The following is a 114,953-nucleotide window of genomic DNA, read 5'->3' as shown; positions in this document are numbered from 1 at the left end:
TCACCTGTTTTGTCTGCTTTGTCTACTTTGTCTGGTACAGGTTCAACAAAGCGATCATAGTAGGCTAATACGGCAGGGATAATGCCACAAGCGCCATTGGTTGGTGCTGTCACCACACGCCCCCCAGCAGCATTCTCCTCGTTGACCGCCAAAGCAAACATATTTATCCAATCAATAATATCCATTGGATCGGTGGAATTTTTATTGGAAGACATTAGTTTACGATGCAATGTTGCAGCACGGCGGGGTACCCGTAACGGGCCTGGTAATATTCCTTCAGTACTGATCCCCTGGTTAATGCAGCCACGCATCGTTTGCCAAATTTTAGTAAAATAGGTTTTAATGTCGGCTGCGCTGTGCATTGCTAGCTCATTTTGCATTACCATTTTAGATATCGAGGTACCATTCTCTTCACAATTAGCTAAAATTTCTTTAGCGCTGTAGAAAGGATAAGGTACCGTTAGCGCATTAACTTCTGTTTTGCCAAAATGTTCTTGATCAACAATAAATCCACCGCCGATAGAATAGTATGTTTTGCTATACACTTTTTTCTCATTTTCTTCTTTTGTATCGTCAAAGGCGTGGATTTGCATGCCATTTTCATGTAAAGGCAGATTTTTGTCATGATGGAAAATGATGCCATTTTTACTTGAAAAATGAACTTGATGTAGAACTTTGTGACCGTTATTTTCTCCGCCTAACGTCAGACATTGGTTCAGCGCCACCTCTTCGAGAGTTTTCGGGATGCTTTTAATATCAACAGTGTCAGGCATATTGCCTGCCAATCCCATAATAATCGCTTTATCAGTATGATGACCCTTGCCGGTTAACGACAGTGAACCATATACCTCGACACTGACTCGTGTTACTGTCGAAATTAGCTCCTTCCTGATCAGATCGTCTACAAACTGTTGACCGGCCTTCATTGGCCCCACGGTGTGCGAGCTAGACGGGCCAATGCCGATCTTAAACATGTCGAAAACGCTAATCATATAAAAACTCCCTAGATATAGTGATGATCAAAAAACGCGCAGGGTATTATCAGTTATTGATGGTTAATTGCTAGAGCCTATGTGTGCATTTACTCTCTTCATTAAGTATAAAAAGGAACTGCGCTTTTTCGCTCATATTTTTCTCAATTTGAGCGCCGCTCAAAGAAGATTCGAATAAGGCTCTTAGAGATAACAATAACGAGAATGCAATGTTACTCATTTTAGCCTATCGATAGGGTAATGATGAGGTGATTTATTACTGTCATTTTTAAAAATAACAATAAAATGGCTCAGACGTTTGGGCAGGGGTAGAGGTAGTGCTTTGAAAATTAAAGCGATTGAGCGTTTTATTTGCTATTTTTTCCTCGTTTCAGCCCCTTTTCAAGAAGATTTAAAATAAGATTTTAGCGGGTGATAATTTTTTTTGTATAACGATAGAGCTAACAATGTATAAATTGATTCAAAATAAGGAGGTAGAAAACAGAGTATCGACATCACATCTGTATTTCCTACGACGAGCTTTAGCTTGATCCCATTTACGCTCAATGGGATTGAGATCAGGAGAATAAACAGGAAGATATTTGAGGGTAAATCCGGCATTTTTTATTGAATGTTGTCTATCTTGACGTTTGTGAAAACTGACATTATCCATGACAATAACGGCATTACGAAGTTCTCTTTCTTTGGCAGAGTTGATGACGCTAGTGGTATTGTTCCATCAAATTCGTTATCGCCAGTTCAAATCATTCTATCTTCATCATGTGTGTCAGCATCTCAGGGCTGAATTTCCAACCCTTCCCTCTTATTCTCGCTGTATTGAACTCCTTCCCCGCTGTGCAATGGCGCTTTATGGCTTCTTTCAAACAGTTAAGGGCGACTGCTCAGGACTCTCTATTATCGACTCCACGCCGCTCGCCGTTTGCGATAACCGGCGTATTAAGCGTCATCGTGTTTTTCAAGACTTGGCAGAACGGGGGAAAAGCTCAACCGGCTGGTTTTTTGGTTTTAAATTACATGCGATTATCAATCATCGAGGCGAACTACTCAGTATTTTTCTAACCTCGGGTAATGGTGATGATAGAAAACCTGTTCCTCACCTGGCCAAAGCGCTTTTTGGCCAACTTTACGCAGACAAAGGCTATATTTCTAAAACACTATTACAACAGCTCAAAGAAAAGGGGAGCGCCTTTATCACTCGTGTTCGTCGCAACATGAAGCCTCTCGAGCACACTGAGTTTGATAATGCCATTTTGCGTAAACGTTCATTGGTTGAAACCGTTTTTGAACAACTCAAAAATATGTGCCAAATAGAGCATACTCGTCATCGTTCACCACAGAATTTTATCGTTAATTTACTTGGCGGTATCCTCGCTTACTGCCTCACTCCATCCAAACCAAAATTAGCCCTGTATTGTTCAAATATCGTTACATTATAAAATAGTCGGCTTATCCCGAATACAGATGCTCAGGTTTTGCTATATCAATACCTACAGGTGTTTTGTTCATCAGATGTACTCCAGACATGACATTAAAAATCAGATATATCGCCAAGAGCATCCTTATCAATACGTGCTCGAAGCACAAGATACCGTTCGGTCTTGAAGGCGATGATGAATAGGTCACCGGGGTTTTATCTAACTCACAGGCTTTTCACTTAAGGATACGTACAAACTCACCGGTGACATCCCGATGATCAGTCGGGGATCATCAACCTTTGAAAGCTAATGATCAAGATATAAGGTTATGCAATGGCTGACCTCTCCTTTAAATCTTGACAAGAGCGGAGCGGCGACATGGGTTCAACGATTTGTCCAGAAGTTACTGATTTTGTGCCCGGCGCTTAATGTAGGGTGCAAACTGACACAAGGTTTCATCAGTCTGTTTTCTGCTGCCAGCACTAAGATAAAAGAACGGAGCCGATTATTACGCCAGTGGCTGCATGAGGCCACCCATTGCAAGTTGAGTGAGTACCAGAAAATGGCCAGCAGCCTTGAAATGGATCTGGATGCCGTTGAAAATGCGTTGACTCATCGCTGGAGCAATGGTGTGGTTGAAGGGCATGTGAACCGCCTAAAAATGCTAAAACGGCAGATGTATGGCCGAGCGGGGTTTGAACTACTGAGTCGACGGGTAATGAATCCTCTTTTCTGATTTACCAACATTATTTGCGGAAGAGCCCTTTTATCATTAGCACTGACAAGGAGGGGCTTGTACGGGTGACCGGCAGGTCTACTCACCTACTACCTCAAGTCGGTTCGCTGTTCCATTACTCCCCATCTCCAAACTGCCCCCTGGATGGTGACTGAATTTGTTGCCAAAGAAAAAGTGCAGCTCGCTTGGTTACCACAGGCAAAGAGTCAACATCCAACGTCTCTTTCTCACTATGTGCGCCTTCTCCCCATGGCCCCAATCCATCCAAACTGGCCGGAACATAGCGAGAAATATAAGATATATCCGCCCCTCCTCGCATTTCTGGCGGGATTGCTTGCAATGTCGGCTCGCCTAATTTTTTGCTCACCGCACTGTATTCGGTTAGCAATCGTTGATTTTCCTCCGTGGCCATCATCACCGGCATCAAGTGACGAAACGCCAAGGTACTTGTCGTGCCAAGTAATGGATGGTTGGCAATACGTATCATAGTCTGTTCCGCATTCTCTCGCTGTTCATCCGTTAAAAAACGGATATCCCCATGAGCGAGGGCTTGGGCAGCAATGATTGTTTTTTTCCCTTTTGTGATACCTCTGCCTTCTTCAGTTTCTTCGCGCACATGTTGTCCTCCCAATAGCAGGCCGGGATTGATTGTCAAACCGGGTGTCTGGGATAATTCGCGGCGTATTTCGTTCAATACACGGGAGAGCTCAAAAACAGCACCAAATCCTACCGTCGGTTGAAAAATATTCGATGAGTGCTTCGCCTTTCCCGTGGAGGTCAAAAACCATTCGCTTAACCCTCTACGTCCTATCACGAGTTCATTGGGTGAGAGGGCGAATTCAAAACCGAGGGCTATATCACTGTTTTTTGCAGCCTCAATGAGTTCCTTTCGTGATACGTCGGTTGGTTTTGCTGCTAACTCTTCATCTCCCACCAAAACAACGGTTATGTTAGCGTTTTGCAATCCTCTTACATGATGAAGAGCCTTTAACGCAAAAATAATGGTCACCAATCCGCCTTTGTCGTCAATGACGCCTGGGCCAGTTGCTCGTTTTTTATCTGTTGAAAGGGTAAAGCGTTGGAAAGCGCTGTCGCGGGAAAATACAGTGTCAAGATGAGCAATTAACAAAATACGTTTGCCTGAATTTCCACCCAGTGTTGCCACTAGACTGCCAGCATGCCGCATGTTTTCCGGTAAATCATGCCATTTAACATGAAAGCCGAGCGCTTCAAACTGAGGTTTTAACCAATCCCCCACCTTTTTGACTCCCCCCGCATTTGCTGTTCCGCTATTGATGTTGACGAGTTGCTCCAATAGTTGTACCTGCTGTCAACGCTACTTTAGATTGACCACTTTTTGCTACTTTAAAATGTCCAGTTTTTGCTAATTTTCCTGTTGGGTTTCTATTCCAGGCGCCTGGATAATATCAGTCGTTTTTATAGGCAACATGCCTGCTTTGCGTTTATTTTTGAGTCGATAGCTTTCTCCTTTAATATTCAATGTGGTTGAATGATGTAAAAGCCTGTCTAAAATCGCAGTTGCTAAAATGTGATCACCGAATACGTCCCCCCAATCAGTAAAACTTTTATTTGATGTGAGAATGATGCTCGCCTTTTCATAACGACGGCTCAATAACCTGAAAAATAGGCTAGCTTCTTCGCGATTCATCGGTAAATACCCGATTTCATCCAGTATTAATACCCTGGCATAGCACAGTTGCTGAAGTTGGCGTTCCAGACGGTTTTCTTGCTTTGCCTTCATTAAGGTACAGCAGAGTCTATCCAGAGGCATAAACAATACCCGATGCCCAGCTGTAGCTGCCTTGACAGCCAGCGCTATCGCCAAATGCGTTTTCCCTACCCCAGGTGGGCCTAACAAAATGACGTTTTCATGATGTTCGACAAACCTCAGCCCCGCCAGCTCGCGGATAATTTTCCTGTCTATACTTGGTTGGAAAGTAAAGTCAAATTGCTCCAAGGTTTTTATCCACGGCAAACGTGCTTGTTTTAACCGCGATTCCAAGCCTTTTTGGTGACGCCCGTTCCATTCCTGGGCTAATGCCTGCTGGAGAAATTCACGGTAGTTCAGTGCTTTCTTGGTGGCTTCTTCACATAAACTCTCCAACGCATCGCCCAGGTAATCCATTTTTAACCGTATCAACAAGTTTTCCATTTCCATCAGAGTAGCTCCTCATACACACTGAGCGAACGAGACGCTACTCGATTGACCTGTTGCCAAAGGGCTTGATGATGTTCTGGCACCTTTTGCCAGCCCTGCGTTACCTCCTGCAAGAGATGCGTCGCGAGCAGTTGCTCATCGCCGTAAATACGTAGCGTATTATCTAAACCGATACGAATATTAACCGCACGACCACACCAGAATGAAGGCACGCTATAGCGATTACCTCTGACATCGATATAGCTGTCCCATGCCACTTGTCGTAGGTCGAAGTAGCTGGTATCGAAATCAGTCGCAGGGAGTGGCATCAAGGCTATTTTTTCCTCAGCAAAACGATTTTCCGGTGTCTGCTTGAATTGACGAAGATGACGCTGGTCTGCCACTTTCGCCAGCCACATCGCTAGCAGTTGATTAACATGAGCGAAACTCTCAAACTGACGGTAGCGAGTGAAAAAATTGTGTTTAACATAGCCCACCATCCGTTCGGTTTTGCCTTTCGTTTGCGGTCGATAAGGCTTACAGGCGCGAGGGCTAAACCCATAGTGATTAGCCAGTTGCAGGAAGCCCGCATTGAACTCGATGTGGCCATTTTGTCCATGTTTGATAACAGCGGCTTTTTGGTTATCTACCAAGACATTTTTTACGCTGCCACCGAAGTAATTGAAGCTGCGAACCAGCGATTCATACGTGTGCTCAGCATCTTGCTTAGGGGCAGCAAAGACATGAAAGCGACGCGAAAAACCGAGCGTATTAACGGCAAAATTAACCGTACAGGCAGAGCCTGCCACCTCAACGATGATTTCTCCCCAATCGTGTTGAAGTTGATAACCGGGGAGGGTTTCAAAGCGTACCGTGTTTTTCGAGGCCCTGAGCGGACGTTTGGGATGTATATAACGTCGGAGCATCGCACTCCCACCCCGGTAGCCTTTTTCACGGATTTCCTCAAAAATAACCGCCGCATTCCAAACCTGTTCACTCAACCTTGAATCGATGTAGTCTTTAAAGGGCTCGAGTTTAGCAACCTGTTTTTTACCGCGTTTTGCTGTTGGCGGCGCAGGATAGCTAATGTGCCGTCTCACCGTTTTTTCTGAACACCCTATCTGATGGGCAATATCAACAATAAATGCCCCCTGTTGATGGCGTTGTTTTATCATGTAGTGGTCCTCTCTTCTTAGCATGCTTATTTCCCTCATGGCTTTGTCACCACAAAGGAAACTGCATTCTGGCTTGAGTGGACAAATTAAATTAGCAATTTACGGTCTTTTATCATTAGCGCTGACACTGCTGCACGCGATGGTCATTAATAAATTTCACCATACTGGATTCCGTCGTATTTAGCGGTGCTGAGGCAGAAGTAGGGATCAGTATCCAGCAAAGTAGGGTAATCAAGAAACGATTTGAGCTGCTAAAAATTTTCGAGGCGCTCATCGGTCTATCCTTTCATTTTTACGGTAATGGCCAACTTGTTCTGTTGTTTTTACAGGGAAACAGCAAATTACTGCGTGATGTTTTACGATGCCAGGCAACATATATGAACGCATCCCGTTTGCCAAGGCTTCCGGTTGTTTTGACTAAAAGAGGTTCAGTTGCAGCTTTATATTCGGCCTTATTGCAGCAAGCAGTACTGCTGCGGGCTCCGATGAAATCCACTGACTCACGCCTCATTTCATCAACGAGCAAAGTTATTCAGGTTTAGCGAGTCCCGATCTGACTTGTTTTTGTTATCTCTTCCAGCTGCCTGCGCAACCTTTTAGCATTCACCCGTTTGTTAGCCACTGTCGCAACATTCGAGGAGTTGTGCTGTTTCATTTTTTCTGCAAAGCGCCCTGGCTCTTTTACATGGGTCAACACGCTGCGCGCTCCGTGGATAAATAAGGTTCGCAAATAAGCATCGTCCCGCTTGCTTATGCCCAACAGCTTTATTCGCTCCCCGGTACCGACCTGTTTCGGGACTAACCCCAGCCAGGCGGCAAATTCCCGCCCTGAACGGAACCCTTTTGGAGCGCCCATCGCGGCAACCGCTGCGGTCGCTGTCAGTAAACCAATGCCCGGTATGGCCGCGTTTGCCTGACAAGCTTTATCCTGTTTTTTCCACATCAGCAAACGTTTTTCTATCTCATCAATCTGGCTGTCTATATCATCAAGCTTGTGCCACTGTTCACGTAGGGTTTCCACCAAGAATAACGGCAGCCTTTCACGCAGCCGCTTCAATACTTCTGGCATCGCAGTATACAGGGCTATCCTGCCTCTTCTGAGTGTTTCGCCATATTCAAGTAACAGACCGTGCAAATTGTTAATCTGAGCAGTACGAAATTTAACTAATTGGCGCCGCATTTTATGTAATACCAGCATCGATTGCTGACCTTCCGATTTTGCAGCAACTGCCTTGCCCGGTTGCTGCACCGCCATCCAAATAGCACGGGCATCCATCACATCATTTTTGTTACCTATGACGAAAGCTTTAACAAATTTTAAGGACATCAGTTTGACCTTGTGACCTAGCTTATTGAGTTCACGTGCCCAGTGGGGAGCGCCTCCACAAGCCTCCATGCCAATCAAACAGGGCTCACGATTGGCAAAATGCTCGAGAAACGCCTCCCGCCTTATTGGTTTGTCAATCACTTCACCAGTATGAATATCAACCCGGTGCAACTGCATTACATGTTTTGCAATATCAACGCCTAGAGCAACTTATCATCATTGCGTTGGTGAAGAGTTCGGTGAATTGATAAATTTCAATGAATTTCATATTGGTGTACATTTCATGGGGTGAACCCTCCTGTTTGCCGGAAGTTTTAACGCTTCCATTTGTGGGCACTATGATGCCGTAGGCCAGTGAGGGTTCACAAATCCTTTTTGCCGCCAGCACTGACATTCTGAGAGGGATGCGTTCATTTCATCAAAACATTTAAAGAGATTTGATAGGTTATGTCGACAGTAGGCTACGCTAGAGTCAGCTCCACGAATCAGAGTCTGGACATTCAATTGGGAAAATTGAACGAAGCAAAATGTGATCGTATTTATCAAGAAAAGCACAGCGGTCGCACCGCAGCCCGCCCTGAATTTCAGGCATGTATGTGTAATGGCATTTTTCTGGTGCATTGGATGTAAGCATTATTAAACAATTTAGCTATATTATTCCTTATTTGATGAATAAGATTAAAGGAAATTGATATCATCCACTGGGTTTTGATGAATTACCAATGCCCAATATTTGGTGCAGACGCCCATGGCTCTTGTTTTGGTAATCTCTCACCTTTTTGTAACAATTCAATGGAAATATTATCGGGTGATCGTATAAATGCCATATACCCATCCCGAGGTGGTCTATTAATAATAACCCCCGCATCCTTTAAACACTGGCAGGTTTCGTAAATATTATCCACGCAATAAGCCAGGTGACCGAAATAACGCCCTTCAGGGTAGGTTTGGGTGTCCCAATTGTAAGTCAATTCCAGCATGGGTCCATGTGATATTTCAATTTTATTTAAATCGCCAGGGGCGGCTAAAAATATCAAAGTAAATCGACCTTGCTCGTGTTCCGTTCGTTTTACTTCAACCAATCCCAGTTTATTGCAATAAAAATCAAGTGACTCATCCAGGTTAGATACTCTAATCATTGTATGTAGGTACTTAATCATTTTTGTCTCCTAAATTTAGATATTTTGGGGTTAGTTTAATGGTAATAAATAACAAATGATGTGGCCAACGACATTGTTGTTATTACAAGGCCTAGCGCTCCGGAACTCGCGCCCTGACGCAAAAATCTAAAAATCACTGATTTTTTCTGCAAATTCAATCTGATTTAATCCCTTTCGTTTGGTATTTTTTTATTCGAACACTTTCTAGTTCCTACTTAGAATTTGTGGTTGTATTACTATCCGATTTAGGTAGATTACAATGACAACTTTAAGTGAATATGGCCTTTTTAGTTCCGACTCTGGCTGTTCTAGGAACTGACTGACTGAGTAAAATATGAAGAAATAAACTTTATAAAAACAAAGCTATTTTAGACGTTTCCTGCCATTTTTTTAGCGTGTTCGAAGGCGGCTAATGTTCGGATCCTCGCGGCTCCATGGTCGACGATGGGAAGCGGATAATCGAGCGGTTGACCCTGTTTCGTTGCCCATTCGTGGGGAGTATGAATATAGCGCTCCGGTACCGCTGTTAATTCTGGCAGCCAATGGCGGACAAATGCCCCGGTAGGATCATATTTTTTCCCTTGCAGGGTAGGATTAAAAATACGGAAATAGGGCGCGGCATCAGCTTGAGGGTTGTCATGCCAAATGATTTTATCGGTCCATGCCATAAAAGGCTGATGTTGGCAAAGAGAAGGATAAGCGACGATAAGATGGCGGTAGAATTCCCGCCAAATCAGTTCATTCAGCCAACTAAACGCCTCAGGATCCGTGTTTTCAAATAAATTGGGACACTCCGCCTGCAGGCGACTGAGACATTGCCGAGGGGATAACACCCCTATCTTGAGATGCATTTCACTCGCTAATACAAAAATCATTCCCACCGGCTGTATTTTAGGCCAAAAAGACATCCAAGTTAAATTGGATCCGGTCAAAACTTCAGATTTCAATGTTAGTCATAGCGTCAATCCGAAAAAATTTAATACCGCTCTGCGGTGTAACGGTAAACCGAATGTTACCTTAACACTGAATGCAAATAACCCTATAAATATAAACGAGGGGATTTTAAATTTAGAAAACGCAGGTAAAGAGGGGGTTGCTAAACAGGGCGTTTTCATGAACATTTTTTGTCCAGTTAATAGCCTGCTGATAAAGTAAGACAAAAAGAGGCGTTGAGGAGTGAATGGATAAACAGCTTAGATAAGTTGGTTTTAGTCGTCTGAGCAAGTAATATAGCCCATGTTTCGGGCACCAAAAATCCCAGCTGCGCCGATTATTGAACGAAAAACAACACTATTTAACCAAAAAGTAATTCGACAAGCGCCTCTCTGTCCCAACTAATCCTCTTCAGCCTGGTTCTGACGCTTTCCTTTTTCCCTTTTTGGGGCTTAGAATTCACCAGGTTCAGAAGAAAGCGCCTCATCCTGGCAAAATTCTCTGCCGAATTCTCTTCATATTTTTTGTCGTTATCGTCATTGAGATGGACATCTAGTAGCCAGTGGTAACTTTCAATCTCCCAATGTTTACGGACATAACCCGGCAGCCCTGGGTGGCTTGCATCATGATCGGTAATGTAATAACGCCAGTTGGCGTTTACCTTAGGGCTGTGCTGCTATGAAACGATGCTTTCAACGGCCACACAAGTTTTCAGTTTGGCGGGTCCCTTGGCGCAAATGCTATCTGGTAGGGCAAAGGTGAAATACCGTCGCCTGATACACCGGCCATGCCCGTCATCGAAACTGTCCGAGACAAGGTTGTTAATTTTATTTCCCTTTTCACTGGCATAGTTAAGCACGGCTTGATACAGCGAAGGCTGATTTCTTTTTAGACCGACAATATAATGGGCATCCTGTGCCAAAATGGCGTTAATAACGGTGTCATTGCATCCGATAGCATCGATTGACTTCCAACTCCAATAGCGCAAGCAGTACAGGAATAGCTGTGATTTCATTGGATTTGCTGTTGGTTTTTACTTCACTTAGCGTCAGACGATTTTCGACGCTAAAAGCACTCACCATCTGCATCGCAGTGACGATTTTGGCATGACAATGACTGCCCCGAAGGGTTTTTCCATCGATAGCGACGTGATCTTCAGGTTTCCTGACGGGGTGATGACTGTCTACGATGCCCCGCAACAATAACTGAAAGTCAGCAGGTTTTATTAGCGTAAAGAGACGGCGAATGGTGCTATAACTCGGGATACCCTGTGACATATCAACATAATTGTTTAGCCAAGCCTTGTGCGTCTCTGACCAGGTAATGATTTGCCCCCATGTTTCTGCGCCGGAGCAGACTGAGCAGATAGACATAAAGAGCAGGCTGGAAAGGGGATAGGTCACTTTATTTTCCGCCCGTGGGTCTGAAAACTGGTTCAAAAAATCAGTAACATCCGGCATTTTTTCCTCCTTGTGTTATATAAGGAGGTATTGTTTATTAAGTGAATTAATTACGCCATTTTAATGGACAAAAAATATTCATGAAAACGCCCTGGGTTGCTAAAGGAGTCGGTATCCAATTGCTCATTAACGATAAGCCGGCCTCCTTAAAACAACCGATACCACTGGGTGAATTTAATAAAAACATTGAAACAATAGAGATGGCAGCTCAATATATCAAGCTAGGCAATGGTTTCGTTAGCCCAGGCATCGCCAACGCACTGGCTACCTTCCAGTTGGAATATAAATAGGCTCTTTGTCCACATTGGAGAGCATAAAAAAAGTATGGGGCATGTAAAAACGACCCCTGTAATGTAACGAGCGCCTCTTTTCCTTTCCTATCGATTGCTAACAGCAAGGTATTAGCGACCTCTATACAGGTTTTAATAGGCAGTCACATTTCAAGACATGAAGGCTCGCCTTGCTTAGCGGGTAAAAAATCCAGGGCGTTCATATAAACGCCCTGGGGTTAAGATGTTTATCTTTATGATATTTTTTTCTGGCAGTCATGGGTTTTCGTACCACTGAGCGTAAAAAGTCAAAGAGGAAAAATATAAAATGAGTACATTGAAATTTTTAGGAAGTTTATCTTTAAGTTATTTATTGCCTGTGTTTTTTCTTGCCGGATGTGCTGTCAGAACGACAGGTAATGAACGTTTAATCCCAGATTGTAGCGGTGCGAATTGTGGATCAAAAGGATGTCAACGCAAAAACTGGCGACGACGGAGGATGAGGAAACACGGAAAAAAATGTTGATCATTATCCGTAACGGCTCAACCTTGAGTTGGCAACATGTCAACTTGCACGGTGAATACGATTTCATCCAGGAAATTGAATGGGAAGAATCATTGTTCGATATGGATAAAATATTGTCATTTAAGGTCGACTAATTTATCTCATTGCCAATTTTGGCTGGATATGCGGGAAAAAACTAAATTCAGTACTTTCTACCATTTTGAATTCGAAACCTGTCTTCACGGCAATCTCATCAAGAACAGATTGGGTTATTACCCGTTGTGCCTTGGTAAAAGTGGTTAAATTAGTATAAGATTTATTTTCTTTATAGGTTGCATGACCATGATAAGAGGGCGTTAAATATTTAAATTTCAGTACCAGTTCTTCGCGGATTTTTTTACTCCATTGATGTTCAACCTTTAATCCTTCAGCTAAATCTTTAATTTTTTTCATAACCCATTTATTCATTTTTATCCTTATTAAAAATCCATTATCGACCAAAAATAAAAATCTCTAAAATAGAGATAACTTTATTTTCCAGTAATATATAAATGTAATTTTTTTACAAAAAATTACATAAAATTCATTATATTATTAATGGGTTATTTTTAAAATACAAAGACATTTTAAGAAAATAAATATTTTTCAAAAAAATTAATATATAAAGTGAAAATTTATTTAGTTAAAAAATAAATCATAAAATTTCCAGATAGGACTTCACGCGCCCCTACAATGCTTATGCGCATTTAATTTGATGCCGAAGCGATTGTATTCTGCATAAAGTTGGTGTAAGTTAAATAAATTGTGGGTGTTACGTCGATTTACTTTCTCCGTCCTTTTTACTGTCTAAATATTTTGCACAAACTCCTGCTGCGTTGCCTCCGCAATACTCAGATTAAATTTCCTATTATGCGCCTTTCATTCGAAAGGGCGGCTTTCCCGTTCCTTAAAGGCGCACGGATTAACATGCATTTACCGTCATAAAAAAACAATGGAAAATGGAAAAAATAATGGAATATCAAAATGTCGTGCTACAACTAAAAAACATTGCTGTAGATCAGGATAAATACAACAAAAAAGGCGATTATTATACTTTTATACAAACCAGAAATAATTATCTTGCCCGGGCGGGTGCTTTATCACCATTAGAAGAAACAATGCTTTTATTTAAAATGCTCGACTGCTTAGATAAATGGATTGTGATTCATAATAAAAAGGGAGAAAAAAGATATACCCCTTTCTTATCCAATATTCTGTTAGCACGAAAAAATGCCCTAATGACCAGCGTGCCTAAAATTCTGCATTTTGTATGCCTGTGTGAAATAACAGACATTCAGCGCGATTATATTAATCTATGGATACAAGCCAACCCAGATTATGCCATCCGGATCTGTACCGATAAATACTCGCTTTTAGCAAAGGAGCTCGCGGTACGTCTACAAAAAAAAGCCAGTGAAGAAGCTTTACAGTATTCAATTAATGCTTTTCCAACGATCCTATTTCGCTGGCAGAGTGATGCTTTTAGCTACATCAGAAGAAAGGTAGCGGCAACAGCAAAGGATGGTATTGAGAACAGCTTCGACAATTGTGTCAAAGCCTATTGTCAAGAAAGAGGATTAGCAAGTGCTGAAGTGCTAAGTACAATATGTGAAGCAAATAGAACGGAGATATCATCAACGCTTAGAGAGTTGAAAAGAAAAAATCCCAAAACGGATATACAGTTCAACATTAGTGAACAAATTTTTATTCCTTGGCCTTCAAATTATTTAACAGAACTGGTTTTACGAAGCAATTTGATTACAGCCAGTGATTTGCTGGGTCTTGAAATGCTGCAAAAAGAAGGAGGCATTTATTTAGCCACTACCCTGCTACCTGCCATTGATAAAAATCTATTTCATATTCAACATCGGAGCTTGATTCAAACCAGCCTCCAGGATCCTCATGGAACACAGAGTATCGCGGTGATTATCAGTCTTATCCTCGATAAGTTGATGGAAGAGTATGATCCGCAAACCGGGGTGAGAAAACCCTCCGCTCGGGCAAACTTGCTGCAAGACTATCCGATTTATGATATCCATCCCAAAAAACGTGCAGAAATAAAAGAAGCAATAAAAAATGCCCAAAAGAAACAGCAGAAACTGTTTATAGGATTAGGCGAAATCAAGGTCGATCCTGTTTTTCAATGCTCTTATGCTGAGGGTAATATTAGCGCCGTAGCAGCACAGAAATTGAGTGACAATGAAGAAAATCCATTTCTTGCTCAATTGTTAGCTAACTTTAACAAAGCATACAATATCATTGAGAAATACAATCATTATGGCTTTAACCTAAGCATGCCTGCTTTATGGCAACCCATTATTCCTGATATTGAGGCAGAGATAAAAAGCGCAAATCTTTGTCTCAGTGCTAAGGCTGTTTTGAATTATCGCTGGGACATTCTCAATCAATATGAACAAAGTAGTGCTGAACTTTTAGGAACCTCTGCCTACGATTTTGTTTATTCTCAGCTATTAGAGAAGATACTGGGAACGACACCCGAGGCTCAGGGCGAAAAAGTTTTTATAACCCATCCCTCTACTTTTCAAAAAAGGTATACGCCTTCCTTTAGCGCTGTGACTATGTTAACCGAAGAGGTTTTATTATCGCACTTGATGGGGCGAATGCACTATCTTCAGCCCTTTGCCAACAGCCCTCAGTACGGCGGTCAATATATTATCCAACTCTATAGTGATCAGCTAAGCGTACAAGCAGCTCAGTTTTTATACAATCAAAACAGAGATGTGAGTGATTGGTATCAGTACGATACAGCAGAAAATAAGCTGGTTCTTCATCCTGCGGTAGCCACTACCGCCGCTAGAGTCAATAAGGGAAAATACATTATTTTGCTCGGTAATGGCTCACCGATGAGTGAGCGTTATATGAAAAAAATCATAAAATTATTGAAGGAGATTATCCTACCGATCGACATCTCTACCATAGAACAAGTCACCTTGCTGGGTTGCCAGCTACACAAAGGTGATGGTATTGCAGTAAAAGATAATCTGATCTTCTCAATAGAGAGCCTTTATGATGCTTTTGATAAGCATCAGCGTAAGATAAATGTCGGTCAAATCGTTGTACAAGACAAGCTATTTTTTATCGATATCATGGGTCGTAAATGGCAAGGGAAATTGTACGCAGAGGGAAACAATCATGTTGCAATACAAGCAGCAATAAATTGGAAAGAAGCAATAGAAAATGACCAAGAAGCTGTGGTTGCAAGATCGACAGATGGATTGACCTTATCCTATCAGACCCGATCTTTTGGCGAAGATATGCAGATAAATAATAAAATTATCACCATGAATAACGTTAATCCCACCCCTTTTAGCTTAGGCTCCGTAATGGAAATCCCCATTATCCATCCAGAAAAACACGTAGCATGGATGAAAGATCCGACAAAACTTGATGGATGGCTCGATTTCAAAACGGCGCAAGAGATGTTAAAAGAAATGGAGCAAGGCGTAGTGGTGACGGTAGCCGAAAGCATGGCATTAATTGCGGCGATGGGTAAGGTTGATCATGAGATCATCATCAATGATCCTGACCTTTACAAGATAGCCACAGTAATGCGTGCTTTGGAACAAAGTATTGCGGTTGAAACCTATGCTGACTGGTATGAAATCCTTGACTTTAGTTGTAGTAAAATAGCATTTAACCAGCTCATCAATACCCTTTTTCCAACCCCTTTGCTACTCACTCAAGCTTTTAATCGCTTGCAATGGCGAGTTCGTGGTAAACGTATTACCTTCTTCAATCTCAACCTAAATAAATATGGCAGCGCGACAAACCTGAAACGATGGATGAAAAGTAAAATTGCGATTAAAGCCATTTTTTTAGGCAGCACAGAATCGCTTTTGTTATTTGATAAAAAGAAAAATGACCAACATCATGCTAGCCAAGTAGAGCAGATCACCAGTAAAGTAGAAAGTATAGAAACTAATTTAACTAACCTCGATAATACCGGCCAACCTCCTTATTTTCCCTTCAAACGCTACTATTACTCATTGTGGGATCCTAAATTCAGTTTGCAACAACCTTTACAACAACAGCATCAGCCCATTTTATTAAAAAATTATTTTAATAATAATTATATAGATCGAGCACAGCAATTAGATTGGCAGGCAGAACTGCATCCCAGTTTAATTGTGGCTGATAATTATACGCGCAAACGCACTTGGAAACGTCTTAATCAAGAGGAGTTACATAAGAATGGATTAGCGCAAGAAGAATGGATGTTGCTGTTTTCAACACTAGAATACGATCCGTTAGATAAAAAATTTACCGTTAGCTATTTGAATACTAAAAACTACCGAAGGATCACTATCGCTACTCATAACCCCATTTTTGCTGAGATGAAAATCTATTTAGATAAAAATGCTGAACTTATTAAACAGAATTATCAATTAACAAAAAGAAAAAACCCGACGGCAAGAACCTTGGGTCGTATGGGTGGTGTCGGTAGCTTTGCTAATTTTGATGACTCGGTTATTTCTATTTATCATTTTTTTAAAAAAATTATCTCCTCTAGTGAAGATAAAGATAAAGATAAAGATAAAGATAAAGATAACCTCAATACGGCTTTGGAACTCTATATTTGGATATCCGTGGTAGCGGATTTCAACAATCTACTGAGTTTTCCCTCTACCTTAGCAGAAGGAGCGGCGAGATTGGCTCACTCTAGTGCTGAATCAAACCGTTTATTACAATATTTCCCTGGAACCATTGCTTCTTTTCTCAACTATAGTGATGAAATTTATCGCTCAAAGTTCATACAAGATCTCAGTGCCTCTACCACAACGGCGAGTTTTATCTTAAATTTTGTAAGTTTAGGCGTTAATACCAATTTAGCTATCGAAGCTAAAAACGATCGTCAACGTAGTCTCGCCATCACGAGAATTGCATTTGATAGCGTGAGCTTCCTTTTTAGTATTTGGAGTTGGCGGGCGATGCTCGCTACAGAGGGTTTTTCACCATTGCTAACGGTGATTGCTGCTGGTTATGGTTTAGCCTGGATAAGTGAAAAAATCAGCAATTTTTTAGATGAAAATATTGACAATATTACCCTGACGCAAAATATAGGTAACTTCTTTAATCAGCTGAAAAAAGGCTTTGAACGAGGTGGATTTAATCTGATTAATAATGAATTATTAGCGCCTGTAGAAGGAGTGGTCATTAAAGACATCCATCTGGAAGACATCAGTATGCCGAAGGTAATCTTCGATAATATAGGGGTACAGATACGTAAAAAAACCGACCAAGGACAAGATTTGGTCGAAGACAGCAATGATCCAGATGCTTATCTCAATCTGAGTAAACTAAGTGGAGTAGTAGAAAACCAGCCGGTTGCCATAGCGGATCTCTCAGGTATCAGTCGTTCGGCTTTAGAAACGCTAATTTTACCTTGGTCACCGCGAGTCAAAATTAATCCGTCGTACGAGGAAACAGATTTCATTGCATGGCGTAATGATCGTGAATTTGATGCTTTGCGTTACTTTGCAGCTAAAGATCCGCATTTTGTTTTTGAATATTACCAACATCCAACGCCGGTAAAAGAATTAATATCGCCCGTTTTAACTGGGATACGAGAATCTGTTGGTGTCGGCTGGATGGCTATCAACAAATTACAATCTAATTATGAAAAAACAGAAGTTAACGTCTATTTTGGTAACAATGATTACAAATTAATGGCGCCAGGGATCAAGGAAAATGAAAAAATAAGTGAGTCTGTTTGTAAAAATTATTTGCACTATCGGTTTTATGGTCCAGAAGTTGGCGGGGCGAGTATTTTTCTGGCATTAAACAGGGGGCAAGCTGATATCACCATTGAACGTAGCAATCCTGATGTTACTTGGATCATCAATGCGAATCATCATTATCTTCCTGATATGTATCTGAGGCCGACCCATACTGGCTGTATTCTCTCCGACAGGCAACCGGATAAACAAGGAGAAAAAAACACCATTACCATCAATATCAACCAACGTGATAACACTACGCTGACTTTTCAGTTGCCTTTGGGGGTAGTGACAACAGACTTAACCAAAGATACGCAGTTAATTATCAGAGAGTTTAATGCCAAGTCTTTTATGTCTAATCTAACACCCTATATAACCCATTATCTTGATCCTGAAGGTAAGACAAAGAGAATGTCGCCAACAATGAAAAAAGCGACATTACTCAAGCGCTATTTGCAATTTATGACTACGGATAAAACTGTATATCCACGCTATATTCCCATTCAAGAATTTTCTCTTACCGGTGATGAAGACAGCCATGATGTTTACTATTCCGTACACAATGAAGAATTTATCCATACAAAAAATCAGCCCGGAACGCTATTTGAAGATACCCATCGTAGCAATATTCAGGTCATTTTTCTTAATGAGAAATATGCTTGGTTTAAAGGCGATTTATTGATGCATCAGTTTCTTGATGACACTAAGCCCCTTTACCTCTATAGAAATCTTGTTTGGGTCTCAGACATTGAAACGAATACATTGAAACACATTTACTTTCCATTTTGTCATATACCTGATGTGCTTGATTCTTACCCCCAAGCTGAGCAAGAAAAGATAAAATACGCCTCCCAATCAACAATTCACCTTCTCACTCAGCCAAAAGATATCATCAGATACATTGATTTTGAACAAACCTATTGTTACAAACAGCAACAGGATCATGAAAAATACCTATCCATCAGGTACAAAATTGATACTCGCTATCCCGAAAAAGGATTGCTGTTTGCTGCAGCCGATAATTTACCGGAAGAAATACAAGATCAACTCATTGAAAGCCGTAATATCAGTGCACTGAATCAGTTTATGAAAATCAATACTTATACAGAGGTTAAGGATCTTTCTTACAGTGTGCTGGATCCGTGGAACCCGACAGGACAAAATATAAAGACAATAGATAATGTTATTACTGATACCATCTTCTCTGCTGGGTCTGGCATCATATGGCCATTGCAAGGGAGCGTGGAGGTGAAAGGGCATGTGCAGGCGCGTCTTCCTGATAATGTTCTCAATAATCCTAATGACATTATTAGTTATGCTGGCACCACAACGAAAATGCTTGATTCCAATGCTAGAGTGAAAGGTGTTATCGAAACCATTCATTACCATTTCTGGTGCATTCACGATAAAAATAAAAATGTTACCAAACTATACGCACAACAAGATAATCGTCTTGCAACAAAAATGCACTTGAGTGATTTTAATATTCATCAAGTATTAAACATAGATAATACGATTATTAGTACCGAAGATGGCCTGTTATACGGCCTTGAGGATGATAAAACTATTGTATTGTCGGGGATAGGACAACGTTGGTTATTGAAAAAAGGGAATTGGTGGATTTCTTTTAGACACTATATCGATACACTGACAAAGAGGATGACCGGCTTACTTTCACTGCCAGCAGAACAAACAAAACCTATTCATATCGCGCCTTATTTAACATTTTCCGGATTAGTCGAAAATAAAGAGAAAAAACCGCTATCAGTTTGGTATGACGTTGCCAGTCAGCAATTTTTTATTTGTAAAAATAATGAAAATCAGCGGATATTTTATCTAGGGATAGATAATGAAAATAAAAATGGGGCTTGGCTCCTTAAAATAGAAAATGATAATGAAAATGTAAAAGAAATTGCCTATGTTACTTCTATAAAAATCGATGAATTGAGCCTATATTTTCAAGGGATAATTTTAAAAAAAGAGGAAGACAGTCAGCAAATAACTCCCCTGCCTGAATGGGTCGGATCATCTTCACCCATTTCTTTTATACAGGTTAAGTTAGAAAGAGAAGGTATAAAAGGAACGACCACCGATGGACTGGTGCTAAATGTCAGTAGAAAAAATAAGGGATTTAACATTACATTATTAACCATCACCCCTCTCTTTAGCGATACGTTAAAAGTGAAAGAAAATGCTTCAATAACGCCAAACTCTGACGATTGGAAGGAAATACAAAAAAAGATTAAACAGTTGGTACAACATTATGCTCATACTGAAATTATCAAGCTGAAATTAAATCATGATCAGCAGGGTTGGTACTATGTAAACCATCATAATTTATTTTTACCCTTTAGCACGCATGACAGTACCGGTATAAAAATACATAATTTAGATCACTGTCTTGGTTATAATAGCCAACACCATTACACTTATTTTAATAGCCAGCAGGGTGAACAAAAGAATTTGATAAAAATGGGTCAAGACGGCAGAGTCATGAAGATTGTGTATAACAAAGGAACGCTTTATCAACGCACCTCCTCTCTTCTTATTTTAGATCCAGGATCTGTCTCAGTGCTTACTGATGATGATTATGTCAATGTAGATGTTCCGGCCTTATTGATCACCAGCCATTTTGATCAAACTGAAAATGGCTTCTTTACCTTTCAGGTCGAAAAATTTTTCTATCCCGTGATATACCTGATACATACTAATTTAGGAAAACTACAATGTATTATGCCGAGTACACCAGAAGAGTTGTTGATTACACAAAAGGGCTGGTCTATTTCCCTGATTATAGAAAAAAATTTATTAATGTTATTTGCTTCGGATAATCAAAAAAAGGCAAACCTTGAATTTATATTCAGAGGAATAACTGTGCCAGCAACAGGCTTATCAACATACTATATTCCGCTTGAGGGTCATGCGGCGGTAGGTTCTATTATTGATGTTAGCATCTCATTGTTAGCCTTAGAAACCTATTACTATGCTCTGTATCCACATGAAGACAAAAAAAGGATGGACGGTCACCTTAGCGCTCCCTTTCCTAAGTTTTCAGCTTGACATCCTCCCCGCCTCAAAATCTCTTAAAGGCGGGGATGTGAGACCGATGAGCTTAGACAAACTACGTGGGGTCGTGTGGAAGAACTGACAAAATGTGTTGAATTTAATCGATAATATGACGCTCCGAAAGGCTATCCAAACAGTCAGAAATAGAACGGAGGCTTATCACCAGTTACAGGGTCTCATCAGGAAAATTTATCGCGGAGTTTTTAAAGGACAAAAGAGAATAACTAATCAGGTCAGTGCGCATGTAGTAAGACTGGTTGCAAATTCTATCATTGCGTACAACGCCATTATTTTGAATACTCTTTATGAAAAAATGCAAGCAGAGGGAGTTAACCAGACAATTATTGATGAATTTGTCAGGATTTCTCCTATTGCCTGGGCGCACATTGCTTTCACTGGTAAGTACAATTTTAAAAAGAGCAAGAGTGGGGTTGATCTAGATACGATGATCAATGAGCTTGAAAAACATTTAAAACGACGCTTCTGGAAAGCCGTTTAACCCAGAACGAACACTTTTTTATGCTCTCCATTAAAGGCGTCGGTAAAATTTATCAGCAGACCTTTATCGATACCTATTCCAGAGTCGCTTTTGCTAAGGTCTATACAGAGAAAAATGCCTTGGTTGCAGCAGATGTGTTAAACGACTAGGTGCTGCCATTATATGATGAGCAAGCGGTTCCCTTATTGCGTATCCTGACCGACAGAGGCTCAGAATACTCAGGTATGGAAGCCCTGAAAAACCGCTAAAAGTAGTCTATTCTGTCATTAATAATTTTTTTAGGTTAATAGTGAAATGAAAACGAAATCGACGAGACGAGGCGACTTTTTAGCGCAGATGAATAGGATAGTTCCCTGGGAAAAAATTCTGTCTAAACTCAGTATCAATTATCCTAAGCCAACAGCCAAAGGGGGAAGACCGGCAAAACCTTTAGAGGTGATGCTGCGGATTTATTTTTTACAAAATGGGTTTAATTACGCTGATTTATCGATGGAAGAAGCGTTATATGACATCCCCTTACTACGTCAATTTACCGGTGTCTCCGTCGATGCGATTCCCTCCGATCCCACCATTCTGCATTTTCGACACTGGCTGGAAAAACATCATTTAAGCGAATCATTGTTTGAAGAGGTCAATGCGCATTTAGCTTCGTGTGGGCTGTTTATCAAACGGGGTAGTATTGTTGATGCTACGATCATTCATGCACCCAGTTCAACTAAAAACCGGCAAAATGGCCGCGATCCTGAAATGAAAGCCACCCGTAAAGGCAATCAGTGTTTTGGTATGAAAGCGCATATTGGTGTGGATGCACAGACGGGTCTGGTGCATTCCCTGGTAGGAACCTCGGCGAATGTAGCCGAGGTAACGCAAGTTCATCACCTTCTTCACGGCCAAGAAGAGGTTGTCCATGGTGATGCCGGTTATAAAGGCGTGATGCGACGCAGTGAACATCAACATCGTGCGGTCATCTGGCACATCCCCCGACGGAGGGTATTGGCCTTGCCCGGGCAGGAGCAGCAGGTATGGGAGAAACATCGGCATCGGCAAAGTCTTATTGCGAAAATCCGGGCTAAGGTTGAACATCCCTTTCGGGTGTTAAAATGTCAGTTCAACTTTAGAAAAGTGCGCTACAAGGGCTTGGCAAAAAATACCGCGCAGTTATTCAGCTTATTTGCTTTGACCAATCTCTTTCTCGCTAGAAAAATCCTGCTCTGTAACCCCTGATTTTCCATTGATACTGAAAAAAAGTGTATCCGCCGTCTCTATACCGTAAAAAAAGAGTGCATTGATTTTCTTTTTTATTACATGACTTTAAGAATTAACGCTATTAGCTCAAAATATAGCATTCATTATCGGTTTTTCAGGGCTTCCATATGCCAGCCCCCTTGCCCTTTTTCAGAATACCAGCCTTTATTACCTTTGGTGATTAACCAGCCGTCCGTTGTGATATCGCCTTTAGCTAAAAGGGTTTTGGCGGTGGTGATGGCACCGCCAGCATGGAGGTTACCATTAATGTGAGCCGCCCCGGTGGTATGCAACGTTTTGGTTTTTACTGTGTTGGCATTGAGCGCATTAACTTCGTCAACGTTATTCCTGCCCATATTGAGTGCGGTTCTCATGGTATTTAATTCGCCTTGACCCGGCACCGCGTGGCGATACAAATAATCGTTTTTTCCTGCACCTTGCGAAAAAAAACCAGCAATCACTACCTTGCCGTCACCGGGGTTATAGCCGCCGAAGGTGGAAAGATTTTCCGTCCAGCCGCCCATCACGCCTTTTGCGACGGCGCCTTCAATGTAACCGCCGCTGCCACCAATCCGGGTCGCTATTTTTCGAGCTGCACTGAGACTGAGCGGGACACCACCGGCCAGAAAAATCATATGATGAAATTTCAAGGCGCTAGGTTGATAAATTCGCGTGTGATAACGACTGGAAAAATTATTGGCGGCGGAAAACCCCTTAGGTAAATAATCCGCCTTAATAAGCATCGGCACATCGAGGATATAGGGGGAGGTCGCGGTAGCATGTTTTCCGATCATCAACGCGTTGTCAGTAATGTATTTGTTAGTGGCTTTTTCTACTCGCCGGGCATGGCTGGCCGCGGTGCTGTATTGCTGATCTTTATTAAACGCATACACCAGGGGTGCCACGATAAGCGCAAAGCAAAACAGCCCGACCCCCAAGCCGGTGGAAGCATCGGAGATGTGCCAGATGCCTTTTTTTAAATATTTCATTTTGATGCCCTTCTTTATAAAAATATGATAGTGTTATTGGTGTTACCAATGATATAAAAGGATCACTTTATGCAACTCAACGAACGGCAGACCACCACACTTCGACTTGAAAAAAATCTCAAAGAAAGAGTCAAATATTTGGCAGGTGATAAGCGGAGTTCTTCTCATGCGCTGATGCTAGAAGCGATTAATCAATATGTTGAAAGAGAAGAAAAACAAAGTGATTACCGTAAAAATGCGTTATCTGCTTGGCATGAATACCAAGAAACAGGCGAGCATATTACCGCAGAGGAAACACTTAACTGGCTTGATACCTGGGGTACATCAAACGAGAAAAGTGCACCAACATGCCACAAGTAATTCTTCAGAAACGGGCTCAAGAAGATCTAATTCGTTTACAAGCCTTCCTTAAAAGAAAAAATCCATTAGCGGCGAGAAAAGCGGCAAATGCCATTTCAAATAGCATTAAATTGTTAATAAATACGCCATCAATAGGACGCCCCGTTGAGTCATTGAATATTGAGTTCCGAGAACTCGTGATCAATTTTGGCAGCAGCGGGTATGTTTTATTGTATCGCGATGACCAAGAACTTGATCGTGTAGTCATTTTATCAATTAAGCATCAAAAAGAATCAGGCTACCAGTAAGGTAGCTATCCAGAAGGTTGTCTCAATCTCTGCTGATCAATACTGTTGAAATCATCGATAAGTGAACCAAAGTTGCCGTCTTTAATTTTTGCCTTAATGGTTGCCACAGATTGAATGTGATCCCCCTCCAAGCTAACGTTACATAAAATAGTCGCATTCCAATAATGCTACCTTATTAGCCCACCATGTTCCTTAATGGTTGCATATTGTGCTTTTTAAGTACTATTATATCGGTTACAGGTTAGTAAGAAACGGTGTAAACCATGATAGGAAGTTTCAAAGAAGGAGAGACCGGATCGCTAGCTCGCTTTTACTTCGATGCAGAACGCACCGGCAATTTTCCTACTGTGATTGAAAAAACACTTCGTCGTAAGCTCACTATGCTAGAGGGAGCCAGCACCGAACGAACACTTTTTAATCCACGTAGCAATCATTATGAACGTTTGTCTGGCAAGCTTGTAGGCTGGTCTAGTCTTCGAATTAATATCCAGTGGCGCCTTATTTTCCGCTGGAGAGAAGGAGTCGCTTACGATATTTATCTTGATCCGCACAAATACTAAGAGGGCACGTAATGGATACCAAAACGGCAGAACCTACCTCAGTTGGTGAGATGCTAGTTGAAGAATTTCTAAAACCGATGAATATTACACAACAGCAACTGGCAAACGCGATGGGTTTATCGCGTAAAGTGATAGGCCAGATTATTAATCATACGCGCCGTATTAGCGTCATTGAAGCAACTCAGCTTGCCGCTTTGTTTGAGGTCGATGAAGATTTTTGGATTAATATACAGGCATCTCATGATCGCTGGGAAGCGCGTAATCTTATTGCTACTCAGCACTATAAACCGATCAATTTAGTTATTGCTACGGGATAAACAGCGATTTTGCAATAATCGGATTGGTATGCTGATGCATTTCATTGCAGAGCATGGAATAGCGTTCGATGGCATCCATTACTAAAACGGTATATCCCCTTCGCCTTTCAAGTTACGGCGGCGTTAGCAGCGATCACGCATCCTCTGTCATGTATCGATTCGATTGATTGCCGCCTTGCCGTAACTCGAAATTCATTGTATACGCTCATTAATTCTTTTCATAACTCTCAGCCTGGAGTTATTTTAAAAAAATAATCTTCCACTTTTATAATTACTGTTATTTATTAAAATAACAGTAATTTATCAAATTAACGCTTAGGCATTATCAGTGTAAATACTACCAAGGAGATGATTTCGTCGATTTACAACTGACAATTTGTTGCGCTATACCAATACCCGTAAAATGATTAAAAATCAAAGAATGACAAACTTCATCATTAAAATCTAAAATTTTTCTGGCATAATAAAGAAACTGGACGCCGTATTCGGTCAGCCGTTTATTACGGCCATGACGAATAAATAATTCTTTACCAATCAATTGCTCTAAACGTTGCATTTGTTGACTTACCGCAGACTGAGTTCGACAAATTGTCTCGGCAGCGGCAGAAAAAGTTTTTCTATCCGCCACAGTGACAAAAGTTCTAAGCAGCTCAATATCGAGATTTATTATGGGACGATGACGATTTGAATTTATCATAATCTATTTTTTCACTTTTTAATTTTATTTAAAGGTTATCTTAGCCTTCAGCTAAAATATAATGACAGGGCGCGCATCGAAAAAAAGACACGTTATGTCATGTTATTGACTCTGTTTTTATAAAAAATGATTACTCTCTATTTTTACTTATATTTTATTTATAATCCCTGCCGAAAAATTTAATGATTAAAAATGAAAAATATTTTTCCGCTTGATAAAAAAATGATAGATACTCATAAATAAAACTAATAACATAAAATAAATGGAGCCATTATTTAATATCGCTCAATCGAATCGCGGTACATGACAGAGGATACGTGATCGCTGCTAACGCCGCCGTAACTTGAAAGGCGAAGGATATAATCGAGTAGCCATTGTGCCGCCTTAACTATCAAGGGTGAAAGTGACAGTGTTACTTTTTCCGACAACACAGGCAGCAGACGCCTGAGCCAGTGAGATTTTGCCCACCATCGCCGCCGCACTGTTAATGCGAGTGGAGGCAATATCGCCGTTGCCTAAGGTGGTGACGAGTTTCATGCAATCTTTTTCATTAATGCCGGCGGTCGAGACAACAAATCCTATGCCACGGCCGGTGACGGTGATGGCACCCCCCGCCGAATTAAAAAGTGTATCGCCTATTATTGAGATGCCTTTGGGCACAGCGCCTGAGCGAATTAACGCGGGCACTAAATTAGCGGTGCCATAACCGGTTGACATCCGCAATGATTTAGTCTCATTGAGCAAGGTGTTAATGGAGGTCAGCGCAGAGGTGGAATTGACTTTGATATATAATCCGACGCCTGCCGCTACCACTATCGCTAGACCCACCAAGGTCATGCCCCACCCCGTGCTGACATCAGTAATACTAAAAATACCTTTTTTTAATGATTTCATATTCTTTATCCTTTAAAAGTTGATGGCGATTTCAATTAAGCTGTACATAATGCCAACGATACCGACGGTGGCCGCCGCACCGCTAAACATACTGACGACTTTAATCACATTGCCTTGCCGTTCGACATTGAGTAAGGTTTTTTCTAACAGACGATCACCAAAGCGTTCTAATGACCCTTCCTGATTCGTGGTTTCGAATAAACTTTGCATTTTGATAATGGCGTCTTCACTCGGGAACTCATACCCCGCGGTATCTAACGCCGATCCCAGATTTTCTTCCCCGTCGGCTAAGCGCGCTAACGCCCCGTTAATTTTTTCGATTAACCAAGCAGATTGAGACATCTCGCGCATTTTAATCAGCGCATTTTTTAACGGAATATTCGATGACAGTAAGGCATCAATACTGGTAATAAAGGTGGCGCCTTGCCGTTGTTTGTAAAAGGAATAAGGGGGGAATTGATCGGCATAAAATCGTTTTTTCCCGACCCAACGCGGCATTGTATAGGCGATGATGGAACAAAAAATAATGAAGCCGATAATTAACAGCCAGCCATAAGAAACGATAAAAATATAAAAATAGTACACGCCTTTTTGCGCTAAGATCCATCTGACCAAAGGCACCGATTCCAGCAAAAACGGCACCAACATCACACAGGCCATCGCCAAGATAATAAAAGACAATGAAAAAAGATAAGCACTGGTTAACATCGCCCCCCGGATGGCTTTTTTCAATCGGTCGGTTGATGTGGCGATTTTCATCGCCTTTTTAAAGCCGTCCCAAGGCCGCCCCGCGATATTACAGGCATCAATTACGCTGAGCTCTTGTTCAGGAAACCAGTCTTTTAATGCTTCACCCAGCGAATGGCCTTCTTTAAGATGGGCAGCGCATTCGGTTAATATCTGGGCGATTTCATTGTTGGGTTTCTTGCCACGGCGGGTGTAATTGACAATCATCTTGTCAAAGGTTTTTTCCAGACTCTGACCATCCAATAAATAGTGGCGAAAATTGTCATAAATAGCTTCGCGATCATCTGAGTTCAAGGTGAGTTTACAAAGCCAACGCTGGAATTTATTCATGGCGGCCTTCCCGGTGTCGTTTTGCGGTTTCTCTGACCACATCAGTAAAAACAAGACAGTCTCTATCCAGATTACAGATATTTTTATGGCTGGAGACCGGATCAATGATGCCCTGATTAATTAAACGCAAGGTGTTTTCACATAAGGTGGAACCGCCGTTTTCGTACCAGTAGTTATAGGCGCTGGTTTTGCCGCAGGTGTGATACAGGTGCATAAATTGCGCATCGATCTCAATAACCTCAAAAATACCGGTACGTCCCTTGACGCCTTTGCCATTGCACTGCTCACAGCCTGAGGCATTTTTCAGGTAAACCTGTTCTGGCCGGCAAAACTGCTCAATTAATCCGTTGAAAATCGGCTGCACTTCCTTTTTATGTGCGGTGTATTTCTTTTTACACTGTGGACAGAGTTTCGGTGCCAGACTCTGTCCCACCAAACAGTGTCAACGCTACTTTAGATTGACCACTTTTTGCTACTTTAAAATGTCCAGTTTTTGCTAATTTTCCTGTTGGGTTTCTATTCCAGGCGCCTGGATAATATCAGTCGTTTTTATAGGCAACATGCCTGCTTTGCGTTTATTTTTGAGTCGATAGCTTTCTCCTTTAATATTCAATGTGGTTGAATGATGTAAAAGCCTGTCTAAAATCGCAGTTGCTAAAATGTGATCACCGAATACGTCCCCCCAATCAGTAAAACTTTTATTTGATGTGAGAATGATGCTCGCCTTTTCATAACGACGGCTCAATAACCTGAAAAATAGGCTAGCTTCTTCGCGATTCATCGGTAAATACCCGATTTCATCCAGTATTAATACCCTGGCATAGCACAGTTGCTGAAGTTGGCGTTCCAGACGGTTTTCTTGCTTTGCCTTCATTAAGGTACAGCAGAGTCTATCCAGAGGCATAAACAATACCCGATGCCCAGCTGTAGCTGCCTTGACAGCCAGCGCTATCGCCAAATGCGTTTTCCCTACCCCAGGTGGGCCTAACAAAATGACGTTTTCATGATGTTCGACAAACCTCAGCCCCGCCAGCTCGCGGATAATTTTCCTGTCTATACTTGGTTGGAAAGTAAAGTCAAATTGCTCCAAGGTTTTTATCCACGGCAAACGTGCTTGTTTTAACCGCGATTCCAAGCCTTTTTGGTGACGCCCGTTCCATTCCTGGGCTAATGCCTGCTGGAGAAATTCACGGTAGTTCAGTGCTTTCTTGGTGGCTTCTTCACATAAACTCTCCAACGCATCGCCCAGGTAATCCATTTTTAACCGTATCAACAAGTTTTCCATTTCCATCAGAGTAGCTCCTCATACACACTGAGCGAACGAGACGCTACTCGATTGACCTGTTGCCAAAGGGCTTGATGATGTTCTGGCACCTTTTGCCAGCCCTGCGTTACCTCCTGCAAGAGATGCGTCGCGAGCAGTTGCTCATCGCCGTAAATACGTAGCGTATTATCTAAACCGATACGAATATTAACCGCACGACCACACCAGAATGAAGGCACGCTATAGCGATTACCTCTGACATCGATATAGCTGTCCCATGCCACTTGTCGTAGGTCGAAGTAGCTGGTATCGAAATCAGTCGCAGGGAGTGGCATCAAGGCTATTTTTTCCTCAGCAAAACGATTTTCCGGTGTCTGCTTGAATTGACGAAGATGACGCTGGTCTGCCACTTTCGCCAGCCACATCGCTAGCAGTTGATTAACATGAGCGAAACTCTCAAACTGACGGTAGCGAGTGAAAAAATTGTGTTTAACATAGCCCACCATCCGTTCGGTTTTGCCTTTCGTTTGCGGTCGATAAGGCTTACAGGCGCGAGGGCTAAACCCATAGTGATTAGCCAGTTGCAGGAAGCCCGCATTGAACTCGATGTGGCCATTTTGTCCATGTTTGATAACAGCGGCTTTTTGGTTATCTACCAAGACATTTTTTACGCTGCCACCGAAGTAATTGAAGCTGCGAACCAGCGATTCATACGTGTGCTCAGCATCTTGCTTAGGGGCAGCAAAGACATGAAAGCGACGCGAAAAACCGAGCGTATTAACGGCAAAATTAACCGTACAGGCAGAGCCTGCCACCTCAACGATGATTTCTCCCCAATCGTGTTGAAGTTGATAACCGGGGAGGGTTTCAAAGCGTACCGTGTTTTTCGAGGCCCTGAGCGGACGTTTGGGATGTATATAACGTCGGAGCATCGCACTCCCACCCCGGTAGCCTTTTTCACGGATTTCCTCAAAAATAACCGCCGCATTCCAAACCTGTTCACTCAACCTTGAATCGATGTAGTCTTTAAAGGGCTCGAGTTTAGCAACCTGTTTTTTACCGCGTTTTGCTGTTGGCGGCGCAGGATAGCTAATGTGCCGTCTCACCGTTTTTTCTGAACACCCTATCTGATGGGCAATATCAACAATAAATGCCCCCTGTTGATGGCGTTGTTTTATCATGTAGTGGTCCTCTCTTCTTAGCATGCTTATTTCCCTCATGGCTTTGTCACCACAAAGGAAACTGCATTCTGGCTTGAGTGGACAAATTAAATTAGCAATTTACGGTCTTTTATCATTAGCGCTGACAACACAACCCGATGACCCCCTACCTTTTATCTTCGATGAGGTGGAAAAACAGGCCGCTGAACAAGAGAAAAAAAACAGAGAGATTGCACAACTACAGCCTGAGCAAGAAAATCAGGCGATAGCTATCGAGAAAGCAGCGAAGAGCATCCAAGAAGAAGTGACACAGAATACATTAAAATCAGATCTATCAAGTAAAGATAATGGTACGCAAGAGGTTGCCCAAACAACTCTGTCTTCTGACCGGTTGCAGAAGCTGGAACGGGATATAGTGAAAGAAAAAACATTCGGGGAATAGCGAGAAACTAGCATCTATGTAGGGAAAAACACTTATCAATTGAGGGTACTGAGTTTAACTGTCTGAAATGTAGCAACAATCGAAGCAGAATATTTTAAAATGAAATCATGATTTCATTCTAAAACTTATCGCATATAATTATTTCATTATTTCATTATTTCATTACTCTGTTTGATATCGATAACATTAACTCACAATGGGAATAAAAGAAGCTATTCTAAGAATAGATTATAATTTAAATAATCATTAAACCATTAAATCATTATTTCATGATTGAGGTAAGCAAGCGTGATAATAAGTTTTTTGAGCCAAAAAGGTGGGGTATCCAAAAGCGCATTAGCCAGAACAACTGCCGTCGGGTTCATTAATGGCGGCTGGCGTGTCCATGTAGCTGATTTAGATGAAAAGCAACAGACGACAATGAAATGGTGCAAAAGACGTGAAGATAATGGCCTTAATTCTGTCGATTGTGCAGTTTACCGCAGGGCAGCGTCTGCTTTAAAAGTAAGCCATCAGCATGATCTAGATCTCGTTATCATTGATGGACGTCCTGCCGCTGAGCATTCATATTTGGAGATATCCAAAGGATCGGATTTGGTGGTACTAACTACAGGAGCCACGGTAGATGACCTTGAACCATCCTTAGAGCTGGGTCGTGAGCTGGTCAAAGGGGGGCTGGATAAAAACCATTTGGTTTTCTCTATCAATAAAGCTCCATCTGAAGCAGAAGCAATAAAAGCTATCGCTACGATCACAGAATGGGGTTTTAAGTCGCTTAAAAGCATTATCTATTTCCAGAACGCTTATGGTCAAGCGCTTGATAAAGGCCGTGCTTTGACGGAAACGCCCTACTCATCCCTCAACGAAAAAGCACAAGAGATGGTTGATGAAATTGATGAATTAATTAATTCATCAAAGCATGATATAATTAATTCATGATATCATGCTTTGTTTTTTGAGCTGAAAGGAAAAAATTATGGTTATGCCGCCAAAAATAAAATCCAAGCTGACGCCACCGGCTGACAATGAACCTACGTTGAACATGACAGGTAAAAGTTCACAACCTGATGGAACAGTTAAGCCTATCCAAATAAAGATAACAATGGCAAAACACAAAGAGATCAAGACTTATGCAGCAGAGCAGGGGATAACAATCACAGAGCTGCTATTAGCGGGTTACGATATGTATCGTTCTAAAATGAATTAATGAAATCATGATTTCATTATTAACTGCAAAACGTCGGTTACACACCGGTAGAACGCGGAATATTGCTGTTTGAAGCAGCCCAGTATTCCCTGAATAATACAAAGGTAAATACCGTACCCACTCTGAAGCCAAAGAAATCACTCCCAGCCACAATGAACTGGAACAGAGCCATGAAAATCGGTGCATTAAAACAAACGATAGAAAAGTCCAACAAGATTTGGAGTCACATCCAATCCAATAGGTATAGCAGGATGAATACTCTATTAAAATATCACCTATTAATAGTTAATAATCTTCGTTATTATAGAGTAGCTTTTAAGCTAAAATTGTCCTTATGAACGAAATTATCCATTATTTAACACCAGAAGGTAAAGATCTGTACCAAGATTGGCTAAACAACCTGAATGATAGAATCGCTAAGGCTCGAATAACCACCAGGGTTAACAGAGTAGCAGCAGGTGCCTTCGGAGATTGTAAGCCTGTTGACAGCGGGGTATGGGAACTTCGTATAGACCAAGGAGCAGGATACAGAGTCTATTACGCTCTAACGGGCAAGAAAGTAGTTTTGTTGCTACTCGGGGGTGATAAGCGAACACAGCAGGCCGACATCAACAAAGCGGTTGAGTGTTGGAAAGACTTCCAACGGAGGAAATAATGAACAAATCACGTAGTCACGATGAAACGGTTATCGAAATGATACGTAACGACCCTGATTTTGCCGAATTTTATCTTCATGCTGCTTTTGAAGAGCTGGATGAGGAAAGCGGCGAAGCGGGTTTCCTGTTAGCACTTCGCCACATTGTTGAAGCACGTGGTGGAATGGGGATGATTGCCGAAAAAGCGGGTCTATCACGTGAAAGCCTTTACAGGGCTCTCTCACCGAAGGGCAATCCTACCTTGAAAACCATGAAACAGGTTGTTCATGCAACTGGTCTAAAATTTGCCGCTATCGCGTAAACGGGGCGATAAAACAATATATAACCTAATTGAATTCAATGAACCTAACAGATGCTTCACTAAGTTTCCGTAAAGAAATGACTCAAAACAACGATTGGCAGCACCCTGTCCCGATTGATGAGCAATCAACAGCAGCCGAATATCCTCTAGATGCCTTGCCAACTCTCATTCGAAATGCTGTTTCTGCCTATCACTGTTATGGTCAACAGCCTATTCCTCTTATTGCCAGTAGTGCATTAGCTAACATCTCGTTGGCTTGTCAAGCGCATGCTAGGCCTTGTTGGGGTTATTAGGCGTCAACCCAATCCCATCAAGTAAGCAATTGAGGCAGGTGGCTCATTGGATTGTTATTTTGATCAAATAAGCCACCTGACGATCATTTCGATGTTTTTTCTGGGGATTGGGCTTACCGCCCTTTCCCTTTGTGGTTTTTTATGTAGTGCTCGTGGTCGTTTCACATTCACTCGGCGTATGATCCGATATCTGTGTATCCCCTTCTATAACTATAGCTGTGGTGTCTATTACTGGCACAGTGCCAAAAACTCGCGCATTACCGCGTATTTTTGTACTACCCATTACTCGTGCATTGCCGTATACCTCGGCATTCTCATCTATCTCTATACTACTATATCCTAGCCCACCTGTACTTTCTACACACGCATTACCGTACACTCGTGCATTACCGAACAAGAATGCATATACTAGTCGTGCATTACCATACACTTTCGCATTGGATCCTACAAGCCCACCACTGACATGAGCGTCACCATACAGTTGCGCATTGGCAGTAATTCTTGCTTTCCGGATTATCGCATTGCCGTAGGCTTGTGAATTGCCTTCCATAAGTCCGTCTATTCGAGCATTTCCATAGACTGTCGCATTATTATGTATACGTGGCGCATTAAAATCATTTGTATGGTTCCCTGGATCCGCATTGTAGATTTGTGCATTGTTATAGACTTTCGCATTGTCGTATACATGAGCGTTGGTAAAAACAGTTGCATAATCAAATACTTGTGCCTTATCGTAGATTTTCGCGTAGCCATACACATTGGCCGAACCATAGATCTGCGCTTCACCGTAAACGCGGGCGTATTCACTCACCTGTGCTCGGTCATATACTTGTGCCTGGCCGTACACCTGCACATTTCTAAATATGCGTGCGTTGCCATATATGTGTGCTTGACCGTAGACTCTTACATCACCCCCCCCTCAATTCCGATACAGGCATCCCCATAAACCCGTGAATTATAGCCAACCCACGAGAGACCTGTTTGCGAGAGATTAGCTGCTTTCTCAATCAACCCACCCTCTGATCCTGGACACTGAGTACCGAAATACTTCAATGCCCTAATTCTGTAAAACGTCACACCATCAATTTCTTGTGGATCAATTAACTCATACTTATCACTCATATTCTCTCCTTAAATATAAAAAAGCGCGATTAACGCGCGGTGATTGGCTCGATATTTCCATATCGGGCATAAAATGATTAGTTGGATCTTGATAATCGCACTTATCAAAATCAACAATCAGATTTGTTAATTTAAATAATTAATCCCTGGTGAAAACGAAAATTTATTCAGAACAAAAAAGAAGGGTTAGTAAGATAATTATTACTGCAAATTAATCGGCTAATGCGAGAACGAATAAAATAGCGGTAATTATTTGATAGCAGCTAATAAGATTTAGTTTTTGAAAATAGAAACACTAAAAATCCTCAACGAAGCTTCAGTTGATTTTAGTTTTTATTAAATTAAGAGGTAACTACAAAAAATAAGAACTTTGGCAGTGGTAATACGGGGTGTATGTTTATTAATAATTTTTTATTTCAGCATTGAAACTGCTTAGGGATGCTAATAATTACTTAGTGAACTCAGTCATTATTATAAAACAAGATAGAGAGATGCTAGGTTAAAAAACCGACTATGGTTCAGCCTACGCCAACTATATGCAAAATACAAGCGATTAATTATACTAGTGTTCTTATGCTTGCAATGGCCTTTGATTCTCAGTGGTACGGAAAACTAGCGCTACTCGACGAAAACCCTAAATGATGCGACGGTCATGTGTTTAATGTTAGAGATACCCAACCAGTATTGTCAGATCAATTCAGTTTTTAAGCGTTTTTTGGCTCAAATTGTAGTAATGTAACTATATATAATAAGTTAAATAGGAGGCTTCCATGACTATTACAACGTTATCTAGTCGAGAACTCAATCAGGACATTGGTCGTGCGAAGAAGGCAGCCAGACAAGGCCCGGTGTTCATTACTGATCGCGGAAAGACCGCCCATGTGTTATTAAGCATTGAAGAATATCAACGGATTACTGGAAATCGCAGGAATATCGTTAAGGCACTGGCTATGTCTGGGCTGGCGGATATCGATTTTGAACCTCAAGGGATTACCATCCAAAGTCGCACGGTGGAATTCCTATGATGTTTTTGCTTGATACCAACATCATTTCCGAATTGCGCAAAGTCGGGGATAGAAAAGCAGATACCAACGTCTGCAGGTGGTTATCCCATACAGACGCCGCGGGCTTCTACGTTTCAGCAGTGACTATTATGGAGTTGGAAATCGGCGTCTTACGGGTTGAGCGTCGTGATCCCTTACAAGGTAAAATGCTTCGCACATGGTTTGATACTCATGTTCTGCCTGAATTTTCTGAACGAACTCTGTCGATAGATGCCACGGTCGCACTGTGTTGTGCCCGATTGCATGTACCTAACCCTTGTGCTGAGCGGGACGCCCTCATTGCCTCCACCGCCATTGTTCACGGGATGACTGTTGTTACGCGGAATATAGTTGATTTCGAGACGACGGGCGTTCCTCTCCTAAATCCTTGGGTTAAACATACAGGTCGACCAGAGCGATAGCCAGATGGTCACAGACGAAAACCCAAATTTTATAATTTTTATGGATTTATTGAAGGAAAAACCGCAGTTTCTTTTTCTTCTGGTGGTTTGTTCGATTTTGGTTTGAACATCAGAGAAAGGGAGTATCCGCAGGCGTCTGCGTAGTAGCGTAAGTTTTTGATAGATGGATTATAGCGGTTGTTTTCTAGCTTAGAGATATTTCCTTTATCCGTTCCCATTCGTGTTGCAACCTCTTCCTGAGATAAGCCAGCCATACGACGAATATTGATTAGCTGATTAATTTCCTGAATTTCTGTAGCCCTTCTTTCTACATCTCGAATAAAGCCCGGGGAGATTTCCTCTATCTCTTTCATTACATTATCGAAGGATTGTGTATTCATTCTTCAACCTCTTTTTTACGTTTTCTCGCCAATGCTAAATTTTGCTCAGGGGTCTGTTGCGTTTTTTTCTGAAAAACATGGAGAACATAAATTTTTTTACCCTTCTGAAAAAAATACAGACTCCTGGCTATCCCATCCTTTGCTGATGCTCTGAGTTCAAACAGTCCGTCTTTCATTGCTCTTGAATGAGGGAGCCCTAACTGATGACCCTCTGTTCGTAGCAGGCTGATAAGTGACATAGTTTCAACTTGAAGGCTATACGGTAGTTTTTTTATTTCTTTAACCGCATTTTTATGAAAATCAATGGTAAACATTATTCTCCCTACGTTAATGTTGTACTATAGGATAACTTTTGAACGGATGCAAGGAAGCTGGCGTAAAGGGCAGGACAATAGTTTGTTTTAAGTATGCTTTTAACGAACCGGTGATATGTGGTACTGTTTAGATAACATCAATAACTTAAACCAGACTGGTTCAGCTAAATGATCCTAACAGTACCAAAGTATTTTGTTCGTGCTTGTCTTCGTGCTTCGACCAGTAAACAAAGCCCCCGCTCTTAGGTCTGTACCTTTAGGGATAAGACACCTGACGACCATTTAGGCATTTTTTCTAGGGATTGGGCTTACCGCCCTCCCCCTGCTAACGTTTGTCGCTTCGTTCACACTCGGCGTAGTATCCGATATCTGTGTATCCTCTGCTATAACATTAACTGCTGTGTCTGTTACCTGTACAGTGCCAAAAACTCGCGCATTACCGCGCACTGTCGTATTACCCATTACTCGAGCATTACCGTATATTTTAGCATTCTCATATATATCTATTCGATCATATCCTCGCGACTTTGTGCGACCTACACACGCGCTACCGTACACTCGTGCATTACCGTATATATTTGCATCGTATATTCGCGCATTACCATACACTTTTGCATGACCTTTTAGACTCCCATCCAGATAAGCGTCACCATACAGTTGTGCGTCGTCATGAATGCTCCCATCGTTTATCGCCTTGCCGTACGCTTGTGAATTGCCATCCATTAATCCGTGTACTCGAGCACTGCCGTAGACTCTTGCATTACCCCATATATGTGGCCCTATTAAATTGGGAGTGCTATAGTCCCCTGGATGCTTGTTGTAGATTTGTGCATTGTTGTAGACTTTCGCATTGCCGTTTACCCTTACATTGGTAAAAATAGTTGCACAATCAAATACTTGTGCCTTATCGTAGATCTGCGCGTAGCCATGCACATTGGACGAACCATAGATCTGTGCTTCACCGTAGACGCACACGCCATCACTCACCCATGCTTGATCATATATTTGTGCCTGGCCGTACACCTGTACATTTCCAAATACGAGTGCTCGGTCATATATTTGTGCTTGACCGTAGACTCTTACAGCACTTCCATTAACTGCGATTCCGACTCTGGCTCCGATATGGGCATCGTCAAACACGCGAGCATCACCATAAACCCGTGAATCATAGCCAACCCACGAGAGACCTGTTTGCGAGAGATTAGCCACTTTTTCAATCAATCCCCCCTCTGATCCTGGATACTGATTGCCGAAATACTTCAATGCTCTAATTCTGTAAAACGTCACACCATCAATTTCTCGTGGTTCAATTAACTCATACTTATCACTCATATTCTCTCCTTAAATATAAAAAAGCGCGATTAACGCGCGGTGATTGGCTCGATATTTCCATATCGGGCATAAAATGATTGGCCGGTTCCTGATAAGCGCACTTATCCAGCATCAACAGTCAGATTTATCAATTTAAATAATTAGTCCCTGATGAAAATGAAAATTTATTCAGAACAAAAAAGGTGAGTAAGACAACTATTACTGCGAATTAATCAGCGAGTGTGAGAACGAATAAAATAGCGGTCATGATTTGATAATCGCGAATAAGCTTTATTTTTTGAATACTAAAAATCTTCAACGAGGCTTCAATTTATTTTAGTTTTAATTTATTAGAGGTAACTAAAAAACAAACACGTTGGGTGCATTATTTTATGAAATAATATTTTTAATAATTTTTCATTTCAGCATTATTTATGGTGTAAAAAAATTGCTTAGGGAGGCTAATAATTATTTAGTGAACTCAGTGAGTATTATAAAACAAGACAGGTATATGCCAGGTTGCAATAACCCAACTATGGTGCAGCCTACGCCAACTATATGCAAAATACAAGCGATTAATTACACTTGTGTTTTATGACTGGACAACGTATTTATAATAACCTGAAAACTTGGAAAGTTTTGATCAAAATTCCCAGTAACTATACGGAAGAACGTTTTCATCGAGTCGTGGTTGAGTAGACTCAAAATAGGTTAATGATTTTATCGTCAATGGAAATGATTTGGATGATTGCCCAGATTTTTTTATGCTCTCCTCTTAAGGCCAGATTATTGAATGCTATCGCCAAAGAGGTCACGGCCTAATTTCATTAGTAGTGATAGGTTGAACAGCAAGACGCAAGCCCATAACACGTAAAATCGCGTTTAAGCTTCTGATTTCTGGATTACCCCTCGCAGATAAAGTGCTTTCGTACCTATGATGTAATTCGTACATATATTTCGTACGGAAACATTATCATGTCACGGGTTTTTTGCTTACTGCCCAGGGCGTTCATATAAACGTATTATCTGTTCAAGTCCATAAGGCAGGATATTGAGCACGGATAAGAGGGACTGCTGGGTGCGGGTCTGTTTCTCTTGCGCTTGAAAGACAGTCATCGCGTGAGACGGAACTGTGCTATCAGTCTTGCCCAGCAGCTCACACAGCGGTGGATTGGCATAAATCGTGGATGCGGCATCAGTGAGACCACAGGGATCAGTACTGTGCAGGCAGGTCAACATCAGGGATTTATTCATGCTGCACCTCCCAACTTCAGGAGATGTGTGCGTTGACGCAAGGTCAAGTTGTGCGAAATACGGGCAAACAACACCAGTATGATAGGTTGTGCTTCACATATGAGCACGCGGAAGGTAGACTTTTTCATAGTCCGACTCCTAGTTTAGTTAGGTTTTGGATTAGCTATTCGTAGGTGTTGGCTCACCTGCGAGTAGCGATTAATTAGTCATAACTAATTTCATTTTCACTATAAATTACTGGTACAGCTTTAAGTTTCTTAACTTCTTCCCATCCTTTTTCCTGTTCACATTCATGCGCGACGATAGTTGCCGAAAAAACAGCCTTTCTTTGAAAAGGACTTCCAGAAAAAGCAATTTTTTCGTTCACCACATAAGTATTAACATTTCCTGTTTTTATTATTTGTACATAGTTATGCTTGGCTAAATGAGATACTGCCCTTGTGATAGTTGCTCTAGACTTATCTATAATTTTGCATAAGGCTCTATTGGATATAGTTACTGCATTTGTTCCAATCTGCATATGTTCCCGAATTATACTAAATACTAGTGATGCTGCTGGGCTTTCTTGCTGTAAAGCTCTCAAGTTTTTTTCAGCCTCACGAGACATCATATAGTAACCACCTGGAACAAAATTCTTTGTCCTGCGCTGCTCAGCAATAACGTCATTCAACTTATCAGTCGTTAGATTAAGTAGATTTCTTGTTTTTGATAATTTTTTCCTTAGATCATCAACTGATTCTTTTTCCATGGTGCGCATCCCGTGAGCCTATAAGTGCTCATTTATGAGTTATGAGTGCTCTCATATGAGGCAATATAGCTAGAGTATTAATCAAAACCGAGGGTGAGTCAACATGCATCAAAAAAATTTAAGTAAACTCATTAGTGCTCATAGCTCATGAGCTGAAGAGGTGCACAACATGAGCATATCAACAATAAAAAATTATTTTAATATCAATTTATTAATTGATGATACCTTTCTATTTCTACACTAGCTTAACTGAGACGGTTATAAACATTAACTGAGCCAGTTATAATTTATAATCATCTCAGTTATAAAAAGTTTTATAAAAATGTTATTTTTCAATAAATTATATATATATTCTCATTCTATTATATTGTATACATACGCCGTATTTTTAAGGTATTAATTTTTTAATAAAAAATACTTAAAAATTTACCCCTGTGTTACATATCCTCATATTGGGGACTAATGTTCCTTAATAATATGAGGATAAATAATTATTATAATTAATTGAATTTAAATAAAAAAATACCACTACCTCCTTCTATTATATTCTTACGACTTCCGCCAGCCAAAAACACAACCCCAGTGCTTACTTTTTTATCAAAGAGTGACCGAGTTCCTTTTTGACACCAGATGATATTCCGCTTCCTCGAACGGCCTTCGCAAAGCGAAGGCCATTCTTGCGGCGAGCGTTGCGGATCTAAAAAATCCGTTTTAATTCAAATTTTTAAAAAATCGGTTTAATCATCCCGCTAAGGATTAGGGATTGGCTGTAGCGGTCTGAATTTACCTTTCGTCAAACGACCCCAAGCCCGCTTCAACCTGATCCAACAGCTCCAACAACCCGTCAAGCGCTTCCTCACAAAAAGCATGATCCCTGCCGGCCTCCTGATGCAACGGTAACGTATTCAAATAGCCTGCGAATTTGTCCCTTAAATCGCAAGGAGTTATAGTGCATAAGCCTCTTTTTTCCGGGGTCAAGGTCGTTTTCATGAGGGTTCCTCCCTTGTATCCAAACAAATTGATTGCCTGTTTTGCCAAGAAAACTCAGTCCTGCGCCCACTTGCGTGGACGCAGAGTGAATTCACTTTTGTTACTTGGATTGCTGATCCCTGAATTCGAACCAGTCGCCCTGTTCGTCGAAAAACATCCTGTTCTCGCCCCAAGCCCGGCTATCCAATCTGTGCTGACAGTTTCTGTCCGCTTTATCCCCTATTGGAAAAGGGGTTTTTCTCTAAATGCAGGCAATACAAAGCCCTGCGTTAAACACGAATAAATAATAAAAATGTCTTCATGTAATAAAACGGCAAGGATTTCCCGTGCAGCGCATGACTGCTTCACGTTAACTCTTATTATTAAAATAAATCCTTCATCCCTTTTATAATCTGCGAAGCGCATCGCAAATTTTCAGCACTTATTCTTTTTTTCTCTTTTCTATATTCATCACGAACAGTGAATAATTTATTATACCTCTAGGAAAGGCGTTTTATTTTATATTTGGTAAATAGCGATTTTCTGGCTTTCTTTTTTTCTTTAGCCAATTTATTAAGTAGTGTCGTCACGTAATAAAAAATATATTATCATGTAACAAATAACGACAACTGTTGAGATGATTCAATAATGAAAGATGATTCGGGAATGAATTTAGCCCATCGCCGCCACGATATATCCGATCATGTTTGGAGCCTATTGGAAGCTCATCTCCCGGGGAGAAAAGGCACTTGGGGTGGCATAGCCAGAGATAACAGGCAGTTTATTAATGCTGTTTTCTGGATATTGAGAACCGGCGCTCCCTGGCGTGATTTACCGCCTGATTATGGCGGTTGGAAAAATACTCATCGCCGGTTTTGCCGCTGGCGTGACAAGGGGCTATGGGAGTCTCTGCTCGAAGCGCTGATTGTGGAGCCAGATTTTGAATGGCTGATGATTGATGCCACTCATAGCAAAGTTCACCCTCATGCAGCAGGCGCAAAAGGCGGTAATCAGGATATGGAGCGCACAAAAGGGGGCTCAACAGTAAGATACATCTGGCCGTGGATGCGCATGGTATGCCGGTCAGAATTTTTATTACATCAGGTACCACAGCAGATTGTCAGCAAGCAACGAATTTAACCAAAGGTATTGCAGCAGAATATCTGTTGGCTGACAAGGGCTATGACAGTGATAACATCATTAAAAAAGCAGAAGAAGCCGGCATGCAAATCGTAATACCACCTAAAAAGAATCGTAAAATTCAACGTGAGTACGATAAAGCGCTCTACAAGCATCGACATCTCGTGGAAAATGCTTTTCTGCACCTAAAGCGCTGGCGAGGTATTGCTACTCGTTATGCAAAAAATACCTCCTCTTTTCTCGCTGCTGTACAAATACGATGCCTTGCTCTATGGCTCAAGATCTCATGACGACACTATATAATTTATAAAATAATTTTTTATTTTCATTTCTCTTTTTATCTAATATCTTATATCTTAATTCTCGGTTTCTCGCTCTACTTTGTCGATTGCTCATAATGACGCCTCCCTATTTTCAATAAACTGGATACCAAGCGGGATAAATTCAGGTGGAATATAACGATCAAATCCGGTTTTCTGGCAAAATTTTCTAAATTCTTTCAAGGAACTGACTGCCGATTTTTGGTACATCCTGCATAAATTATTTTCTATCGTTCGATGAGAGCGAGAAAGTTTCCTCGCGATCTCCTTAGCACTCATCGACTGTAATATGAAAAATATGAACTTGTTAAATAATTTCATTGGAGGAGCCACCTTTAATCCTGATGGGGTGATCCTGCTCGCATATTGCTGTGGTGAAACAAAATCCATTTTTTTGCCATAAAACACCGTGCCTACGCACTCATTATTTTCATCATAGAGCGGAAATTTTTCATACAAATAAGGTTGCAACTTTTTCTCTCGACCAAAAAAATGGGTTTTAATGATAGTTACTCTTTGCCCACTGCTGATAGTTTCTTGATCCTGTTTTTTCAATTCTTCAGCAAATTCCGCGACCGGTGTGGGAAGTTGATCATCGCTTTTTCCTTCAATTTTAAATTTATCAGGGATATTTAAAAATTTACGAAAAGCACGATTGGTATAAATAAACCGTGATTCACAATCTTTTATTCCCCAAATATCTTCACTGTGTTCCATTATAGAAATAAGGGAAAATGATTTTAACGAAACCGCCATCTTTTTCATAAAAAATAAATCTCCCTCCAATTAATTTTTATTTGTAAGAAGACTAATAATTATTTTAATTTTTTGAAAAACTTGTATTACAAAAACAAAATTTAGCATCCATCATTAATATGATATATTATAACTAGTTATAATGTTTTCCCTGGTATCAGTCTTACAAAGAAAATAAATACATAATGTGATATAGAATATCAATCATATTATTATTACAGTATTTATCCTTAAAATTTTACATACATCCACTTTATAAATTTAATTATAATGGAACCCAAAACTAATTATGTCACATTCATCATTCATAATTTTCCACTATTTGCTTCACAAGCATTACCATGTTACATAACATATTCAACATCAGTACTTAATGCTCCATATGACTGAAAGTTTGTCGAATATAAAAATAAATATAAGCAAGTTGACTCTACTTCAGATTCTGGTTTAGTGCCCTCAATTAAGTGATCAGTTACCATAGCGGTTTTCTTAATTTATTCAGCATTAGCAATCTATTCTTCATTTCTTCGTGTTCATCAATAAACGTGTCACACACCTTACTTCACCTATGTTCCTCCATTTGAACAAGATACTATCTGGATGTTTTCCATATAGAGTACTTGATACCTTTTTTCTTCACTTTTTTAACAGAACATTAAACCGTACGTAGGAACTTTGTGCTTATTCTGCAACTATGGGTACCATAGGAGAGCATAAGGGTGAGATTCCCTTGGGCTACTCGACCACTTATGATGAAAATAAGCTTTATCACTCTCCGAAAACACATTTTCTCTAACACAGATAATTATTCCCTCGAAGAAAAACGTGGGATATATAACGACATCATAAGTCTCCTCGATTTACCTAAGAACATCAAAAGATCCGAGACTTTAATACTGCAACAAAGCCATCAAAACACACATAGGTCAAAATATTTAAAACCAAATGCATTATCTTTGAACGGTAGCTCAAACCTCACGACGGAAAAACCAAATAACAAAATATACACACACTCTTGAAACTCACTTTTTACAGGAGTAAATTGTACTTACTCTGACTTAGAGATTTGCTGAATTCTCTGTTGTCACTCAGGGTTTTGTTTTAGTCTTAGGAGATATATGATGGATAAAATTAAATCAGATAAAATACAAAACTCTCAAAATTTGGTTGTAGAATCTCTAAATTCATTACCACTCATTTCAATCACAGAACATAGCAATGAACCATGGGTTATAAGAGACTGCCAATCACGATATGTATATGTCAATCAAGCGGGGCTTGATTTCTTAGGCTTACCCGCTAATTTTAACATTGAAGGTAAATTGGACAACGAATGCCCGGCTGATTGGGCAGAATTCGCCGCAGAATACCAAGCAAACGACAGAAAAGCAGAAAAGACCGGAAAGCGTGTAGCTATTATCTCAACTAATTTTTATGGGCGAAAAAAAATACTGGAACCTTATTACCTTCCAAGATTTCCAATTTACAATAAATTGGGTGAATGTATAGGTACTTTAACAAATGCAAGCAAGTTAAATTTTATTTCTCTTTCTCAATATGTGAACCAGCGAACGCCTTCTGTTTTAACGCTTACTCCTCCCACGACCCTCTTTACCGAGAAAGAACTTAGAGTGATATTTTTTATATTACAGCCCATGACAGCTAAAATGGTGGGGGATAGACTTTGCCGTGCTAAAAAGACGATAGAAAATAACCTAAGGGTCATATATGATAAAGCAGGTGTCAGTTCTTTAAAAGATTTCAGAGAATGGTGTGGAACGATAGGTTTAGATCTATATATTCCCCCTGAATTTGTAAAACCCAGAGTACAGTCTCAGAGGCTGTCTTGAAATAATTTCATCGTAGTTTGGCAAGAGTAAGACGTACCATAGCAATTCTGAATATATTTTCAGCGGTGGCGGTAAGGATTTCAACCTCCTTTGCCAGGCGCCGAAACCCATTAAGCGAAGCAAAGGTACGTTCAACAATCCACCGTATAGGCAAGACCGCGAAGACATCTTTAATTTTTGTCGAGATGTTTAATTTCAGTTTTAATCGCTCTTCAACAAATTCTACTGCTGTGCCCCGATAGCCGGCATCCCCCGAAAACGCTTTGATTGATGGATATTTTTCAGCGGCTCGTTCGAATACAGCAACGCCCGCTTTCGTGTCGTTGATATTGGCTTTGTGTACCGACACATGCAGTAAATTCCCCAATGTATCAACGATAATATGCCGTTTTCTGCCTTTTATTTTCTTACCGCCATCGAATCCTCTTTCTTCGCTGGCATAGACCGTTTTAACGCTTTGGGAATCAATAATCGCATAACTGGGCACCCTTCTTTTTTTTTGAGTGGCGATATTGCTCGTTTAGCTTATCTAGGGCACATTCCCATACGCCTGCTTTATTCCAGCGGCTGAAATGGTCATAAACCGTCTTCCACGGGGGGAAATCTTTTGGCATCATCCGCCACTGGCAGCCGCTTTTCACGACATACAAAATCGCATCCACAATTGTTTTTTTATCATGTTTCGATTTGCGGCCTCGTTTATCACTAGGGTTGAAATAATTCTTTATTATCAACCATTCGGCGTCTTTTAAGTCACTTTGGTACACAAAATATTCCCAGAAAAATAAAAATAGGCAGGTTTACGAAAAAATTATTGTAAAACAGTATATTTACTCTTGCCAAGCAAGATTAAATTATTTCAAGACGGGTTCTCAATCTTTTTGAGTATTTGCGCTCATTCATACACATGAAAAACTAACTTTAGGCGTTTCGATGAATCTAGCTTTCTCAGCACGCTCTTAGCCATCGTTGTGTTCCTGTTGGTGAAGCTACTTCTTAGTTACTACGATCTTTTCAACTAAGATGAAGTGACGAAATTTCCGGCGTACAACCCCATGTTTGATACTTTTCATGTACGCATTCAATACATACATATTGTTGTTTACCCGACTTTATTGTACTATTTTAATACGTAAAAAAAGGAAAGATCTCCCATGCCTCAGCTCCTAGTAGAAACCAATGACCGTATGTCATTGCGTATTGCCTCGGAAGAAAAATCGTTGTTAATACGCGCAGCCGCTATACAGCATACTAACCTGACTGAATTTGTAATTCGTAATGTGGTGTCGGTAGCACGAAAAATTATCGACGATAACGAACGGCTGGAACTCACAGAGAGAGACAGTTTACATGTACTGGAGCTTTTGGATAATCCGCCGACACCCAACGATAAGTTGATGACGGCTGCATTTTCTTTGCCGATGCTGTCATGACGTTACCAGGTTGGCACGAAGCTCCCATAGGTAAACATCATGATCGCGCAGCCTTCGATTGTGGTGATGATACGTTGAATCAATTTTTACATCGTCATGCGCGGCAGAGCCATGAGAAAGGTGGGGCAAAAACCTACCTTGCTGTTAGTGACAGCAATCAAAAGGTTTTGGGTTACTACAGCCTTAGCCCCGCCTCCATTGCTTACGAACGCGCCCCGGAGGTGATAAAACGTGGTTTGGCTCGGCATGAAGTGCCCGTATTTCGGCTTGGCCGTCTGGCTGTAGATATTTCAGTACAGGGGAAAGGGCTTGGTGGGCAGTTATTACTTGCAGCAGGGCGACGCTGCCTTTTGGTTGCCACACAGGCAGGCGGTGTCGCGCTTATGATTGATGCTAAGAGTGAGCAAGTAGCTCATTGGTATGCGAGTTATGGTGCTGTTCCACTGTTAGATGCGCCTTTGTCTCTGTTGTTGCCGTTAAAAACGATTCATGCTGCACTTACTACAGCAGGGAAACTCTAAATGAATGATGAAAATTCAAAATATGAAGCGACAAACCTCAGCAAACTCCCGGCCAGTATCTCCGTTAAAAAGCGCGGAAACACCTATGTCATTTTTAGAAACGGCCATGAAGAAATAGGCGGCATCGTTGTTTGTGGTACTCCGTTAGGTGATACTCAGCTTCAGCCCTATGTTGAGGAGCCACAAGATAGGAACAAAACAATTGTCGCTTTGGTAGCACAGCAAATGTCAGATGCGCTACTGGTGCATATAGCTAAAAAGCCTGAGTATTTAAGACGTGACGCCTTCCCGCCAAACTTTGTTCCCGCAGGGACAGAGGTTCTTGAAAACAAGGTGTTTCCTTGCTCAAAATGCAATCAGATCGTTGCCAGACTGGTATTTTCCTGGAACACTGCGTCAACAGAAGAAATGGAAATGGTAGGTAAAAAGTTCGAGCTGGAAGCCTCCGTTTCTGATTATCCGGTATGGGTGCTTGGCGCCCCTGATTGCGATGATAACGATATTGCAAAGTACCTAACCTTTCAAATTGCGCCTACAAAAGGCGCCGTTTATTGGGAACATCCGGACGACATGAACAAGCGGTTGATCGCGCTGGATGTTAACCATTGCTGAGTGGTCTACGAATCACACACTAGCCGTTTGTTTCCCAATAGCTCTATACACAGTTGGACGTGATACTGAAAACACTTCAGCACGAGTACTCCCCCGTTCCGTGCATGTGACGTGGCTCTTTCTGTTGTTTATCAGAGAGTTTTGGTTGTTTACCCCACACTTTTTTATGCTCTCCTAAGTCGGTTCGCTGTTCCACTACTCCCCAATCAGGAGAGCAGCTGAGTTCTGATAGATCCGAGCTTTTTAAGTATTGCTACAGCCTTTTTATCAAAAGTAGCGAAAATCTCGCCGCCGAGGGCAAAACCTTCATAGGCTATGACGCCATCGGCAAAGTCGCCACCAGAACGAAGCATTGCAATACCGGCATCTACTGCACCCTGGTTAACTTTGACGTTATCAGCTTCTATGAGAATCCCTATAGCGTCGGCTATATCCTCGTTTGCCAGTTTATAGCCTCGTGACAGGTTCCATACGACTTCACAAAGTACCGGCAAAGGAATAGTTACCAATATTGCTTCTTTCATTACTTTACGCGCTATAGTGGCCTGTTTTATATCATCGGCCAGCAGGTAGCGGAGTACAACATTGGTATCGATGGCAAGTTTCATTTTTCACTCGCCCAACCCTTGCGAGCTATCTCGTTCATGTCGTCGATAGACAAAACAACATTGCCCTTATTTTTTGCCCGGAGGATCCCAAATGCATCTTCAATGTTTCGCCCTTCCCGCACTGCTTGAATTACTGCCCGACCACCTGGAAGCGTATTGACGTTTATTTTCTGGCCGGGTTTAATGCCAAGGTGTCTCAGAAGTGTTTGCTTAAACGTCACCTGGCCTTTCGCCGTGACTGTAAGGGTAGTCATGCTGCTAACCTCATTTATTGAACATGACCATATAGTAAGGCAACATCACCTTACTAGCAAGCAATTATCATGGTTTTGGGTTTTCGTCGAGGTAAATACAATGATGTTATTGGAGATTTTCCAATTTGATATTTTTGCGTCAGGGCGCGAGTTCCGGAGCATCAGGCCAATAAGGATCCAAGGGACTATAGCAATCCCAATTTAGCGGGGCCATATATACGTGACAATGCGACAGTCTACGGCAATGCTCGAATATGCGGATCAATGGACGGCAATTCACAAGCGTACGGCAATACGATACTAGACAGTGGAAGCATTAGTGACGATGCGAAACTGTATGGTGACGCTTATCTGATATATTCGACTCTAAAAGGCAATGCGAAACTGTATGGTAATGCTCGAATAAGATATGCACGTGTATACGGTAATGCACGCGTGTACGGTAACACGTGTGTGGGAGGCACTCCTTCTGGGTATGGATATGATGAAATAGAGATATATGAGAATGCTGAGGTATATGGCAATGCCCGACTAATGGGTAGTACGAAAGTACGCGGCAATGCGCGAGTTTTCGGCACTGTACAGGTAATAGACGCCACAGCTAAAGTTATAGAAGGGGATACACAGATATCGGATAATCCGCCGAGTGTGAGCGAAGCGACAACAAGCACTACATAAAAAGCCACAAAGGGGAAGGGCGGTAAGCCCAATCCCCAGAAAAAACATCGAAATGATCGTCAGGTGGCTTATTTGATCAAAATAACAATCCAATGAGCCACTTGCCTCAATTGCTTACTTAATGGGATTGGGTTGACGCCTAATAACCCCAACAAGACTAATATTAAGTGTTTTCTTCATTTTTTGGGAAGAATTCATTTATCACTTCTGCTGTATCATTACGGACGGCACGAGCCATCAATTTGTAATCTAATTTTTCATTATCTTGTATTTCAGACATAAATGAATTAATGCCTAATAATTTCTGACAAATAAAACTGGTTTTTACCACATTCTCCAATATGACCTTGTTAAATTCTGTTTGATTAAAATTACTGTCTGTTTTTTTCTGCTGCAATTCATAGACCTTTAAACCCAACTCAATTAGCATGGATGCTGTATTAGATGTATTAGCTTCATGTTCTTTTGCTCCATCGTTACGTTTATCAATAACAATAGTGTTTATGTTTTCTAAAATAGCCTTACTAACAAAAACCTGAACTTTTGGCATGGTTAATCTCTGTTAAAAGCTAAAAAAATAGAGTCTATTATAGAGTCTTTCTAGCTAACATGCCAGAAAAAACAGAATCTGTTGTAGAATCCATCATGGCTAGCAACCTATATAACTCATTGTTATAAAATAAAAAATATAAATAGACTCTATTTAGAGTCTATTTTAAAGTTAAAAACAAAAATGCATAAACATTTTAAAGTTAACATGTTGAAAATAAAACATAATCATGCAAGATAGAATCTTGCGAAGTGTGTGGATATCTTATGGCTAAAAAAGAAGTGCTTATAATACCATTTAAGACTGAATTTTATGTATAACACGGGTTGAAATTTTAAAGAAAAATAGAATTTCAGTGGAATTAAGTCTAGTGAATTTCGTGACTTTTCTTTTAATAGCTGTGGCACGGCATAGCGGATACCAAGGCGCGGAAAAATAACAATCAATTTAGCTTGTTTTTAATTTTAAATTATCAGGGGTCTATTGGCTTTCTATTTACCCATGACCCTTATCAAAGAAGAGAAAGGGGTTAGCAAAAAAGCTCTACGGAAACAGGCTATGTCATCATTATTTTGTGGCTAACTAAGTTGACAGCCTGTATTTTCAATCATGAGAGGCTCAGGCAAGGTTGCTTCAACCTGATCCAACAGATTCAATAGCACCTCAAGCGCTTCCTCACAAAAAGCATGATCAATACCGGCATACTGATGCAAAGGCAACGTATTAAAATAGCATACTAATTTGTGCTCTAAATCACGAAGACTCATGGCGCATAAGCCCCTTTTTTCCAGAGTCAAGGTCGTTTTCATGAGGATTTCTCCCTTGCATCCAAACAAATTGATTGCGCCTGCCTGCTTTGCTAAGAAAAATCAGTCCTACGCCCACGTGAGTGGATTCAGGGTGAACATCCTGTCCTCACCCCAAGCCCAGCTATCCAATCTGTGCCAACTTTTTTTCTCTATTGGAAGGGGCATTTTTTCTAAATACTGGCAATACAAAGCCCTGCGTTAAACGCTAATAAATAATACAAGTGTCTTCATTTAATAAAACTGAGTGCTTATTTATTTTTTTTCCCTTTTCTCTATTCATCGCGAACAATAAATAATTTATCCTACCTCTAGGAAAGGCATTTTATTTTATACTGAGAAAATAACAGTTTTCTGGCTTTCTTTTTTTCTTTAGCCAATTTGTTAATTTATAAAATAATTTTTTCTTTTCATTTTTCTTTTGATCTAATATTTTATATCTTAATTCTCGGTTTCTCGCTCTACTTTGTCGGTTACTCATAATGATGCTATCCTATTTTCAATAAACTATATTCCAAGCAGAATAAACTTTTGTGGAATATAGCGATAAAATCCGATTTTATGACAGGATTTTTTAAACTCCCGTAATGAATTAACCTCCGATTTTTCGTATATCACTTGCAAATAATTTTCTATCATTCTATAAAAATGATCTAATTTTTTTCGCTATCTATTTAGCGCTTAAAAAGCGTAATATATAAAAGACGATTTTAAGCTACAAAAGCTGTAAAAAATATTTTTCATTGCACAGTTGAAATCTTTCACAGAGATATAGTTTCGTTTTATTTTAAATATAATCACTATAATTAAATATACAACAAAATATTAATGTGGGATATTTATTAGATTGCAAGATATTTATTTTTTGATATTTATTAAAAAATATTTATTTAATGATTTTATTTTTCTAAAATTTACAACATACTCTATTTATAAATCTACGTGGAAGGTAACGATGATAATTTTTCTCTTCGCAAAAAGCTCTAAAATCATCAATGTGATTAACTCCCGCTTTGTTGTACATCCTTTGCAAGCTATTCTCTATCGTTCGGCAGGAAAGGTACATTATATTTCCTATAACTCTACTTTTTAGCCCTTGTAATCTGAAAAATATTATTTCGCATTCACGCTCTGAAAAAGTATCATCAGGCCGATTCAACAGCAATGAACCTGGCATCGACCCTCTTACATAGTCATTGAGAGTACAAATTTCGAGATTTCTATTATGACCAATAATACCAATACACTCCCCTTCGTTATTCAACAAAGGAACTTTCCTAACAATGAACGGATGATCAATCGCCTTAGGGTGAATTTCTAATGTAACCAAACTACATTTAGTATCAATAACCTGCTTATCCTGCTTCTGAAATTCTTCAGCCGCATTATCAAATTGCACTAATTTTGATTTAATCTCATGATCAAATTTACCTACAACATCAGAGACAGATTTCACGCCAAACAAAGCAATCAGCGCCGGATTAGCATAAACAATCCGAGATTCAAGATCTTTGATGCCGTACGGTTCTGGAAATTTATCTAACGCCACGGTTAACACGTTAGACACCCCGCCAGAAAAATCAGTAGTGACCATGATAGTTACCTCCGTTCATTAGACTTATATAAAGTATAGAATAACTCTACCTATATAAATTACCTCTTGTAGATATTTTATATAGGGTAATTTTTACTTAGCTTTACTAAAATTTAATTCTATTTTATCTCCGCTCTATTTTTAATTATTACAAAATATATTATTGCAATAACAACTAATATAGTATATTTATTGTTTTTTAATTAAAATTCACCGTATAAGTTTCAATAAAGCCATATTTGAATCTTTCGAAAAGAAAAATTATTATCATTGTCTTCCATGACAATGCCTGATTAGGAACACATTTAATTTTGCGGAAAAATAACATTATTAGCGATGATTATGCTGTAAGTCGTGTGCCGTTAAAAGCGCGTGCCAGTCTGCTTAGTACCACCCTAATACGAGTGGGAGCAATGACAGCTTTATCACAATTTCTAATCGGCGCTACGCTGGGTCATTCAATGACATTTGGTCAAGCAGTGCTGGCTACTTTTATTGGTAGTTTACTCCTCGAGTTTGTTAGCCTTGGACTGGGCATCGCTGGTGCCCGAGAGGGAATGTCAACAAGCTTATTGGCGCGTTGGTGTGGTTTTGGCCGTTTTGGATCTGTACTCATTGGAATGGTTATAGCGATTAGTTTCCTCGGTTGGTTTGGTGTGCAGAATTCGATTTCTGCCAAAGGATTGAATTATGCGTTTAATGATCAACTCGGCTTTACCTGGTCAGCGATCATTTCAGGTATCGCGCTGACTGTATTAGTTGCATTTGGATTTCGCGCTTTGAGTTGGACGGCAATAGTGTCAGTACCTGTTTTCTTTCTGGTAATAGGTTGGATTGCTACAAGCCTTCTCATGGGGCATAACATTACTGATTTGATTTCTATCGCTCCCTCTGGTACACCTTTTTCTCTCGGCACAGGTGTCATGGTTGTTGCTGGCGGTGCTATTTCTGGTGCACTTATCACACCGGATATCAGTCGCTATTGCAAAAACGGGCGACACGCATTCTGGATGATAACGCTTTCTATCATTGCTAGCGAATTCATTGTTAATACCATTGCCATATTAATTGCACACGCACTTGATACTTCTGATGTCGTTACCATTATGACGCAAAGTGCGGGATGGATTGGGCTACTTGCTGTCATTCTCGCTGTCGTTAAGGTTAATGATGTTAATTTATATTCATCGTCACTGGCTTTAGCCAACGCTATAGAGTGCGTAGCAGGAAAGAGATTAAATCACGTAGGATTAATTTTTGGATTAGGAATAGCAGGCACAATCCTCTCAATCGCAGGAATTTTAGATAACTTTCTCAATTTCCTTATTCTAATGGGGGTTGTTTTTCCTCCTGTTGCCGGTGTAATACTTGTTGATTATTATATTTTACGTACTAGTCGCAAGCTACTTGATACGACCCGCGATAAAGAAATTCTACCTACAAAGAAATTAACTCCATCAATAGGGTGGCCTGCAATTATTTCCTGGGTTGCGGGTAGCGTTGTCGGTTTGGTAATTGAGTGGGGCATACCATCGCTCAACGCCTTATTAGTTGCCAGTGTTATATACTGGACAATGTGTACCGTTCGCAAAGTACGTTCAACTAAGATGAGGTGACAAAATTTCCGGCGGTTCCGGCATACGTATGCCACGAATGGTTTCATGGTGAGCTAAAAGAGCGAATATTCGGACTGACGATAGGCATATCGGAGAAGGGACGGATGTAAGCACGGGATTAGCTGGATAGAATTACTTCACACTTTTATGAGCATAGTTTTATTGAAATGGTCGTCTGGCGGGTTGATCCACCTGTTAAAGCCAGTCAACATAGCTACAAATATCGCTTGGCATACATAGAAAAAGGCGTCTGTGTGCTCCGTTATGATAATGAAGCCGGCAAAGGAGACCACAAACACATCGGCAGTCAGGAGAGCCCCATCATTTTTAATGACGCGGCTCAGTTAGTCTCAGATTTCCGTGCCGAAGTAGAGAAGTACAGAAAAGGAGTAATATCATGAAAACATTAACCTTGAATGTTTTAACGTCCGATACTGTTGATGAACGTTTCATTTGCGCGATGAACGGTGATGAAATGGGAGAGTTCATCAGTTTTCCCTCCTTTGATTTGCTTTGGAAAATCATTAGCCCAAAACGCCTGGCTATATTACGAGCTATGGTCGGTGGCGGTGAAATGTCCATACGCAGCGCAGCGCGGCGAGTCGCTCGTGATATTAAAGCCGTACATGCTGATGTGCAGGCGTTGCTTGCGGCGGGTATCATTGAAAAAAACGGGGAGAAAATCTTATTTCCGTATGACCAAATACATGTGGATTTTGTCGTATCGAACATCGCGGCTTAATCGGCCTAGCGCTCCGGAACTCGCGCCCTGACGCAAAAATCTAAAAATCACTGATTTTTTCTACAAATTCCCTTTTCGTTTGGTATTTTTTTATTCGAACATCTTCTAGTTCCTACTTATAATTCGTGGTTGATATTACTATCCGATTTGAGTAGATTTCAACGACAACTTTAAGTGAATATGGCCTTTTTAGTTCCGACTCTGGCTATTCTAGGAACTGACTGACTGAATAAAATATGAAGCAATAAACTTTATAAAAACAAAGCTATTTTAAATTTTTGCGTCAGGGCGCGAGTTCCGGAGCGCTAGGCCTAATCAAAAAAATTAAGCCAATAAAGCCAGACGTAAGGATTCGGGCGTAAATATGTAATATCGGCTGTTTATCCTTTCCACTCCTGAATTTTCAAAACATTACAGCATAATTTACGGGTGCTGGATGGGGTCGTTGGTGAGTAGATTGACCCAGTATGATGACTCCTGGTTTTCAGTGTTTCACCAGCTTAAAATCAGGGTGTTCCCCGGCAAGTAAAAGTAATAATATGTACTCACTTTTTGAAACCTTTCTATTTTGCGCACTGTCCTTACTCAACTCTTTTTTCTGCCAATAGTTTAGTGAGATACCAAACAGGTCAGCAGTTTCTTTTTGTGTTAACCCTGCTTTAACACGCAAACGTTTAATTTCTTCTGGCGTTGATAACTCACTTTTCATTGCGGTAACCATCAAATGTCATTTCTTTAATGATATTAATGAATATATCTTTTTCTACAGGCGATAATGACGAAAAAATATCATCATGATTTATCGAACCAATCGATTGCGTTTTTATTATTTTATTAAAAACAACTTGCCTTGTGGTGGATTTCGATTTGTCTGCTATTTTTTTCTTTGACCGTATTTTTATTTTTTTCTCAAATGTTAATAAACATCCATCATCCATTTTTTGACAGGTTACGCAATATGTTCTGTTTCCGACACCTTTTCTAATATACATTTCATTTGATGAACTCATATTATTTTTGACATCCTCCCCGCCCTAAAGGCCGAGGTTTTACAGCATACCGGATAATAGTTTAAGGGGGCTTTTGCCCCCATTCTGGTTATGCTCTGGCTTCTACTTTCTTCCAGCCTTTCGCTTTGTGGCGTCCGTCCGTTCCATACATTTGCCGTATTTCTTCTAGTGTCAACGCTACTTTAGATTGACCACTTTTTGCTACTTTAAAATGTCCAGTTTTTGCTAATTTTCCTGTTGGGTTTCTATTCCAGGCGCCTGGATAATATCAGTCGTTTTTATAGGCAACATGCCTGCTTTGCGTTTATTTTTGAGTCGATAGCTTTCTCCTTTAATATTCAATGTGGTTGAATGATGTAAAAGCCTGTCTAAAATCGCAGTTGCTAAAATGTGATCACCGAATACGTCCCCCCAATCAGTAAAACTTTTATTTGATGTGAGAATGATGCTCGCCTTTTCATAACGACGGCTCAATAACCTGAAAAATAGGCTAGCTTCTTCGCGATTCATCGGTAAATACCCGATTTCATCCAGTATTAATACCCTGGCATAGCACAGTTGCTGAAGTTGGCGTTCCAGACGGTTTTCTTGCTTTGCCTTCATTAAGGTACAGCAGAGTCTATCCAGAGGCATAAACAATACCCGATGCCCAGCTGTAGCTGCCTTGACAGCCAGCGCTATCGCCAAATGCGTTTTCCCTACCCCAGGTGGGCCTAACAAAATGACGTTTTCATGATGTTCGACAAACCTCAGCCCCGCCAGCTCGCGGATAATTTTCCTGTCTATACTTGGTTGGAAAGTAAAGTCAAATTGCTCCAAGGTTTTTATCCACGGCAAACGTGCTTGTTTTAACCGCGATTCCAAGCCTTTTTGGTGACGCCCGTTCCATTCCTGGGCTAATGCCTGCTGGAGAAATTCACGGTAGTTCAGTGCTTTCTTGGTGGCTTCTTCACATAAACTCTCCAACGCATCGCCCAGGTAATCCATTTTTAACCGTATCAACAAGTTTTCCATTTCCATCAGAGTAGCTCCTCATACACACTGAGCGAACGAGACGCTACTCGATTGACCTGTTGCCAAAGGGCTTGATGATGTTCTGGCACCTTTTGCCAGCCCTGCGTTACCTCCTGCAAGAGATGCGTCGCGAGCAGTTGCTCATCGCCGTAAATACGTAGCGTATTATCTAAACCGATACGAATATTAACCGCACGACCACACCAGAATGAAGGCACGCTATAGCGATTACCTCTGACATCGATATAGCTGTCCCATGCCACTTGTCGTAGGTCGAAGTAGCTGGTATCGAAATCAGTCGCAGGGAGTGGCATCAAGGCTATTTTTTCCTCAGCAAAACGATTTTCCGGTGTCTGCTTGAATTGACGAAGATGACGCTGGTCTGCCACTTTCGCCAGCCACATCGCTAGCAGTTGATTAACATGAGCGAAACTCTCAAACTGACGGTAGCGAGTGAAAAAATTGTGTTTAACATAGCCCACCATCCGTTCGGTTTTGCCTTTCGTTTGCGGTCGATAAGGCTTACAGGCGCGAGGGCTAAACCCATAGTGATTAGCCAGTTGCAGGAAGCCCGCATTGAACTCGATGTGGCCATTTTGTCCATGTTTGATAACAGCGGCTTTTTGGTTATCTACCAAGACATTTTTTACGCTGCCACCGAAGTAATTGAAGCTGCGAACCAGCGATTCATACGTGTGCTCAGCATCTTGCTTAGGGGCAGCAAAGACATGAAAGCGACGCGAAAAACCGAGCGTATTAACGGCAAAATTAACCGTACAGGCAGAGCCTGCCACCTCAACGATGATTTCTCCCCAATCGTGTTGAAGTTGATAACCGGGGAGGGTTTCAAAGCGTACCGTGTTTTTCGAGGCCCTGAGCGGACGTTTGGGATGTATATAACGTCGGAGCATCGCACTCCCACCCCGGTAGCCTTTTTCACGGATTTCCTCAAAAATAACCGCCGCATTCCAAACCTGTTCACTCAACCTTGAATCGATGTAGTCTTTAAAGGGCTCGAGTTTAGCAACCTGTTTTTTACCGCGTTTTGCTGTTGGCGGCGCAGGATAGCTAATGTGCCGTCTCACCGTTTTTTCTGAACACCCTATCTGATGGGCAATATCAACAATAAATGCCCCCTGTTGATGGCGTTGTTTTATCATGTAGTGGTCCTCTCTTCTTAGCATGCTTATTTCCCTCATGGCTTTGTCACCACAAAGGAAACTGCATTCTGGCTTGAGTGGACAAATTAAATTAGCAATTTACGGTCTTTTATCATTAGCGCTGACATAGATCGAGTTGTGCCCGAATGTATTGTGGAGAAAGCTTGAGTTTTTTTAGAGCAACGTTGCAATATTCCTGAAGGATTTGGGTAGAAAGCACCCCACTTGCGTCTTCGTAAAGCTGTTTAAGCAGGGAAAGAGCAGCTTTCTGCTTCACGGGTATGTCGCTTGCCTCTGCGTAAACAAGGATATTGGTGTCGATAAAACTACGATTTGCCATGCGATTAACGCTCATTGGCTTCGTTACGATCAAATTGCCAACCGTCAAGCTTAGCGGATGATTGCAAACAACGAGCTTCAAACTGTACCCATTGCTGATCACGGTAGGCACTGCCTGCTAACTGCTCCAGGTAGTCACGTACAATCTGGTTAAGGCTTTTACCCATTTTTTGCGCTGCGTCACGTGCCCGTTGCGCAACTTGTTTGTCTACAGAAAGAGTGATATTCATGATTGATCTCCATTATTTTTGGATATAGCACATATTATGTGCGCACATTGAATGTTTTTCAAAAATGGATGAGGTATGTGATGTAGATTACAGATATTGATAGCGACTGAAGTCTAGCTGCCCTTGTTTTTTATCCTATCGTTTTTAAAGCCACATAAGCCACGTAGCGTTAAGGTAAGGTGAAGCCGTAGGTAAGTATGGGTAAGTCAAAGAAAGCGTCTCTATGGCCATTCTAGAGCCCTTGGAGGGGCATCATTGAATCTTATCTCTGTCCTATCTCTGTATTATCTAATTTTTTCCTGTTAATCCGATTTTTTAACGATATTTTTTTAATTCTAAAAAAATTTTAATGAAAATGGTTTTTTTAGATCGGTAACGCTCGCCGCAAGAATGGATTTCGCAAAGCGAAAGCCGTTCGAGGAAGCGGAATATCATCTGATACTAAAAAGGAACTCGGTCACTCTTTGGCTAAAGGTAAGCTCTGGATTTTTTTGTAACTACAGGTTATTGAAAATGGAAAATATTGGAGAAAGAAAATGGCGTTTTTTTAACCGGTCTTCTGAAATAGAGGTCGTTATAATTACGACGATAAAGAAGGTTACTCACAATTTTTTATTTTAGCTCCATGTTTTTATTTTCTTTATTCTTTATATTCTCTTTATTTAGAGTTAAATTTTGCTTTTTTTATCAATACGTTACGATGTTTAAGGTCGCGTGATTTCTGCGAAAGGTCGCGTGATTTCTGAAAAAGGTCGCGTGATTTCTGCGAAAGGTCGCGTGATTTCTGTGTGGATAACTTTTGTTTCTGTGCTATTGATTATCTGAGATAAATAGCTACCTAATGATGATTATTTGTTCTGTTAAAATCAGGAGAGTGCTATTTTTGAATGTTTTTTATCAGCTGAGTTGTGCCAAGAAAGGGTATACAGTAAGTACTAAAAAAGTACTAAAAAAATTTAAGGTCGCTAGATTTCTGTTTTGATAATCAGGATTGCTTGTGATTAATTATCGGGATAAAAACTCTTTAAGTTTATATCAATTAACTGTTTTTAAAAAAAATTTTATGTTGTCAATATAGATCATCAAAACATTTTAGCGCTCTAGAAATCGCGCAATTTTTTTCGATAAAAAAATAAAAGGTCTTTTTATTGATTTATGAGAAGACCTTTATATACTAAAGGAAGTAGAAATGAAGGATAAGAAGGTTATAAATTTCATGGATCTGATTTCTATAGAAAAAAAAGTTGTTGTACAATCAAACTCGATTGTTGATGGTGTTTATAAGATTACATTAGATGAAGCAAGGGTAATAAACCTTGCTATATCAAAAATAAAAAAACATGATCCGCCCGGTAGCCCCGTTAGAATCACTCACGCAGAATTTACTAATACCTGGAAAATTAAAGATAATAATTTAAAAAGAAGACTGTCAGATATAGGTGATGAGTTAATTCAACGAACAATAGATACAATATCTATTGATAAATCTACAGGTAAAAAAATAAAGATACGGAGGACATGGATATCTAAGATAGAATATAATATGGATAACATAGATCAATATTTAGAAATAACATTTTCTCAAGATGTTGAAAGATTTATTTATCAATTAAAAAATAATTTTACTATGTTTGAAATAGAAAATGTTTCTAATTTTACCTCACCATATTCTTTTAGAATTTATGCCTGGATTTATAAATATATAAATTTTTTTTCACATGTGAAAGATGGATTGCATTTTACAGATCAAATAAAAATTGATGATTTTAAAGAAATGATGGGTATATCAAAAAATTACGAAAAATATAAATATCTTAAAAATGGAGTTATAGAAAAAGCAATAAAAGAAATTAATAATTACTCTGATTTGTCAGTAATTTTAGAAGAATTTAGAATAGGCCGTTCAGTAAAACAAATAAGGTTTGTTTTTGTTAGAGAAAAGAACACTATTTTCTCTAACGAGGAAAAAAAACCTAAAAGAGCTAGATTACCATCTAGACCAAAAGTTAAGGTAAGAACCCATTTGGAAGGAGAGTGGGCTAGACGGTGTATTGATATCATTGAGAAATATGAAAAAGATATAAGAAACTATGATGCTACTATGGTATTGCCAATATCTGATTTGGAAAAGTTAATTAATTATTATCAAATATTAGGAGACAAACAAAAAGTTAGCGAGTTAAGTAAAAAACTGGAAGCAAGAAGAAATTGATTTTTGCGCTGATCGTAGGAGTCGTGACCTCCTCCAATCAGCTAATCACACAAACCTATCTAGGAGGTCTATATGACTGCGTTCGATCTTACCCAATGTGCGGTGTTACGCAAAGTATTTCCTGAACTTACTAATGCTCAATTTGAAACAGCCATACTGTTTGCTGTGGGTTTTTCGCGTAAAGAAATTGCGGGTTTGCGTGTTGTTTCAGATTCTTGTATTGAACATACATTGAATGTTGTGAAAGAAAAATTTAACATTGCTAGCATAGGCAGTTTAAGAAATATTATCTTGTTAAGATATCTTTTGAGTAAAAAGTAATTTAGCTAATTAATGTATTAGATTATCTTCTTCATGCTAATAGGCATGATGATACGATTTAAGTTTTTTCGCCGAGTCCGGTCACCGCAGATGTTGCTGGCCGGAATACCCAAAGTTCAGTATCAGCTAGGGTGAACGAATGCATAAATACCAATCAATTATCAATTCGGATTTTTTTAACCTAACTTTGTGAGTGTTACCTAACGTTTTAGGGTTGTTTACTAAGCGCAAATAGTATGGATATTGATCATTTTTATTCAGAATATTTTTATCTTTGATTTACTCATTGATGCGTCCCTGCCGGTAGCTATCGTAAAATAGCTGACAAGTTAAGTAAAAAATACTCTGTATTAATAGTAAGTAAATAGTACCGTATAATACAATCACACTGAGCGAGTTATGAATCGTTAGCGCTTGGTATTAGTTTATTTAACTTTTTGTTTTTTATTAAAACTTACTATCTACGATAGAAGGATGAAAAATTAATGATAAACGATAAAATTATTTATATAGTCACTATTAATTCTGAATTAACATTAATACTTGATCAAGTACCAGAGTCTTGGGGTATCCCGTTTCGTTTATGCGAATCTGGCGTTGATTAGCTTAAACAATTTGAAATCTAGCTCGGATATGGTCGGCAAAATTGATCATGAAGTTGAGTCAAAGTCAGCGGAATTAGAGGCTGAATCGTTTGAAAAACAAGATATTCAGGTATTTGAAACTCAACAAGATCTGCTCACCTTTGTGTTTGTGATAAATAGAATAATAGTTTTTCCCGTTTTATTTTTGTTAAAGTAGGAATTTAGTTGAATTTATTGAAATTAATTATTATTGGCTTGTACGGTGTGATTGGGTTGGTCGGGTGGTATAAATATACGGAATTGGTCGCTCATCCTGTGACAGTTGTCACTGTCGATAAATTCTCCTCGGAAATGACGGTAGCCTACATTCGTGCCATGGTTTGGTATCATTCTAGAGGCAAGTTACAGGAATTACGTTCTATCCTATTGACTGATAATTTAGCGAATGAAAAGCAGATAAAAATAAGAATAACGAATATGTTGAAGCATCGAACATCGGCATATATTCGTGATTTTAATTCATTAGACACGCCCATTGAAAACATTGGTAATTGGTATCAAAATAATTTTGATTTTGATAATTTTCTTTCGGCTGTTTTTGATGAAGTATTTAATAATAAATTGTCCGTAGAAGAAAAAATACGCAGTGTCTCTGATGTAATGGAAGCCTATCAAAATTTAACAACCCAAAAATTATTGATTAATCTGAATAAACTAAAAGGAAATTAATATGGATACTGATAAAAAAGTAGCGGTTATTTTGTCAGGCTGTGGTGTCTATGATGGTGCTGAAATTAATGAAGTCGTTTTGACGTTATTATCGCTTGAAGAAAATGAAATTCAATATCAATGTTTTGCTCCAGATATCGATCAGCATCATGTTGTTAATCATTGTACGGGTAAGGAAGTTACTGAAAGAAGAAATGTTTTGGTTGAATCTGCCAGAATAGTACGCGGCAACATTAAATCATTAAACGAATGCAAGGCAAATGAGTTTACAGCAATGATTGTTCCTGGTGGATTTGGAGTGGCAAAAAATCTCTCTGATTTTGCTTTTAAAGGAGCTAATGTTAAGGTAGAAAAAGTGTTTCTTACTATTTGTGAAGCATTTAAAAATAGCAAGAAACCTGTAGGGTTTATGTGTATCGCTCCAGTTCTTTTAAGTAAAATATATGGTAAAGGGGTTATTTTAACTGTGGGTAATGATAAAGATACCATTGCTGCCATTTCAACTATGGGTGGGGAGCATAAGGTGTCTACAGTTAATGAAATTGTGTTTGATGAAAAAAATAAAATTGTGACGACCCCAGCATATATGTTAGCAACGAGTATTATTGAAGCAAAAAAGGGAATAGATATGTTAATTAAAAAAATTATAGAGATAATGTAATTGTTTTATTTTATAACTTTTTTGATGGTGTCACTATTTTTTTTGATTGTTATTATTTACCGCCTGAATGCGAAAAATAATATTAATAAATTGAAAGGACACAATCTCTCATATAACGAAAACACCCGTCAAGTTATTATTGATGGGTGTTTTGTCCTCACCTCTTTCCGTCAAGAATCTTTAAATTGTTCTTTGTTTCAGTATTTGAATAAGAACCGAGATAGAAAGTTATCTTATGACGAACTTAACGACACTGTTTTCAAAGGCAGGCATGTTGAGTTAAACAAGGTAGTTGATGCCATGGGATTTCGAGGTGATCTCAAGCGTATATTGTTCAGTTTTGATACGAATAGTATCACTTTTCACCCAGAAAAATTAAATCAAGTTAATAAGTTAATTAGATTAAATTAAAAATATGGATTTTAAATCTACTCAAAATAAAGTGTGATCAGCAAGGAATCTAAGTCAGGCACTGTTTTAGTGCCGTTATCTAAACCGGTTGTATCCACAACCCTATCCTCGGCGGGGTACACAAGCCCCGAGTTAATCCAATTTATTTCACGCTGTTAACTCTCTGCTTGGCAATCTAAAAACTCCCCTGGGTCTACCACGCCTTTGCCTTCGGCAAGTATGCTACTCGATACTTCGCAGCATTTATCTATCGCTTTTTAACCCCGGTTTCAATCTCAAGGATCTATCTCCGCGTTTGCTTTTGGCTGCTGTGCTATTTGTGCGCTCCACTCAACAAGGATACTTCTGATGGCTTAAGCTCCTTGATAATCAGGAGATAAAATGTGATCACTGTCACATTCTGACTTCTTCCGACTTAAATTATTTTTTTCCGACTTCTTCAGACTAGCCATTCCATGTCTTCCCTGTATTTTTATATTTGCTATTCTGTGTGTGTCGGAAGATCAAGGCTGCTACTTCACAAGTATGTATAAATTACAATTGTGTTTTTTACCCAATTTACATTAGTTTAACGTTGCTGTAATTTTATCTATATTAAAAAATCGGGGTTTAACTTAAGGAATGTGGAAAGTGGAATTAGATAACGATTTTAATGAAAAAGGAACGACAGTGACTGTCAAAATAACTGCGACTGCAAATAATTTTTTAATAGAAAGCGCCAAACATTCAAAAAGAACAAAAAAATGTGAATCAGAATTAAGATTGGAAGATCATTTACGCCGTTTTTCATCTATCTCGGCGATTGGTATAACGAAAAATAGATGTGAATAAAATGATGATTCTATCACTGGGGAAACTATTTAAATCTTATCAGAAAAAAGAAAATATTATTATGAGCAACCGACAAAGTAGAGCGAGAAAACGTGCGTTAAAAAATAAAATAGTAGCGGCCACGCGAAATGAAAATAAAAAATTATTTTACCGGTTAATAACTTGGTTAAGAAAAAAGGCTGAACAACGATTACTATAAATACATTTTATTGACTATTAATAAAATAATGTGTTTAACACAGGACTTTTTTATTACTTGTTATATCCATGCTATGGATAATGGATTTGCATTATTTTTTTAAAAAACGAGCAGTGAAATGTAAGACTAATACCAGGGATTTTTATAAAATTTTAATATAACTGGAGTAAATTATGATTCTGTCTATTAAGGCTGCGGGCAGTGCTATATCTAAAAAAATTAATAAAAAAAATAATAACCACTATATCGTGTTAATACTTATTTCAATCATGGCACTTTTGGGCATAACCAGTACGGTTCAAGCTGTTGATTTAATGGCAGGAGGAAAAGTGACGGTCACTGATACTTTTGGTGCAAGCTCTGCCATCGCTAAGTGGATAATATTGGCGGAAGTGATTGTCGGCATTATTACCTTTATCAAAACAAAAAATGTGTTCATGTTGTTTGGTATTGCTGTTGTGATTGTCTTTACCACGATTGGATTTAGTTTGACTGTTTGATTATCTGATTAAATTAAGAGGGCGATCATGACTACTGAAGATGATCTCCAAAAGTACCGATTCCCGAAAACGCTCAGTGAACAACGTCGGTTATTCGGTTTGCCCTATGATGAGGCCATACCGTCGTTACCTGTTTTTTTATGGGGCATTATGGTTCATCAAGCTTTATTTGGGATGGGGATGGCATTGGTAATTTGTTTGGGTATTCGCAGCGCAAAACGCGGAAAAGGGAGTATGTGGCTATACAACCTGCTTTACTGGTATTTCCCTACTATTCTGTTTCGCTCTGTTTTTAAAGTGATCCCCTATTCAAGTTTTCGGCAATGGATAAAATAAAGGACTCAGGAAAATACTGTGGAGCTAACAGCACGTCATTCCTCTAATAAAATAATCGCCGTCACCTTGTTGGTTATTTTTTTAATGCTGATCTTGAGCTTAATATCAACCATTTTACTGGCGGTAGATAATCACTCTCTCAGGCGTCACCAGGAAAAAATAGTTATTCCGATGGCATTCAATGTTCCTTTTGCTATTTCAGAAGCGCTGGCCAGTCCAGCTTATTTGCAAATGATGGCGCTATCATTTATTTCATTGCGCCTCAATGTGTCACCGGAAACCGTCGATGCCCAGCATCAATTTTTACTCTCATTTGCCAAACCAGGTGCTCAATCTGATTTCAAAATAACGCTGGCTGAGGAATCCCGAAGAATTAGACAAAATGAAGTCAGTTCAGCGTTCTATCAGACCCGTATTCGTGTTTTTCCTGCGGAAAGCATTGTTGAGATCCACGGGGTATTAAAAACCTGGATCGGTAACGGTAAGCCAACCAGTGAACAAAAAAATTATAACCTCAAACTGGATTATGCCGATGGCATGACGCGCATTGTTGCCTTCCTGGAGAAAACCGATGCGAAAAAATAACCTTTTGTTCGTTGTTATCATTGCCATCGGAGTGTGTTTTTTTACGACTGCAAAGGCGGTTACTGCATTGCAGGCAGTGGCTCTGCCTGCTGATGGCCAGTTTCAGTTAGCTATTAGCAGTAACAATCCTAACTTGATAGGTGTTTTGGGTGATCGGGTTGTGGCGATAAACAGTGCAGCCGGTATGTTGACCGATAAGCGTAATACTGTCGATGGTGCAGTATTGTTTTCTTCTCTCAGTGAAAAGCCGTTTACATTGTATATCGAGACAGAGCACAGACAGGTTTTTTCTGTCCAGGCGACACCCAGTAAAGGAGCAGGGCGACGTTATCGCTTGTCGGGCGAGCAATCAGTAGATCGGCCTGCTGCGAAAGTCTGGGAAACTGCTCAACCCTACGGATCTTTATTGGTTGAACTGAATAAGGCGGCATGGCGGGGAAAAATGCCGGAGAGTTATGCACAGGCTGATTTGACTCAATCTCGCGCATCGGCACCGACTGGTTTAACCATGACAGCAGAGCAAGCCTGGGTGGGCGATGCATTGCGTGTCATCCGTTATCACGTGCGTAATCCTAAGTAGTGTCGTCACGTAATAAAAAATATATTATCATGTAACAAATAACGACAACTGTTGAGATGATTCAATAATGAAAGATGATTCGGGAATGAATTTAGCCCATCGCCGCCACGATATATCCGATCATGTTTGGAGCCTATTGGAAGCTCATCTCCCGGGGAGAAAAGGCACTTGGGGTGGCATAGCCAGAGATAACAGGCAGTTTATTAATGCTGTTTTCTGGATATTGAGAACCGGCGCTCCCTGGCGTGATTTACCGCCTGATTATGGCGGTTGGAAAAATACTCATCGCCGGTTTTGCCGCTGGCGTGACAAGGGGCTATGGGAGTCTCTGCTCGAAGCGCTGATTGTGGAGCCAGATTTTGAATGGCTGATGATTGATGCCACTCATAGCAAAGTTCACCCTCATGCAGCAGGCGCAAAAGGCGGTAATCAGGATATGGAGCGCACAAAAGGGGGCTCAACAGTAAGATACATCTGGCCGTGGATGCGCATGGTATGCCGGTCAGAATTTTTATTACATCAGGTACCACAGCAGATTGTCAGCAAGCAACGAATTTAACCAAAGGTATTGCAGCAGAATATCTGTTGGCTGACAAGGGCTATGACAGTGATAACATCATTAAAAAAGCAGAAGAAGCCGGCATGCAAATCGTAATACCACCTAAAAAGAATCGTAAAATTCAACGTGAGTACGATAAAGCGCTCTACAAGCATCGACATCTCGTGGAAAATGCTTTTCTGCACCTAAAGCGCTGGCGAGGTATTGCTACTCGTTATGCAAAAAATACCTCCTCTTTTCTCGCTGCTGTACAAATACGATGCCTTGCTCTATGGCTCAAGATCTCATGACGACACTATATAACGCTTATTCGGTTCACTTAACCGAGCAGGATTTTTGGCAGCCCGGTATTCGTGCCGTGATGTTTACTCAACCGGTAAAGCACTTGTTGCCGGGTGCTACGCTCTCCCTCTATATCACGACAGGGAAGGAGCGTGATCATGGCGAATATTAATGCATTGGTGAAACGTAAACAGATGACACTGTTTATCGCCGTTGCGCTGGGTTTGTCGGCTGCGATGGGCGTGGGCTGGTATGCCTCTCGGGTATCGATGAAAAATGAGACTCAACCTCTAAGTTCAGAGCCTGCCCCTAATATGACGGGGGTCGTCAATGCGACCTTTGATGACAAAGTGCAACAAAATGCGATCATAGAATCTCAAGCTACGACTAATGAGATACGTAAAGAGATGGCGGCGGTGCGTCAGCAGATGGATAGCTTATCAAGCCACCGTGAACATGATCAAAAACGTATCAGCGATCTGGAGCATGAAAATGATCTTTTACAGAGTCAGTTAACGGCATTTGATAATGCGCCACCTGATGAGCCTTTGCCCTCTGTTGGGTTCAATCAACAGGGCGTCCCGCCTCCTAGCGCGTTCTATCCTGGCATGGGCTCTGCTCCACAAGGGCAAATAACGTATGCGCCCGTGCCCACGATGCAAAGTCCAGGCACAGTAGAAACCACCCGTTTTTCTTATGCTGAATCGGTGATTAAACCCAGGCTACCTTATATCCCGTCAGGGAGTTTTGCTCAGTCGCTGGTGATTGAGGGCGCTGATACCAATGCCGCTGTCACCGGTCCGCAAAATACGGCGCCGATGCAATTTCGTTTGACCGGAAAAGTACAACTGCCGAATGATCGTGAAGTGGATTTAACCGGCTGTTTTGTTAACGCCGAAGCCTACGGTGATGTGTCCAGTGAGCGAGCAGAAGTACGTACCCGCAGCCTGAGTTGCCATCTTGGTGATGACGTCATCGACCAGAAAATTGCCGGTCATGTGAGTTTTATGGGCAAAAACGGCATTAAGGGTAAGGTGGTGATGCGTAATGGCAAGATCCTAGGTTGGGCGTTTGGCGCAGGCTTTGTTGATGGTATCGGCAAGGGGATTGAAAAGGCGGCTTCACCCCAGGTTGGATTAGGCGCCATCGCCACAATGGGTGCGCGTGATATTGCGCAATTAGGGATGGGTGGCGGTGCCAGTCAGGCCGCCAAAACACTGAGTGATTACTACATCAAACGTGCCGAGCAGTATCATGCCGTTATTCCTATTGGTGCAGGGAATGAGGTTACCGTGGTCTTTCAGGAGGGTTTTCAATTGGAAACCCTGGAAGAAGCTCGACTGAAAAAGGCCAATAAAATACAGCAACAGTCCCATGATGCACTCAGTACACCTAACATGATCAACTCACTGAATGAATTGAAAGTGGGCGATTTAATCCACGCGACAGGGCAATAAGGAACAGTTAATGAAGCATTTTCTTTTACTCGCTGTGGTTGGCAGCGTTTTGCTACTGACAGGCTGTGCGGGTGTCAGTGGTGATTTTGAGTGTCATGCCACCACCGGCGACCGTTGTATGACGATGGAGCAGGCCAATCAAAAAGCGCGTCAGCAGGAAAAAACCAGTAAGGAAAAGCAAGCGGTGGCCAGCCTACCTGGCTTGGTTAATTTGTCACCATCGGCTTCTGATGCGGCACCTGCTGTATTGCCATCGTTGTTACCTCAGCCCGTTAACCCGTCATCGCGTCAACAAACGGAGAGGTTAACCGTTACGGTATTACCTCCAATGACAGCATCCCCCCTTATAGCCACGCCACACTGTCCAGCCCATAGCTGTCATCTCAAGAAAAAAATGCGTGCCCAACGTACCGCAGAAAAGATAGCGCACATCTGGATTGCACCGTGGATCGATACGGATGATGCGTTGCACCAACCAGGTAGGATCTCGTTTGTTGTCGGCTCTGCCCACTGGCAGTTGCCACAGGCAATGGATTAAGGGGGAAGAGGATGGAACGTTTACTTGATGCGGCGAATCGTTTGATACAGGCGTTTAACACGCCGGACGGGGCAACACAGGCCAATAAAACCCTAGGTGAAATGAACTACCCACAGATAAGCAGTATGTTGCCCTACCGTGACTACGATGCGGAGAGTGGCTTGTATATGAATAACGCCTCTATCGGTTTTATGCTGCAAGCGGTGCCGCTGATGGGTGCCAATGAACACATCATCCAGGTATTGGATGATCTGATCAAAAGTAAGTTACCGCGTCACATGCCTATTGCCTTCCATTTCGTCTCCAGCAAGGTCATTGGTAAGCAAATTGACGCCGGGCTTGCTGATTTCCGTTGGCAAGGAACGCAAGCTGAACGCTTTAACCGTATTACTCAGGCATTTTATCACCGTGCCGCCCAGCAGCACTTTAACAGCCCCACCCACTTACCGCTGACGCTGCGGGATTATCGCCTTTATATCTCTTATTGCCAAAAAACGAAAAAACGAGACAGTGCCACCCTCATGGCGTTGACCCACTTGCTGAAAGTGATCCGTGCCTCGTTGGATTCAGCAAAGATTAGCACGCAATCTGTATCGCAGGCTGATTTTGTCAACATTATTAGCCAGATGGTGAATCATTTCCCCGATGCGCTTTATGCGGATCCGGTCAATGTCAGCACTTATGATGATCTTAATCGCCAGTGTGTAGACAGAAGTCTCGATATCGTCGTCAAGCCGGATCATTTGTCATTGACCCTGAATAAATCCACAGGGGAGAAGTCTTGTACACGGGTCATGAATTTTATGCTGGAGAGTAACCCTGATTTATTTTTCCTGTGGCAAGGCGGCGACAATATCAGCAATTTGCTCAGCCCTGACTTGAGTATTGCTAGCCCATTTATCATGACCTTTATCCTGGAAGCGGAAGATCAGGTTAAAACACAAAATGAAGCCACACGTAAATTTATCGATCTGGATAAAAAGGCGAATTCACCCTATGCCAAGTTATTTCCCAGTGTGGGCAGGCAAGCCAAAGAGTGGGGAGCGCTGCGTGAGCGATTGAACAGTAATCAATCCTGTGTAGTACGTTATTTTTTCAATATCACGACCTTCTGTCTCGATGAGGATGAAGCCGCCTTGGTTTGTGAACAACAAGTTATTAATACCTTTAAAAAAAATGGTTTACGTCTGTATTCGCCGCGTTATATGCAGATGCGTAATTACCTGGCGATGTTCCCTTTTGTTGCTGGAGAAGGGCTATGGCAAGACATTAAAGCCAGCGGCGCCACCTGCCGTGCTGAAAGTACCCAGGTGGTCAATCTTTTGCCCATCGTGGCGGATAACCGTTTGTGTTCTCGTGGCCTGCTGGCACCGTCTTATCGCAATCAACTGGCTTTCCTCGACATCTACGGTGCCAGACTAGGAAACACCAATTACAACATGGCGGTAACGGGAACATCCGGGGCAGGCAAAACCGGTCTGGTGCAGCCTATTTTACGCAGCGTACTGGATTCCGGTGGCATCGTATGGGTATTTGATATGGGGGATGGTTACAAATCATTTTGCGAAAATGTCGGTGGTGTGTACCTGGATGGGCAATCCCTTAAATTCAACCCCTTTGCCAATATCAGCAATATCAGTGAGTCTGGTGAACGTATTCGTGATCAATTGGCGGTGTTAGCCAGTCCGAATGGAACGCTAGATGAAGTGCATGAAGATTTATTGCTAAAAGCCGTGATGAGTGCCTGGAACAGTAAGCAACAAACTGCCCGTATTGATGATGTGGTGGATTACCTGAAAACCGCCCGCAATGCGCCACATTACGCCAATGCTGAGCGTATTACCGGGCGTATGGACGAAATTATCGAATTGTTGGAGAAATACAGTGCACAGGGTATTTACGGTGATTATTTTAACAGTGATCAGCCTTCTCTGAGCGGTGATGCCAGAATGGTGGTGCTGGAGTTGGGCGGTTTGCAGGATAAACCGGCTTTGCTGGCGGCGGTGATGTTTTCGCTGATTATTTATATCGAAGACAAAATGTATCACAGCCCGCGCGATCAGAAAAAATGTTGCACCATTGATGAAGGTTGGAAATTGCTGAACTTCAAAAATGCCAAAGTCGGCGCTTTTATCGAAACAGGCTACCGTACCGTGCGTCGCCATCTGGGTTCATTTATTACTATCAGTCAGAACATCAAGGATTTCGATGCCGATGATGCGTCGACGGCGGCTAAAGCCGCGTGGGGGAATTCTGCTTTTAAGCTGGTGCTGAAACAGGATGCGGCAGAGTTCAAAGCCTATAACCAAAGCCGCCCGGATCAGTTCAGTGAACTGGAACGTTTAGTTATCAGTCGATTTGGTGATGCAAAAGACCAATGGTTTAGCGCTTTTATGCTGCGCATTAATGATAGCCGTTCATTCCATCGATTATTTGTCGATCCCCTCAGTCGCGCCATGTTCAGCTCGAATGGGCGTGATTTTGAATTTATCCGTGATCAACGCCGCAAAGGGGTAGATATCCACACCGCAGTTTATGCCTTGGCACAACGTAACTTCCCTGAGGAAATGGAGGCGCTGGAATTATGGTCAACAATAGCGTAACCCCGATTGAAATGATGATCCCTAAAAAAGCAGAAAAAAAGTGGAGCAAACGTCGTCGTCGTTGTGTCAAGCCGGTGGTTATCGTGATTGCCTGCATGATGGTACTGCATGCGGCTGTTGCGCTGTTGCTGATTCAGTGGCAATCGCCGGTCATTGTGACCTTTGATATGAAGGAAACCGTGGACAGCTTTATGGATCAAAGCGCTAAAACACGCTTGTCACCGGCGCAAACGGAGCAATTGGTGGATCGTTTCAATCGAGCACTGGACAGCAGCCTGGCTGAATATCGAAAAACACAGCGAGCGATCATTCTGGTAGCGCCTTCTGTGGTCAGTGGTGCGCGTGATATTACCGCCGCGATTCAACAAGACATTGCTCGCCGTATGCGGACGGGTCGTGACGAATGAAGCCGTTATGGCTGGCTATGATCACACTGGTTTGTTCGCCCCTCGCCCAGACGGTTGATTTGGGGACATGGGGGGATCTATACCCGATAGCGGAGCCTGACATGCTGATGACTATCCATAACCGTTTGCATGACATGGATCAGAGCGGTGAATTGGCCAAACAGCAAGCTGCCTTTAAACAGCGCGTGATTAAAAATAGCCTGCGGCCTGCACCGGTAACGGGACTGACAGTAGCGCAAGAAGACAGCACGCATTATGTCGATCCCTCTTTTGTTGTCAGCCAGGATATAGCTGACCATCAAGGTCGCATTTTTGCCCACAAAGGTGAGCGGCATAACCCGCTGGAATTCGTGCCCTTTATGCAAACGCTGTATTTTATTGACGCGGACGATCCGCGCCAAATAGCTTGGCTGAAGCAGCAAAAACCAGCAACCACAGGTCGTAAAGTGATCCTGGTGAAGGGGGATGTTAGTGCAAGCACTCGGACTCTCGATACCCGTATTTACTTTGACCAACAAGGGATAATGAGCCGCAAGTTTGCGCTTACTGCGGTACCGGCTCGCGTGACGGCGTCACAAGAGGGCAAACGTCTGCGTGTAGAGACCTTTGCCATGAGGGAGCAGCCATGATGCGTAATGCCTTGTTGACTTTAGCGTTTCTGATGATGTTCACCGGCAGGGTCAATGCAACAGCCACGGAATGTGAGGGAAGATTTGTTAACCCGATCACTGATATTTGCTGGCAATGTCTTTTCCCGATTTCGATTGGCAGTATTGCAGTGACGTCGGGTATCGCGCCCGACACCGCGAATCCCTCCAGCCCTATCCAGCTGTGTCCGGTTGGCCTGCTGTATCGGGTTGGATTGGCTATCGGTTATTGGGAGCCAATGGCGTTGACAGACGTCACGCGCTCGCCTTATTGCATGGTTAATCTGGGCGGTTTTAGCTTAGATATCGGTAAAGTGGGGACAGGGACAGCAGGTCAGAGCGATAAACCGGCAGCAGGGGCTTTCTACCATGTGCATTGGTATAAATATCCGCTGACCTATTGGCTGAACATCATCACCTCGGCAGGGTGTCAGCGCTAATGATAAAAGACCGTAAATTGCTAATTTAATTTGTCCACTCAAGCCAGAATGCAGTTTCCTTTGTGGTGACAAAGCCATGAGGGAAATAAGCATGCTAAGAAGAGAGGACCACTACATGATAAAACAACGCCATCAACAGGGGGCATTTATTGTTGATATTGCCCATCAGATAGGGTGTTCAGAAAAAACGGTGAGACGGCACATTAGCTATCCTGCGCCGCCAACAGCAAAACGCGGTAAAAAACAGGTTGCTAAACTCGAGCCCTTTAAAGACTACATCGATTCAAGGTTGAGTGAACAGGTTTGGAATGCGGCGGTTATTTTTGAGGAAATCCGTGAAAAAGGCTACCGGGGTGGGAGTGCGATGCTCCGACGTTATATACATCCCAAACGTCCGCTCAGGGCCTCGAAAAACACGGTACGCTTTGAAACCCTCCCCGGTTATCAACTTCAACACGATTGGGGAGAAATCATCGTTGAGGTGGCAGGCTCTGCCTGTACGGTTAATTTTGCCGTTAATACGCTCGGTTTTTCGCGTCGCTTTCATGTCTTTGCTGCCCCTAAGCAAGATGCTGAGCACACGTATGAATCGCTGGTTCGCAGCTTCAATTACTTCGGTGGCAGCGTAAAAAATGTCTTGGTAGATAACCAAAAAGCCGCTGTTATCAAACATGGACAAAATGGCCACATCGAGTTCAATGCGGGCTTCCTGCAACTGGCTAATCACTATGGGTTTAGCCCTCGCGCCTGTAAGCCTTATCGACCGCAAACGAAAGGCAAAACCGAACGGATGGTGGGCTATGTTAAACACAATTTTTTCACTCGCTACCGTCAGTTTGAGAGTTTCGCTCATGTTAATCAACTGCTAGCGATGTGGCTGGCGAAAGTGGCAGACCAGCGTCATCTTCGTCAATTCAAGCAGACACCGGAAAATCGTTTTGCTGAGGAAAAAATAGCCTTGATGCCACTCCCTGCGACTGATTTCGATACCAGCTACTTCGACCTACGACAAGTGGCATGGGACAGCTATATCGATGTCAGAGGTAATCGCTATAGCGTGCCTTCATTCTGGTGTGGTCGTGCGGTTAATATTCGTATCGGTTTAGATAATACGCTACGTATTTACGGCGATGAGCAACTGCTCGCGACGCATCTCTTGCAGGAGGTAACGCAGGGCTGGCAAAAGGTGCCAGAACATCATCAAGCCCTTTGGCAACAGGTCAATCGAGTAGCGTCTCGTTCGCTCAGTGTGTATGAGGAGCTACTCTGATGGAAATGGAAAACTTGTTGATACGGTTAAAAATGGATTACCTGGGCGATGCGTTGGAGAGTTTATGTGAAGAAGCCACCAAGAAAGCACTGAACTACCGTGAATTTCTCCAGCAGGCATTAGCCCAGGAATGGAACGGGCGTCACCAAAAAGGCTTGGAATCGCGGTTAAAACAAGCACGTTTGCCGTGGATAAAAACCTTGGAGCAATTTGACTTTACTTTCCAACCAAGTATAGACAGGAAAATTATCCGCGAGCTGGCGGGGCTGAGGTTTGTCGAACATCATGAAAACGTCATTTTGTTAGGCCCACCTGGGGTAGGGAAAACGCATTTGGCGATAGCGCTGGCTGTCAAGGCAGCTACAGCTGGGCATCGGGTATTGTTTATGCCTCTGGATAGACTCTGCTGTACCTTAATGAAGGCAAAGCAAGAAAACCGTCTGGAACGCCAACTTCAGCAACTGTGCTATGCCAGGGTATTAATACTGGATGAAATCGGGTATTTACCGATGAATCGCGAAGAAGCTAGCCTATTTTTCAGGTTATTGAGCCGTCGTTATGAAAAGGCGAGCATCATTCTCACATCAAATAAAAGTTTTACTGATTGGGGGGACGTATTCGGTGATCACATTTTAGCAACTGCGATTTTAGACAGGCTTTTACATCATTCAACCACATTGAATATTAAAGGAGAAAGCTATCGACTCAAAAATAAACGCAAAGCAGGCATGTTGCCTATAAAAACGACTGATATTATCCAGGCGCCTGGAATAGAAACCCAACAGGAAAATTAGCAAAAACTGGACATTTTAAAGTAGCAAAAAGTGGTCAATCTAAAGTAGCGTTGACAGCGTCTTCCTGACCTCGGGTTTTTTACTATTTCTAACCGAGATACAACATGGACAAACGTCGCATGGGTACGCCTGGAAATGACGGCTTTCTTTTGCTCAGTGCCTTGATTGGCGTTGCCGTTATTTTTTGGTTCTTTTTGGCAGAGCTCATTTACTGGAGTTGTCTGCTGCTGTATCACCTCTGGCAATGCTGTGATCTGCCTCGCCTTCACGCTGTTGTTGCCCCCCGTATTAACCTGCTGGCGGCGACCGCTAACAACGCCGATAATGTGACCTTGATGCAATGGCTGAGTGTGATGAACCAGACCGCCGGTATTTTGCTACTCTTCCTCCTGCCGCTGGCCATCATGGGGATATACGCCACTGTCACGCATCCCGCCAGTAAGACCCGACGAGAAATCAACATCCACACGCTGCCCAAAATCATGGCAAGGTTCTCACCCAGTATCATTCCAGCACTCTGTTACGGCGATCCCCGGACGCAATTGTTAAATGTTGACCCGCCCGCGCATCGCAGTGCACGTGACCCGGCGGAATTTGCCCAGCAGCACCAACTGGTGATCAACCGGCGTTTGGATCATAAGAAAGCGACCGCGGTCTTTATTCAGCAGCTGAGCCGCCAGATAACCCAATTAGCGGATCTGAATGCCTATGAGCGCGCCTTGTTCGCCGTCTTTGGACTGCAATTTTTTTTCAATGACCGTAAGGCAGCTGAAACGCTGCTCGATACCTTAAACCGTTCTTGCCTGATCAAAAGCCGTCGTGAAAAGGAAAACATCGGCTATCCGGTATGGTCTGCGGCCAGCCAGGCATTCAAAAGGCTCGCCGCCCATCCCGCCGCGAGACAGTGGATCAAACAACACCGCTATGCGCGTACGGCTCTCGCCGCCCTGCATGCCAATGATCTTCATCTGCCCCCCGCCCGTTTTCGCTGGTTAAAGGGGCTTGATCGCACGCTATGGTATGCGCTGTGCTCCTCAGATCGCCCAAAACCCTTTGTCGAAGGAGCCGGTGTCGTCACTCAGGCGCAGTGGGAACGGGAAGCGGCTCAACATCAGGTCACCTTACCCGCCCCTATCCTCAATTATGCCGTGGAAGGACTGGAGCGGGATTTGATCAGCGTCGGTATCGTTATCGATGATAGGAAGCCAAAAACCGATGAAAGCGAAGAGGACGATAAGGCGCCGCAGGAAGAAGACCCGCCAATACAGAGCAATCCTCCCTCGCAGAAGGCGGTACCGATGCCCCCCAGCGTAACAAAAACCGAGGAAACCTTACCCTCCGCCCCTTTTGTATGTAAACCCAAAAATACCCTCTGACAGCAATAAGGACTGCTATGCGCCCGAAAACATTTTCTACCCACATCATCGGCTCCATCCTGACGACCCGCCTCGGTCATGCTGACAGCGGCGCGGTGCTTTTTACCTTGGATATCAGCCAGGAAACCCATTTTTTCATGCAGGGTAACCACCTGATCATTCGCCAAAATAACCAGCAAGATATCGTTATGCTCGATGACCGTCTTTCACCCGCTGATGCCCAAAACGTGCTCAATACGTTGACCCAGGCTGTGATGCAACACCAAAAAATAAAATTATGGCGGAGGCGAATAGTGTGGGGTCTCATACTTATCACCCTAGCGGCGGTGTGCGGCCATCGACTCTTACCCACGACACCCCCGATACAGACCGCGCTATTGCCGTCATCCGAGCAGCCCCCGGCATCCTGGCTGGCTGCCTCATCGGTGCCGGAAACCGTTCAACTCCCCTCCCGTGAATACCGCGAGCCGGCAGAGACGATTCAACCTACGTCAACCGCATGGGCCACCTTAGCCAATAATTTACGCGACGCCGCTGGGCGAAAGCTCTTCACCGTTCCTTTAACCACCGGTCATTCACGCACTTTATACGTATTTTCCGACCCCCTCTGCCAACATTGCCGGGATCTCGAACCCACCTTGGCGGCCATGGGCAAAAACGTCAATATTGACGTTTTTCCGGTGACATTGATTGGAAAAAACCAAACCGCGGCTCAGATAATCCCCGTGCTTTGTGCTCCACCCGAAAAACGGCGCGCCTTGTGGAAAGCGTTATTGGCTGACAACTCCCCCGCTCAAGCGCCTTCCTGTGATATTGGCGAAAAAGCCTTAGCGGTTAACGACAAAGCCTTTGCTGCGTATGGTTTCCCCGGGACACCGCAACTGATTGCAGATGACGGTCGTCCCGTGCCCTTCAGTGCGCTAGAAAACGATGAAACATTAGCAGCATTTATGAATGCAGGCGCCCCGCTTAAGAGAAAATAACGTTTAAACTGCCTGCTTTTGGTGTACGGCGAGATTTACCAATCACTATTTGTACATCACGTCCCAGCAAAGTAAGGCATTCCAGCATTTTAGTTTCGCTGATCCCTCTAAACTGCCCTCGTAGCAGGTGAGATAATTTGGGTTGTGTCATACCCAGTAAACGGGCTGCTTCAGTCTGGGTCATGCGTTTATGCTTAATAATATCGGTAATTTTTGATGCCAATTGCGCTTTTAATTGCATGGTTTCAGCATCAGGCATCTCGAGATCGGCATAAATATTGCCGCTGCTGATTTCAATATTGGGTGTCATTTCAGCCTCCTTTAGCATCATTTTCCGCTATTTTGAGACGCTCGCGTATTTTCTCTACATCAGGCTTAGGCGTCGCTATGCCTGAATTGGATTTTTTTTGGAAAACATGAAGCACGTACACAGCGGTATCAAATCTAACGGTATACACTGCTCTATAGGCATTTGTAGCATAATTTTCGACAACTTCTAACACCCCAGCACCGCCAAAACCTTTCAATGGTTTCGCATCAGGATGCTTTTCACCTGATTGAGCCAGATGCAACGCATAGCCAAATACATCCTGGACTTCATCAGGCAACAGTTGCAAATCTTTTTTACTGCTACCAACCCATAGCAACGATTTTTGTGATGGTGTTTTCATCCATTAATTATATCTAAATGGGTATAAAAAACTACCGGTAAAAACAAAGACAAAAATCCCCTTTTATCTAACATGTCACCAAGGTATCTATATTTTATGGATAAACGACCCGCTTCAATCGATCCGCGGCGAGTGAATCGCCCTCTGTTCAATGCCACTCTTGCCGACACGTTACTGTCTCCCACGGGCGTACAATTAATGCTATTGATGGCATTGATTTTTGGCTGCTTCTGGCCAGCCACCTTGCTGATGGGATTGCCTGCCTCAGTAATAATATTGATTCTTTTCAGCGATAGACCGTTTCGTATGCCGCTACGGCTCCCCACGGATGTCGGGGAGCCCGATCTGACCACGGAGCGTGAAAGCTTTAAAGCGCGCTCAGGGCTGGCGGGACTGTTCTCTTTTGTCACTCGTACGCGAAACTACCAGCAGGCCGCGGGCATACTCTGTCTGGGTTACGCGCGGGGCAAATCGCTGGCGCGGGAATTGTGGCTGAATCTCGATGATGCATTGCGCCATATCCAACTGATGGCCACCACCGGGGGCGGAAAAACCGAAGCCATTTTATCGGTTTACCTTAATTCACTCTGCTGGGGTCGCGGCATGTGCCTCTCAGACGGTAAAGCAGAAAACAGCCTGGCCTTCGCGGTCTGGTCACTGGCGCGTCGCTTTGGTCGGGAAGACGATGTGTATGTGCTGAATTTTTTAACTGGGGGGAAGAGCAAATTTACCTCTTTGGTGAAGGGCGAGCACTCGCGGCCTCAATCCAATTCCATTAACCTGTTTGCCAACGCCTCCGAAACCTTCATCATCCAGTTAATGGATTCTCTCTTGCCCACGGCAAACGGCAATGAAGACGGCTGGCAAGACAAAGCCAGAGCCATGATCAGCGCCTTAATCTATGCGCTGTGCTACAAACGGGAAAAAGACGGATTACTGTTATCACAAAGCGTCATTCAGCATTATTTGCCGCTGCGCAAGACAGTGGAACTCTATCAAGAGGCCAAAAAAAATAACTGGCATGCGGCCGGCTATCAACCGCTGGAAAATTACTTAAATACGCTGGCAGGGTTTGATATGACCCTGATCGACCGACCGTCTGAATGGGCGCAAAGCGTCTTCGATCAGCATGGCTTTCTTATTCAGCAATTCACTCGCATGCTTACCCTGTTTAATGACATTTACGGCCATGTGTTCCCTCAAGGCGCCGGTGACATTGATTTGCGCGATGTCCTGCATAATGATCGCATTCTTGTCGTCCTTATTCCTGCCCTGGAGCTCTCCAGTAGCGAAGCCGCTACCCTGGGTAAACTCTATATTTCCGGCCTGCGCATGACCCTCAGTCAGGATTTGGGCGATCGCTTTGAAGGGAAACGCGAAGACGTCCTGATCGCGAAAAAATTTGCAGGAAAATTCCCCTACCCCCTCATTTTTGACGAACTGGGTGCTTATTTTGCGCCGGGTATCGACAAACTGGCGGCACAGATGCGTTCGTTGCACTACATGCTCATGATTGCCGCCCAAGATGTGCAATCCTTACTGGCAAAATCGATGCGTGAATTTTTTACCGTCAGCGCCAACCAGCGCACCAAATGGTTTATGGCATTAGAAGATGCCGTGGAAACCTTCAACATCATTCGTTCCGCCGCCGGTAAGGGCTATTATTCTGAACTGGCTACCGTCGAGCGTAAAAGCGGTATCGTCGGGGAGCAATACGAAGAGGCGGATACCCGCCACATCCGTGAACGCGACAACATCGAGCTGAGTGAATTAAAAGCCCTCAACAGCGGTGAAGGGGTGATTGTTTTTCAGGATGCCGTTGTACGCAGTTCAGCGATTTTCATTCCTGACGATGAAAAGCTGTCAACCAAACTGCCGATGCGCATTAACCGCTTTATCGAATTAAAGCGCCCGACGTTCAATGCGCTCTGTGAAATCGTGCCTGAATTGGCGCAAAAGCGCCCGGTTTCTCAGGCCAATGTTGACGGTATTTTGCGGCAACTCCAGCATGCGCCGAGGAAAATGGCACGGATGGAAGACAAAACCTTAATGAAGGTGGCTACCGTCGCTCTCGACCTGGATAACCGTGATGACACCTCCTACACGCCAGCAGAACGCGGCATATTGTTGTTTGAAGCCGCCCGGCGTTCGTTAACAAGGACAACGGGTCACTACAAAAGCCAGCAGGAACCCAAAAACATTAGCATTAGCCGTAAGGAGCTAGAAAACACTCATGAAAATACGTAAATCCGTTTCCATCCCGCGCGAATAAACGCAATGCTGAAAACGTAGTAGTGCTATGGAATATGCCTACGCGCGCGATGCGGTATCAGCAAGAATTTATTCGCCTTTGGCATGAGGCAGACGTGCTTTCACCCGCCTATTGACTTATTTAGCGCTACGGATGTCAACGCTACTTTAGATTGACCACTTTTTGCTACTTTAAAATGTCCAGTTTTTGCTAATTTTCCTGTTGGGTTTCTATTCCAGGCGCCTGGATAATATCAGTCGTTTTTATAGGCAACATGCCTGCTTTGCGTTTATTTTTGAGTCGATAGCTTTCTCCTTTAATATTCAATGTGGTTGAATGATGTAAAAGCCTGTCTAAAATCGCAGTTGCTAAAATGTGATCACCGAATACGTCCCCCCAATCAGTAAAACTTTTATTTGATGTGAGAATGATGCTCGCCTTTTCATAACGACGGCTCAATAACCTGAAAAATAGGCTAGCTTCTTCGCGATTCATCGGTAAATACCCGATTTCATCCAGTATTAATACCCTGGCATAGCACAGTTGCTGAAGTTGGCGTTCCAGACGGTTTTCTTGCTTTGCCTTCATTAAGGTACAGCAGAGTCTATCCAGAGGCATAAACAATACCCGATGCCCAGCTGTAGCTGCCTTGACAGCCAGCGCTATCGCCAAATGCGTTTTCCCTACCCCAGGTGGGCCTAACAAAATGACGTTTTCATGATGTTCGACAAACCTCAGCCCCGCCAGCTCGCGGATAATTTTCCTGTCTATACTTGGTTGGAAAGTAAAGTCAAATTGCTCCAAGGTTTTTATCCACGGCAAACGTGCTTGTTTTAACCGCGATTCCAAGCCTTTTTGGTGACGCCCGTTCCATTCCTGGGCTAATGCCTGCTGGAGAAATTCACGGTAGTTCAGTGCTTTCTTGGTGGCTTCTTCACATAAACTCTCCAACGCATCGCCCAGGTAATCCATTTTTAACCGTATCAACAAGTTTTCCATTTCCATCAGAGTAGCTCCTCATACACACTGAGCGAACGAGACGCTACTCGATTGACCTGTTGCCAAAGGGCTTGATGATGTTCTGGCACCTTTTGCCAGCCCTGCGTTACCTCCTGCAAGAGATGCGTCGCGAGCAGTTGCTCATCGCCGTAAATACGTAGCGTATTATCTAAACCGATACGAATATTAACCGCACGACCACACCAGAATGAAGGCACGCTATAGCGATTACCTCTGACATCGATATAGCTGTCCCATGCCACTTGTCGTAGGTCGAAGTAGCTGGTATCGAAATCAGTCGCAGGGAGTGGCATCAAAGCTATTTTTTCCTCAGCAAAACGATTTTCCGGTGTCTGCTTGAATTGACGAAGATGACGCTGGTCTGCCACTTTCGCCAGCCACATCGCTAGCAGTTGATTAACATGAGCGAAACTCTCAAACTGACGGTAGCGAGTGAAAAAATTGTGTTTAACATAGCCCACCATCCGTTCGGTTTTGCCTTTCGTTTGCGGTCGATAGGGCTTACAGGCGCGAGGACTAAACCCATAGTGATTAGCCAGTTGCAGGAAGCCCGCATTGAACTCGATGTGGCCATTTTGTCCATGTTTGATAACAGCGGCTTTTTGGTTATCTACCAAGACATTTTTTACGCTGCCACCGAAGTAATTGAAGCTGCGAACCAGCGATTCATACGTGTGCTCAGCATCTTGCTTAGGGGCAGCAAAGACATGAAAGCGACGCGAAAAACCGAGCGTATTAACGGCAAAATTAACCGTACAGGCAGAGCCTGCCACCTCAACGATGATTTCTCCCCAATCGTGTTGAAGTTGATAACCGGGGAGGGTTTCAAAGCGTACCGTGTTTTTCGAGGCCCTGAGTGGACGCTTCGGATGAATATAACGTCGGAGCATCGCACTCCCGCCGCGGTAGCCTTTTTCACGGATTTCCTCAAAAATAACCGCCGCATTCCAAACCTGTTCACTCAACCTTGAATCGATGTAGTCTTTAAAGGGCTCGAGTTTAGCAACCTGTTTTTTACCGCATTTTGCTGTTGGCGGCGCAGGATAGCTAATGTGCCGTCTCACCGTCTTTTCTGAACACCCTATCTGATGGGCAATATCAACAATAAATGCCCCCTGTTGATGGCGTTGTTTTATCATGTAGTGATCCTCTCTTCTTAGCATGCTTATTTCCCTCATGGCTTTGTCACCACAAAGGAAACTGCATTCTGGCTTGAGTGGACAAATTAAATTAGCAATTTACGGTCTTTTATCATTAGCGCTGACAACGGAATTGGCCGCCTGGCGTCAATGTGAAGCGTTGTGGGTATAAATGATTTCATTGCGTGTTGTTATTTTACGGCGTGAGAAGGAAAAGCAGTGAATAATACGTTTGAGCGATATTAAATAATGGATCTATTTATTTTATGTTATCAAGCGGAAAAATATTTTTCATGTTTAATCATTAAATTTTTCGGCAGGTATTATAAATAAAATATAAGTAAAAATAGAGAGCAATCATTTTTTATAAGAACAGAGTCAATAACATGACATAACGTGTCTTTTTTTAGAGGCGCGCCCTGTCATCATGTTTTAGCTGAAGACTAAGATAACCTTTAAATAAAATTATAAAGTGAAAAAATAAGTTATGATAAACTCAAATCATCCCATAATAAATCTCGATATTAAGCTACTTAGAACTTTTGTCGCTGTGGCGGAGAGAAAAACGTTTTCTGCTACTGCTGAGACAATTTGTCGAACGCAATCTGCGGTAAGTCAACAAATGCAACGTTTAGAACAAGTGATGGGTAAAGAATTATTTATTCGTCATGGCCGTAATAAACGGCTGACAGAATACGGCGTCCAGTTGCTTCATTATGCCCGAAAAATTTTAGCGTTTAATGATGAAGCTTGTCATTCTCTGATTTTAAATCATTTCACGGGTCTTGATATCGCGCAACAAATTGTCAGTTGTAAATCAACGAAATTATCGCCTTGGTAGTCTTTACACTGATAATGTCTAAGCGTTAATTTGATAAATTACGGTTATTTTAATCAATGACAGTAATTATAAAAGTGGCTTGCCGATATTGAATAATATTATTATCAGGTTTATTCCGTTCTGTTTTAGTTAATATCCCTCTTACTATGTAAAATACAAGCGATGAATTACACGGGTGTTTTATGACTGGACAACGTATTTAGAATAAACTGCAAATAAGGGAATTTTTGATCGAAATTCCCGGCAACTATCTGGCAGAATGTTTTCATCGAGTCGTGGTTGAGTAGATCCCAATGGGTTAATGATTTGGATGATTGCCCTAGATTTTTTTATGTTCTCCTCTTAAGGCCAGATTATTGAATACTATCGGCAAAGAGGTCACTGCCTAATTTAATTAGTAGTGATAGGTTGAACAGCAAGACGCAAGCCCATAACACGTAAAATCGCGTTTAAACTTCTGATTTCTGGATTACCCCTCGCAGATAAAGTGCGATAGAGCTGGTTTGAATTCAACTCAGCCTCCTTTGCCACCCGGCGAACACCACCGAAAGCTTTAGCCATCTGGCGCATAGCAACCAGTAATTCGGCTTGTTCACCGTCTTCGAGGATGTCATTAAGCAGCTCAGCTGCATAAGCAGGGTCTTTACGGAATATTTCGGCCATTGCATCGTCGTGTGATCTGTCTTTCATTAGCCCATTCTCCTATCCGCTCTTGCTTTTCCATTCGCGCCAATATTCACATGCGCGGGTTATGTCTGCATCCTGCTTGCGTTTGTCTCCACCGCAGAGCAGCAGAACTATCGTCAAGCCAGCTTTAGCGTAATAGACTCGATAGCCAGGACCAATATCGATGCGTAACTCCCAGACGCCTTCACGTAAAAGCTTGTGGTCGCCGAAATTGCCTAGCTCTACACGCATGATACGTCGGTCAATAGCAATCCTAGCCTTGGTGTCGCGTATCTGCTCACGCCACTCATCAAAAGGGTCGTTTCCATTGTTATCGATGTAGTGTCGTATTTCATTCATATCTTACATTGTCGTTTATAAACGATAATATATCAAGTTAAATGCAGATGTTGTTGTATTTATATCGGGAGCAAGTCAGGATACACATGTAATTGACCAGTTTCATTTTTAAAAAGGGCGTTTATCCCTTGTCAGGCTTAGGTTTTATGGTTTGTTATTCAAATCTAATTTGAATACAGTATCGATTCGAAACCGACCGGTTTCGGACACCCACGGTCAACAATGTACAAAAGTAAGGATAATTAATTTCGTACCTATGATATAATTCGTACATATATTTCGTACGGAAATAACCTGATCCTAATTATTTATTATCTTTTATTAATTTTTATCATTAAACTATAATTCAAGGCGGATAGAAACGTTGCTCAATCTATTTTTATAACAAAAGCTAGAGATAATGTTTTGCTCTTTATTTTTGACCGCAAGTGAACCCATCAAATGTCGATATTCGTTGCGGTTTCGAGTGGCCTATTATAGAAAATAATTCAGAGCACAGGAAATTGCTTTGAGTTATTCTTTATTGGAAAATAAATTTGTCGGTACTATAAATGGCAGAAAGATAATGATGACACTAATGCAAGTAAAAAATATAGATAAAATAGAATTATCTAAAATCGCTGCCATAACACCAGGAAAAAAAGACAGAATAGCCGTCGTCCAGCCAGGTAAACCGATATCTCTAAATCTCTTTGCTGTTATATTTAATAGAGAGAAAAAATAAAGCAATATAACTAATATACTGGAGAATGCAGAAGTAATACCTGTGAGGCTTGACGTCGTCATCTCTGAAAATAAAAAAATTGTGGGTGCATCATGAAAATTTCCAACATTCATAAATGAAATAATAAACGAAATAGTAAAAGAAATAATAAACGAGAGAAAAAATGAAAGTGCTATTGAAAACATGTTGTAAAGTAAAAAATTTAGCCTCTGTATTTTTCCAGTCATACATTCACAAAACAATATCCTAAGCATGTTCATGCTGTTCTCACTATAGAAATAGATGTATATCTATATTGATATTAGTTGATACCATCCTGCAGCTTTATATTTATTATTTTTTATGAATAATTCATTATTGAATAATAATCCATGACTAATCATGTAACTTGTTTAAGGCGCAGTAAAGTGGCAACAAGGCCTAGCGCTCCGGAACTCGCGCCCTGACGCAAAAATTAAAAATAGCTTTGTTTTTATAAAGTTTATTTCTTCATATTTTATTCATTCAGTCAGTTCCTAGAATAGCCAGAGTCGGAACTAAAAAGGCCATATTCACTTAAAGTTGTCGTTGAAATCTACTCAAATTGGATAGTAATATCAACCACGAATTATAAGTAGGAACTAGAAGATGTTCGAATAAAAAAATACCAAACGAAAAGGGAATTTGTAGAAAAAATCAGTGATTTTTAGATTTTTGCGTCAGGGCGTGAGTTCCGGAGCGCTAGGCCATGAAAGTACTGGATTAGCTGCTTAGGATTGCCCCACACTTTTTTATGCTCTCCTACTGAAACAAAGCCACTTTATGACCATTGGTGACAGCTTTAAGCCAATCAGCACTGTTAGCTTTTATCCATGAGTCTAAGCAATAGTCATATATCATTTTATTCTTTTTTGACCACTGATTCATTTTGGTTTCAAAGCATTGTGTGTATTGACTCGCTTCACAGACGATTCCAGCCCAGGGATCAACAACCCAGCACCCATCATAATCTGAAAAATGAACGTTGTCAGTTGCCGTATTAGGAGGAATACCTACTAACGTAAACGCATGTGTTCCCTTATCATCAACTCTGTATTGCTTTGCATATCCTCCACTTGCATTGATTAATTGGGCAGCAATTCCGGCCATTTCACTACAATTTCCTACCGCCATCTCCCAGGCATACCTATAGTTCGGTGACCCTTTATCTTTATCTGTTTGATTTATTTTTTTTCTAACATCAGGAAGCTTAAGATTAGCTAGTTCCATGCGTTCTACACTTTCAGCATTGCCGAAGTTATACTTGTTTGCTGATTTTATACCGATATTTTTAAATCGATTTCTTACCAGGCCAAATGCGGTTCTTGCAAAGTATTCGGTTCCATTATTTTTCAGCGTATCGACATTTTTCTTAAAAATTTGAATAATACTGGAAAAATTTTCCTGTATCTCTTGAGATTTTTGTTTTTTTTCACCGTCATTAGTCGCCGAACTATCAGTGATACCTTTTTTTACTAAAAATTTATTAATTCGGCTAGATTCTTCTTTTTTTTGCTCTAAGCTTGATGTAACAGATGTTAATATTGCTGGCGAGTTGCTGGTTCCATCAGGAATTTTGCTTTTTATGTTACTTATTATTGTAATTGAATAGTTAGAAGATGAAGTTTCAGCGTAGGTTTTTTTTACATTTTTCTCCATTGCTTCTTTTTTTCTTAGATGTGCTTCCAACTCCTGGAAAGTAAAATTTCTACTGTTGTTTTCAGGACTCGTATTCTCTGCGCTACTTGCTATTTTGAATTTATACTGAGATGAAGAAGTTTGACAGAAATAAACTTTCCTTCCATTTAAATTAGGTAAATTAATAAATTTTCCACATCCAGCAAGCATCTGAGTGCCCAAAATACTAGGAGCAGCGGCAGTCAGCTCGATGAGATTATTGAGCTGCATTTTATCATTGAGTTCAACCCATGAACCGTTTTGCGGAGTTAACTGTGTTATTTTATCGGTGATAAATTGTTTTAATTGTTCCTGTTTCTTTATTAATGAGACCTGTTCAGGCGCATCAGCAATAATACCTTCCTGTTTTATGTCACCATTGATTTCAGCAATCACAACTTGCTGAAATTCATTAAAATTTATCAATTCACCGAACTCTTCACCAAAGCAATGATCGTAAGTTGCTCTAATCAAAATTTTTTCTTTTGATACTCGGAATATATCTATTGAATAGATGTTCGATAATGTTTCAGGATTAATAAAAGCGAGCTGTCCTTTAAGAGAGAAGGAGCGCATTAAGAACTGATAAAAATGGGATTGTTTGGTATTATGGAAGTAGTCACTTATCTTAGATTCAACTAATTTTTTTTTCAGCTCATGATAATAAGGAATATCTGGGCAATTATTTTGCTTACTATAAGTTTCTGTTACTCGTGCTGTGCTGTTCTGTGCTGATTCACATTGACTCAGATTAGATTGATTTATTTTATTAGCTGTATTTATCTGGCTATAAATATTACTGGTTACTTTGCTAGAAGCTGAAGAAAAAACAGAAGACATAATGTTATTTATATTTTGATTAATGGATTGAATTAATCGTATGACTATATAAAAAAATCAAGCATAACACTTTCAAAAAACGTTTTTTTCAGCATTCACTGGAATTATGTGAATTATTTTCGGTATGGATTGAATTATTTACGCAACTATTTATTAAATTTTTCTTATTATACAAGGGCTCCGTTTGGGAAAAAAATCTTTTACGTTGAGACTGATCATCCCCGAGTGCCTACCTAACTATCAAATCTCTTTGGATGTTTTGATTAAGTAGTTATGACAGTACTTTTGATAGGTCTTTTACAAGATAATCAAATGGTATACTATTTGAGACGGCACAAAAAGTGCAGTTAAACAACTATCAGATATCATTGATCTTAATGAATCCTTGGGGTTTGGATTAAGTAAAGTAACCAAAACCCCAGATCAAGAGGGATCAGGCTAGATCCATTAATGTGATGACAACGGATTTGCTGCTAAATTTGGGTCACGGGTGAATAGACTCGGATTCACAGATGACGTAGCTTCCCGTTCAGACGAAGGGAATGAAGGGATCATCTGCACTAATCGCGCGATATCATCACCGCGCATTTCATCTCTGCCCATCTTTATTTTCTCAATTTGAAAAGCAGATGATTTGAAGTAGTGCTTAACGGTTATCCTGTCGGTATCCTTGGCAAGGAATGTAATTTGCAAGTCGTTTCCTGCTCTTTTAAACCGCAAATCATTGTGGGTTATCCCTTCATCAAAGAGCAAAGTATCATGGCCGCCTGCATCATTAATCAGATCATCACCATCCCCCTGGCCATAACGATAGGTATCATCCCCTTCACCGCCCATCAGCTGATCATTGCCGGTACCGCCTAGCAGAATATCGTTTCCGACATCACTAAACAGTTGATCATCGCCTTCCCCTCCTTCGAGGGTTTTTCTGCCTGATCGACTGGCTATTAATATATCGTTGCCCGCATCGCCATATAACCTGCGATCACATTCGCTGCTATCAAAAACCGTGTCGTCACCGGCCAGTGCATGGAAACTCCCTTCTGCCAGGATGATGGCGCCCGATAACAGAATACTGTCATCGCGCTCCGTTGCCTGAATTTCACTTTGTTTCTGACCAAGATAAGCCTGACCCTGTTCATCCACATCCAAAGTGTAGGAACCCCCCCGTTTATCCACCACCGTGATATGACGGTAACGCGCGTCGAGCATAAAGTTGCGCAGACCAATTTTAAATTGACCCAAGGCCGGGCTGGCGTGACTTAACACAATATCGTTACCTACCTGGCTGATTTTACTGATTTGCTCAATCGCTACCGGCAAGATCAACCAATCTGACTGGGGATTGGGGTGAGGATCCTCATTATCGATCCAGATCATTCTGGGCGTGTCACCTTGGTTTTCGTCAAGATGGATAATGTAGCTATCAGTACCGCCTTTTCCCTGCAACTGGTCATTTCCCCGGCGGCTATGTAACTGATTATTGGCATTGTCGCCCACCAAATAATCATTAAAAGGCGTATCTTCCGCCACCAATTGCATAAAGGTCGGCAGCGATAGTGTGGCACCCGCGACCGTAATTTTTCCCTGGCCATTATTCTGCGCCAAGCGAATAGGGCTATCTGCCGGTTGCGGAGCCTTAAAGAAATTCAGGCTGCTGGCTCGGTGATCATGTGCAATGCTGTATTGCGCGTTAAAAATCGGCGAAAACGACCCATTGCCCTCATCATCTTGCGCGATACTGTCTGGCCATCCCGAGAGCAATAATACCCCGTCACGGGTTGACAGCAGGTAGCGGTTAGCTAAGGTGAGATATTTGCTGTTTTCATTATTACGCTGGTAAGCGTCCTTTAATAACAGCGTGGTGTGTGTGCCATTGTTATTGCGCAGCCTGATCGCGACCTTTACCGGGTATCTCTCATCTCCATCGCCCCCTGAAATGATACGAATAGATTCTATCTGATCGACATGATGACTGAGCATGATATTACTCACTTCTCCTGCCAATTCACTGTCACTTAATGAGATTTCGACGTCTTTTTCTTGTGAATTTTGCAAAATACAGTAAGTATCTATGCCAGTGCCGCCATTGGCCTCCCCTGCCGCCAATGTCAATACATCATCTCCTCCCAGGCCAAACAGCTTGTCTTCCCCTCCTTGACCATCAAGCTGATTGTTATCCTCATTTCCTATCAGCACATCATGGGTTTCACGATGTCCGATAACATGCTCAATATTAAAAACCTCAGCGACCAGACCTGTTATGCCTCGATAGCGGATCTCACCCCGTTTAAGATCGATGAGATAACCGTAAGCGGCCAGCGGTTTGCCACGGGCAACCAGCGTGTCGTGCTCTTTTGTCGGAGAAAAGGGGGCATTTGAATCGCTGGCTAATGCACTGCCGCCATCCAGTCGACTCGGATTAGCAGGCATCGCCGTGCAGTCCAGATAGAAAATATCCGATAATCGGCCGCCGGTATAATTTTTTCTCCCCGCGCCGATATTAATATTAAAACTATTTCTTTTGTTGCGATGACCGATAGCGATATCGTCACCGTCACCGAGATCAAACAGAGCCACCATCTCTTCACTGTCAGCGAGCGCCTCCTGTGGAGGATGGGCTAAAACCGCTTTTCTGACGGTGCTGGCCGGGGAAAGCGGCGCATTGGCATCAACGAAATCATTGATACCATAAAGCTGAGTTGGGATAAAACTTACGCTATCTTTATACGTAAAACCGCCATTAAGCACCAAATAATAAGGTGTCGCATTTTGTAGAAGACCTACCACGCTAAGATCCAGCTCTCTTTTAACGTATTCCTTCAGATGGAAATCACCCCGACTGTAATAGTAACTCTCGAGCCGTTGTAAGGGAGAAGCTTGTTTCAGCAATGTATCCGCATATTTTTCTAATAACTTGTCATATTCTTGACGTATTGCTGGCTTCTCTACCTGTTCTGTCCACCGTCTCTGCACCTCGGGTGTCAAATTTTCCCCTAAAAATAGCCGCCAACCATTCTCCCAGCTTTCAATGGTCGTCAGTGTGATATGTCGCTTGATGGCTTCAATCTGGCGCACGGCGGAATAAATTTGAGCACTGGCGATAATCGCCGCGCCCAGCGCAAGACCCAAGGGGCCTGCAACCACAGCGGCGGTTCCGCCAATGGCAAAGGCAATATTCACCCCGATGCCAACCGCCGCTCCCAGCACCGAAAGTGAGCCATTCACCATCAGATCTTGCCGAATTTCGGGATCAGTGGTCTGCGCCAATTGGGAAAATGATCGGTAAGCATTGTAAATGTCAAAGCCGCTCGCCAATACACCTAACGCAGGCGCGCCCATTCTGGCGAATTTGCTCCCCGCATTGAAGCTAATCTGCCCGAGGCGAGAGCCTAATATCTCCAGTCCCACGGTTGCCCGACTCGCGCCCAGCCTGCTAGCAAGAAAAGGCGCAAAGGGTCTGAGGCCACATTGTGCAATCTCGATAACCGGCGTAGGTCCTGTACGCGCCAGATAGCCCCCCAATTTAGCCAGGCCGTATTGGCTACCATCAATCAAAAAGTTAGATGTCAGTGAGGCGATAGCGAAATTGCGTTCAAAGCGTAAATCCCGCTTTTCTTCCTGGGTCAAATCAGTGCGATTGAGCAGCCGGTTATAGTTAATCAGATCCTGTATCCCGCGGGTGTAGCCATAACCTTGCATCAGCCTGTCAACGCTACTTTAGATTGACCACTTTTTGCTACTTTAAAATGTCCAGTTTTTGCTAATTTTCCTGTTGGGTTTCTATTCCAGGCGCCTGGATAATATCAGTCGTTTTTATAGGCAACATGCCTGCTTTGCGTTTATTTTTGAGTCGATAGCTTTCTCCTTTAATATTCAATGTGGTTGAATGATGTAAAAGCCTGTCTAAAATCGCAGTTGCTAAAATGTGATCACCGAATACGTCCCCCCAATCAGTAAAACTTTTATTTGATGTGAGAATGATGCTCGCCTTTTCATAACGACGGCTCAATAACCTGAAAAATAGGCTAGCTTCTTCGCGATTCATCGGTAAATACCCGATTTCATCCAGTATTAATACCCTGGCATAGCACAGTTGCTGAAGTTGGCGTTCCAGACGGTTTTCTTGCTTTGCCTTCATTAAGGTACAGCAGAGTCTATCCAGAGGCATAAACAATACCCGATGCCCAGCTGTAGCTGCCTTGACAGCCAGCGCTATCGCCAAATGCGTTTTCCCTACCCCAGGTGGGCCTAACAAAATGACGTTTTCATGATGTTCGACAAACCTCAGCCCCGCCAGCTCGCGGATAATTTTCCTGTCTATACTTGGTTGGAAAGTAAAGTCAAATTGCTCCAAGGTTTTTATCCACGGCAAACGTGCTTGTTTTAACCGCGATTCCAAGCCTTTTTGGTGACGCCCGTTCCATTCCTGGGCTAATGCCTGCTGGAGAAATTCACGGTAGTTCAGTGCTTTCTTGGTGGCTTCTTCACATAAACTCTCCAACGCATCGCCCAGGTAATCCATTTTTAACCGTATCAACAAGTTTTCCATTTCCATCAGAGTAGCTCCTCATACACACTGAGCGAACGAGACGCTACTCGATTGACCTGTTGCCAAAGGGCTTGATGATGTTCTGGCACCTTTTGCCAGCCCTGCGTTACCTCCTGCAAGAGATGCGTCGCGAGCAGTTGCTCATCGCCGTAAATACGTAGCGTATTATCTAAACCGATACGAATATTAACCGCACGACCACACCAGAATGAAGGCACGCTATAGCGATTACCTCTGACATCGATATAGCTGTCCCATGCCACTTGTCGTAGGTCGAAGTAGCTGGTATCGAAATCAGTCGCAGGGAGTGGCATCAAGGCTATTTTTTCCTCAGCAAAACGATTTTCCGGTGTCTGCTTGAATTGACGAAGATGACGCTGGTCTGCCACTTTCGCCAGCCACATCGCTAGCAGTTGATTAACATGAGCGAAACTCTCAAACTGACGGTAGCGAGTGAAAAAATTGTGTTTAACATAGCCCACCATCCGTTCGGTTTTGCCTTTCGTTTGCGGTCGATAAGGCTTACAGGCGCGAGGGCTAAACCCATAGTGATTAGCCAGTTGCAGGAAGCCCGCATTGAACTCGATGTGGCCATTTTGTCCATGTTTGATAACAGCGGCTTTTTGGTTATCTACCAAGACATTTTTTACGCTGCCACCGAAGTAATTGAAGCTGCGAACCAGCGATTCATACGTGTGCTCAGCATCTTGCTTAGGGGCAGCAAAGACATGAAAGCGACGCGAAAAACCGAGCGTATTAACGGCAAAATTAACCGTACAGGCAGAGCCTGCCACCTCAACGATGATTTCTCCCCAATCGTGTTGAAGTTGATAACCGGGGAGGGTTTCAAAGCGTACCGTGTTTTTCGAGGCCCTGAGCGGACGTTTGGGATGTATATAACGTCGGAGCATCGCACTCCCACCCCGGTAGCCTTTTTCACGGATTTCCTCAAAAATAACCGCCGCATTCCAAACCTGTTCACTCAACCTTGAATCGATGTAGTCTTTAAAGGGCTCGAGTTTAGCAACCTGTTTTTTACCGCGTTTTGCTGTTGGCGGCGCAGGATAGCTAATGTGCCGTCTCACCGTTTTTTCTGAACACCCTATCTGATGGGCAATATCAACAATAAATGCCCCCTGTTGATGGCGTTGTTTTATCATGTAGTGGTCCTCTCTTCTTAGCATGCTTATTTCCCTCATGGCTTTGTCACCACAAAGGAAACTGCATTCTGGCTTGAGTGGACAAATTAAATTAGCAATTTACGGTCTTTTATCATTAGCGCTGACAGGTTGCAACAGTGGCTACGAAATCGACCTAATCCAAGTCTACGGGAGATACTCGAATAATATGACCATCGGGGTCTTTAACCAGGAAAGTACGACCAAAGACTTCATTGTAGGGTTTCTTCACAATATTAATGTTGTCGTTCTTTTCCCATTTCTCAAAGAGGCGATCTACATCTTCGTTAGATGGCAAGAGAATGCCGATCTCAGAGAACCGAGGAGTAGCAATCTCTGGGGTTGTTCCACCTGTCCAAACGGTAAACAGTGCTTTACCGCTGTCGTCAGCGGCAAATGTCACATAGCGTGGGCTCGAAAACACGGGATCAGCATTGAAAATAGTTTTGTAGAATGCTACCGAACGTTCGATATCCGATACGTAAACAAGCTGAAGGTTGGGTTTAGGGGATACTGTCACTATGTACTCCTCTTCAAGGGTGGGAATAAGCTGTTGTAATGTGAATATCAGCCGAAGTTGGCTCGATTAAAGCCGCTAACACTGCTATTTGCAACAGTGCCGATTCAACCAGTAAATGTAACCCTAAAATTATTATTTATGCATAAAAGGTCATAACCTATTAATTTACAGAGTGTTCCTTGAACGGTTCTGCTTATCTAACCATCCGACCACATAAGCACGATATTCATCAAACCATTCATCTACCTGCATCCCACCAAGATCTGTATTGACATTTGACCAATGAGGGCCTCGTTTAAAAAGCCAATTAAGAAATAGACTGAAAAATCCGTTTTTGCCAAAACCCTCTATTTTTGCAGCAAAATAAGCATCATCAGAAAAGGCACTATGCTGGACATGAGGGATCCATACAGTCGCATTTTGGATTTTGTTCAACTGATCGGCAACATCTTCCTGGTATTGCATCATCCCTCTGATGAACAGGACAGGTTTGCCAAATGGATTAGGCGGTACACCGACACGCCCAAAAACTTCGCGTTCGGTAATTTTTGAATCTATATCTACAATTGCTTTAATTCTGGGGTCGGTAAATCCCATAATATGTGCCACATTTGCCCCTAAGCTACGACCCATAAGGATGACTTTATCAGGATCCAATGTCGAGCTGATCCCTCCCAACGTTTTTAAATTATCTAAAACATAAGCAATGTCGTTGATATATCCTTCAATGACTTCATCGTCGTAAGCGTAACGATAGTCCCGGTTCCTTGAAACATTCCATGCATCTTTAAAAGTCGGAGCAATTTTGCTGCCGTCAGGAAATTTCACAAAATTAGTCACATAAGATTGATCCATCGCAAGAACGGCATATCCTTGTGAAGCAAGTTCTTCGTACAAAACAGTTTCTCTCTGCCGTTCTTCACCACGACCAGGGATAGCGATAATCAGTGGGAATTGTTGAGATATGATGGGCACGGCGTTGGGTTTAGCAAAAGAGATGACCTTTTCCCCCTCTACTATGCCCTCTTCAAGAGTGCCTGGCATATAAGGATAAGCCCCTGAATGACACATAGCGGGGTAAAAAAATTGTACCATCCAACGTCTTGTTTCATTTCCTCTCAGCATTAGACGCAAAGGATCCTGCAGCTCTATCGCTTGCGTACCAACAGAGTAGATACCCGTTGGCTTAGGAAGGGTGAGTTCTTTAGCATACAGGGAGAGAATATTGAAAAGTAAGCTCATCAAAATAGTGCAAAGTATCACAAAAAATTTCATGCTGACCTCAAAATAACCTTTTCTCCATTTTAAAATCGGAAAACGTGTTGTTGAGACAGGAACTGGAAGCCTTTCTTTTCGAAAAATGGCCTTGCAGTAATGCTGGCTTCAGTAAACAGCAGTAAAACACCATTGTTAGCAGCATCTTGTTCAGTGGCAGCCAGAAGTAAAGAAGCCACTCCCTTACCCTGGTAAGCCGGATGTACAAACAACATATCAAGATGACCTTCAGGTCCGAGACTCGTAAACCCAATTATTGTTTTTTCGAGTACAGCCACCCACGTTAGCTGACCGAGGCGGCGTTGAGCAAACACCTGGCGATCAATATTCAACCAGCGATTTGTTCGGTATCGTAGTCTCTGGATGCGACATATCGTACAGCACCTGTAAATACATCAATGACATCATCAAGATCAGTTGGCTGATATGTGCGCAATAATAGATCGGTATATTTTCAGCGTATCACCTCCGGATGCTGCGATAAAAGCTTCCGATTAAGCGTTTTTATACGGTTTTCGCATTCCTGTGGGTAGCAGAGGCCGGTATATTCCGCAACTTCCCGACCAAGCCGCCCATATAGCTGTATCGTTGCCTCAAATGCGCGTTGTGCATCAGTCGCGTCAAACTGCCCAAAAGTTTCCTGCAGCTCAATCCACGTTTGTGGGGCAACCCATTCATGCATACGTAAACCGTTATGCCAGATATCTACAGGTTTAGGGCTGCAGGCAATGGCATGCCATTCCAGCATACACAACAAGAGCTCTTTCATCGTATTATCACGTAGCTTAACCATCCAGAGTTCACCGCGGGCAAGATACTTAGGAATATGAAAGGCTTCAAACCAGAATTCTTCAACCGAGGTTCTGAATGAATATTGTGATGGCAGAGTCCTGCCGGGAAAGCCATATGATGTTGCTGGTAGTCCCGCGGTTATCGCCGTTTTGTCGAGCAGGATACGATAACCACGTTCATAAAGTTCACAGAGCTTTCCTTCGTCAGCCATACCGCGAACACGCTCAATGCCAGCCAGTGTGAAATCAACTTTCACACCATCGCGATAAATGGCGAGGCGGGTTGCCCATTCCTGATCACTATTAGGATCGAGGCGCAGCACAGTAATCAGCTCGCCAATTTTATTCATCCATTGGTCATCGTTCATCAGGACTTCAGGGTTGGATGTGATGATTTCGATATCAATGTCTGAAAGAATATCCGCAGAATTATCATTCCTTGCCAGGGAGCCGGTTTGAATCAATGCCTGTACACCGTCGGCGTTCTTCGCCCATTTGACAATCGCTTCCAGATCCTCATCTTGAGACTTCATCTGATATCCTTGGATTTTCCGCATGTCCAGCCAAAACTAGCAATGACTGATATTTTAGATTTTTGCGTCAGGGCACAAGTTCCGGAGTCTTAGGCCTAAAAGTGGAAATTAATTCACAGTGGTACTCCAATTCATGTACCAAGTGATAGATAAAGGGTCATCGGGTGATCACGGCAGGAGGTAAATCCGTAATGCTCATAGAACGCTTTGGCTCGTTCTCCCTTTGCACCGACCACCAAAGCATATGCAGCTACCTGTTTCTTCGCCTCTAAACAACGCTCAACGGCACACCCAATGAGGAGTCGTCCCAAGCCACGCCTGCGATGGGCAGAATGTGTCGCTAAACGTCCTAGGCGAAAGCACGGCACTGGGTAACGCGGTAGTTTTCGCTGTGTACGTTCATCCATTTGAATCACATCGATTTGAGCGGCGCTCAAACTGTAGTAACCCAATATGCTCTCAGGTACGTCAGTGTCGACCAACACACGTACTACGGCAATACCTTTTTTGCTTTGTTGTACGGCGAAACGATGAATATATTCGTCAAGCTCAGCAACGCCGCAGGTAAAGGATTGGCGGTTATGACGATGTGGATCGAGTAATTGATCTTCAAGCACGAGAAACCTTTTGCGCAATACTTATTGCGTTTTGCAACGCGGCATTAGGTGAAAATGCCACATTAAGCGCTGACGTGAATGCCTGGAAATCTTGATCTGACATCGTGATGCGGGATTCTCTATCTAACAGTTCGCGCGCTTTTTCTTTGGCGGCGGCTCGTACAAATGCAGCCATCGTGGTGCCTACTAAAGCCGCAGCGCGAGAAACAACCTTTTTTTCATTGATATCCATTTTTAAATCAAATCGGGCAGTGGTAGACATACTAACCTCCTAAAATACGGCAAATTTACGTATACGGAAATATACCGTATAGATAAACAGCAAACAAGTGTCACTTAGGATTTTCATGGTCAATTTTCAGTTCCTTGCGGCTGATGGTAAGCGGGATTGGTGATCCTATGCCTGGCTAGATAGTTGATAGTTACCTAAAAGGAAAGCACTTAGTGGTTTTCCGATGCCACGTGAAACGATAAAATTAAGGTATTCATTTTTTGTTTGTTCTTTCACTGAAATTTAAATAGATGTGAATTAATTTTAATTTGCGTCTATCCATTGGTTACATTAAAATGTGTATCTATTAGATATACACGAGGCGTTTGTTATGTACAGAACAGCACCGATCAACATGCGTGTTAAGCCCAGCCAGCATGCATTATTAACCAAAGCCGCTGCGCTCCTTCATAAGGATAGAAGTGCTTTTATTCTGGATGTTGCCTGCCGAGAAGCAGAAAATATCCTCTTGGATCAGCGTCTTTTCTGTTTGAATGAAGAGAAATTTAAGGCATTCGAAGCCGCGCTAGTTACTCCTCTCGCTAGCAACGCCAAGCTTAAGGCGTTATTAACGGAGCTATCACCTTGGGAAAAATAACGGCTCCAGTACTGCTCAGTGCTGAGTACGATACAACCTCATTTAATAGTGGGGTGCTTTCTCTGGATGAATGGCTTATCAAGCGTGCATTGAAAAACCAGAACACCGGAGCCAGCCGGACTTTTGTCATTTGTGAGAATAACAGGGTAGCAGGTTACTATGCCCTCGCGACCGGTAGTGTTGAACGATGGGTCGTGCAAAATTCAATCGCTCGAAATATGCCTGATCCAATACCTGTCATTGTGTTGGGAAGATTAGCTATTGATAGGCAATATCAACGGCGGCGGTTGGGTGCTGCCTTGCTCAAAGACGCTATGTTGCGAACGTTATCTGTTGCTCAAAGTGTGGGTGTTAGATGTCTATTGGTGCATGCTATTTCAGAGGAAGCCAAGAAATTTTATCTAAACTATGGCTTCCTAGTATCACCTATCGAACCCATGACTTTAATTTTGCCCATCCAGCATATCAAAGGCTATTTTACAGAGTAGTATTATTGATATAGCCAGCTGCACGGGTTATCACAGATGTTCACCAGTCAGTCAAAATAGGGGATTAGCTAGCACCATGACGCCATTGCCTGCGGGTTGATTGTAATTACTGTCTTGCCACCCTCTTTTTGTATTCTGATCCAATGATGTTCAATCAACATGTTTAATGCATGGTTACGTTGATCTTTGTCGCGTACGGGACTGGACTGCTGAATTGTCCGAGGGGTAGTTTGTTGCAATCCTTTGGATAGTAGCCATTGCATGAGCATTTTAGCATCTTGATGACGGGTATTAGCGGATGTTGGCGCAAGTAATCGTTTTGCTTCCTGCAAGTGCCAGTTAACGATTTCAATAGCTTGTTCGGTATGCACAAGACTAATATCACCGACAGCACCTTCAAATAAATGGAAAAGGGCGGCTAGACGCGCGGCATTTTCCGCCGTTTTACTGGCAAAATCTTTTACATCAACCCACAGTCCTTCGTTTTTAAGCCCCATCTCAAGGCTGTTGAAAAAAAGGATCCACTTTTGTTTGGCCTGTCGACTAAAAAATAATGTTGGGATAGGGTGACAACCTTGGCGGGTCAGCTTCTTTGTTTGATTCAGGCAAGCTGTAAGGTGTTTTTCATACTCTGCCATATATTTTCTAGATTCAGGCGGCTCCTGATAAAATCGGCTGCCCATGGCGCTTTCGGGATAGGCGAGTAGGCAGCGCGCTAAAAAACCACTTTGTCTGCCAATCCCCTTAGCCTGATTGGCGAGTTTTTGTAATAGGATCGGCTGCATCATCAAATTTAAGGTGAGTCGACGATGTTCAAGTGTATAGTCATCGCTGGTTTTGCGATGAGCAGTGAATGATTTGCCGTCCCACAGTTGATTTAATAGTGCGATAAATCGTAATGGATTTCCTTGCATGCTGTGGCTACCTAGAACAATCCCAGCCTCGTTACTCCAAAGGGAAGCGCTTGGCCAACCATCCGATAGGTTAAAAGCCAGTGCTTCCTGAGTTGCATCCTCGAAATAAAGCCTAGGTTGCAGAGGGATTTCTGGTTCTTGTCGCATTAGGTTACTCAGTAGTAACTTTAAATATTCAGTGTTATCGCCCGTGATCATCGAGCGTTTGATTTGCGTTAATAATCCTTCTTTTTCCATTGACCAGGCATAATGCAAGGATTTTGCGGTTGATACGGCGGGAGCACGTTGCTTTCTTACCCCATGTGCCGTAAAGCCTCGTCGTTCAGGGCGAGGATATAAGGCACGGTTTTCTCCTAACTTGGTGTTTTCTGTTGTTCAATGTATTGCCTGATGATGGATATTGGTGCCCCTCCACAGCTGCTAGCAAAATAGCTTGGTGTCCATAGAGCGCCTTTGTAGTAGTATCGCTCGGCAATATCTGGACGATCTCGGCGCAGTAGCCTGCTGGATACCCCCTTAAGACTGTTAACCAGACTGGATACCGGGAGCTTGGGTGGATAGTTGATCAGCAAGTGAACGTGATCTCGCTCACCGTCCATCTCAACCAATTCAACATCAAAGTCAATGCATACGCTGGTGAAATAGCCTCGCAGTTTCTCAATAGCATCCTGATCAAATATGTTGCGTCGATACTTGGCAACAAACACCAAATGAACATGCATAATGAAAGAGCAGTGTCTTCCTCGACGAATATTAATTTTTTTTGTCATAGACCAAGAGTATAATTTGCAGTATGAAACGACTGCAAGCCTTTAAATTCCAGTTAAGACCAAATGGTCAGCAAGAGCGCGATATGTGGCGCTTCGCTGGAGCCTGTCGTTTTGTGTTCAATAAATCATTGGCCTTGCAGAACGAAAACCATGAAACGGGGAATAAATATGTTCCTTACGCCAAAATGACCGCATGGCTGGTTGAATGGAAAAATTCACCTGAAACGCGATGGTTGAAAGCAACACCATCTCAACCCTTGCAACAATCACTCAAAGCTCTGGAGCGAGCATACAAAAATTTCTTCCATAAAAGGACTTCATTTCCTCGCTTTAAAAAGCGGGGTCAAAGTGATAGATTCCGCTACCCGCAAGGTGTGAAACTTGATCAGGAAAACAGCCGTATCTCTTTGCCTAAACTTGGCTGGATAAACTATCGCAACAGCCGCCAGGTTATGGGTGAGGTTAAAAACGTGACTGTCAGTCAGTCATGCGGCAAATGGTACGTCAGTATTCAGACCGAATATGAGGTTTCCGAACCGGTTCACCCCTCAACGTCGATGATTGGGTTGGATGCAGGTATAGCAAAGTTAGCGACATTGTCAGATGGCACTATTTTTAAACCTGTAAACAGCTTTAAATCGAACCAGAAAAAGCTCGCCAAACTCCAGCGTAAAATGAGTAAGAAGGTGAAATTCAGCAACAACTGGAAAAAGGTCAAAAGCAAAGTCCAAAATCTGCATTCCCGCATCGGTAATATCCGCCGCGATTACCTTCATAAAGTTAGCATGACAATCAGCAAAAACCACGCAATGATCGTCAAAAATAAGCGTTTTCTGAAAGAATTATCATGGCATTATCTTTACGCTTCTTTACTGAAAATTAATTAAATTGGAATATAAGAATGATATATCCTCCACCGCTTCCAGATCCATTGAAAGAGTACTACAAAAGAAATGATAAACTATTTGGAGAAGATTTTCATGCTAAATTAAATAACATTTATCATAAAAATCATACAGGAAAAAAGGAGGTTGTGATATCTAGCGAAGAACGTTATTTTTCTGAAAACAGTCTAGAAAGCTGTTATAAGATTCACAATTCACCCGCTGTTTTAGAACATAAAAAGATTGTGGAAAGCGATTTCCCTCAATCTTTTTTATTACATTTAGTTCCAAATTTTATTGAATCATTATTGTATAAAGGAAACAGCTCAGGCTTCATTGTATTCAATCAAGTTCGATATTCGGACGATATAAAAAAAGAAAAATATATTATAAACAACAAGGAACCTATAATTTTTATGCACAAAAATGGGTTGTGTTACGGATTAGCATTTGCCTGGTTAGTGAGACAAGGAAATGATAGCAGTAATGATTTTTTTGAATATATTAAAACAGAATCAGGCTATGATGAAATCTGTTATGTACATAAAATACAAAAAAGTAAAAATGATATTAAAAAACGAGAAGAAAAAATTAAAAAACGAGAAGAAGGAATTAAAGAATGCGAAGAAAAAATTAAAGAATTCGAAGAAGAAATTAAAAAAGAGCCAAAAAGTACAATCTATCAATTTTTCATAGATGTAAAAAAAGATATTATAAATAGCAGAGAAAATACTATAAAAATAAATAAAGATATGATAAATGCCAACGAATTTATTATAAATATCCGCATAAATAATTTTGGCTATTACGATATAGATAATGGAGATAAAAAAATATATGTTTATACAATCAATGACTATGTAAATGACATGACAGGTAAAAAACATCGGTGTAGAGAATTAGCTATCAATATATTCCCAACAAATGATGGTCGATATCATATTAGATACAATAATAATCATACGATAGCTCTGTTTATTGATAATAAAACCAACAAATTTAAATTGTTTGACGCCAATTATGGTGAGTATTCGTTTTTTACTCTTACCGACATGAAGAACCACTTCAACCAATTTTATCGAGCTAAAGGGGAAATAACAAACATTTTCGCCTACCAGGTTATACCAGAGCCAGATCTGACTGCAGCTACCGCAACGGCTTAAAGTGTAATATAGACCTAGCGCCCCGGAACTTGTGCCCTGACGCAAAAATCTAAAAGATTTAAAGCTATGATTAGCTAAAAAGCTTGATATGTTAGCCGCTGCACACAGTGAACGAGATTTGTTTATTCCAACCAGTAATTATTACAAACGCCTCTCTGGACAGCTCGATGGTTTGTCCAGCATAAGAGTCAATATTTAATGGCGGTTAATGTTTCGGTGGAAAGAGGGATATGCTGAAAACATCTACCTTGATCCTCATCAAGATACCTAGTAGGGGGATTTATGCTTGATACCACTACCCGTGAACCCACCACTGTGGGTGAAATTTTGCAGGAAGAATTTTTAACCTCGCTGGGGATAAGTCAGGAAGAATTAGCAGGCATTATGGGAGTTACCCGCGCAACGGTTAACCGGTTGTGTAAGGGACGGTCGTTTAACCGTAGAGAAAGAGACATTGTTTCCTGAATTGTTCGAGACAACCCCTGAGTTTTGGTTAAACCTCCAAGCTGCTCATGATCGTTGAAAAGCGCGTGAAACCCTTCAAAAACGTCCCCCAATGCGGCCAATTATGGAAATGCTGGGACGGCGTATCTCACACGCATGATCCTGCTCAAATAAAAAAGAGTAATAAAATCTTGTATTACTGACAATGGTCAGTATAATAAACAGAAGGGAGTGGAATTATCCACTACCAACCAAAGCCCCCACGGGCAGGAGATTTAAAATGAATGTACAAGAATCCCTAAACGTTTTTGGTTTATCCGGTGAATTGACCGAGCAGGACATTAAAACGACCTATAAAAAAATGGCACTGAAATATCATCCAGAGCGTAACCCTTTAGGTGACGAAATGATGAAAGCCGTTAATGCTGCTTTTGATTTTTTGATCGCGAACATCGACAAAATCAACCAGTTTCAGAGTAATGACGAAAGCGCCCGTTACAACTACGGCGAGGAATTGGAAAATGTATTAAATATCCTTTCTTGTCTGGCGGGCGTGATTTATGAGATCATTGGTAACTGGGTTTGGATAAACGGTGAAACCCACGAACACAAAGACACCTTAAAAGAAATGGGCTGTAAGTTGGGCAGTAAAGAAAAAACAGTGGTTTTACCGCCCAGAAGAGCATAAAAGCCGCTTTAACCGCAAAGAGCATACGCTAGAAGAAATACGGGAAATGTATGGAACGGACGGACGCCACAAAGCGAAAGGCTGGAAGAAAGTAGAAGCCAGAGCATAACCAGAACGGGGGCGAAAGCCCCCTTAAACTATTATCCGGTATGCCGTAAAACCTCGGCCTTTAAGGCGGGGAGGATGTCAAAAATAATATGAGTTCATCAAATGAAATGTATATTAGAAAAGGTATTGGAAACAGAACATATTGCGTAACCTGTCAAAAAATGGATGATGGATGTTTATTAAAATTTGAGAAAAAAATAAAAATACGGTCAAAGAAAAAAATAGCAGACGAATCGAAATCCACCACAAGGCAAGTTGTTTTTAATAAAATAATAAAAACACAATCGATTGGTTCGATAAATCATGATGATATTTTTTCGTCATTATCGCCTGTAGAAAAAGATATATTCATTAATATCATTAAAGAAATGACAGATGGTTACAACAATGAAAAGTGAGTTATCAACGCCAGAAGAAATTAAACGTTTGCGTGTTAAAGCAAGGTTAACACAAAAAGAAACTGCTGACCTGTTTGGTATCTCACTATATAGTGTCGTCATGAGATCTTGAGCCATAGAGCAAGGCATCGTATTTGTACAGCAGCGAGAAAAGAGGAGGTATTTTTTGCATAACGAGTAGCAATACCTCGCCAGCGCTTTAGGTGCAGAAAAGCATTTTCCACGAGATGTCGATGCTTGTAGAGCGCTTTATCGTACTCACGTTGAATTTTACGATTCTTTTTAGGTGGTATTACGATTTGCATGCCGGCTTCTTCTGCTTTTTTAATGATGTTATCACTGTCATAGCCCTTGTCAGCCAACAGATATTCTGCTGCAATACCTTTGGTTAAATTCGTTGCTTGCTGACAATCTGCTGTGGTACCTGATGTAATAAAAATTCTGACCGGCATACCATGCGCATCCACGGCCAGATGTATCTTACTGTTGAGCCCCCTTTTGTGCGCTCCATATCCTGATTACCGCCTTTTGCGCCTGCTGCATGAGGGTGAACTTTGCTATGAGTGGCATCAATCATCAGCCATTCAAAATCTGGCTCCACAATCAGCGCTTCGAGCAGAGACTCCCATAGCCCCTTGTCACGCCAGCGGCAAAACCGGCGATGAGTATTTTTCCAACCGCCATAATCAGGCGGTAAATCACGCCAGGGAGCGCCGGTTCTCAATATCCAGAAAACAGCATTAATAAACTGCCTGTTATCTCTGGCTATGCCACCCCAAGTGCCTTTTCTCCCCGGGAGATGAGCTTCCAATAGGCTCCAAACATGATCGGATATATCGTGGCGGCGATGGGCTAAATTCATTCCCGAATCATCTTTCATTATTGAATCATCTCAACAGTTGTCGTTATTTGTTACATGATAATATATTTTTTATTACGTGACGACACTACTTAAGATGAGGTGACGAAATTTCCGGCGGTTCCAGCGACAGATATTGATGGCTGCTGAAGTCTAGCTGCGCCTATCTTTGCTAAATCAATTTTAAAGCCCCATAAGCGCCCAAGCGTGACTTTAACGTTTAAATCTTCAGTCTGGTATGGATAATAAGTTTACGGCGCTTACAGGTGCCTTAGAGAGAAGATTATCGCGGCATTGAATGGATGTTTACCCCTGTTAAGTTTCTTAATCTGTTGCAATTTAAAAAATTTCTAGCAAAACGAATTTGTTAGATTGGTAACGCTCGCCGCAAGAATGGCCTGAGCAAAGCGAAGGCCGTTCGAGGAAACGGAATATCATTTGATGCTGAAAAGGAACTTGGTCACTCTTTGAATAAAATATAAGCATTTGGTTTGTGATTACACGTTGTTTAGAGTGAAAAAGATCCACCCGGATATTTTCCGCGTCCGCGGATTAAAAAAGATTAGCGGGAAAGGTTGAATTATATTTTTTTTAAAATCATGTGGTTATATTATTATTTTTTAGGATCGCGCTACTCGCTATACCCCTATTGGTATCCGTTATCCCCCCTATTGTGGTTTGCGTATTAGCAATGCGGTGATTATTGAAAATTACGATCTTATGATACGAAATGGAGCGCTCAAGCGTTCGAGAATACCGTAGGTAACAGCGGCCATAAGAAATGAATTCAGTGAGGGGATACCCCATTCAACCGTCAATCCAACAAAACTACCAGCAAGCCAAGCAATAATCGCTGACCACCCTATTAATAACGTAGAAGCCGTAGTGGGTAGATTTCCTTTAGCACGAGTAGTATCAAGCAGTACACGGCTCGTGCGTAAAATGTAATAGTCAATCAACATCACTCCCCCAATAGGAGGGAAAAGGACGCCCAACAGAATAAGGAAATCGGTAAATTTATCTAATATACCGAACACAGAAAGCACGGTACTGATGGCGCCAAATGCCAATGTTATCCAGGTATAGCGCCATTTTTTACCTGTGATACCTTCGACAACATTTGTGACTGCCAATGAAGTGGTATATAAAATCACGTCATTCACTTTAACCGAAGAAAGAATGATCGTCAGTAATCCAATCCAGCCCGCGCTCTGTGTCATAATTGTAACAACATCCGGGGTATTAAGTGTGTGAGCAACTAATATTGCTACACCATTAACGATGAATTCACCGATAATAATCGTCGCGGTGATCATCCAGAATACATCCCGCTGACCACGACAATAACGGCTAATATCTGGAGTAATAATCGCTCCAACAATATAGCTCCCCGCTACGGCAGTGGCAGCAGCACCCAGGGTTAGTGGGGTACCCATTGGTGCAGCAGCAATCAGATCAACCAGATTATGCCCTTTCAATATATCGAATAAAATCCAACCAATGACCAGAAAAAATAGCGGAACCGTGATTTTGGCCGTCCAGCTTAATGCCCGAAATCCAAAAGCGACTAATACGGTAAGGGATAGACCAGATAGTGCTGCCGCCATGCCAAAATTAAGCTGTTCATTAGTTGCGTACACTAATCCTTTAGCCAGGATCGAGTTTTGCATACACAACCAGCCTACAGTGCTAACAATGATAGCGCACCCAATCAACACTGAACCAAAACGGCCAAACCCACACCAACGGGATAATAAGCTGGTTGATAATCCTTCACGCGCGCCAGCTATCCCCATAAACAGACCAACAAACTCAAGAATAAGACTCCCCAGCAACGTAGCTAGCATAGGTATGTCCCAACGTCGCTCCTAGCATAAATTGGGACAGGGCGGATATTCCACCGACACGGATTAATATAATATTGAAAAGATTAGAACGAGCATGAAGGGGGACACGACCGAAAGCATAATCGTCGGTGATAGGGTTGTTTCTTCTCAAAGGGGTTCGGGGTGAGTAACCCCCTCAAAATGAATGCTCAGTTGGGGGATGAATTTTTTTGGAAGGTAACGGTGATAATTTTTTTCTTCGCAAAAACATTTAAACTCGTCAGAGTTCTTAACCCCGGCTTTTGTATAGAGTAGTTGCAGACGATTTTCTATTGTTCTACGAGAAAGGTTCAGCCTCTCACCTATAGCGCTACATTTCATACCTTGTAGTCTGAAAAAAATCACTTCGCATTCTTTTTCATCAAAAAAACCATCGGGATTTCTCAACAATAATGAACCTGGCATCGATCCTTTTACATAACTGTCTAAAGAACAAACCTCGAGAGTTTTAACATAACCAACAACCCCAATACACTCCTGTTTATCATTGAAATACGGATATTTTCTTACAACGTAGGGATAATCAACAGCTTTAGGGTAAAGTTCCAGTGTGACCAGATCTTTTTTAGTTTTGAATACCTTTCTATCTTGTTCTTTAAATGATTCAGCCCCTAACTCTGCTAACGTCGATTCGACTTCATGATCAATTTTACCGACCATATCCGAGCTAGATTTTAAACTGTTTAAACGAATCAACGCTGGATTGGCATAGACGAAACGGGATTCAAGGTTTTTAATACCCCAAGGCTCTGGTACTTGGTCAAGTATTAATTTTAATTCATTCGGAATAGTGATTTCAGGAATCGTTTCATAGTTCATAATTAATTTTTCATCCTTCTATCGTAGATAGTAAGTTTTAATAAAAAACAAACCGTTAAATAAGCTAATACCAAGCGCTAACGATTCATCGCTCTTTAATAGCTATATTATACCGTACTATTTACTCAGGGTGGGATCCCACTCATTAATTAATCAATATCAGATTATAAAACGAACAATTTGTGCATATTAATTAAACAAATAAGAAAATTTTGTCTGCGAAATGCTTAAATATCAATCTTGTTGATGACAAAAAATACAAAGTGGAATCCCGCCCTGACTATTTACTTACCATTAGTATAGAGTATTTTTTACTTAATCCATCAACTACGTAAGTAAGATAGTTGATGGACTTGTTTTTTATCCTATCGATTTTAAAGCCACATAAACCACTTAGCGTTAATTTAAGGTTGAAGCCGTAGTTAGGTATGGGTAAGTCAAAGAAAGCATCTCTATGGCCGTTCTAGAGACTTTAGAAGGGCATCATAGTATCTATCTCTGTATTGATTGATTTTTTGATGAGATTTTTTCTAATTTCCAAAAAAATTCTAATGAAAATGATTTTGTTAGATCTGTAACGCTCGCCGCAAGAATGGCTTGAGCAAAGCGAAGGCCGTTCGAGGAAGCGGAATATCATCTGATTCTGAAAAAGAACTCGGTCACTCTTTGACTAAAAGATGAGCACTTGGTTTGTGTTTGTAATTACAGGTTGTTTAGTGTGAAAAAGATCCACTCGAAGATTTTTCGCGCGCGCGGATTAAAAAAGATTATTTTCTTTTGATTATAAAAGATTAGTGAAAAAATTAACTTCTAATATTTTTCTTTTAAATCAATAAATTATTCCATTATTTTTTTGTGCTTTGGTATCCGCTATGCCGTGCTTTGGTATCCGCTATGCCGTGCCTTGGTATCCGCTATGCCGTGCCTTGGTATCCGCTATGCCGTGCTTGGTATCCGCTATGCCGTGCCTTGGTATCCGCTATGCCGTGCCTTGGTATCCGCTATGCCGTGCTTTGGTATCCGCTATGCCGTGCTTGGTATCCGCTATGCCGTGCCTTGGTATCCGCTATGCTGTGTCACATTAACTAATTTAATCTTAATTATAACTTATTGAAATTATTGTTATATATATAATATCGGTTTGATTTAATAGAAATAAAAAAGCGGGTATTGTTTTTTAGATCGGAGGTGCTATATTGAATGGAGTGAATTTTATTCAATTGACTAATGAATTTAACGCAGGCGGAAAAAGGGCTTAAACTTTCTCCACCGGCTGACCACTACAACCTAGACAGAGGCTGATATGGCTAAGATTGATCGTAACTCATTACGAGTGTTTTACCAATGCTCCCTTTCATTTTATTCCCTTCTTGTTTGTTTTGATTCTATTTTTTCAAGTGTTTATTTGAAAAATCTCATTAAATTTTTTAATGGGAGAAACAAGTGATGCTCAAAAATATTCAAGATTTGATGAAGCTCGGGTTAGAAAATCTTGAAAAAAAACAAGCTGATGGATTAAATGATCTTGAAGCTCACAAAGCATTCATTGAGGCATCTCTAGCGAAAGAAAAAAGGCGAAATACGCCCAAAAATGAAATGATTGAAAGTAAAACAACAGGTTCTCTACTGCCTTCTTGTTCGAATAATGTTTTTATACTTCCTAATGCTATTTTGCGGTGCTCTTTGTTCGGCATAGTTGCAAAAGGGAAGAGGTGTTATGAGAAAAAAAGTCTCAAAGCTGCTGTTAAAGGTATTACGGTTAAGTTTACTGGTGAACAACTTGATCAAGCCGATCTTGATGTCTGGGCAGAGTGTATTCATCGTTGCCGAGGTTATGAATTAGGAGAAAAAATCCGTTTTTCTTCACATTCTTTTCTCAAAGCAATTCGGCGCAGTACAGGTAACTCTCAGCATGAATGGTTGAAATCTTGTTTACTCCGGTTGTCAGCTTGTGTATTGGAGCTTGGTGATGGACGTTTTTTCTATGTGGGGCACCTTCTTCAGGAATGGTATCGAGATGAAAAAACTGGAGAATATATTGTTGTAATTAATCCAAAAATTGCAGTGTTTTTTTCAGTCGACATGTGGACAGGAATTTTAGCGGAACAGCGAGCAAAATTGAAAAATAAACCGTTAGCAAAGTGGTTACATGCCTTTTACAGTACGCACGATAAGCCATTTGAATACAAAGTAGAAACATTAATGAATTTATGTGGTAGTGAAGTTTTTGCGGTGAAGACCTTTAAGCAAAAACTTAAAAAATCCCTTGTCGATCTCTCTGATGTGACAGGTTGGGAGTGTTCGATAGATAAAAATGATTTGGTACAAGTAAAAAAGAATTAATATTGGCGCTGCTTGCAGGAGTTAGCCGCTCCCGCATGCAGCTAATCACATAAACCTATTCTGGAGGTCTATATGACTGCGTTTGATCCTACCCAATTTATCCAGTTTCACAAGGTTTTTTCGGAACTTTCCGTTGCGCAAAGTGAAACGGTGCTGCTATTTGCAATAGGGATTCCCTATGAAGACATAGCGGATTTTCGTCATATTTCGGTGAAAAGTGTGAGAAGACATCTCCATGAATCAATGAAGAAATTATCTATTTTTTCCCTAAATTCACTACGTTCTGTAATTATTATTCGTTTATTTTTATTCACATTTAACGGTATTTCAGCTGGTCAGTGATGCTGTGACTGCCAGTGTTTTCTAAACACGGAAAATACCGGTGGGTTTAGTGACAATATAACGGGGGCGTTGTTCATCGGTAGCGTTTTTTGTTAGCATAATCCCTCTTTTCTATTTTCTGTTTTTTTATGGATAACCATGAAAAAGAAAAAGCCGGTATTGCAAGATATTGCTGACATGATCGGGATCAGTAAGATGACAGTGAGTCGTTATCTATGTGATCCACGCCGAGTTTCAGAGCGCTTACAAGTCAAAATTGCTACCGCTTTAAATGAATTCGGCTATATTCCCAATCGGGCTCCAGGTATTTTGTCTAACTCTACCAGTCGTGCTATCGGTGTATTATTACCTTCACTGACCAACCAAGTATTTTCTGAAGTTCTGCGTGGTATTGAAAGTATTACTGATAAACACCATTACCAAACCATGTTGGCACATTATGGCTATCAGCCAAAATTGGAAGAGGAAAGGTTAACCTCATTGCTTTCTTACAGCATTGACGGCTTAATTTTATCGGAACGCACGCATACAGAGCGTACACTGAAAATGATAAAGGTCGCTGGGATACCTGTGGTTGAAGTCATGGATTCTGTTTCACCGTGCATCGATATGGCAGTAGGTTTTGATAATTTTAAAGCGGCCTATCAAATGACCAAACGCATGATCACACGTGGATACTGTAATACAGTCTACTTAGGTGCACGTCAGGATGAGCGTACGCTGATAAAACAACAGGGATATGAACGGGCGATGTGTGATAATCATTTACAGCCAAAGAGTGTCCTTGTTGCGTCTCCTTCTTCCTACTCGATAGGTTGTCAATTATTGGATAAAACTTTGAAAGTTCATCCGAAAACAAACGGTATTTTCTGTACGAATGACGATCTGGCTATTGGTGCGATGTTTGAGTGTCAGCGGCGGGGTTTAGCCATTCCTAAGGATATGGCTATTGCTGGTTTCCATGGACATGATATTGGTCAGGTTATGAAACCACGGTTAGCGAGCGTATTAACACCTCGTGAGTGTATTGGTCGAATGGCTGCTAAATGTTTGCTGGAACGTTTACACAATAAAATGTCTTCTTCTAAGCAAATTGATGTGGGCTTTTCTGTTATTGATGGGGAAAGTATCTAGCGATGATACGTAATAAAGAGTATTAAATACTTGGTTTTTTGTTTTGATAAGTGGTAGTTTGAGTAATAAGTGAACCTTACTCTGTTTAAAAGGTGAAGCATAGAGTTAAAAAATAGAGGGTGATATCATGAAAACAAAAGCTAATCTGATGAAAAATATGATATTAATATCAGAAATTACTGCCATTTCTTCGTGCTTTTTTTCACTTTCAAATGTTACCGGTAACATTGTTAGTGTCATGAATATGACCTCACTGTAGGAGTCGATATGAATATCCAACAGTGTCCGCCGCATCACGTTTATATTGTTATGGGTGTTTCCGGCAGTGGAAAATCTACCCTTGCCAATGCGGTTGCTCGCCAGCTTAATGCGGCTTTTCTCGATGGGGATTTTTTACATCCCCGCGCAAATATTATCAAAATGTCTCAGGGGCAAGCCCTGAATGATGAGGATCGAATGCCTTGGCTGGCCATTCTGAGTGATGCGGCTTTTGCTATGCAGCAGAGTGTCCACGAAATTTCGTTGATTGCCTGTTCTTCATTGAAAAAATGTTACCGGGACCATTTACGCTTAAATAACAAAAATCTTTCGTTTATCTATTTGAAGGGTGATTTCGATGTTATCGAGCGCCGACTTAAAGCCCGTCATGGCCATTTTTTTCAGTCTCAACTGTTAATCACACAATTCAATATCTTAGAAGAACCCAATGAAGATGAACAGGATGTCTATGCCATTGATGTCAATGTACCACTTAAGGATGTCATTGCCGCTACCGTGAAGCATATTCACGCCAAAGGAACCCAAGCAATGGAAGGGAGCAAGGAAAAATTATGAATATTTTAACGCTGGTGTTAACAGCTATGGGATCAGTTTTGTTGCTGTTATTTTTAGTGATGAAAGTACGTATGCACGCTTTTATTGCTTTAATACTGGTTTCCGTGGGTGCAGGGGTATTTTCTGGTATGCCTGTTGAAAAAATAGCTGAGACTATGCAAAAAGGGATGGGAGGGATATTAGGATTTTTGGCTATTGTGGTCGCTTTGGGGGCGATGTTCGGTCGAATTTTGCATGAAACTGGGGCGCTTGATCAAATTGCAATGAAATTGCTACAAACATTTGGTGAAAAACGTGCTCATTATACGTTAGGTATCGTCGGTCTTATCTGTGCTCTCCCCTTGTTTTTTGATGTAGCAGTAGTGCTACTTATTGGCACCGTATTTGCCATTGCCCGTCACACACGTGGTAATGTTATTAAATTGGCTATCCCATTGTTTGCCGGTGTGGCTGCCGCTGCCGCCTTTTTGCTGCCAGGATCGGCTCCAATGCTGTTAGCGTCCCAAATGGGTGCTGACTATGGTTGGATGATTTTGATTGGTCTGGCGGCGGCGATCCCTGGAATGATCCTGGCTGGTCCAATGTACGGTAGCTTTATTAGCCGTCACGTTATTCTCACATTACCTAAAGAGACGGGGGAAAACAGCCATAAAGGCCAGCTACCTTCATTTGGTTTTAGCTTGGCGTTGATACTTTTTCCGTTAGTGTTAGTGGGTTTGAGAACTCTAGGTACAGGCTTTGTTGAGCAAGGCACCCCTTTGTTCCATTGGTTAGAATTTATCGGTCATCCGTTTACTGCACTTTTAGCCGCGTGCTTAATTGCTATTTATGGTTTAGCGCTCCGTTGTGGGATGAATAGAGAGAAAATCATGGATATTTGCTCAGCCGCTATCCAGCCCGCCGGTATTATTCTGTTGATTACAGGAGCAGGTGGGGTATTTAAACGGGTTTTGGTAGATTCAGGTGTCGGCCCGGCTTTGGGTAATGCACTGATCAATGCAGGTTTACCTATTGCTATTGCTTGTTTTGTACTTTCTGCTGCCGTACGTGTCATTCAAGGTTCCGCGACTGTGGCGGGTTTAACGACAGTGGGTCTGGTGATGCCGGTTATCAGTGAATTGGGTTTCAGTGGGGCACAGATGGCCGCGCTCTCTATTTGTATCGCAGGGGGATCGATTGTACTCAGTCATGTTAACGATTCTGGTTTCTGGTTGTTCAGTAAATTCACCGGAGCGACCGAAGCCCAGACGTTGAAAACATGGTCGGTAATGGAAACTATTTTAGGAACGACAGGTGCAGCAATTGGCATGATAGCTTTTGCCATGCTGTAACTTTTATTTTAATAGAAATGTAACAGTAGATATTTAGGGACAGAGAAAATGTTGTTAAAACAGTTTTATTGATTCATTAAAATCTTAGAGGGATGAGATATGTTTATTTACGACGATAACCACACTAAATGTCTTATGAAGGTTTTTCATGAGCTTTCAGCAGCAGAAGTGAGAATATTGGTTATGTACTCATCAGACATTGCAAATAAGGATATTGTTTTTAAATCAAGGTGTCGCGATTGTGGCGGGTTTGACGACAGTGGGTCTGGTGATGCCGGTTATCAGTGAGTTGGGTTTCAGTGGTGTACAGATGGTCACGTTCTCTATCTGTATAGCAGAGGAATCGATTGTACTCAGTCATGTTAACGATTTTGGTTGTTCAGTAAATTCATCGGAGCGACCGAAACCCAGACTTTGAAAATATAGTCGGTGATGGAAACTATTTTAGGAGTGGTTCATTAAAATCTTGGAGGGATTAGATATGTTTATTTACGATGATAATCAGACTAAATTTCTTATGAGGGCTTTTCATGAGCTTTCAGCGGCTGAAGTGAGAATATTAGCTATGTACTCATCAGGCATTGCAAATAAGGATATTGCTGTTAAATTAAACATTAGTGTGAAAACGGTAAATTCTCATCTTAACAATGCTGCCCATAAATATAATTTACAGTCTTTTTCAGAATTAAGATCGTTATTTAGCATAAGATTGACACTGTTAACGTTGGAGATCCGAGATACTGCGCTTTGTACCGAATAAATTTCTATGTTTTTTTTAATATAAGTATTTGTTCTATATCCATAAATAATAGAGTAGCTAAAATAGATATATAAAAATGTATTTTGTTATTTTAATTCAGTAGACGACAATATAAAAAATAACTATATAACTATTGTTTTTATTAAAATGTGACATGCATCACATGATGGGTTATTTGAGACAGGGTAATTGTATTGATGCATAATTTTTTGTTAATTGCAACGTGTCTTTTTTCCTCGTATACATCATCTAAAGGTTATTGTAATTTATAGTCGTATTTATAAAAAAGAGATTAAATTAAGGAGCAATAGAGAGTGACATTAGATAATGATTTTAATGAAACAGGAACGACAGTGACGGTTAAAATAACAGCGAAGGCAAATAATTTTTTAATAGAAAGTGCTAGACATTCAAAAAGAACAAAAAAATGTGAATCAGAATTAAGATTGGAAGATCATTTGCGTCGTTTTTCATCCATCTCTGCGATTGGTATAACGAAGAATAGATGTGAATAGAATAATAATTTGATCACTGGGAATATTTATATCTTGTCAGAAAAAAAGATATCCGAGAAAAATATCATTATGAGCAACCGACAAAGTAGGGCGAGAAACCGCGCATTAAAAGAAAAAATAGTAGCGGCCACACGAAATGAAAAGAAAAAACTATTTAATAAATAAAAATCAATTTAATTGGGATTGACTGGCGATGACCAATATTAATCATTCATTAAAATCATTTCCCCTAATATCCATAATGGAAAGTAGCAACGATATTTGGGGTATAAAAGATTGCGAATCCCGATTTATTTATACTAATCGGGCTTTTCGTGAATTTTTAAATATTCCGGCCCGATTTAAAATTGAAGGAAAGCGTGATGAACAACTTCCCACGCCGATTTCTGAATTTGCTCCGGAGTTGCAA

At 41.6% G+C, this 114,953-nt stretch carries 124 protein-coding genes and 13 pseudogenes (2 of these 137 only partly in view); 75 read left to right on the top strand and 62 right to left on the bottom strand.

Annotated elements, in window-relative coordinates; genetic code table 11:
• Together AACL30_RS12605 and AACL30_RS16550 are read right to left on the bottom strand one after the other, a co-directional pair.
• A protein-coding gene (locus tag AACL30_RS12605) for an L-serine ammonia-lyase (protein ID WP_339056816.1) crosses the window boundary here: on the bottom strand, positions 1-992 show its 5' portion. It extends 442 nt beyond the left edge of the window; 992 of the gene's 1,434 nt are visible here — the first part of the coding sequence; the start codon lies at positions 990-992; its stop codon lies beyond the left edge, outside the window.
• A gap of 460 nt (positions 993-1,452) precedes the next feature.
• On the bottom strand, positions 1,453-1,644 hold the full coding sequence (locus tag AACL30_RS16550) for a transposase (protein ID WP_422389549.1): 192 nt from the start codon (positions 1,642-1,644) through the stop codon (positions 1,453-1,455).
• A gap of 19 nt (positions 1,645-1,663) precedes the next feature.
• Between AACL30_RS16550 and AACL30_RS12600 the strand changes: the two are divergent.
• Together AACL30_RS12600 and AACL30_RS12595 are read left to right on the top strand one after the other, a co-directional pair.
• Positions 1,664-2,428, top strand: a pseudogene (locus AACL30_RS12600) (IS982 family transposase); the annotation flags it as partial.
• 307 nt (positions 2,429-2,735) lie between these two features.
• Positions 2,736-3,143: a transposase gene (locus tag AACL30_RS12595; protein ID WP_339056815.1), complete on the top strand. Its 408-nt coding sequence runs from the start codon at positions 2,736-2,738 to the stop codon at positions 3,141-3,143.
• 115 nt (positions 3,144-3,258) lie between these two features.
• On the opposite strand, the gene AACL30_RS12590 is transcribed toward AACL30_RS12595, so the two are convergent.
• The 3 genes from AACL30_RS12590 to istA (AACL30_RS12580) all read right to left on the bottom strand — a co-directional run bounded on the left by AACL30_RS12590 (position 3,259) and on the right by istA (AACL30_RS12580) (position 6,500).
• Positions 3,259-4,458 (bottom strand): M20 family metallopeptidase, encoded by a 1,200-nt coding sequence (locus AACL30_RS12590; protein ID WP_339056814.1) that lies wholly within the window; start codon positions 4,456-4,458, stop codon positions 3,259-3,261.
• Positions 4,459-4,527: 69 nt separating this feature from the next.
• Complete coding sequence (gene istB / locus AACL30_RS12585; RefSeq protein WP_339058365.1) at positions 4,528-5,325, bottom strand: IS21-like element helper ATPase IstB; 798 nt, start codon at positions 5,323-5,325, stop codon at positions 4,528-4,530.
• Complete coding sequence (gene istA / locus AACL30_RS12580; RefSeq protein ID WP_339056344.1) at positions 5,322-6,500, bottom strand: IS21 family transposase; 1,179 nt, start codon at positions 6,498-6,500, stop codon at positions 5,322-5,324. Before istA (AACL30_RS12580) ends, istB (AACL30_RS12585) begins: the two co-directional genes overlap by 4 nt.
• On the opposite strand from istA (AACL30_RS12580), the gene AACL30_RS12575 reads away from it, so the two are divergent.
• Positions 6,499-6,660, top strand: coding sequence for a hypothetical protein (locus tag AACL30_RS12575; RefSeq protein WP_339056813.1), 162 nt, complete (start codon positions 6,499-6,501; stop codon positions 6,658-6,660). The genes istA (AACL30_RS12580) and AACL30_RS12575 overlap by 2 nt on opposite strands.
• Positions 6,661-7,014: 354 nt before the next feature.
• Here the strand turns inward: AACL30_RS12575 and AACL30_RS12570 are convergent, their stop codons facing one another.
• Entirely contained in the window at positions 7,015-7,995 is a 981-nt protein-coding gene (locus AACL30_RS12570) for an IS110 family transposase (RefSeq protein WP_339058470.1), read from the bottom strand.
• Positions 7,996-8,250: 255 nt separating this feature from the next.
• Between AACL30_RS12570 and AACL30_RS12565 the strand changes: the two genes are divergently transcribed.
• Entirely contained in the window at positions 8,251-8,433 is a 183-nt protein-coding gene (locus tag AACL30_RS12565; protein WP_339056812.1) for a recombinase family protein, read from the top strand.
• Between the two features lie 86 nt (positions 8,434-8,519).
• Here AACL30_RS12565 and AACL30_RS12560 read toward each other — a convergent pair whose 3' ends face one another.
• The 3 genes and pseudogenes from AACL30_RS12560 to AACL30_RS12550 all read right to left on the bottom strand — a co-directional run bounded on the left by AACL30_RS12560 (position 8,520) and on the right by AACL30_RS12550 (position 11,356).
• Positions 8,520-8,963, bottom strand: coding sequence for a VOC family protein (locus AACL30_RS12560; RefSeq protein ID WP_422389548.1), 444 nt, complete (start codon positions 8,961-8,963; stop codon positions 8,520-8,522).
• A gap of 368 nt (positions 8,964-9,331) precedes the next feature.
• A pseudogene (locus tag AACL30_RS12555) lies at positions 9,332-9,811 on the bottom strand (FAD-binding domain-containing protein); the annotation flags it as partial.
• Positions 9,812-10,837: 1,026 nt separating this feature from the next.
• A complete protein-coding gene (locus AACL30_RS12550) occupies positions 10,838-11,356 on the bottom strand; it encodes an ISAs1 family transposase (RefSeq protein WP_339056811.1) in 519 nt (172 codons plus the stop codon).
• Positions 11,357-11,436: 80 nt separating this feature from the next.
• Between AACL30_RS12550 and AACL30_RS12545 the strand changes: the two genes are divergently transcribed.
• Together AACL30_RS12545 and AACL30_RS12540 are read left to right on the top strand one after the other, a co-directional pair.
• On the top strand, positions 11,437-11,646 hold the full coding sequence (locus AACL30_RS12545) for a fimbrial protein (protein ID WP_339056810.1): 210 nt from the start codon (positions 11,437-11,439) through the stop codon (positions 11,644-11,646).
• Positions 11,647-12,093: 447 nt separating this feature from the next.
• Positions 12,094-12,285 carry a hypothetical protein gene (locus tag AACL30_RS12540; RefSeq protein ID WP_339056809.1) on the top strand — a complete coding sequence of 64 codons (192 nt, stop codon included), beginning with the start codon at positions 12,094-12,096 and terminating at the stop codon, positions 12,283-12,285.
• 1 nt (position 12,286) lies between these two features.
• On the opposite strand, the gene AACL30_RS12535 is transcribed toward AACL30_RS12540, so the two are convergent.
• On the bottom strand, positions 12,287-12,598 hold the full coding sequence (locus AACL30_RS12535; protein ID WP_339056808.1) for a hypothetical protein: 312 nt from the start codon (positions 12,596-12,598) through the stop codon (positions 12,287-12,289).
• Positions 12,599-13,140: 542 nt separating this feature from the next.
• Between AACL30_RS12535 and AACL30_RS12530 the strand changes: the two genes are divergently transcribed.
• From AACL30_RS12530 to AACL30_RS12515, 4 genes and pseudogenes are all read left to right on the top strand, one after another.
• Positions 13,141-20,967, top strand: coding sequence for a TcdA/TcdB catalytic glycosyltransferase domain-containing protein (locus AACL30_RS12530; protein ID WP_339056807.1), 7,827 nt, complete (start codon positions 13,141-13,143; stop codon positions 20,965-20,967).
• Between the two features lie 97 nt (positions 20,968-21,064).
• Positions 21,065-21,472, top strand: a complete 408-nt coding sequence (locus AACL30_RS12525) for a Tn3 family transposase (protein WP_339056806.1) — start codon at positions 21,065-21,067, stop codon at positions 21,470-21,472.
• Between the two features lie 29 nt (positions 21,473-21,501).
• Positions 21,502-21,696, top strand: a pseudogene (locus AACL30_RS12520) (IS481 family transposase); the annotation flags it as partial.
• A 70-nt stretch (positions 21,697-21,766) separates the two neighbouring features.
• Complete coding sequence (locus tag AACL30_RS12515) at positions 21,767-22,696, top strand: IS5 family transposase (RefSeq protein WP_339056805.1); 930 nt, start codon at positions 21,767-21,769, stop codon at positions 22,694-22,696.
• Between the two features lie 125 nt (positions 22,697-22,821).
• Here the strand turns inward: AACL30_RS12515 and pilV are convergent, their stop codons facing one another.
• Complete coding sequence (gene pilV / locus AACL30_RS12510) at positions 22,822-23,706, bottom strand: shufflon system plasmid conjugative transfer pilus tip adhesin PilV (RefSeq protein WP_339056804.1); 885 nt, start codon at positions 23,704-23,706, stop codon at positions 22,822-22,824.
• A gap of 69 nt (positions 23,707-23,775) precedes the next feature.
• On the opposite strand from pilV, the gene AACL30_RS12505 reads away from it, so the two are divergent.
• From AACL30_RS12505 to AACL30_RS12490, 4 genes are all read left to right on the top strand, one after another.
• Positions 23,776-24,066: a CopG family ribbon-helix-helix protein gene (locus AACL30_RS12505; protein ID WP_339056803.1), complete on the top strand. Its 291-nt coding sequence runs from the start codon at positions 23,776-23,778 to the stop codon at positions 24,064-24,066.
• On the top strand, positions 24,054-24,353 hold the full coding sequence (locus AACL30_RS12500; protein WP_339056802.1) for a type II toxin-antitoxin system RelE/ParE family toxin: 300 nt from the start codon (positions 24,054-24,056) through the stop codon (positions 24,351-24,353). The genes AACL30_RS12505 and AACL30_RS12500 overlap by 13 nt, the downstream gene beginning before the upstream one ends.
• A 263-nt stretch (positions 24,354-24,616) precedes the next feature.
• The gene (locus AACL30_RS12495) at positions 24,617-24,913 is read left to right on the top strand and encodes a type II toxin-antitoxin system RelE/ParE family toxin (protein ID WP_339056801.1); all 297 of its coding nucleotides are present in this window, start codon (positions 24,617-24,619) and stop codon (positions 24,911-24,913) included.
• 11 nt (positions 24,914-24,924) lie between these two features.
• A complete protein-coding gene (locus tag AACL30_RS12490) occupies positions 24,925-25,230 on the top strand; it encodes a HigA family addiction module antitoxin (protein WP_339056800.1) in 306 nt (101 codons plus the stop codon).
• Positions 25,231-25,621: 391 nt separating this feature from the next.
• On the opposite strand, the pseudogene AACL30_RS12485 reads toward AACL30_RS12490, so the two are convergent.
• The 6 genes and pseudogenes from AACL30_RS12485 to istA (AACL30_RS12460) form a co-directional block, all read right to left on the bottom strand.
• A pseudogene (locus AACL30_RS12485) lies at positions 25,622-25,927 on the bottom strand (LysR family transcriptional regulator); the annotation flags it as partial.
• A gap of 384 nt (positions 25,928-26,311) precedes the next feature.
• Positions 26,312-26,821, bottom strand: a complete 510-nt coding sequence (locus AACL30_RS12480; protein ID WP_339056799.1) for a type 4 pilus major pilin — start codon at positions 26,819-26,821, stop codon at positions 26,312-26,314.
• Between the two features lie 12 nt (positions 26,822-26,833).
• Positions 26,834-27,898, bottom strand: a complete 1,065-nt coding sequence (locus AACL30_RS12475; RefSeq protein WP_339056798.1) for a type II secretion system F family protein — start codon at positions 27,896-27,898, stop codon at positions 26,834-26,836.
• Positions 27,891-28,262 carry a hypothetical protein gene (locus AACL30_RS12470; protein WP_339056797.1) on the bottom strand — a complete coding sequence of 124 codons (372 nt, stop codon included), beginning with the start codon at positions 28,260-28,262 and terminating at the stop codon, positions 27,891-27,893. The genes AACL30_RS12475 and AACL30_RS12470 overlap by 8 nt, the downstream gene beginning before the upstream one ends.
• A gap of 132 nt (positions 28,263-28,394) precedes the next feature.
• Positions 28,395-29,192 carry an IS21-like element helper ATPase IstB gene (gene istB / locus AACL30_RS12465; RefSeq protein ID WP_339058365.1) on the bottom strand — a complete coding sequence of 266 codons (798 nt, stop codon included), beginning with the start codon at positions 29,190-29,192 and terminating at the stop codon, positions 28,395-28,397.
• Positions 29,189-30,367, bottom strand: a complete 1,179-nt coding sequence (gene istA, locus AACL30_RS12460) for an IS21 family transposase (RefSeq protein ID WP_339056344.1) — start codon at positions 30,365-30,367, stop codon at positions 29,189-29,191. Before istA (AACL30_RS12460) ends, istB (AACL30_RS12465) begins: the two co-directional genes overlap by 4 nt.
• On the opposite strand from istA (AACL30_RS12460), the gene AACL30_RS12455 reads away from it, so the two are divergent.
• The 6 genes from AACL30_RS12455 (at position 30,366) to AACL30_RS12430 (ending at position 33,221) form a co-directional block, all read left to right on the top strand.
• Complete coding sequence (locus AACL30_RS12455; RefSeq protein ID WP_339056781.1) at positions 30,366-30,764, top strand: hypothetical protein; 399 nt, start codon at positions 30,366-30,368, stop codon at positions 30,762-30,764. The genes istA (AACL30_RS12460) and AACL30_RS12455 overlap by 2 nt on opposite strands.
• Positions 30,765-31,052: 288 nt before the next feature.
• The gene (locus tag AACL30_RS12450; protein WP_339056780.1) at positions 31,053-31,703 is read left to right on the top strand and encodes a ParA family protein; all 651 of its coding nucleotides are present in this window, start codon (positions 31,053-31,055) and stop codon (positions 31,701-31,703) included.
• 37 nt (positions 31,704-31,740) lie between these two features.
• Entirely contained in the window at positions 31,741-31,971 is a 231-nt protein-coding gene (locus AACL30_RS12445; protein ID WP_339056779.1) for a hypothetical protein, read from the top strand.
• A gap of 334 nt (positions 31,972-32,305) precedes the next feature.
• Positions 32,306-32,626, top strand: a complete 321-nt coding sequence (locus AACL30_RS12440) for a type II toxin-antitoxin system RelE/ParE family toxin (protein ID WP_339056778.1) — start codon at positions 32,306-32,308, stop codon at positions 32,624-32,626.
• Positions 32,626-32,928: an addiction module antidote protein gene (locus tag AACL30_RS12435; protein ID WP_339056777.1), complete on the top strand. Its 303-nt coding sequence runs from the start codon at positions 32,626-32,628 to the stop codon at positions 32,926-32,928. The genes AACL30_RS12440 and AACL30_RS12435 overlap by 1 nt, the downstream gene beginning before the upstream one ends.
• Before the next feature lie 77 nt (positions 32,929-33,005).
• Entirely contained in the window at positions 33,006-33,221 is a 216-nt protein-coding gene (locus tag AACL30_RS12430; protein WP_339056776.1) for a hypothetical protein, read from the top strand.
• A 139-nt stretch (positions 33,222-33,360) separates the two neighbouring features.
• On the opposite strand, the gene AACL30_RS12425 is transcribed toward AACL30_RS12430, so the two are convergent.
• The 3 genes and pseudogenes from AACL30_RS12425 to AACL30_RS12420 form a co-directional block, all read right to left on the bottom strand.
• Complete coding sequence (locus AACL30_RS12425; protein ID WP_339056775.1) at positions 33,361-33,771, bottom strand: hypothetical protein; 411 nt, start codon at positions 33,769-33,771, stop codon at positions 33,361-33,363.
• A gap of 288 nt (positions 33,772-34,059) precedes the next feature.
• Positions 34,060-34,104 (bottom strand): annotated as a pseudogene (locus AACL30_RS16545) (hypothetical protein); the annotation flags it as partial.
• A gap of 20 nt (positions 34,105-34,124) precedes the next feature.
• A complete protein-coding gene (locus tag AACL30_RS12420) occupies positions 34,125-34,343 on the bottom strand; it encodes a hypothetical protein (RefSeq protein WP_339056774.1) in 219 nt (72 codons plus the stop codon).
• A 770-nt stretch (positions 34,344-35,113) separates the two neighbouring features.
• Here AACL30_RS12420 and AACL30_RS12415 point away from each other — a divergent pair.
• Positions 35,114-35,368, top strand: a complete 255-nt coding sequence (locus tag AACL30_RS12415; protein ID WP_339056773.1) for a type II toxin-antitoxin system Phd/YefM family antitoxin — start codon at positions 35,114-35,116, stop codon at positions 35,366-35,368.
• The gene (locus tag AACL30_RS12410; RefSeq protein WP_339058467.1) at positions 35,368-35,808 is read left to right on the top strand and encodes a type II toxin-antitoxin system VapC family toxin; all 441 of its coding nucleotides are present in this window, start codon (positions 35,368-35,370) and stop codon (positions 35,806-35,808) included. The genes AACL30_RS12415 and AACL30_RS12410 overlap by 1 nt, the downstream gene beginning before the upstream one ends.
• Before the next feature lie 38 nt (positions 35,809-35,846).
• On the opposite strand, the gene AACL30_RS12405 is transcribed toward AACL30_RS12410, so the two are convergent.
• The 5 genes from AACL30_RS12405 to AACL30_RS12380 all read right to left on the bottom strand — a co-directional run bounded on the left by AACL30_RS12405 (position 35,847) and on the right by AACL30_RS12380 (position 39,815).
• Positions 35,847-36,188, bottom strand: coding sequence for a helix-turn-helix transcriptional regulator (locus AACL30_RS12405; RefSeq protein ID WP_339056772.1), 342 nt, complete (start codon positions 36,186-36,188; stop codon positions 35,847-35,849).
• Complete coding sequence (locus tag AACL30_RS12400; protein WP_339056771.1) at positions 36,185-36,502, bottom strand: type II toxin-antitoxin system RelE/ParE family toxin; 318 nt, start codon at positions 36,500-36,502, stop codon at positions 36,185-36,187. The genes AACL30_RS12405 and AACL30_RS12400 overlap by 4 nt, the downstream gene beginning before the upstream one ends.
• 282 nt (positions 36,503-36,784) lie before the next feature.
• Positions 36,785-37,834: a hypothetical protein gene (locus tag AACL30_RS12395; RefSeq protein ID WP_339056770.1), complete on the bottom strand. Its 1,050-nt coding sequence runs from the start codon at positions 37,832-37,834 to the stop codon at positions 36,785-36,787.
• A gap of 972 nt (positions 37,835-38,806) precedes the next feature.
• Positions 38,807-39,067, bottom strand: coding sequence for a hypothetical protein (locus AACL30_RS12385; protein ID WP_339056769.1), 261 nt, complete (start codon positions 39,065-39,067; stop codon positions 38,807-38,809).
• 202 nt (positions 39,068-39,269) lie between these two features.
• The gene (locus AACL30_RS12380) at positions 39,270-39,815 is read right to left on the bottom strand and encodes a plasmid replication initiator-like protein (protein ID WP_339056768.1); all 546 of its coding nucleotides are present in this window, start codon (positions 39,813-39,815) and stop codon (positions 39,270-39,272) included.
• A 949-nt stretch (positions 39,816-40,764) separates the two neighbouring features.
• Between AACL30_RS12380 and AACL30_RS12375 the strand changes: the two genes are divergently transcribed.
• Together AACL30_RS12375 and AACL30_RS12370 are read left to right on the top strand one after the other, a co-directional pair.
• Positions 40,765-41,088, top strand: coding sequence for a hypothetical protein (locus tag AACL30_RS12375; protein ID WP_339056767.1), 324 nt, complete (start codon positions 40,765-40,767; stop codon positions 41,086-41,088).
• 362 nt (positions 41,089-41,450) lie between these two features.
• A protein-coding gene (locus tag AACL30_RS12370) for an IS5 family transposase (protein ID WP_422389587.1) occupies positions 41,451-42,214 on the top strand; the annotation gives its coding sequence in 2 pieces (ribosomal slippage) (positions 41,451-41,811 and positions 41,811-42,214; 765 coding nt in all).
• A 102-nt stretch (positions 42,215-42,316) separates the two neighbouring features.
• Here AACL30_RS12370 and AACL30_RS12365 read toward each other — a convergent pair.
• Positions 42,317-43,009 (bottom strand): helix-turn-helix transcriptional regulator, encoded by a 693-nt coding sequence (locus AACL30_RS12365; protein ID WP_339056766.1) that lies wholly within the window; start codon positions 43,007-43,009, stop codon positions 42,317-42,319.
• Between the two features lie 1,112 nt (positions 43,010-44,121).
• Between AACL30_RS12365 and AACL30_RS12360 the strand changes: the two genes are divergently transcribed.
• Positions 44,122-44,850, top strand: a complete 729-nt coding sequence (locus tag AACL30_RS12360) for a PAS domain-containing protein (RefSeq protein WP_119797950.1) — start codon at positions 44,122-44,124, stop codon at positions 44,848-44,850.
• 7 nt (positions 44,851-44,857) lie between these two features.
• Here AACL30_RS12360 and AACL30_RS12355 read toward each other — a convergent pair whose 3' ends face one another.
• Positions 44,858-45,337: a transposase gene (locus tag AACL30_RS12355; protein ID WP_240313954.1), complete on the bottom strand. Its 480-nt coding sequence runs from the start codon at positions 45,335-45,337 to the stop codon at positions 44,858-44,860.
• Positions 45,315-45,617, bottom strand: a complete 303-nt coding sequence (locus AACL30_RS12350; protein WP_240313955.1) for a transposase — start codon at positions 45,615-45,617, stop codon at positions 45,315-45,317. Before AACL30_RS12350 ends, AACL30_RS12355 begins: the two co-directional genes overlap by 23 nt.
• Before the next feature lie 387 nt (positions 45,618-46,004).
• Between AACL30_RS12350 and AACL30_RS12345 the strand changes: the two genes are divergently transcribed.
• Genes AACL30_RS12345 through AACL30_RS12335 form a run of 3 tightly spaced genes read left to right on the top strand, consistent with a single transcriptional unit; the run spans position 46,005 to position 47,416 of the window.
• Positions 46,005-46,283, top strand: a complete 279-nt coding sequence (locus tag AACL30_RS12345) for a DUF1778 domain-containing protein (protein ID WP_119797951.1) — start codon at positions 46,005-46,007, stop codon at positions 46,281-46,283.
• Positions 46,280-46,804 (top strand): GNAT family N-acetyltransferase, encoded by a 525-nt coding sequence (locus AACL30_RS12340; protein WP_339056765.1) that lies wholly within the window; start codon positions 46,280-46,282, stop codon positions 46,802-46,804. Before AACL30_RS12345 ends, AACL30_RS12340 begins: the two co-directional genes overlap by 4 nt.
• On the top strand, positions 46,805-47,416 hold the full coding sequence (locus AACL30_RS12335) for a hypothetical protein (protein WP_119797953.1): 612 nt from the start codon (positions 46,805-46,807) through the stop codon (positions 47,414-47,416). It begins immediately after the preceding gene.
• Between the two features lie 12 nt (positions 47,417-47,428).
• Here AACL30_RS12335 and AACL30_RS12330 read toward each other — a convergent pair.
• The 3 genes and pseudogenes from AACL30_RS12330 to AACL30_RS12320 all read right to left on the bottom strand — a co-directional run.
• Positions 47,429-47,579 (bottom strand): annotated as a pseudogene (locus AACL30_RS12330) (recombinase family protein); the annotation flags it as partial.
• 43 nt (positions 47,580-47,622) lie between these two features.
• Positions 47,623-48,024 (bottom strand): type II toxin-antitoxin system VapC family toxin, encoded by a 402-nt coding sequence (locus AACL30_RS12325; protein WP_119797954.1) that lies wholly within the window; start codon positions 48,022-48,024, stop codon positions 47,623-47,625.
• Positions 48,021-48,278 (bottom strand): AbrB/MazE/SpoVT family DNA-binding domain-containing protein, encoded by a 258-nt coding sequence (locus AACL30_RS12320; protein WP_119797955.1) that lies wholly within the window; start codon positions 48,276-48,278, stop codon positions 48,021-48,023. The genes AACL30_RS12325 and AACL30_RS12320 overlap by 4 nt, the downstream gene beginning before the upstream one ends.
• A 264-nt stretch (positions 48,279-48,542) precedes the next feature.
• On the opposite strand from AACL30_RS12320, the gene AACL30_RS16540 reads away from it, so the two are divergent.
• On the top strand, positions 48,543-48,956 hold the full coding sequence (locus AACL30_RS16540; protein ID WP_422389547.1) for a hypothetical protein: 414 nt from the start codon (positions 48,543-48,545) through the stop codon (positions 48,954-48,956).
• A 163-nt stretch (positions 48,957-49,119) separates the two neighbouring features.
• On the opposite strand, the gene traM is transcribed toward AACL30_RS16540, so the two are convergent.
• From traM to AACL30_RS12305, 3 genes are all read right to left on the bottom strand, one after another.
• Positions 49,120-49,506: a conjugal transfer relaxosome DNA-binding protein TraM gene (traM, locus tag AACL30_RS12315; RefSeq protein WP_339056764.1), complete on the bottom strand. Its 387-nt coding sequence runs from the start codon at positions 49,504-49,506 to the stop codon at positions 49,120-49,122.
• A gap of 578 nt (positions 49,507-50,084) precedes the next feature.
• On the bottom strand, positions 50,085-50,273 hold the full coding sequence (locus AACL30_RS12310) for a hypothetical protein (RefSeq protein ID WP_339056763.1): 189 nt from the start codon (positions 50,271-50,273) through the stop codon (positions 50,085-50,087).
• A gap of 946 nt (positions 50,274-51,219) precedes the next feature.
• Positions 51,220-51,906 (bottom strand): helix-turn-helix transcriptional regulator, encoded by a 687-nt coding sequence (locus tag AACL30_RS12305; protein WP_339056762.1) that lies wholly within the window; start codon positions 51,904-51,906, stop codon positions 51,220-51,222.
• Between the two features lie 311 nt (positions 51,907-52,217).
• Between AACL30_RS12305 and AACL30_RS12300 the strand changes: the two genes are divergently transcribed.
• From AACL30_RS12300 to AACL30_RS12290, 3 genes are all read left to right on the top strand, one after another.
• Positions 52,218-53,522 carry a cytosine permease gene (locus AACL30_RS12300; protein ID WP_339056761.1) on the top strand — a complete coding sequence of 435 codons (1,305 nt, stop codon included), beginning with the start codon at positions 52,218-52,220 and terminating at the stop codon, positions 53,520-53,522.
• Positions 53,523-53,644: 122 nt separating this feature from the next.
• Positions 53,645-53,923, top strand: coding sequence for a toxin-antitoxin system TumE family protein (locus AACL30_RS12295; RefSeq protein ID WP_339058466.1), 279 nt, complete (start codon positions 53,645-53,647; stop codon positions 53,921-53,923).
• The gene (locus AACL30_RS12290) at positions 53,920-54,264 is read left to right on the top strand and encodes a transcriptional regulator (protein WP_006705577.1); all 345 of its coding nucleotides are present in this window, start codon (positions 53,920-53,922) and stop codon (positions 54,262-54,264) included. The genes AACL30_RS12295 and AACL30_RS12290 overlap by 4 nt, the downstream gene beginning before the upstream one ends.
• Before the next feature lie 484 nt (positions 54,265-54,748).
• Here the strand turns inward: AACL30_RS12290 and AACL30_RS12285 are convergent, their stop codons facing one another.
• The 6 genes from AACL30_RS12285 to AACL30_RS12260 all read right to left on the bottom strand — a co-directional run bounded on the left by AACL30_RS12285 (position 54,749) and on the right by AACL30_RS12260 (position 58,017).
• Positions 54,749-54,973 (bottom strand): helix-turn-helix domain-containing protein, encoded by a 225-nt coding sequence (locus AACL30_RS12285; protein WP_176487201.1) that lies wholly within the window; start codon positions 54,971-54,973, stop codon positions 54,749-54,751.
• Entirely contained in the window at positions 54,963-55,274 is a 312-nt protein-coding gene (locus AACL30_RS12280) for a hypothetical protein (RefSeq protein ID WP_339056760.1), read from the bottom strand. The genes AACL30_RS12285 and AACL30_RS12280 overlap by 11 nt, the downstream gene beginning before the upstream one ends.
• A 225-nt stretch (positions 55,275-55,499) precedes the next feature.
• Entirely contained in the window at positions 55,500-56,297 is a 798-nt protein-coding gene (istB, locus tag AACL30_RS12275; protein WP_339058365.1) for an IS21-like element helper ATPase IstB, read from the bottom strand.
• Complete coding sequence (gene istA / locus AACL30_RS12270) at positions 56,294-57,472, bottom strand: IS21 family transposase (protein WP_339056344.1); 1,179 nt, start codon at positions 57,470-57,472, stop codon at positions 56,294-56,296. Before istA (AACL30_RS12270) ends, istB (AACL30_RS12275) begins: the two co-directional genes overlap by 4 nt.
• 91 nt (positions 57,473-57,563) lie before the next feature.
• Positions 57,564-57,788 (bottom strand): hypothetical protein, encoded by a 225-nt coding sequence (locus AACL30_RS12265; protein WP_339056759.1) that lies wholly within the window; start codon positions 57,786-57,788, stop codon positions 57,564-57,566.
• 4 nt (positions 57,789-57,792) lie between these two features.
• Positions 57,793-58,017, bottom strand: a complete 225-nt coding sequence (locus AACL30_RS12260; protein WP_006705592.1) for a DUF6364 family protein — start codon at positions 58,015-58,017, stop codon at positions 57,793-57,795.
• Positions 58,018-59,206: 1,189 nt separating this feature from the next.
• On the opposite strand from AACL30_RS12260, the gene AACL30_RS12255 reads away from it, so the two are divergent.
• The 21 genes and pseudogenes from AACL30_RS12255 to AACL30_RS12150 all read left to right on the top strand — a co-directional run bounded on the left by AACL30_RS12255 (position 59,207) and on the right by AACL30_RS12150 (position 77,322).
• Positions 59,207-60,229 carry a replication initiation protein gene (locus AACL30_RS12255; protein ID WP_339056758.1) on the top strand — a complete coding sequence of 341 codons (1,023 nt, stop codon included), beginning with the start codon at positions 59,207-59,209 and terminating at the stop codon, positions 60,227-60,229.
• A 72-nt stretch (positions 60,230-60,301) separates the two neighbouring features.
• On the top strand, positions 60,302-60,550 hold the full coding sequence (locus AACL30_RS12250) for a transcriptional regulator (RefSeq protein ID WP_339056757.1): 249 nt from the start codon (positions 60,302-60,304) through the stop codon (positions 60,548-60,550).
• Positions 60,551-61,359: 809 nt separating this feature from the next.
• Entirely contained in the window at positions 61,360-61,863 is a 504-nt protein-coding gene (locus tag AACL30_RS12245; RefSeq protein ID WP_339056756.1) for a hypothetical protein, read from the top strand.
• A gap of 1 nt (position 61,864) precedes the next feature.
• A complete protein-coding gene (gene elbB / locus AACL30_RS12240; protein ID WP_339056755.1) occupies positions 61,865-62,524 on the top strand; it encodes an isoprenoid biosynthesis glyoxalase ElbB in 660 nt (219 codons plus the stop codon).
• 1,041 nt (positions 62,525-63,565) lie between these two features.
• The gene (locus AACL30_RS12230; protein WP_339056754.1) at positions 63,566-63,766 is read left to right on the top strand and encodes a TraY domain-containing protein; all 201 of its coding nucleotides are present in this window, start codon (positions 63,566-63,568) and stop codon (positions 63,764-63,766) included.
• Between the two features lie 372 nt (positions 63,767-64,138).
• Positions 64,139-64,465 carry a type IV conjugative transfer system pilin TraA gene (locus AACL30_RS12225; RefSeq protein WP_339056753.1) on the top strand — a complete coding sequence of 109 codons (327 nt, stop codon included), beginning with the start codon at positions 64,139-64,141 and terminating at the stop codon, positions 64,463-64,465.
• Positions 64,466-64,492: 27 nt separating this feature from the next.
• On the top strand, positions 64,493-64,801 hold the full coding sequence (traL, locus tag AACL30_RS12220; RefSeq protein ID WP_339056752.1) for a type IV conjugative transfer system protein TraL: 309 nt from the start codon (positions 64,493-64,495) through the stop codon (positions 64,799-64,801).
• A gap of 18 nt (positions 64,802-64,819) precedes the next feature.
• Positions 64,820-65,386, top strand: a complete 567-nt coding sequence (gene traE / locus AACL30_RS12215; RefSeq protein WP_339056751.1) for a type IV conjugative transfer system protein TraE — start codon at positions 64,820-64,822, stop codon at positions 65,384-65,386.
• Positions 65,373-65,966, top strand: a complete 594-nt coding sequence (locus AACL30_RS12210) for a TraK domain-containing protein (protein ID WP_339056750.1) — start codon at positions 65,373-65,375, stop codon at positions 65,964-65,966. The genes traE and AACL30_RS12210 overlap by 14 nt, the downstream gene beginning before the upstream one ends.
• A gap of 85 nt (positions 65,967-66,051) precedes the next feature.
• Positions 66,052-66,815, top strand: a protein-coding gene (locus AACL30_RS12205) for an IS5 family transposase (protein ID WP_422389587.1) whose coding sequence is annotated in 2 segments (ribosomal slippage) — positions 66,052-66,412 and positions 66,412-66,815 — 765 coding nt in all. Because the reading frame shifts where the segments join, the coding sequence is not laid out codon by codon here.
• Positions 66,797-66,979 carry a hypothetical protein gene (locus AACL30_RS12200; RefSeq protein ID WP_339058512.1) on the top strand — a complete coding sequence of 61 codons (183 nt, stop codon included), beginning with the start codon at positions 66,797-66,799 and terminating at the stop codon, positions 66,977-66,979. The genes AACL30_RS12205 and AACL30_RS12200 overlap by 19 nt, the downstream gene beginning before the upstream one ends.
• Entirely contained in the window at positions 66,966-68,264 is a 1,299-nt protein-coding gene (traB, locus tag AACL30_RS12195) for an F-type conjugal transfer pilus assembly protein TraB (RefSeq protein WP_339056749.1), read from the top strand. Before AACL30_RS12200 ends, traB begins: the two co-directional genes overlap by 14 nt.
• Before the next feature lie 10 nt (positions 68,265-68,274).
• Positions 68,275-68,802 carry a type IV conjugative transfer system lipoprotein TraV gene (gene traV / locus AACL30_RS12190; RefSeq protein WP_339056748.1) on the top strand — a complete coding sequence of 176 codons (528 nt, stop codon included), beginning with the start codon at positions 68,275-68,277 and terminating at the stop codon, positions 68,800-68,802.
• An 11-nt stretch (positions 68,803-68,813) separates the two neighbouring features.
• Positions 68,814-71,405 carry a type IV secretion system protein TraC gene (traC, locus tag AACL30_RS12185; RefSeq protein WP_339056747.1) on the top strand — a complete coding sequence of 864 codons (2,592 nt, stop codon included), beginning with the start codon at positions 68,814-68,816 and terminating at the stop codon, positions 71,403-71,405.
• Positions 71,387-71,812, top strand: a complete 426-nt coding sequence (trbI, locus tag AACL30_RS12180; RefSeq protein WP_339056746.1) for a type-F conjugative transfer system protein TrbI — start codon at positions 71,387-71,389, stop codon at positions 71,810-71,812. Before traC ends, trbI begins: the two co-directional genes overlap by 19 nt.
• Positions 71,809-72,441, top strand: a complete 633-nt coding sequence (gene traW, locus AACL30_RS12175) for a type-F conjugative transfer system protein TraW (protein ID WP_339056745.1) — start codon at positions 71,809-71,811, stop codon at positions 72,439-72,441. Before trbI ends, traW begins: the two co-directional genes overlap by 4 nt.
• Positions 72,438-72,890: pseudogene (locus tag AACL30_RS12170) on the top strand (TraU family protein); the annotation flags it as partial. The gene traW and the pseudogene AACL30_RS12170, both read left to right, overlap by 4 nt.
• A gap of 100 nt (positions 72,891-72,990) precedes the next feature.
• Positions 72,991-74,169: an IS21 family transposase gene (gene istA, locus AACL30_RS12165; protein WP_339056344.1), complete on the top strand. Its 1,179-nt coding sequence runs from the start codon at positions 72,991-72,993 to the stop codon at positions 74,167-74,169.
• Positions 74,166-74,963: an IS21-like element helper ATPase IstB gene (gene istB, locus AACL30_RS12160; protein ID WP_339058365.1), complete on the top strand. Its 798-nt coding sequence runs from the start codon at positions 74,166-74,168 to the stop codon at positions 74,961-74,963. Before istA (AACL30_RS12165) ends, istB (AACL30_RS12160) begins: the two co-directional genes overlap by 4 nt.
• Positions 74,964-75,067: 104 nt before the next feature.
• Positions 75,068-76,339, top strand: a complete 1,272-nt coding sequence (locus tag AACL30_RS12155) for a conjugal transfer protein TrbA (protein ID WP_339056744.1) — start codon at positions 75,068-75,070, stop codon at positions 76,337-76,339.
• 17 nt (positions 76,340-76,356) lie between these two features.
• On the top strand, positions 76,357-77,322 hold the full coding sequence (locus AACL30_RS12150) for a DsbC family protein (RefSeq protein ID WP_339056743.1): 966 nt from the start codon (positions 76,357-76,359) through the stop codon (positions 77,320-77,322).
• Here the strand turns inward: AACL30_RS12150 and AACL30_RS12145 are convergent.
• Both AACL30_RS12145 and AACL30_RS12140 read right to left on the bottom strand, forming a co-directional pair.
• A complete protein-coding gene (locus tag AACL30_RS12145; protein ID WP_339056742.1) occupies positions 77,309-77,632 on the bottom strand; it encodes a helix-turn-helix transcriptional regulator in 324 nt (107 codons plus the stop codon). The two genes, AACL30_RS12150 and AACL30_RS12145, sit on opposite strands and share 14 nt — an antisense overlap.
• A gap of 1 nt (position 77,633) precedes the next feature.
• The gene (locus AACL30_RS12140; protein ID WP_176488696.1) at positions 77,634-77,993 is read right to left on the bottom strand and encodes a type II toxin-antitoxin system RelE/ParE family toxin; all 360 of its coding nucleotides are present in this window, start codon (positions 77,991-77,993) and stop codon (positions 77,634-77,636) included.
• A gap of 96 nt (positions 77,994-78,089) precedes the next feature.
• Between AACL30_RS12140 and trbC the strand changes: the two genes are divergently transcribed.
• Entirely contained in the window at positions 78,090-80,240 is a 2,151-nt protein-coding gene (gene trbC / locus AACL30_RS12135; RefSeq protein ID WP_339056741.1) for an F-type conjugative transfer protein TrbC, read from the top strand.
• Between the two features lie 214 nt (positions 80,241-80,454).
• Here the strand turns inward: trbC and istB (AACL30_RS12130) are convergent, their stop codons facing one another.
• Positions 80,455-81,252 (bottom strand): IS21-like element helper ATPase IstB, encoded by a 798-nt coding sequence (gene istB, locus AACL30_RS12130; RefSeq protein ID WP_339058365.1) that lies wholly within the window; start codon positions 81,250-81,252, stop codon positions 80,455-80,457.
• Entirely contained in the window at positions 81,249-82,427 is a 1,179-nt protein-coding gene (gene istA, locus AACL30_RS12125) for an IS21 family transposase (protein WP_339056693.1), read from the bottom strand. Before istA (AACL30_RS12125) ends, istB (AACL30_RS12130) begins: the two co-directional genes overlap by 4 nt.
• On the opposite strand from istA (AACL30_RS12125), the gene AACL30_RS12120 reads away from it, so the two are divergent.
• Both AACL30_RS12120 and AACL30_RS12115 read left to right on the top strand, forming a co-directional pair.
• Positions 82,426-82,575 carry a hypothetical protein gene (locus AACL30_RS12120; protein ID WP_339056740.1) on the top strand — a complete coding sequence of 50 codons (150 nt, stop codon included), beginning with the start codon at positions 82,426-82,428 and terminating at the stop codon, positions 82,573-82,575. The genes istA (AACL30_RS12125) and AACL30_RS12120 overlap by 2 nt on opposite strands.
• Positions 82,576-82,890: 315 nt before the next feature.
• A pseudogene (locus tag AACL30_RS12115) lies at positions 82,891-83,190 on the top strand (LysR family transcriptional regulator); the annotation flags it as partial.
• 444 nt (positions 83,191-83,634) lie between these two features.
• Here AACL30_RS12115 and AACL30_RS12110 read toward each other — a convergent pair.
• The 13 genes from AACL30_RS12110 to AACL30_RS12050 form a co-directional block, all read right to left on the bottom strand.
• Complete coding sequence (locus tag AACL30_RS12110) at positions 83,635-83,934, bottom strand: DNA-binding protein (protein WP_176488693.1); 300 nt, start codon at positions 83,932-83,934, stop codon at positions 83,635-83,637.
• A gap of 12 nt (positions 83,935-83,946) precedes the next feature.
• On the bottom strand, positions 83,947-84,270 hold the full coding sequence (locus AACL30_RS12105) for a type II toxin-antitoxin system RelE/ParE family toxin (RefSeq protein WP_339056739.1): 324 nt from the start codon (positions 84,268-84,270) through the stop codon (positions 83,947-83,949).
• Positions 84,271-84,783: 513 nt separating this feature from the next.
• Positions 84,784-85,179: a hypothetical protein gene (locus AACL30_RS16535; RefSeq protein ID WP_422389604.1), complete on the bottom strand. Its 396-nt coding sequence runs from the start codon at positions 85,177-85,179 to the stop codon at positions 84,784-84,786.
• Between the two features lie 595 nt (positions 85,180-85,774).
• Positions 85,775-87,529: a hypothetical protein gene (locus AACL30_RS12095; RefSeq protein WP_339056737.1), complete on the bottom strand. Its 1,755-nt coding sequence runs from the start codon at positions 87,527-87,529 to the stop codon at positions 85,775-85,777.
• A 447-nt stretch (positions 87,530-87,976) separates the two neighbouring features.
• Entirely contained in the window at positions 87,977-91,231 is a 3,255-nt protein-coding gene (locus tag AACL30_RS12090; protein WP_339056736.1) for a calcium-binding protein, read from the bottom strand.
• 61 nt (positions 91,232-91,292) lie between these two features.
• A complete protein-coding gene (gene istB / locus AACL30_RS12085; protein ID WP_339058365.1) occupies positions 91,293-92,090 on the bottom strand; it encodes an IS21-like element helper ATPase IstB in 798 nt (265 codons plus the stop codon).
• The gene (gene istA, locus AACL30_RS12080) at positions 92,087-93,265 is read right to left on the bottom strand and encodes an IS21 family transposase (RefSeq protein ID WP_339056344.1); all 1,179 of its coding nucleotides are present in this window, start codon (positions 93,263-93,265) and stop codon (positions 92,087-92,089) included. The genes istB (AACL30_RS12085) and istA (AACL30_RS12080) overlap by 4 nt, the downstream gene beginning before the upstream one ends.
• 130 nt (positions 93,266-93,395) lie before the next feature.
• Complete coding sequence (locus AACL30_RS12075) at positions 93,396-93,779, bottom strand: VOC family protein (RefSeq protein ID WP_339056735.1); 384 nt, start codon at positions 93,777-93,779, stop codon at positions 93,396-93,398.
• A 165-nt stretch (positions 93,780-93,944) separates the two neighbouring features.
• Positions 93,945-95,054 carry a hypothetical protein gene (locus AACL30_RS12070; protein WP_339056734.1) on the bottom strand — a complete coding sequence of 370 codons (1,110 nt, stop codon included), beginning with the start codon at positions 95,052-95,054 and terminating at the stop codon, positions 93,945-93,947.
• Positions 95,055-95,083: 29 nt separating this feature from the next.
• Positions 95,084-95,386 (bottom strand): GNAT family N-acetyltransferase, encoded by a 303-nt coding sequence (locus AACL30_RS12065; RefSeq protein WP_339056733.1) that lies wholly within the window; start codon positions 95,384-95,386, stop codon positions 95,084-95,086.
• 122 nt (positions 95,387-95,508) lie between these two features.
• Entirely contained in the window at positions 95,509-96,378 is an 870-nt protein-coding gene (locus tag AACL30_RS12060) for an aminoglycoside 6-adenylyltransferase (protein WP_339056732.1), read from the bottom strand.
• Positions 96,379-96,509: 131 nt separating this feature from the next.
• Complete coding sequence (locus tag AACL30_RS12055) at positions 96,510-97,013, bottom strand: GNAT family N-acetyltransferase (RefSeq protein ID WP_339056731.1); 504 nt, start codon at positions 97,011-97,013, stop codon at positions 96,510-96,512.
• Entirely contained in the window at positions 96,988-97,257 is a 270-nt protein-coding gene (locus tag AACL30_RS12050) for a DUF1778 domain-containing protein (RefSeq protein ID WP_339056730.1), read from the bottom strand. Before AACL30_RS12050 ends, AACL30_RS12055 begins: the two co-directional genes overlap by 26 nt.
• Before the next feature lie 340 nt (positions 97,258-97,597).
• Here AACL30_RS12050 and AACL30_RS12045 point away from each other — a divergent pair, with 340 nt between their 5' ends.
• Together AACL30_RS12045 and AACL30_RS12040 are read left to right on the top strand one after the other, a co-directional pair.
• Positions 97,598-97,864: a DUF1778 domain-containing protein gene (locus AACL30_RS12045; RefSeq protein ID WP_176487236.1), complete on the top strand. Its 267-nt coding sequence runs from the start codon at positions 97,598-97,600 to the stop codon at positions 97,862-97,864.
• Positions 97,852-98,352: a GNAT family N-acetyltransferase gene (locus AACL30_RS12040; RefSeq protein ID WP_339056729.1), complete on the top strand. Its 501-nt coding sequence runs from the start codon at positions 97,852-97,854 to the stop codon at positions 98,350-98,352. Before AACL30_RS12045 ends, AACL30_RS12040 begins: the two co-directional genes overlap by 13 nt.
• A gap of 68 nt (positions 98,353-98,420) precedes the next feature.
• Here the strand turns inward: AACL30_RS12040 and AACL30_RS12035 are convergent, their stop codons facing one another.
• Positions 98,421-99,503: a YfjI family protein gene (locus AACL30_RS12035; RefSeq protein ID WP_339056728.1), complete on the bottom strand. Its 1,083-nt coding sequence runs from the start codon at positions 99,501-99,503 to the stop codon at positions 98,421-98,423.
• Positions 99,504-99,619: 116 nt separating this feature from the next.
• On the bottom strand, positions 99,620-100,036 hold the full coding sequence (tnpA, locus tag AACL30_RS12030) for an IS200/IS605 family transposase (RefSeq protein ID WP_339056727.1): 417 nt from the start codon (positions 100,034-100,036) through the stop codon (positions 99,620-99,622).
• A gap of 23 nt (positions 100,037-100,059) precedes the next feature.
• Between tnpA and AACL30_RS12025 the strand changes: the two are divergent.
• The 6 genes and pseudogenes from AACL30_RS12025 to AACL30_RS12000 form a co-directional block, all read left to right on the top strand.
• Positions 100,060-100,854, top strand: a pseudogene (locus tag AACL30_RS12025) (RNA-guided endonuclease InsQ/TnpB family protein); the annotation flags it as partial.
• An 83-nt stretch (positions 100,855-100,937) separates the two neighbouring features.
• Entirely contained in the window at positions 100,938-102,083 is a 1,146-nt protein-coding gene (locus AACL30_RS12020; RefSeq protein ID WP_339056726.1) for a YopT-type cysteine protease domain-containing protein, read from the top strand.
• Positions 102,084-102,165: 82 nt separating this feature from the next.
• Positions 102,166-102,282: pseudogene (locus AACL30_RS12015) on the top strand (type II toxin-antitoxin system RelE/ParE family toxin); the annotation flags it as partial.
• Between the two features lie 83 nt (positions 102,283-102,365).
• Positions 102,366-102,548 carry a helix-turn-helix transcriptional regulator gene (locus AACL30_RS12010; RefSeq protein ID WP_339056725.1) on the top strand — a complete coding sequence of 61 codons (183 nt, stop codon included), beginning with the start codon at positions 102,366-102,368 and terminating at the stop codon, positions 102,546-102,548.
• 259 nt (positions 102,549-102,807) lie between these two features.
• Positions 102,808-103,324 (top strand): annotated as a pseudogene (locus AACL30_RS12005) (J domain-containing protein).
• Positions 103,325-103,412: 88 nt separating this feature from the next.
• The gene (locus tag AACL30_RS12000; protein ID WP_339056724.1) at positions 103,413-103,721 is read left to right on the top strand and encodes a hypothetical protein; all 309 of its coding nucleotides are present in this window, start codon (positions 103,413-103,415) and stop codon (positions 103,719-103,721) included.
• 98 nt (positions 103,722-103,819) lie between these two features.
• Here the strand turns inward: AACL30_RS12000 and AACL30_RS11995 are convergent.
• The 3 genes and pseudogenes from AACL30_RS11995 to AACL30_RS11985 form a co-directional block, all read right to left on the bottom strand.
• A protein-coding gene (locus AACL30_RS11995; protein ID WP_422389587.1) for an IS5 family transposase occupies positions 103,820-104,583 on the bottom strand; the annotation gives its coding sequence in 2 pieces (ribosomal slippage) (positions 103,820-104,223 and positions 104,223-104,583; 765 coding nt in all).
• Positions 104,584-105,290: 707 nt separating this feature from the next.
• Positions 105,291-106,578: pseudogene (locus AACL30_RS11990) on the bottom strand (purine-cytosine permease family protein).
• Positions 106,575-107,285, bottom strand: coding sequence for a helix-turn-helix transcriptional regulator (locus tag AACL30_RS11985; protein WP_339056722.1), 711 nt, complete (start codon positions 107,283-107,285; stop codon positions 106,575-106,577). Before AACL30_RS11985 ends, AACL30_RS11990 begins: the two are co-directional and overlap by 4 nt.
• A gap of 877 nt (positions 107,286-108,162) precedes the next feature.
• On the opposite strand from AACL30_RS11985, the gene AACL30_RS11980 reads away from it, so the two are divergent.
• From AACL30_RS11980 to AACL30_RS11930, 11 genes and pseudogenes are all read left to right on the top strand, one after another.
• Positions 108,163-108,399, top strand: a complete 237-nt coding sequence (locus tag AACL30_RS11980; protein WP_339056721.1) for a hypothetical protein — start codon at positions 108,163-108,165, stop codon at positions 108,397-108,399.
• A gap of 332 nt (positions 108,400-108,731) precedes the next feature.
• Positions 108,732-109,628 carry a plasmid replication initiator TrfA gene (gene trfA / locus AACL30_RS11975; RefSeq protein WP_339056720.1) on the top strand — a complete coding sequence of 299 codons (897 nt, stop codon included), beginning with the start codon at positions 108,732-108,734 and terminating at the stop codon, positions 109,626-109,628.
• Between the two features lie 72 nt (positions 109,629-109,700).
• Positions 109,701-109,970, top strand: coding sequence for a helix-turn-helix transcriptional regulator (locus AACL30_RS11970; RefSeq protein WP_176488775.1), 270 nt, complete (start codon positions 109,701-109,703; stop codon positions 109,968-109,970).
• Positions 109,971-110,108: 138 nt separating this feature from the next.
• The gene (gntR, locus tag AACL30_RS11965; protein WP_339056719.1) at positions 110,109-111,104 is read left to right on the top strand and encodes a gluconate operon transcriptional repressor GntR; all 996 of its coding nucleotides are present in this window, start codon (positions 110,109-110,111) and stop codon (positions 111,102-111,104) included.
• Positions 111,105-111,371: 267 nt separating this feature from the next.
• Entirely contained in the window at positions 111,372-111,938 is a 567-nt protein-coding gene (gene gntK / locus AACL30_RS11960) for a gluconokinase (RefSeq protein WP_339056718.1), read from the top strand.
• A complete protein-coding gene (gene gntU / locus AACL30_RS11955) occupies positions 111,935-113,269 on the top strand; it encodes a gluconate transporter (protein ID WP_339056717.1) in 1,335 nt (444 codons plus the stop codon). The genes gntK and gntU overlap by 4 nt, the downstream gene beginning before the upstream one ends.
• Before the next feature lie 99 nt (positions 113,270-113,368).
• Positions 113,369-113,557, top strand: a complete 189-nt coding sequence (locus AACL30_RS11950; protein ID WP_339058511.1) for a hypothetical protein — start codon at positions 113,369-113,371, stop codon at positions 113,555-113,557.
• Positions 113,496-113,692, top strand: a pseudogene (locus AACL30_RS11945) (gluconate transporter); the annotation flags it as partial. The gene AACL30_RS11950 and the pseudogene AACL30_RS11945, both read left to right, overlap by 62 nt.
• Before the next feature lie 58 nt (positions 113,693-113,750).
• The gene (locus AACL30_RS11940; RefSeq protein WP_339056716.1) at positions 113,751-114,029 is read left to right on the top strand and encodes a helix-turn-helix transcriptional regulator; all 279 of its coding nucleotides are present in this window, start codon (positions 113,751-113,753) and stop codon (positions 114,027-114,029) included.
• Between the two features lie 314 nt (positions 114,030-114,343).
• The gene (locus AACL30_RS11935; protein ID WP_339056715.1) at positions 114,344-114,544 is read left to right on the top strand and encodes a TraY domain-containing protein; all 201 of its coding nucleotides are present in this window, start codon (positions 114,344-114,346) and stop codon (positions 114,542-114,544) included.
• A 241-nt stretch (positions 114,545-114,785) separates the two neighbouring features.
• Positions 114,786-114,953, top strand: partial view of a helix-turn-helix transcriptional regulator gene (locus AACL30_RS11930; RefSeq protein WP_339056714.1) — the start only. 486 nt of this gene lie beyond the right edge of the window; only the first 168 of its 654 coding nucleotides appear in the window; it begins with the start codon at positions 114,786-114,788; the stop codon falls past the right edge of the window.

It is taken from the genome of Candidatus Regiella endosymbiont of Tuberolachnus salignus, from assembly GCF_964020115.1.
Classification (GTDB): domain Bacteria; phylum Pseudomonadota; class Gammaproteobacteria; order Enterobacterales; family Enterobacteriaceae; genus Regiella; species Regiella insecticola.
This window is presented reverse-complemented; position numbering and strand designations above follow the sequence as displayed.

Bases quoted from the DNA above. Each gene is read 5' to 3' on its own strand.
- istA (WP_339056344.1), bottom strand. From the start codon at position 30,367: ATGCTAAGAAGAGAGGACCACTACATGATAAAACAACGCCATCAACAG.
- AACL30_RS12530 (WP_339056807.1), top strand. From the start codon at position 13,141: ATGGAATATCAAAATGTCGTGCTACAACTAAAAAACATTGCTGTAGAT.
- elbB (WP_339056755.1), top strand. From the start codon at position 61,865: ATGGATACTGATAAAAAAGTAGCGGTTATTTTGTCAGGCTGTGGTGTC.
- istA (WP_339056344.1), bottom strand. From the start codon at position 93,265: ATGCTAAGAAGAGAGGACCACTACATGATAAAACAACGCCATCAACAG.
- AACL30_RS12095 (WP_339056737.1), bottom strand. From the start codon at position 87,529: ATGTCTTCTGTTTTTTCTTCAGCTTCTAGCAAAGTAACCAGTAATATT.
- AACL30_RS12305 (WP_339056762.1), bottom strand. From the start codon at position 51,906: ATGGTCACTACTGATTTTTCTGGCGGGGTGTCTAACGTGTTAACCGTG.
- trbI (WP_339056746.1), top strand. From the start codon at position 71,387: ATGGTCAACAATAGCGTAACCCCGATTGAAATGATGATCCCTAAAAAA.
- AACL30_RS12415 (WP_339056773.1), top strand. From the start codon at position 35,114: ATGACTATTACAACGTTATCTAGTCGAGAACTCAATCAGGACATTGGT.
- AACL30_RS12145 (WP_339056742.1), bottom strand. From the start codon at position 77,632: ATGACACCCAATATTGAAATCAGCAGCGGCAATATTTATGCCGATCTC.
- AACL30_RS12575 (WP_339056813.1), top strand. From the start codon at position 6,499: ATGCTTATTTCCCTCATGGCTTTGTCACCACAAAGGAAACTGCATTCT.
- AACL30_RS12425 (WP_339056775.1), bottom strand. From the start codon at position 33,771: ATGGAAGGCAATTCACAAGCCTACGGCAATGCGATAATCCGGAAAGCA.
- AACL30_RS12010 (WP_339056725.1), top strand. From the start codon at position 102,366: ATGCTTGATACCACTACCCGTGAACCCACCACTGTGGGTGAAATTTTG.
- AACL30_RS12430 (WP_339056776.1), top strand. From the start codon at position 33,006: ATGACTCAAAACAACGATTGGCAGCACCCTGTCCCGATTGATGAGCAA.
- istA (WP_339056344.1), top strand. From the start codon at position 72,991: ATGCTAAGAAGAGAGGACCACTACATGATAAAACAACGCCATCAACAG.
- AACL30_RS12445 (WP_339056779.1), top strand. From the start codon at position 31,741: ATGGTTATGCCGCCAAAAATAAAATCCAAGCTGACGCCACCGGCTGAC.
- AACL30_RS12000 (WP_339056724.1), top strand. From the start codon at position 103,413: ATGAGTTCATCAAATGAAATGTATATTAGAAAAGGTATTGGAAACAGA.
- AACL30_RS16550 (WP_422389549.1), bottom strand. From the start codon at position 1,644: ATGGATAATGTCAGTTTTCACAAACGTCAAGATAGACAACATTCAATA.
- AACL30_RS12455 (WP_339056781.1), top strand. From the start codon at position 30,366: ATGCTTATTTCCCTCATGGCTTTGTCACCACAAAGGAAACTGCATTCT.
- AACL30_RS12345 (WP_119797951.1), top strand. From the start codon at position 46,005: ATGCCTCAGCTCCTAGTAGAAACCAATGACCGTATGTCATTGCGTATT.
- AACL30_RS11950 (WP_339058511.1), top strand. From the start codon at position 113,369: ATGTTTATTTACGACGATAACCACACTAAATGTCTTATGAAGGTTTTT.
- AACL30_RS12395 (WP_339056770.1), bottom strand. From the start codon at position 37,834: ATGAGTGATAAGTATGAGTTAATTGAACCACGAGAAATTGATGGTGTG.
- AACL30_RS12070 (WP_339056734.1), bottom strand. From the start codon at position 95,054: ATGAAATTTTTTGTGATACTTTGCACTATTTTGATGAGCTTACTTTTC.
- AACL30_RS12400 (WP_339056771.1), bottom strand. From the start codon at position 36,502: ATGTTTACCATTGATTTTCATAAAAATGCGGTTAAAGAAATAAAAAAA.
- AACL30_RS11940 (WP_339056716.1), top strand. From the start codon at position 113,751: ATGTTTATTTACGATGATAATCAGACTAAATTTCTTATGAGGGCTTTT.
- AACL30_RS12360 (WP_119797950.1), top strand. From the start codon at position 44,122: ATGGATAAAATTAAATCAGATAAAATACAAAACTCTCAAAATTTGGTT.
- AACL30_RS12280 (WP_339056760.1), bottom strand. From the start codon at position 55,274: ATGAGTTCATCAAATGAAATGTATATTAGAAAAGGTGTCGGAAACAGA.
- trbC (WP_339056741.1), top strand. From the start codon at position 78,090: ATGGATAAACGACCCGCTTCAATCGATCCGCGGCGAGTGAATCGCCCT.
- AACL30_RS12335 (WP_119797953.1), top strand. From the start codon at position 46,805: ATGAATGATGAAAATTCAAAATATGAAGCGACAAACCTCAGCAAACTC.
- AACL30_RS12285 (WP_176487201.1), bottom strand. From the start codon at position 54,973: ATGAAAAGTGAGTTATCAACGCCAGAAGAAATTAAACGTTTGCGTGTT.
- pilV (WP_339056804.1), bottom strand. From the start codon at position 23,706: ATGAAATATTTAAAAAAAGGCATCTGGCACATCTCCGATGCTTCCACC.
- AACL30_RS12325 (WP_119797954.1), bottom strand. From the start codon at position 48,024: ATGAAACTTGCCATCGATACCAATGTTGTACTCCGCTACCTGCTGGCC.
- traC (WP_339056747.1), top strand. From the start codon at position 68,814: ATGGAACGTTTACTTGATGCGGCGAATCGTTTGATACAGGCGTTTAAC.
- AACL30_RS12320 (WP_119797955.1), bottom strand. From the start codon at position 48,278: ATGACTACCCTTACAGTCACGGCGAAAGGCCAGGTGACGTTTAAGCAA.
- traV (WP_339056748.1), top strand. From the start codon at position 68,275: ATGAAGCATTTTCTTTTACTCGCTGTGGTTGGCAGCGTTTTGCTACTG.
- istA (WP_339056344.1), bottom strand. From the start codon at position 57,472: ATGCTAAGAAGAGAGGACCACTACATGATAAAACAACGCCATCAACAG.
- AACL30_RS12120 (WP_339056740.1), top strand. From the start codon at position 82,426: ATGCTTATTTCCCTCATGGCTTTGTCACCACAAAGGAAACTGCATTCT.
- traW (WP_339056745.1), top strand. From the start codon at position 71,809: ATGAAGCCGTTATGGCTGGCTATGATCACACTGGTTTGTTCGCCCCTC.
- AACL30_RS12225 (WP_339056753.1), top strand. From the start codon at position 64,139: ATGATTCTGTCTATTAAGGCTGCGGGCAGTGCTATATCTAAAAAAATT.
- AACL30_RS12250 (WP_339056757.1), top strand. From the start codon at position 60,302: ATGACTGCGTTCGATCTTACCCAATGTGCGGTGTTACGCAAAGTATTT.
- AACL30_RS12565 (WP_339056812.1), top strand. From the start codon at position 8,251: ATGTCGACAGTAGGCTACGCTAGAGTCAGCTCCACGAATCAGAGTCTG.
- AACL30_RS12060 (WP_339056732.1), bottom strand. From the start codon at position 96,378: ATGAAGTCTCAAGATGAGGATCTGGAAGCGATTGTCAAATGGGCGAAG.
- AACL30_RS12405 (WP_339056772.1), bottom strand. From the start codon at position 36,188: ATGAATACACAATCCTTCGATAATGTAATGAAAGAGATAGAGGAAATC.
- tnpA (WP_339056727.1), bottom strand. From the start codon at position 100,036: ATGACAAAAAAAATTAATATTCGTCGAGGAAGACACTGCTCTTTCATT.
- AACL30_RS12090 (WP_339056736.1), bottom strand. From the start codon at position 91,231: ATGCAAGGTTATGGCTACACCCGCGGGATACAGGATCTGATTAACTAT.
- AACL30_RS12515 (WP_339056805.1), top strand. From the start codon at position 21,767: ATGAAAACGAAATCGACGAGACGAGGCGACTTTTTAGCGCAGATGAAT.
- AACL30_RS12050 (WP_339056730.1), bottom strand. From the start codon at position 97,257: ATGTCTACCACTGCCCGATTTGATTTAAAAATGGATATCAATGAAAAA.
- AACL30_RS12560 (WP_422389548.1), bottom strand. From the start codon at position 8,963: ATGATTAAGTACCTACATACAATGATTAGAGTATCTAACCTGGATGAG.
- AACL30_RS12475 (WP_339056798.1), bottom strand. From the start codon at position 27,898: ATGAATAAATTCCAGCGTTGGCTTTGTAAACTCACCTTGAACTCAGAT.
- istA (WP_339056344.1), bottom strand. From the start codon at position 6,500: ATGCTAAGAAGAGAGGACCACTACATGATAAAACAACGCCATCAACAG.
- AACL30_RS12380 (WP_339056768.1), bottom strand. From the start codon at position 39,815: ATGGAAAAAGAATCAGTTGATGATCTAAGGAAAAAATTATCAAAAACA.
- AACL30_RS12595 (WP_339056815.1), top strand. From the start codon at position 2,736: ATGCAATGGCTGACCTCTCCTTTAAATCTTGACAAGAGCGGAGCGGCG.
- gntK (WP_339056718.1), top strand. From the start codon at position 111,372: ATGAATATCCAACAGTGTCCGCCGCATCACGTTTATATTGTTATGGGT.
- AACL30_RS16535 (WP_422389604.1), bottom strand. From the start codon at position 85,179: ATGTTTTCAATAGCACTTTCATTTTTTCTCTCGTTTATTATTTCTTTT.
- AACL30_RS12035 (WP_339056728.1), bottom strand. From the start codon at position 99,503: ATGGAAAAAGAAGGATTATTAACGCAAATCAAACGCTCGATGATCACG.
- AACL30_RS12150 (WP_339056743.1), top strand. From the start codon at position 76,357: ATGCGCCCGAAAACATTTTCTACCCACATCATCGGCTCCATCCTGACG.
- AACL30_RS12495 (WP_339056801.1), top strand. From the start codon at position 24,617: ATGATAGGAAGTTTCAAAGAAGGAGAGACCGGATCGCTAGCTCGCTTT.
- traM (WP_339056764.1), bottom strand. From the start codon at position 49,506: ATGCCAAAAGTTCAGGTTTTTGTTAGTAAGGCTATTTTAGAAAACATA.
- AACL30_RS12020 (WP_339056726.1), top strand. From the start codon at position 100,938: ATGATATATCCTCCACCGCTTCCAGATCCATTGAAAGAGTACTACAAA.
- AACL30_RS12505 (WP_339056803.1), top strand. From the start codon at position 23,776: ATGCAACTCAACGAACGGCAGACCACCACACTTCGACTTGAAAAAAAT.
- AACL30_RS12155 (WP_339056744.1), top strand. From the start codon at position 75,068: ATGGACAAACGTCGCATGGGTACGCCTGGAAATGACGGCTTTCTTTTG.
- AACL30_RS12545 (WP_339056810.1), top strand. From the start codon at position 11,437: ATGAAAACGCCCTGGGTTGCTAAAGGAGTCGGTATCCAATTGCTCATT.
- AACL30_RS12490 (WP_339056800.1), top strand. From the start codon at position 24,925: ATGGATACCAAAACGGCAGAACCTACCTCAGTTGGTGAGATGCTAGTT.
- gntU (WP_339056717.1), top strand. From the start codon at position 111,935: ATGAATATTTTAACGCTGGTGTTAACAGCTATGGGATCAGTTTTGTTG.
- AACL30_RS12110 (WP_176488693.1), bottom strand. From the start codon at position 83,934: ATGAAAGACAGATCACACGACGATGCAATGGCCGAAATATTCCGTAAA.
- AACL30_RS12440 (WP_339056778.1), top strand. From the start codon at position 32,306: ATGAACGAAATTATCCATTATTTAACACCAGAAGGTAAAGATCTGTAC.
- AACL30_RS12260 (WP_006705592.1), bottom strand. From the start codon at position 58,017: ATGAATATCACTCTTTCTGTAGACAAACAAGTTGCGCAACGGGCACGT.
- traB (WP_339056749.1), top strand. From the start codon at position 66,966: ATGGCGAATATTAATGCATTGGTGAAACGTAAACAGATGACACTGTTT.
- AACL30_RS12410 (WP_339058467.1), top strand. From the start codon at position 35,368: ATGTTTTTGCTTGATACCAACATCATTTCCGAATTGCGCAAAGTCGGG.
- AACL30_RS16540 (WP_422389547.1), top strand. From the start codon at position 48,543: ATGGACGGCAATTCACAAGCGTACGGCAATACGATACTAGACAGTGGA.
- AACL30_RS12420 (WP_339056774.1), bottom strand. From the start codon at position 34,343: ATGAGTGATAAGTATGAGTTAATTGATCCACAAGAAATTGATGGTGTG.
- gntR (WP_339056719.1), top strand. From the start codon at position 110,109: ATGAAAAAGAAAAAGCCGGTATTGCAAGATATTGCTGACATGATCGGG.
- AACL30_RS12105 (WP_339056739.1), bottom strand. From the start codon at position 84,270: ATGAATGAAATACGACACTACATCGATAACAATGGAAACGACCCTTTT.
- AACL30_RS12310 (WP_339056763.1), bottom strand. From the start codon at position 50,273: ATGAGTCTTCGTGATTTAGAGCACAAATTAGTATGCTATTTTAATACG.
- AACL30_RS12535 (WP_339056808.1), bottom strand. From the start codon at position 12,598: ATGAATAAATGGGTTATGAAAAAAATTAAAGATTTAGCTGAAGGATTA.
- trfA (WP_339056720.1), top strand. From the start codon at position 108,732: ATGCTCAAAAATATTCAAGATTTGATGAAGCTCGGGTTAGAAAATCTT.
- AACL30_RS12255 (WP_339056758.1), top strand. From the start codon at position 59,207: ATGAAGGATAAGAAGGTTATAAATTTCATGGATCTGATTTCTATAGAA.
- AACL30_RS12140 (WP_176488696.1), bottom strand. From the start codon at position 77,993: ATGAAAACACCATCACAAAAATCGTTGCTATGGGTTGGTAGCAGTAAA.
- AACL30_RS12385 (WP_339056769.1), bottom strand. From the start codon at position 39,067: ATGAATAAATCCCTGATGTTGACCTGCCTGCACAGTACTGATCCCTGT.
- AACL30_RS12045 (WP_176487236.1), top strand. From the start codon at position 97,598: ATGTACAGAACAGCACCGATCAACATGCGTGTTAAGCCCAGCCAGCAT.
- AACL30_RS12200 (WP_339058512.1), top strand. From the start codon at position 66,797: ATGGCTCAAGATCTCATGACGACACTATATAACGCTTATTCGGTTCAC.
- AACL30_RS12500 (WP_339056802.1), top strand. From the start codon at position 24,054: ATGCCACAAGTAATTCTTCAGAAACGGGCTCAAGAAGATCTAATTCGT.
- AACL30_RS11970 (WP_176488775.1), top strand. From the start codon at position 109,701: ATGACTGCGTTTGATCCTACCCAATTTATCCAGTTTCACAAGGTTTTT.
- AACL30_RS12340 (WP_339056765.1), top strand. From the start codon at position 46,280: ATGACGTTACCAGGTTGGCACGAAGCTCCCATAGGTAAACATCATGAT.
- AACL30_RS12265 (WP_339056759.1), bottom strand. From the start codon at position 57,788: ATGGCAAATCGTAGTTTTATCGACACCAATATCCTTGTTTACGCAGAG.
- AACL30_RS12210 (WP_339056750.1), top strand. From the start codon at position 65,373: ATGCGAAAAAATAACCTTTTGTTCGTTGTTATCATTGCCATCGGAGTG.
- AACL30_RS11985 (WP_339056722.1), bottom strand. From the start codon at position 107,285: ATGAACTATGAAACGATTCCTGAAATCACTATTCCGAATGAATTAAAA.
- AACL30_RS12365 (WP_339056766.1), bottom strand. From the start codon at position 43,009: ATGAAAAAGATGGCGGTTTCGTTAAAATCATTTTCCCTTATTTCTATA.
- AACL30_RS12540 (WP_339056809.1), top strand. From the start codon at position 12,094: ATGTCAACGCAAAAACTGGCGACGACGGAGGATGAGGAAACACGGAAA.
- AACL30_RS12550 (WP_339056811.1), bottom strand. From the start codon at position 11,356: ATGCCGGATGTTACTGATTTTTTGAACCAGTTTTCAGACCCACGGGCG.
- AACL30_RS12290 (WP_006705577.1), top strand. From the start codon at position 53,920: ATGAAAACATTAACCTTGAATGTTTTAACGTCCGATACTGTTGATGAA.
- AACL30_RS12435 (WP_339056777.1), top strand. From the start codon at position 32,626: ATGAACAAATCACGTAGTCACGATGAAACGGTTATCGAAATGATACGT.
- istA (WP_339056693.1), bottom strand. From the start codon at position 82,427: ATGCTAAGAAGAGAGGATCACTACATGATAAAACAACGCCATCAACAG.
- traL (WP_339056752.1), top strand. From the start codon at position 64,493: ATGACTACTGAAGATGATCTCCAAAAGTACCGATTCCCGAAAACGCTC.
- AACL30_RS12480 (WP_339056799.1), bottom strand. From the start codon at position 26,821: ATGAAATCATTAAAAAAAGGTATTTTTAGTATTACTGATGTCAGCACG.